General features: G+C 64.3%; 118 protein-coding genes and 2 pseudogenes (1 of these 120 running past the window's edge). 60 read left to right on the top strand and 60 right to left on the bottom strand.

The genetic code is table 11. From position 1 onward, the window contains the following. The first annotated feature begins 83 nt into the window (after positions 1-83). Both AC5STB_RS13565 and AC5STB_RS13560 read left to right on the top strand, forming a co-directional pair. A complete protein-coding gene (locus tag AC5STB_RS13565) occupies positions 84-542 on the top strand; it encodes an NUDIX hydrolase (protein WP_495443343.1) in 459 nt (152 codons plus the stop codon). Positions 543-632: 90 nt separating this feature from the next. After that, a complete protein-coding gene (locus tag AC5STB_RS13560; protein WP_495443342.1) occupies positions 633-2,114 on the top strand; it encodes an inorganic phosphate transporter in 1,482 nt (493 codons plus the stop codon). Positions 2,115-2,188: 74 nt separating this feature from the next. On the opposite strand, the gene AC5STB_RS13555 is transcribed toward AC5STB_RS13560, so the two are convergent. Next, complete coding sequence (locus tag AC5STB_RS13555) at positions 2,189-2,908, bottom strand: SDR family NAD(P)-dependent oxidoreductase (RefSeq protein ID WP_495443341.1); 720 nt, start codon at positions 2,906-2,908, stop codon at positions 2,189-2,191. 93 nt (positions 2,909-3,001) lie between these two features. After that, positions 3,002-3,289, bottom strand: a complete 288-nt coding sequence (locus AC5STB_RS13550; protein WP_495443340.1) for a hypothetical protein — start codon at positions 3,287-3,289, stop codon at positions 3,002-3,004. A 297-nt stretch (positions 3,290-3,586) separates the two neighbouring features. Here AC5STB_RS13550 and AC5STB_RS13545 point away from each other — a divergent pair, with 297 nt between their 5' ends. After that, entirely contained in the window at positions 3,587-4,171 is a 585-nt protein-coding gene (locus tag AC5STB_RS13545; protein ID WP_495443339.1) for an outer membrane protein, read from the top strand. Positions 4,172-4,235: 64 nt separating this feature from the next. Here the strand turns inward: AC5STB_RS13545 and argF are convergent, their stop codons facing one another. From argF to AC5STB_RS13530, 3 genes are all read right to left on the bottom strand, one after another. After that, positions 4,236-5,162 carry an ornithine carbamoyltransferase gene (gene argF, locus AC5STB_RS13540; protein ID WP_495443338.1) on the bottom strand — a complete coding sequence of 309 codons (927 nt, stop codon included), beginning with the start codon at positions 5,160-5,162 and terminating at the stop codon, positions 4,236-4,238. 79 nt (positions 5,163-5,241) lie between these two features. Further along, positions 5,242-6,417, bottom strand: coding sequence for an aspartate aminotransferase family protein (locus AC5STB_RS13535; protein ID WP_495443337.1), 1,176 nt, complete (start codon positions 6,415-6,417; stop codon positions 5,242-5,244). A gap of 376 nt (positions 6,418-6,793) precedes the next feature. Then, positions 6,794-7,051 (bottom strand): zinc ribbon domain-containing protein, encoded by a 258-nt coding sequence (locus AC5STB_RS13530; RefSeq protein ID WP_495443336.1) that lies wholly within the window; start codon positions 7,049-7,051, stop codon positions 6,794-6,796. A gap of 83 nt (positions 7,052-7,134) precedes the next feature. Here AC5STB_RS13530 and AC5STB_RS13525 point away from each other — a divergent pair, with 83 nt between their 5' ends. The 3 genes from AC5STB_RS13525 to AC5STB_RS13515 all read left to right on the top strand — a co-directional run bounded on the left by AC5STB_RS13525 (position 7,135) and on the right by AC5STB_RS13515 (position 9,832). Then, entirely contained in the window at positions 7,135-7,500 is a 366-nt protein-coding gene (locus AC5STB_RS13525) for a MerR family transcriptional regulator (protein ID WP_495443335.1), read from the top strand. Between the two features lie 51 nt (positions 7,501-7,551). Then, complete coding sequence (locus tag AC5STB_RS13520; RefSeq protein ID WP_495443334.1) at positions 7,552-8,463, top strand: DMT family transporter; 912 nt, start codon at positions 7,552-7,554, stop codon at positions 8,461-8,463. Between the two features lie 130 nt (positions 8,464-8,593). Further along, positions 8,594-9,832 (top strand): MFS transporter, encoded by a 1,239-nt coding sequence (locus tag AC5STB_RS13515; RefSeq protein WP_495443333.1) that lies wholly within the window; start codon positions 8,594-8,596, stop codon positions 9,830-9,832. 5 nt (positions 9,833-9,837) lie between these two features. On the opposite strand, the gene AC5STB_RS13510 is transcribed toward AC5STB_RS13515, so the two are convergent. Next, positions 9,838-10,650: an ABC transporter permease gene (locus AC5STB_RS13510; RefSeq protein WP_495443332.1), complete on the bottom strand. Its 813-nt coding sequence runs from the start codon at positions 10,648-10,650 to the stop codon at positions 9,838-9,840. A gap of 160 nt (positions 10,651-10,810) precedes the next feature. On the opposite strand from AC5STB_RS13510, the gene AC5STB_RS13505 reads away from it, so the two are divergent. Further along, a complete protein-coding gene (locus AC5STB_RS13505; RefSeq protein WP_495443331.1) occupies positions 10,811-11,410 on the top strand; it encodes a GcrA family cell cycle regulator in 600 nt (199 codons plus the stop codon). Between the two features lie 70 nt (positions 11,411-11,480). Here the strand turns inward: AC5STB_RS13505 and AC5STB_RS13500 are convergent, their stop codons facing one another. Next, positions 11,481-11,888 carry a DUF2000 family protein gene (locus AC5STB_RS13500; protein WP_495443330.1) on the bottom strand — a complete coding sequence of 136 codons (408 nt, stop codon included), beginning with the start codon at positions 11,886-11,888 and terminating at the stop codon, positions 11,481-11,483. After that, a complete protein-coding gene (locus AC5STB_RS13495; RefSeq protein ID WP_495443329.1) occupies positions 11,881-12,297 on the bottom strand; it encodes a cupin domain-containing protein in 417 nt (138 codons plus the stop codon). Before AC5STB_RS13495 ends, AC5STB_RS13500 begins: the two co-directional genes overlap by 8 nt. Before the next feature lie 101 nt (positions 12,298-12,398). On the opposite strand from AC5STB_RS13495, the gene AC5STB_RS13490 reads away from it, so the two are divergent. After that, positions 12,399-13,262 (top strand): AraC family transcriptional regulator, encoded by an 864-nt coding sequence (locus AC5STB_RS13490; protein WP_495443328.1) that lies wholly within the window; start codon positions 12,399-12,401, stop codon positions 13,260-13,262. Between the two features lie 37 nt (positions 13,263-13,299). Here AC5STB_RS13490 and AC5STB_RS13485 read toward each other — a convergent pair. Then, positions 13,300-13,818: pseudogene (locus AC5STB_RS13485) on the bottom strand (YHS domain-containing (seleno)protein). Positions 13,819-14,090: 272 nt separating this feature from the next. Here AC5STB_RS13485 and yghU point away from each other — a divergent pair. Then, on the top strand, positions 14,091-14,966 hold the full coding sequence (gene yghU, locus AC5STB_RS13480; protein WP_495443327.1) for a glutathione-dependent disulfide-bond oxidoreductase: 876 nt from the start codon (positions 14,091-14,093) through the stop codon (positions 14,964-14,966). Positions 14,967-15,038: 72 nt separating this feature from the next. Here the strand turns inward: yghU and AC5STB_RS13475 are convergent, their stop codons facing one another. From AC5STB_RS13475 to AC5STB_RS13465, 3 genes are all read right to left on the bottom strand, one after another. Beyond that, on the bottom strand, positions 15,039-15,452 hold the full coding sequence (locus AC5STB_RS13475) for an ester cyclase (RefSeq protein WP_495443326.1): 414 nt from the start codon (positions 15,450-15,452) through the stop codon (positions 15,039-15,041). Positions 15,453-15,544: 92 nt separating this feature from the next. Beyond that, positions 15,545-16,348, bottom strand: coding sequence for an SseB family protein (locus AC5STB_RS13470; RefSeq protein WP_495443325.1), 804 nt, complete (start codon positions 16,346-16,348; stop codon positions 15,545-15,547). Then, positions 16,345-16,962, bottom strand: coding sequence for a uracil-DNA glycosylase family protein (locus AC5STB_RS13465; protein ID WP_495443324.1), 618 nt, complete (start codon positions 16,960-16,962; stop codon positions 16,345-16,347). Before AC5STB_RS13465 ends, AC5STB_RS13470 begins: the two co-directional genes overlap by 4 nt. A 237-nt stretch (positions 16,963-17,199) precedes the next feature. On the opposite strand from AC5STB_RS13465, the gene AC5STB_RS13460 reads away from it, so the two are divergent. Genes AC5STB_RS13460 through AC5STB_RS13445 form a run of 4 tightly spaced genes read left to right on the top strand, consistent with a single transcriptional unit; the run spans position 17,200 to position 21,859 of the window. Beyond that, complete coding sequence (locus AC5STB_RS13460) at positions 17,200-17,859, top strand: ABC transporter ATP-binding protein (protein ID WP_495443323.1); 660 nt, start codon at positions 17,200-17,202, stop codon at positions 17,857-17,859. Next, positions 17,837-19,492: a KpsE/RkpR family capsule polysaccharide export protein gene (locus AC5STB_RS13455; RefSeq protein ID WP_495443322.1), complete on the top strand. Its 1,656-nt coding sequence runs from the start codon at positions 17,837-17,839 to the stop codon at positions 19,490-19,492. Before AC5STB_RS13460 ends, AC5STB_RS13455 begins: the two co-directional genes overlap by 23 nt. Positions 19,493-19,507: 15 nt before the next feature. After that, positions 19,508-20,341: a 3-deoxy-8-phosphooctulonate synthase gene (gene kdsA, locus AC5STB_RS13450; protein ID WP_495443321.1), complete on the top strand. Its 834-nt coding sequence runs from the start codon at positions 19,508-19,510 to the stop codon at positions 20,339-20,341. Positions 20,342-20,362: 21 nt separating this feature from the next. Further along, on the top strand, positions 20,363-21,859 hold the full coding sequence (locus tag AC5STB_RS13445; RefSeq protein ID WP_495443320.1) for a phosphomannomutase/phosphoglucomutase: 1,497 nt from the start codon (positions 20,363-20,365) through the stop codon (positions 21,857-21,859). A gap of 212 nt (positions 21,860-22,071) precedes the next feature. On the opposite strand, the gene AC5STB_RS13440 is transcribed toward AC5STB_RS13445, so the two are convergent. Continuing rightward, positions 22,072-24,045: an AsmA family protein gene (locus AC5STB_RS13440; protein ID WP_495443319.1), complete on the bottom strand. Its 1,974-nt coding sequence runs from the start codon at positions 24,043-24,045 to the stop codon at positions 22,072-22,074. A 127-nt stretch (positions 24,046-24,172) separates the two neighbouring features. Beyond that, complete coding sequence (locus AC5STB_RS13435) at positions 24,173-25,582, bottom strand: pentapeptide repeat-containing protein (RefSeq protein WP_495443318.1); 1,410 nt, start codon at positions 25,580-25,582, stop codon at positions 24,173-24,175. A gap of 187 nt (positions 25,583-25,769) precedes the next feature. Here AC5STB_RS13435 and rimO point away from each other — a divergent pair, with 187 nt between their 5' ends. Next, positions 25,770-27,188: a 30S ribosomal protein S12 methylthiotransferase RimO gene (rimO, locus tag AC5STB_RS13430; RefSeq protein ID WP_495443317.1), complete on the top strand. Its 1,419-nt coding sequence runs from the start codon at positions 25,770-25,772 to the stop codon at positions 27,186-27,188. Between the two features lie 19 nt (positions 27,189-27,207). On the opposite strand, the gene AC5STB_RS13425 is transcribed toward rimO, so the two are convergent. Next, positions 27,208-28,560, bottom strand: a complete 1,353-nt coding sequence (locus AC5STB_RS13425; protein ID WP_495443316.1) for a hypothetical protein — start codon at positions 28,558-28,560, stop codon at positions 27,208-27,210. A 200-nt stretch (positions 28,561-28,760) separates the two neighbouring features. On the opposite strand from AC5STB_RS13425, the gene AC5STB_RS13420 reads away from it, so the two are divergent. Beyond that, positions 28,761-29,003 carry a CDGSH iron-sulfur domain-containing protein gene (locus AC5STB_RS13420; protein WP_495443315.1) on the top strand — a complete coding sequence of 81 codons (243 nt, stop codon included), beginning with the start codon at positions 28,761-28,763 and terminating at the stop codon, positions 29,001-29,003. A gap of 73 nt (positions 29,004-29,076) precedes the next feature. Here AC5STB_RS13420 and AC5STB_RS13415 read toward each other — a convergent pair whose 3' ends face one another. From AC5STB_RS13415 to AC5STB_RS13395, 5 genes are all read right to left on the bottom strand, one after another. Continuing rightward, positions 29,077-29,343, bottom strand: a complete 267-nt coding sequence (locus AC5STB_RS13415) for a DUF6455 family protein (protein WP_495443314.1) — start codon at positions 29,341-29,343, stop codon at positions 29,077-29,079. A 5-nt stretch (positions 29,344-29,348) separates the two neighbouring features. Next, positions 29,349-29,609: a DUF6455 family protein gene (locus AC5STB_RS13410; RefSeq protein WP_495443313.1), complete on the bottom strand. Its 261-nt coding sequence runs from the start codon at positions 29,607-29,609 to the stop codon at positions 29,349-29,351. A 30-nt stretch (positions 29,610-29,639) separates the two neighbouring features. Then, complete coding sequence (locus tag AC5STB_RS13405) at positions 29,640-29,903, bottom strand: DUF6455 family protein (RefSeq protein WP_495443312.1); 264 nt, start codon at positions 29,901-29,903, stop codon at positions 29,640-29,642. 89 nt (positions 29,904-29,992) lie between these two features. Further along, positions 29,993-30,385: a YigZ family protein gene (locus AC5STB_RS13400; protein WP_495443311.1), complete on the bottom strand. Its 393-nt coding sequence runs from the start codon at positions 30,383-30,385 to the stop codon at positions 29,993-29,995. 2 nt (positions 30,386-30,387) lie between these two features. Further along, positions 30,388-31,113, bottom strand: coding sequence for a M48 family metalloprotease (locus AC5STB_RS13395; protein WP_495443310.1), 726 nt, complete (start codon positions 31,111-31,113; stop codon positions 30,388-30,390). A 149-nt stretch (positions 31,114-31,262) separates the two neighbouring features. On the opposite strand from AC5STB_RS13395, the gene AC5STB_RS13390 reads away from it, so the two are divergent. Continuing rightward, positions 31,263-31,499 (top strand): DUF8831 family protein, encoded by a 237-nt coding sequence (locus tag AC5STB_RS13390; RefSeq protein ID WP_495443309.1) that lies wholly within the window; start codon positions 31,263-31,265, stop codon positions 31,497-31,499. Between the two features lie 3 nt (positions 31,500-31,502). On the opposite strand, the pseudogene AC5STB_RS13385 reads toward AC5STB_RS13390, so the two are convergent. Beyond that, positions 31,503-31,785: pseudogene (locus AC5STB_RS13385) on the bottom strand (DUF167 domain-containing protein). Between the two features lie 197 nt (positions 31,786-31,982). Between AC5STB_RS13385 and AC5STB_RS13380 the strand changes: the two are divergent. Together AC5STB_RS13380 and AC5STB_RS13375 are read left to right on the top strand one after the other, a co-directional pair. After that, a complete protein-coding gene (locus AC5STB_RS13380; protein ID WP_495443308.1) occupies positions 31,983-32,561 on the top strand; it encodes a nitroreductase family protein in 579 nt (192 codons plus the stop codon). Further along, entirely contained in the window at positions 32,558-33,247 is a 690-nt protein-coding gene (locus AC5STB_RS13375; RefSeq protein WP_495443307.1) for an EI24 domain-containing protein, read from the top strand. The genes AC5STB_RS13380 and AC5STB_RS13375 overlap by 4 nt, the downstream gene beginning before the upstream one ends. A gap of 322 nt (positions 33,248-33,569) precedes the next feature. On the opposite strand, the gene AC5STB_RS13370 is transcribed toward AC5STB_RS13375, so the two are convergent. Both AC5STB_RS13370 and mce read right to left on the bottom strand, forming a co-directional pair. Continuing rightward, positions 33,570-33,845 carry a DUF1467 family protein gene (locus AC5STB_RS13370; RefSeq protein WP_495443306.1) on the bottom strand — a complete coding sequence of 92 codons (276 nt, stop codon included), beginning with the start codon at positions 33,843-33,845 and terminating at the stop codon, positions 33,570-33,572. 56 nt (positions 33,846-33,901) lie between these two features. Beyond that, a complete protein-coding gene (mce, locus tag AC5STB_RS13365; protein ID WP_495443305.1) occupies positions 33,902-34,306 on the bottom strand; it encodes a methylmalonyl-CoA epimerase in 405 nt (134 codons plus the stop codon). Between the two features lie 177 nt (positions 34,307-34,483). Between mce and AC5STB_RS13360 the strand changes: the two genes are divergently transcribed. After that, positions 34,484-35,203, top strand: a complete 720-nt coding sequence (locus tag AC5STB_RS13360; protein WP_495443304.1) for a response regulator — start codon at positions 34,484-34,486, stop codon at positions 35,201-35,203. A 1-nt stretch (position 35,204) separates the two neighbouring features. After that, positions 35,205-35,348, top strand: coding sequence for a hypothetical protein (locus AC5STB_RS13355; RefSeq protein ID WP_495443303.1), 144 nt, complete (start codon positions 35,205-35,207; stop codon positions 35,346-35,348). Positions 35,349-35,583: 235 nt separating this feature from the next. On the opposite strand, the gene AC5STB_RS13350 is transcribed toward AC5STB_RS13355, so the two are convergent. The 5 genes from AC5STB_RS13350 to AC5STB_RS13330 form a co-directional block, all read right to left on the bottom strand. Beyond that, the gene (locus AC5STB_RS13350; protein ID WP_495443302.1) at positions 35,584-36,813 is read right to left on the bottom strand and encodes a DUF1501 domain-containing protein; all 1,230 of its coding nucleotides are present in this window, start codon (positions 36,811-36,813) and stop codon (positions 35,584-35,586) included. A gap of 15 nt (positions 36,814-36,828) precedes the next feature. Next, positions 36,829-38,214 carry a DUF1800 domain-containing protein gene (locus tag AC5STB_RS13345; protein WP_495443301.1) on the bottom strand — a complete coding sequence of 462 codons (1,386 nt, stop codon included), beginning with the start codon at positions 38,212-38,214 and terminating at the stop codon, positions 36,829-36,831. Between the two features lie 184 nt (positions 38,215-38,398). Further along, on the bottom strand, positions 38,399-40,183 hold the full coding sequence (gene aspS, locus AC5STB_RS13340; protein WP_495443300.1) for an aspartate--tRNA ligase: 1,785 nt from the start codon (positions 40,181-40,183) through the stop codon (positions 38,399-38,401). A gap of 349 nt (positions 40,184-40,532) precedes the next feature. Next, the gene (locus AC5STB_RS13335; protein WP_495443299.1) at positions 40,533-41,186 is read right to left on the bottom strand and encodes an aminotransferase class IV family protein; all 654 of its coding nucleotides are present in this window, start codon (positions 41,184-41,186) and stop codon (positions 40,533-40,535) included. Further along, positions 41,129-42,334 carry an aminodeoxychorismate synthase component I gene (locus AC5STB_RS13330; RefSeq protein WP_495443298.1) on the bottom strand — a complete coding sequence of 402 codons (1,206 nt, stop codon included), beginning with the start codon at positions 42,332-42,334 and terminating at the stop codon, positions 41,129-41,131. Before AC5STB_RS13330 ends, AC5STB_RS13335 begins: the two co-directional genes overlap by 58 nt. A gap of 199 nt (positions 42,335-42,533) precedes the next feature. Between AC5STB_RS13330 and carB the strand changes: the two genes are divergently transcribed. Beyond that, the gene (carB, locus tag AC5STB_RS13325; protein ID WP_495443297.1) at positions 42,534-45,905 is read left to right on the top strand and encodes a carbamoyl-phosphate synthase large subunit; all 3,372 of its coding nucleotides are present in this window, start codon (positions 42,534-42,536) and stop codon (positions 45,903-45,905) included. Positions 45,906-46,163: 258 nt separating this feature from the next. Next, on the top strand, positions 46,164-46,739 hold the full coding sequence (locus AC5STB_RS13320) for a cytochrome P460 family protein (RefSeq protein WP_495443296.1): 576 nt from the start codon (positions 46,164-46,166) through the stop codon (positions 46,737-46,739). Between the two features lie 108 nt (positions 46,740-46,847). Here AC5STB_RS13320 and AC5STB_RS13315 read toward each other — a convergent pair whose 3' ends face one another. The 3 genes from AC5STB_RS13315 to AC5STB_RS13305 form a co-directional block, all read right to left on the bottom strand. Beyond that, complete coding sequence (locus AC5STB_RS13315; protein WP_495443295.1) at positions 46,848-47,546, bottom strand: trypsin-like serine peptidase; 699 nt, start codon at positions 47,544-47,546, stop codon at positions 46,848-46,850. A 364-nt stretch (positions 47,547-47,910) separates the two neighbouring features. Beyond that, entirely contained in the window at positions 47,911-48,912 is a 1,002-nt protein-coding gene (arsH, locus tag AC5STB_RS13310; protein ID WP_495443294.1) for an arsenical resistance protein ArsH, read from the bottom strand. Beyond that, positions 48,905-49,369 (bottom strand): hypothetical protein, encoded by a 465-nt coding sequence (locus AC5STB_RS13305; protein ID WP_495443293.1) that lies wholly within the window; start codon positions 49,367-49,369, stop codon positions 48,905-48,907. Before AC5STB_RS13305 ends, arsH begins: the two co-directional genes overlap by 8 nt. A 368-nt stretch (positions 49,370-49,737) precedes the next feature. On the opposite strand from AC5STB_RS13305, the gene AC5STB_RS13300 reads away from it, so the two are divergent. Together AC5STB_RS13300 and AC5STB_RS13295 are read left to right on the top strand one after the other, a co-directional pair. Further along, the gene (locus AC5STB_RS13300) at positions 49,738-50,331 is read left to right on the top strand and encodes a thymidine kinase (RefSeq protein ID WP_495443292.1); all 594 of its coding nucleotides are present in this window, start codon (positions 49,738-49,740) and stop codon (positions 50,329-50,331) included. Between the two features lie 65 nt (positions 50,332-50,396). Then, positions 50,397-50,642 (top strand): hypothetical protein, encoded by a 246-nt coding sequence (locus AC5STB_RS13295; protein WP_495443291.1) that lies wholly within the window; start codon positions 50,397-50,399, stop codon positions 50,640-50,642. A gap of 9 nt (positions 50,643-50,651) precedes the next feature. Here the strand turns inward: AC5STB_RS13295 and AC5STB_RS13290 are convergent, their stop codons facing one another. The 4 genes from AC5STB_RS13290 to AC5STB_RS13275 are packed head-to-tail and all read right to left on the bottom strand — an operon-like array spanning position 50,652 to position 53,294. Further along, a complete protein-coding gene (locus AC5STB_RS13290) occupies positions 50,652-51,605 on the bottom strand; it encodes a 2-hydroxyacid dehydrogenase (protein WP_495443290.1) in 954 nt (317 codons plus the stop codon). Position 51,606: 1 nt separating this feature from the next. Then, a complete protein-coding gene (locus tag AC5STB_RS13285) occupies positions 51,607-51,945 on the bottom strand; it encodes a tRNA-binding protein (protein ID WP_495443289.1) in 339 nt (112 codons plus the stop codon). Next, complete coding sequence (gene proC / locus AC5STB_RS13280) at positions 51,938-52,753, bottom strand: pyrroline-5-carboxylate reductase (protein ID WP_495443288.1); 816 nt, start codon at positions 52,751-52,753, stop codon at positions 51,938-51,940. The genes AC5STB_RS13285 and proC overlap by 8 nt, the downstream gene beginning before the upstream one ends. Positions 52,754-52,793: 40 nt before the next feature. Further along, positions 52,794-53,294, bottom strand: a complete 501-nt coding sequence (locus AC5STB_RS13275; protein ID WP_495443287.1) for a type III secretion system chaperone family protein — start codon at positions 53,292-53,294, stop codon at positions 52,794-52,796. 341 nt (positions 53,295-53,635) lie between these two features. Between AC5STB_RS13275 and AC5STB_RS13270 the strand changes: the two genes are divergently transcribed. Continuing rightward, positions 53,636-53,800: a hypothetical protein gene (locus AC5STB_RS13270; RefSeq protein ID WP_495443286.1), complete on the top strand. Its 165-nt coding sequence runs from the start codon at positions 53,636-53,638 to the stop codon at positions 53,798-53,800. Between the two features lie 73 nt (positions 53,801-53,873). On the opposite strand, the gene AC5STB_RS13265 is transcribed toward AC5STB_RS13270, so the two are convergent. The 3 genes from AC5STB_RS13265 to AC5STB_RS13255 form a co-directional block, all read right to left on the bottom strand. Next, positions 53,874-54,524 carry a hypothetical protein gene (locus AC5STB_RS13265; RefSeq protein WP_495443285.1) on the bottom strand — a complete coding sequence of 217 codons (651 nt, stop codon included), beginning with the start codon at positions 54,522-54,524 and terminating at the stop codon, positions 53,874-53,876. Between the two features lie 203 nt (positions 54,525-54,727). Continuing rightward, complete coding sequence (locus AC5STB_RS13260; protein WP_495443284.1) at positions 54,728-55,279, bottom strand: 2OG-Fe(II) oxygenase; 552 nt, start codon at positions 55,277-55,279, stop codon at positions 54,728-54,730. Between the two features lie 243 nt (positions 55,280-55,522). Further along, positions 55,523-55,768, bottom strand: coding sequence for an accessory factor UbiK family protein (locus AC5STB_RS13255; protein ID WP_495443283.1), 246 nt, complete (start codon positions 55,766-55,768; stop codon positions 55,523-55,525). A 97-nt stretch (positions 55,769-55,865) separates the two neighbouring features. Between AC5STB_RS13255 and lgt the strand changes: the two genes are divergently transcribed. The 5 genes from lgt (at position 55,866) to AC5STB_RS13230 (ending at position 60,054) form a co-directional block, all read left to right on the top strand. Beyond that, positions 55,866-56,765: a prolipoprotein diacylglyceryl transferase gene (gene lgt / locus AC5STB_RS13250; RefSeq protein ID WP_495443282.1), complete on the top strand. Its 900-nt coding sequence runs from the start codon at positions 55,866-55,868 to the stop codon at positions 56,763-56,765. Continuing rightward, complete coding sequence (locus AC5STB_RS13245; protein ID WP_495443281.1) at positions 56,762-57,829, top strand: class I SAM-dependent methyltransferase; 1,068 nt, start codon at positions 56,762-56,764, stop codon at positions 57,827-57,829. The genes lgt and AC5STB_RS13245 overlap by 4 nt, the downstream gene beginning before the upstream one ends. After that, positions 57,826-58,581, top strand: a complete 756-nt coding sequence (gene pgeF / locus AC5STB_RS13240) for a peptidoglycan editing factor PgeF (protein WP_495443280.1) — start codon at positions 57,826-57,828, stop codon at positions 58,579-58,581. Before AC5STB_RS13245 ends, pgeF begins: the two co-directional genes overlap by 4 nt. A 295-nt stretch (positions 58,582-58,876) precedes the next feature. Next, a complete protein-coding gene (locus AC5STB_RS13235; RefSeq protein WP_495443279.1) occupies positions 58,877-59,011 on the top strand; it encodes a hypothetical protein in 135 nt (44 codons plus the stop codon). A 260-nt stretch (positions 59,012-59,271) separates the two neighbouring features. Continuing rightward, positions 59,272-60,054, top strand: a complete 783-nt coding sequence (locus AC5STB_RS13230) for a Hint domain-containing protein (RefSeq protein ID WP_495443278.1) — start codon at positions 59,272-59,274, stop codon at positions 60,052-60,054. Between the two features lie 39 nt (positions 60,055-60,093). Here AC5STB_RS13230 and AC5STB_RS13225 read toward each other — a convergent pair whose 3' ends face one another. Further along, entirely contained in the window at positions 60,094-60,528 is a 435-nt protein-coding gene (locus AC5STB_RS13225; RefSeq protein WP_495443277.1) for a CBS domain-containing protein, read from the bottom strand. Between the two features lie 161 nt (positions 60,529-60,689). Continuing rightward, complete coding sequence (locus AC5STB_RS13220; RefSeq protein ID WP_019296031.1) at positions 60,690-61,190, bottom strand: Lrp/AsnC family transcriptional regulator; 501 nt, start codon at positions 61,188-61,190, stop codon at positions 60,690-60,692. A gap of 253 nt (positions 61,191-61,443) precedes the next feature. Between AC5STB_RS13220 and trxB the strand changes: the two genes are divergently transcribed. From trxB to AC5STB_RS13200, 4 genes are all read left to right on the top strand, one after another. Then, on the top strand, positions 61,444-62,385 hold the full coding sequence (gene trxB, locus AC5STB_RS13215; protein ID WP_495443276.1) for a thioredoxin-disulfide reductase: 942 nt from the start codon (positions 61,444-61,446) through the stop codon (positions 62,383-62,385). A 5-nt stretch (positions 62,386-62,390) separates the two neighbouring features. Beyond that, complete coding sequence (locus tag AC5STB_RS13210) at positions 62,391-62,723, top strand: ribonuclease E inhibitor RraB (RefSeq protein ID WP_495443275.1); 333 nt, start codon at positions 62,391-62,393, stop codon at positions 62,721-62,723. Positions 62,724-62,803: 80 nt separating this feature from the next. Beyond that, positions 62,804-64,480: an adenylate/guanylate cyclase domain-containing protein gene (locus AC5STB_RS13205; RefSeq protein ID WP_495443274.1), complete on the top strand. Its 1,677-nt coding sequence runs from the start codon at positions 62,804-62,806 to the stop codon at positions 64,478-64,480. Between the two features lie 233 nt (positions 64,481-64,713). Next, complete coding sequence (locus AC5STB_RS13200; protein ID WP_495443273.1) at positions 64,714-66,789, top strand: bifunctional sulfate adenylyltransferase/adenylylsulfate kinase; 2,076 nt, start codon at positions 64,714-64,716, stop codon at positions 66,787-66,789. A 181-nt stretch (positions 66,790-66,970) separates the two neighbouring features. Here AC5STB_RS13200 and AC5STB_RS13195 read toward each other — a convergent pair whose 3' ends face one another. Beyond that, a complete protein-coding gene (locus AC5STB_RS13195; RefSeq protein ID WP_495443272.1) occupies positions 66,971-67,651 on the bottom strand; it encodes a helix-turn-helix transcriptional regulator in 681 nt (226 codons plus the stop codon). 278 nt (positions 67,652-67,929) lie between these two features. Between AC5STB_RS13195 and AC5STB_RS13190 the strand changes: the two genes are divergently transcribed. The 3 genes from AC5STB_RS13190 to AC5STB_RS13180 all read left to right on the top strand — a co-directional run bounded on the left by AC5STB_RS13190 (position 67,930) and on the right by AC5STB_RS13180 (position 69,892). Further along, a complete protein-coding gene (locus AC5STB_RS13190) occupies positions 67,930-68,523 on the top strand; it encodes an acyl-homoserine-lactone synthase (RefSeq protein WP_495443271.1) in 594 nt (197 codons plus the stop codon). Positions 68,524-69,088: 565 nt separating this feature from the next. Next, positions 69,089-69,637, top strand: coding sequence for a thioredoxin domain-containing protein (locus AC5STB_RS13185; RefSeq protein ID WP_495443270.1), 549 nt, complete (start codon positions 69,089-69,091; stop codon positions 69,635-69,637). 84 nt (positions 69,638-69,721) lie between these two features. Then, positions 69,722-69,892 carry a hypothetical protein gene (locus AC5STB_RS13180; RefSeq protein ID WP_495443269.1) on the top strand — a complete coding sequence of 57 codons (171 nt, stop codon included), beginning with the start codon at positions 69,722-69,724 and terminating at the stop codon, positions 69,890-69,892. On the opposite strand, the gene AC5STB_RS13175 is transcribed toward AC5STB_RS13180, so the two are convergent. After that, entirely contained in the window at positions 69,889-70,050 is a 162-nt protein-coding gene (locus AC5STB_RS13175; protein WP_495443268.1) for a hypothetical protein, read from the bottom strand. The genes AC5STB_RS13180 and AC5STB_RS13175 overlap by 4 nt on opposite strands. Positions 70,051-70,563: 513 nt before the next feature. Between AC5STB_RS13175 and AC5STB_RS13170 the strand changes: the two genes are divergently transcribed. From AC5STB_RS13170 to AC5STB_RS13160, 3 genes are all read left to right on the top strand, one after another. Then, positions 70,564-71,436, top strand: coding sequence for a DUF1206 domain-containing protein (locus AC5STB_RS13170; RefSeq protein WP_495443267.1), 873 nt, complete (start codon positions 70,564-70,566; stop codon positions 71,434-71,436). 247 nt (positions 71,437-71,683) lie between these two features. Then, the gene (locus AC5STB_RS13165) at positions 71,684-72,157 is read left to right on the top strand and encodes an acyltransferase family protein (protein WP_495443266.1); all 474 of its coding nucleotides are present in this window, start codon (positions 71,684-71,686) and stop codon (positions 72,155-72,157) included. Continuing rightward, positions 72,097-72,303, top strand: coding sequence for an SGNH hydrolase domain-containing protein (locus AC5STB_RS13160; protein ID WP_495443265.1), 207 nt, complete (start codon positions 72,097-72,099; stop codon positions 72,301-72,303). The genes AC5STB_RS13165 and AC5STB_RS13160 overlap by 61 nt, the downstream gene beginning before the upstream one ends. 123 nt (positions 72,304-72,426) lie before the next feature. Here the strand turns inward: AC5STB_RS13160 and AC5STB_RS13155 are convergent, their stop codons facing one another. The 3 genes from AC5STB_RS13155 to AC5STB_RS13145 form a co-directional block, all read right to left on the bottom strand. Next, positions 72,427-73,311 carry a PhzF family phenazine biosynthesis protein gene (locus AC5STB_RS13155; RefSeq protein ID WP_495443264.1) on the bottom strand — a complete coding sequence of 295 codons (885 nt, stop codon included), beginning with the start codon at positions 73,309-73,311 and terminating at the stop codon, positions 72,427-72,429. Between the two features lie 126 nt (positions 73,312-73,437). Next, complete coding sequence (locus tag AC5STB_RS13150; protein WP_495443263.1) at positions 73,438-73,662, bottom strand: DUF1150 family protein; 225 nt, start codon at positions 73,660-73,662, stop codon at positions 73,438-73,440. A 5-nt stretch (positions 73,663-73,667) separates the two neighbouring features. Further along, positions 73,668-74,081, bottom strand: a complete 414-nt coding sequence (locus tag AC5STB_RS13145; RefSeq protein WP_019298576.1) for an Hsp20 family protein — start codon at positions 74,079-74,081, stop codon at positions 73,668-73,670. Between the two features lie 181 nt (positions 74,082-74,262). On the opposite strand from AC5STB_RS13145, the gene AC5STB_RS13140 reads away from it, so the two are divergent. Beyond that, positions 74,263-74,487: a YdcH family protein gene (locus AC5STB_RS13140; protein WP_174148795.1), complete on the top strand. Its 225-nt coding sequence runs from the start codon at positions 74,263-74,265 to the stop codon at positions 74,485-74,487. A gap of 166 nt (positions 74,488-74,653) precedes the next feature. Here AC5STB_RS13140 and AC5STB_RS13135 read toward each other — a convergent pair whose 3' ends face one another. Then, positions 74,654-75,703, bottom strand: a complete 1,050-nt coding sequence (locus AC5STB_RS13135) for a helix-turn-helix domain-containing protein (RefSeq protein ID WP_495443262.1) — start codon at positions 75,701-75,703, stop codon at positions 74,654-74,656. A gap of 128 nt (positions 75,704-75,831) precedes the next feature. Here AC5STB_RS13135 and AC5STB_RS13130 point away from each other — a divergent pair, with 128 nt between their 5' ends. The 3 genes from AC5STB_RS13130 to AC5STB_RS13120 all read left to right on the top strand — a co-directional run bounded on the left by AC5STB_RS13130 (position 75,832) and on the right by AC5STB_RS13120 (position 79,070). After that, positions 75,832-76,857 carry an alpha/beta hydrolase family protein gene (locus AC5STB_RS13130; protein ID WP_495443261.1) on the top strand — a complete coding sequence of 342 codons (1,026 nt, stop codon included), beginning with the start codon at positions 75,832-75,834 and terminating at the stop codon, positions 76,855-76,857. A gap of 225 nt (positions 76,858-77,082) precedes the next feature. Continuing rightward, on the top strand, positions 77,083-78,363 hold the full coding sequence (locus AC5STB_RS13125; RefSeq protein WP_495443260.1) for a uracil-xanthine permease family protein: 1,281 nt from the start codon (positions 77,083-77,085) through the stop codon (positions 78,361-78,363). Positions 78,364-78,578: 215 nt separating this feature from the next. Continuing rightward, positions 78,579-79,070 carry a 2TM domain-containing protein gene (locus AC5STB_RS13120; RefSeq protein WP_495443259.1) on the top strand — a complete coding sequence of 164 codons (492 nt, stop codon included), beginning with the start codon at positions 78,579-78,581 and terminating at the stop codon, positions 79,068-79,070. 7 nt (positions 79,071-79,077) lie between these two features. Here AC5STB_RS13120 and AC5STB_RS13115 read toward each other — a convergent pair whose 3' ends face one another. Beyond that, positions 79,078-79,392, bottom strand: a complete 315-nt coding sequence (locus AC5STB_RS13115) for a DUF1272 domain-containing protein (protein ID WP_495443258.1) — start codon at positions 79,390-79,392, stop codon at positions 79,078-79,080. A gap of 219 nt (positions 79,393-79,611) precedes the next feature. Between AC5STB_RS13115 and purE the strand changes: the two genes are divergently transcribed. After that, positions 79,612-80,100 (top strand): 5-(carboxyamino)imidazole ribonucleotide mutase, encoded by a 489-nt coding sequence (gene purE / locus AC5STB_RS13110; RefSeq protein WP_495443257.1) that lies wholly within the window; start codon positions 79,612-79,614, stop codon positions 80,098-80,100. After that, positions 80,093-81,169 carry a 5-(carboxyamino)imidazole ribonucleotide synthase gene (locus AC5STB_RS13105; RefSeq protein ID WP_495443256.1) on the top strand — a complete coding sequence of 359 codons (1,077 nt, stop codon included), beginning with the start codon at positions 80,093-80,095 and terminating at the stop codon, positions 81,167-81,169. Before purE ends, AC5STB_RS13105 begins: the two co-directional genes overlap by 8 nt. Before the next feature lie 160 nt (positions 81,170-81,329). On the opposite strand, the gene AC5STB_RS13100 is transcribed toward AC5STB_RS13105, so the two are convergent. From AC5STB_RS13100 to AC5STB_RS13075, 6 genes are all read right to left on the bottom strand, one after another. Continuing rightward, positions 81,330-82,478 carry an alpha-D-ribose 1-methylphosphonate 5-triphosphate diphosphatase gene (locus AC5STB_RS13100; RefSeq protein WP_495443255.1) on the bottom strand — a complete coding sequence of 383 codons (1,149 nt, stop codon included), beginning with the start codon at positions 82,476-82,478 and terminating at the stop codon, positions 81,330-81,332. Then, complete coding sequence (locus AC5STB_RS13095; RefSeq protein WP_495443254.1) at positions 82,475-83,251, bottom strand: alpha/beta hydrolase; 777 nt, start codon at positions 83,249-83,251, stop codon at positions 82,475-82,477. The genes AC5STB_RS13100 and AC5STB_RS13095 overlap by 4 nt, the downstream gene beginning before the upstream one ends. Before the next feature lie 45 nt (positions 83,252-83,296). Next, positions 83,297-84,154: a DMT family transporter gene (locus tag AC5STB_RS13090; protein ID WP_495443253.1), complete on the bottom strand. Its 858-nt coding sequence runs from the start codon at positions 84,152-84,154 to the stop codon at positions 83,297-83,299. A 272-nt stretch (positions 84,155-84,426) separates the two neighbouring features. Beyond that, entirely contained in the window at positions 84,427-86,079 is a 1,653-nt protein-coding gene (groL, locus tag AC5STB_RS13085; RefSeq protein ID WP_027258121.1) for a chaperonin GroEL, read from the bottom strand. A gap of 75 nt (positions 86,080-86,154) precedes the next feature. Further along, entirely contained in the window at positions 86,155-86,442 is a 288-nt protein-coding gene (locus AC5STB_RS13080; protein ID WP_495443252.1) for a co-chaperone GroES, read from the bottom strand. 254 nt (positions 86,443-86,696) lie between these two features. Continuing rightward, positions 86,697-87,365 (bottom strand): DUF2161 domain-containing phosphodiesterase, encoded by a 669-nt coding sequence (locus tag AC5STB_RS13075; RefSeq protein WP_495443251.1) that lies wholly within the window; start codon positions 87,363-87,365, stop codon positions 86,697-86,699. Positions 87,366-87,514: 149 nt separating this feature from the next. Here AC5STB_RS13075 and AC5STB_RS13070 point away from each other — a divergent pair, with 149 nt between their 5' ends. From AC5STB_RS13070 to AC5STB_RS13060, 3 genes are all read left to right on the top strand, one after another. Next, on the top strand, positions 87,515-88,498 hold the full coding sequence (locus AC5STB_RS13070; RefSeq protein ID WP_495443250.1) for a TraB/GumN family protein: 984 nt from the start codon (positions 87,515-87,517) through the stop codon (positions 88,496-88,498). A gap of 44 nt (positions 88,499-88,542) precedes the next feature. After that, on the top strand, positions 88,543-89,523 hold the full coding sequence (locus AC5STB_RS13065; protein WP_495443249.1) for a TraB/GumN family protein: 981 nt from the start codon (positions 88,543-88,545) through the stop codon (positions 89,521-89,523). Between the two features lie 141 nt (positions 89,524-89,664). Next, entirely contained in the window at positions 89,665-90,585 is a 921-nt protein-coding gene (locus AC5STB_RS13060; RefSeq protein ID WP_495443248.1) for a manganese-dependent inorganic pyrophosphatase, read from the top strand. Between the two features lie 92 nt (positions 90,586-90,677). Here the strand turns inward: AC5STB_RS13060 and AC5STB_RS13055 are convergent, their stop codons facing one another. Further along, positions 90,678-91,346, bottom strand: coding sequence for a hypothetical protein (locus AC5STB_RS13055; RefSeq protein WP_495443247.1), 669 nt, complete (start codon positions 91,344-91,346; stop codon positions 90,678-90,680). A 146-nt stretch (positions 91,347-91,492) separates the two neighbouring features. Continuing rightward, a complete protein-coding gene (locus AC5STB_RS13050; protein WP_495443246.1) occupies positions 91,493-93,385 on the bottom strand; it encodes a methyl-accepting chemotaxis protein in 1,893 nt (630 codons plus the stop codon). A 217-nt stretch (positions 93,386-93,602) separates the two neighbouring features. On the opposite strand from AC5STB_RS13050, the gene AC5STB_RS13045 reads away from it, so the two are divergent. Beyond that, positions 93,603-94,478 carry a TIGR01459 family HAD-type hydrolase gene (locus AC5STB_RS13045; RefSeq protein WP_495444602.1) on the top strand — a complete coding sequence of 292 codons (876 nt, stop codon included), beginning with the start codon at positions 93,603-93,605 and terminating at the stop codon, positions 94,476-94,478. 214 nt (positions 94,479-94,692) lie between these two features. Next, complete coding sequence (locus AC5STB_RS13040; RefSeq protein WP_495443245.1) at positions 94,693-95,136, top strand: MaoC family dehydratase; 444 nt, start codon at positions 94,693-94,695, stop codon at positions 95,134-95,136. A gap of 450 nt (positions 95,137-95,586) precedes the next feature. On the opposite strand, the gene AC5STB_RS13035 is transcribed toward AC5STB_RS13040, so the two are convergent. Beyond that, positions 95,587-96,207, bottom strand: coding sequence for a hypothetical protein (locus AC5STB_RS13035; RefSeq protein WP_424978603.1), 621 nt, complete (start codon positions 96,205-96,207; stop codon positions 95,587-95,589). 169 nt (positions 96,208-96,376) lie between these two features. Here AC5STB_RS13035 and AC5STB_RS13030 point away from each other — a divergent pair, with 169 nt between their 5' ends. From AC5STB_RS13030 to AC5STB_RS13015, 4 genes are all read left to right on the top strand, one after another. Beyond that, the gene (locus AC5STB_RS13030; protein ID WP_495443244.1) at positions 96,377-97,309 is read left to right on the top strand and encodes a bifunctional riboflavin kinase/FAD synthetase; all 933 of its coding nucleotides are present in this window, start codon (positions 96,377-96,379) and stop codon (positions 97,307-97,309) included. Beyond that, entirely contained in the window at positions 97,306-97,788 is a 483-nt protein-coding gene (locus AC5STB_RS13025; protein ID WP_495443243.1) for a YcgN family cysteine cluster protein, read from the top strand. The genes AC5STB_RS13030 and AC5STB_RS13025 overlap by 4 nt, the downstream gene beginning before the upstream one ends. 123 nt (positions 97,789-97,911) lie before the next feature. Then, complete coding sequence (locus AC5STB_RS13020) at positions 97,912-98,118, top strand: hypothetical protein (RefSeq protein ID WP_495443242.1); 207 nt, start codon at positions 97,912-97,914, stop codon at positions 98,116-98,118. A gap of 87 nt (positions 98,119-98,205) precedes the next feature. Continuing rightward, positions 98,206-99,240 carry a threonine aldolase family protein gene (locus AC5STB_RS13015; RefSeq protein WP_495443241.1) on the top strand — a complete coding sequence of 345 codons (1,035 nt, stop codon included), beginning with the start codon at positions 98,206-98,208 and terminating at the stop codon, positions 99,238-99,240. Positions 99,241-99,250: 10 nt separating this feature from the next. Here AC5STB_RS13015 and AC5STB_RS13010 read toward each other — a convergent pair whose 3' ends face one another. After that, positions 99,251-100,096 (bottom strand): LysR family transcriptional regulator, encoded by an 846-nt coding sequence (locus AC5STB_RS13010; protein WP_495443240.1) that lies wholly within the window; start codon positions 100,094-100,096, stop codon positions 99,251-99,253. A gap of 99 nt (positions 100,097-100,195) precedes the next feature. Here AC5STB_RS13010 and AC5STB_RS13005 point away from each other — a divergent pair, with 99 nt between their 5' ends. Further along, entirely contained in the window at positions 100,196-100,606 is a 411-nt protein-coding gene (locus AC5STB_RS13005; RefSeq protein ID WP_495443239.1) for a hypothetical protein, read from the top strand. Positions 100,607-100,621: 15 nt separating this feature from the next. On the opposite strand, the gene AC5STB_RS13000 is transcribed toward AC5STB_RS13005, so the two are convergent. Next, entirely contained in the window at positions 100,622-101,422 is an 801-nt protein-coding gene (locus AC5STB_RS13000; protein WP_495443238.1) for an alpha/beta fold hydrolase, read from the bottom strand. Positions 101,423-101,589: 167 nt separating this feature from the next. Between AC5STB_RS13000 and AC5STB_RS12995 the strand changes: the two genes are divergently transcribed. Continuing rightward, positions 101,590-102,612, top strand: coding sequence for a ribose-phosphate pyrophosphokinase (locus AC5STB_RS12995; protein ID WP_495443237.1), 1,023 nt, complete (start codon positions 101,590-101,592; stop codon positions 102,610-102,612). Between the two features lie 55 nt (positions 102,613-102,667). On the opposite strand, the gene AC5STB_RS12990 is transcribed toward AC5STB_RS12995, so the two are convergent. Further along, a complete protein-coding gene (locus AC5STB_RS12990) occupies positions 102,668-103,861 on the bottom strand; it encodes an MFS transporter (protein WP_495443236.1) in 1,194 nt (397 codons plus the stop codon). A gap of 68 nt (positions 103,862-103,929) precedes the next feature. Here AC5STB_RS12990 and AC5STB_RS12985 point away from each other — a divergent pair, with 68 nt between their 5' ends. Beyond that, positions 103,930-104,331, top strand: a complete 402-nt coding sequence (locus AC5STB_RS12985) for a helix-turn-helix domain-containing protein (protein ID WP_495443235.1) — start codon at positions 103,930-103,932, stop codon at positions 104,329-104,331. On the opposite strand, the gene AC5STB_RS12980 is transcribed toward AC5STB_RS12985, so the two are convergent. Further along, positions 104,328-104,678 (bottom strand): H-type lectin domain-containing protein, encoded by a 351-nt coding sequence (locus tag AC5STB_RS12980; RefSeq protein WP_495443234.1) that lies wholly within the window; start codon positions 104,676-104,678, stop codon positions 104,328-104,330. The genes AC5STB_RS12985 and AC5STB_RS12980 overlap by 4 nt on opposite strands. 430 nt (positions 104,679-105,108) lie before the next feature. Between AC5STB_RS12980 and nhaC the strand changes: the two genes are divergently transcribed. Together nhaC and AC5STB_RS12970 are read left to right on the top strand one after the other, a co-directional pair. Continuing rightward, a complete protein-coding gene (nhaC, locus tag AC5STB_RS12975; RefSeq protein WP_495443233.1) occupies positions 105,109-106,539 on the top strand; it encodes a Na+/H+ antiporter NhaC in 1,431 nt (476 codons plus the stop codon). 74 nt (positions 106,540-106,613) lie between these two features. Beyond that, a protein-coding gene (locus tag AC5STB_RS12970; RefSeq protein WP_495443232.1) for a GlxA family transcriptional regulator crosses the window boundary here: on the top strand, positions 106,614-107,482 show its 5' portion. The gene runs 154 nt beyond the window's last position; the window shows 869 of its 1,023 coding nt (coding positions 1-869); its start codon is at positions 106,614-106,616; its stop codon lies beyond the right edge, outside the window.

Below are 107,482 nucleotides of genomic sequence, written 5' to 3'. Positions count from 1 at the left end.
GCAACCCCGGGCGATCAGGCGTAGATTCCCGCAATTGCACACAAAACACGGGATCTTCCCCAACAAGAAAAGGCTGAGCACCCATGACAAGCCCGCTGACCCGCGCCTGGAACGAGATTATCAAACCGATGCTGCAGCGCCCTGCCCGCGTGCAGGTCGCCGCCCTGTGCTACCGCATGGGCGCGGACGGCAAGGAGGTGCTGATGATCACCAGCCGCGGCACCGGGCGCTGGATCCTGCCCAAGGGCTGGCCGGTCGAGGGCAAGGACGGCCCGGAATCGGCGCTGCAGGAAGCCTGGGAAGAGGCCGGCGTCAAACCGGCCCGCATCGAGCCGCAGCCGATTGGCGAATACCACTTTACCAAGCGCCACGACAACGGCACCGAAGAGCCGGTCACCACGCTGATCTTCGAGGTCGAGGTGGAGCAGCTGGAGGACGATTACCCGGAGTCCAGCGAGCGCACCCGCCAGTGGATGAAGCCTGCGGAAGCGGCCGGGCTGGTCGATGAACCGGAACTGCGGGACATTCTGCACCGTTTGTAAAAGTTATGTGACATTTTCATGTCATAAGCTTGATCCGTTTCCTGAGCGGAGGTAGGCGCGTGCGCAGACCCCGGAATCAGGAATGCGATGATGAGCCAAGAAGATCAGCGCCCGCAATGGAACACGCTGGATAAGGATCTCAACAGGATCTCCCAGCTGGAGCTGGCCACAACCTATGCCTCCCGCCCGCTGGTGGCGCCGGGCATTGCGCTCGCCTTCATCGTGCTGGCGGGCCTGGGCGCCGGTGTCTTCTTCGGCGGCTCCGCGATGAGCATGGTGGTGATCGCCGCCGCCGCTTTCGGCGCCTATATGGCGATCAACATCGGCGCCAATGACGTCGCCAACAACATGGGGCCTGCGGTGGGCGCCAATGCGCTGACCATGGGCGGCGCCATCGTGATTGCCGCCATCTGTGAAAGCGCCGGTGCACTGCTGGCGGGCGGCGATGTGGTTTCGACCATTTCCAAGGGCATTATCGATCCCGCCGCGGTGTCCAGCAGCAGCATCTTCATCTGGGCGATGATGGCGGCGCTGATTTCCTCGGCGCTGTGGGTGAACCTGGCAACCTGGGTCGGCGCGCCTGTGTCCACCACCCACTCCGTCGTGGGCGGTGTGCTGGGCGCCGGTGTGGCTGCCGCAGGCACCGCCGCGGTGAACTGGCCCACCATGGGCAAGATTGCCGCCAGCTGGGTCATCTCCCCGGTGCTGGGCGGCATTATCGCCGCCCTGTTCCTGGCCTTCATCAAGGCCAAGATCATCTATCAGGACGACAAGATCGCCGCGGCACGGCGCTGGGTGCCGGTGCTGGTCGGCATCATGGCGGGCGCATTCGGTGCATATCTGGCCCTCAAAGGGTTGAAGAAGATCGTCAAGATCGACCTGCAGACCGCGCTGCTGATCGGTGCCGGCATTGGCGCGCTGTCCTATGTCATTACCGCGCCGCTGATCAAACGCCAGTCCGAAGGCATGGAGAACCGCAACAAATCGCTGAAGGCGCTGTTCGGCCTGCCGCTAGTGATTTCCGCAGGCCTCTTGTCCTTTGCTCATGGCGCCAATGACGTCGCCAACGCGGTCGGCCCGCTGGCCGCCATTGTGCACGCGACCGAATTCGGCGATTTCGCCTCTAAGGTGGCAATCCCGACCTGGGTGATGGTGATCGGCGCCTTCGGCATCTCCTTTGGCCTGTTCCTGTTCGGCCCCAAGCTGATCCGCATGGTCGGCAGCCAGATCACCAAGCTCAATCCGATGCGCGCCTATTGTGTGTCGCTGTCAGCGGCGATCACCGTGATCGTGGCCAGCTGGCTGGGCCTGCCGGTCTCCTCCACCCATATCGCGGTGGGTGCGGTGTTCGGCGTCGGCTTCTTCCGCGAGTGGCACATGGAACGCCGCCTGAAGAAATCCGCCGCAGGCCGCCCGCCGGAGAAGCGCATCGCACCCGAGGAACGCCGCCGCCGCAAGCTGGTGCGCCGCAGCCACTTCATGACCATCGTGGCCGCCTGGGTGATCACTGTGCCTGCTGCCGCTCTGCTGTCTGCGGTGATCTACCTGCTGCTCAACACCTTCGTTGGCTAAGCCGCACCGCATCAACAAAAAGAACCCCCGCGCCGTCCGGCTGCGGGGGTTTTTCTTTGCCTTGGTTTCCGCCCCTAGAACCGCTCCGCCCAGGGCCGCAGCACCAGCTCATCGCTCCAGGCGGAGCGGTGCTGGCTGATCAGGTGCATGTACTCCCGGGCTATGGCCTCCGGGTCGAGCATACTGTCCGGGTTATCCGCAGCCTCCGTCCTTTCGGGGCGGGAGGCATTGCGGATGCCGCCGTCGATGTTGACCCAGGCGACATGGATGCCCTTGGGGTGCAGCTCCCGCGCCATCGACTGCGCCAGACCGCGCTGCGCGAACTTGCCCATCGCAAAGGGCGCGGACTGGGCAAACCCCTTCACTCCGGCAGAGGCACCGGTGAACAGGATGGTGCCGCGCTTCCCGTCTGCGGGCTGCTGCGCCAGCATCCGCCCGGCCGCCGCCTGCCCCAGCACAAAGGCGCCAAAGGCGGTGATCTCCACCGCCTTGCGCACCGCTTCCGGGTCCAATTCCGCGACCGGCCCGCGCAGCCGGGCCGAGGGGTTGTAGCAGGCCACCCGCAGGTCGCCCGGCAGACTGCCGGTCAGCGCGGCAGTTCCGGCGGCATCCGTGCCATCAAGCACATGCAGCTTGGCCCCGGTCTCCGCCGCCAGCGCCTCCAGCTTCGCCACGTTACGGGCGGCCAGATGCACCGCATAGCCCGCGGCGGAGAGCTGCCGGGTAAAGGCGGCGGACAGGCCGGTGCCTGCCCCGACGATCAGCGCCTGCGGTTTCGTTGGTGTGTCCGCCATGGTCTTCCCCTCCCTGATTGACGAGGGAATGCTGGCGGCAAACCGCGCCTCACACAAGGTTTATCAGGCAGAGGTTTAGGCCGGTGAAGGCTGTCAGGCTTCAGCCCCGGCAGCCAGCTGCGCAAGCACATCTGCCACACTCACCACTTTGCCGAAACCTGCGTGAAGGGCTGACAGCGTCACCTCCAGCACAGTCTCTGCATCCAGCATGCCGCCCTTGCGCGCGGGCAAGTCAAAGGCGATCAGAGCATCCGCAACCACCTCAATTTCGAACCCGAGGTTCGCAGCAGAGCGGGCGGTGGAATTGACGCAGAAGGCCCCCGCCATATCGGCCATCTCCTGCTGCATGTCGGCAATCAATAGTGCTGTGGAATAATACATAGAGAACCTCCTGCGCATATACTCTGAGCGCGGAATCAGGACCCATTAATCCTGCACCGCCGGCCCGCCGCAAGCGTTCAAAATCGCAAAAACGCGCAAAGTTCTGCACCTGTCCCGGCACACGGATACAGGCCCGATGGAAAGCATCCTGCCGCCGCGAGTTAGTGCGCCCTGGTATGAACATCCTCAGCGTGTTTCATAAAAGCCACAGAAGCCTTAATTACTTAGCCCCTCCATGGCGGCGGCTCAGGCGGCTCACTAAGTGAGTTCGGTAAACACTAACAGGAGTTTCCGCTCATGAAGCGCACCCTTATCGCAACCGCCTTCACCCTGTCCGCCACTGCCGCAGCGGCAGGCAGCTACACCGAACCCAAGGTCGAAGCCCAGCCGGCGCCGGCGGCAGTTGCTGTCGCCCCGCAAACCGACTGGACCGGCTTCTATGCAGGTCTGCAGTATAACGACGGCGATCTGGAAGCGGACGGCTTCTCCGGTTCCGCCGACTTCGACGGCTTCGGCCTTCACGCCGGCTACAACCACGACTTCGGCCAGTATGTTCTGGGCGGCGAACTGGCGTATAACGACCTCGGCTTTGACAACGACGTGGATGGCGACCTGCTGCAACTGCGCGCCCGCGCCGGTGTGGATCTGGGCCGCTTCATGCCCTACGTGACCCTCGGCTACGCCCGCGGCTCGCTGGACGTCGGCGGGGACGACGTATCCGACGACGGCATCACCTACGGCATCGGTGCGGAATACCTGGTGACTGAGCAGTTCAGCGTCGGCCTGGAATATTCGCGCAGCGATTTCAACGACTTCGAAGATGTTGAAGGCGCAGACTTCGACGCCGACATGGTGCAGCTGCGCGCTTCCTTCCACTTCTGATCCGTTCAGAAGCAAGATAAAGAGGGCGGCCTCGGCCGCCCTTTTTTGCATCCGTCAGGCTGCCTCAGCCGTCCAGGCACCAGCGCATGACGGCTTTTTGCGCGTGCAGGCGGTTCTCGGCCTCGTCAAAGATCACCGACTGCGGGCCGTCCATGACGGCAGAGGTCACCTCTTCCTCGCGGTGGGCCGGCAGGCAGTGCATGAACAGCGCGTCCGGCTTGGCGTGCGCCATCAGCGCGTCATTGACCTGGTAGGGGCGCAGCATGTTGTGGCGGCGCTCCTTGGAGGACTGGCTGTCATGCATCGACACCCAGGTATCGGCCACCACCAGATCGGCGCCCTCCACCGCTTTCACCGCATCGCGCTCAACCACAATCTTGGACCCCGCCTTGCGCGCCAGCCCCATGAACTCCTCCTCCGGATCCAGCTGCGAAGGACCGGTGAAGGTGAGGTCGAAACCGAACTGCCCGGCGGCATGGATGAAGGAGGCGCAGACGTTGTTGCCATCGCCTGCCCAAACCACCTTCTTGCCCTTGATCGGGCCGCGGTGCTCCTCATAGGTCAGCACGTCGGCCATGATCTGGCAGGGATGGGTGCGGTCGGTGAGGCCGTTGATCACCGGCACGTCGGAATATTCCGACATCTCGGTCAGCACGGTTTCATCAAAGGTGCGGATCATGATCATGTCGACATAGCGGCTGAGCACCCGGGCGGTGTCGGCAATGGTCTCGCCATGGCCCAGCTGCATGTCCTTGCCCGACAGCACCATGGTCTGACCGCCCATCTGGCGCACGCCGACGTCAAAGGACACCCGGGTGCGGGTCGAGGGTTTCTCAAAGATCAGCGCCACCATCCGGTCCTTCAGCGGCAGCTCATCATCCAGCGCCGCCTTGGGACGGCCAAGGCGGGCCTGCTTGGTGGATTTGGCCTGGTCGATGATCGCGCGCAGGTCGGAAGGGTCGGTTTTGTGGATGTCGAGGAAATGGTTCATGACTGTATCGCTTTTTTCAGGCGAAGGCCGGGGGCTGTCTGCCCCCGGACCCCCGAGGATTTTTTAAGCCAGAAGAAGCTTATGCGGCTTCAACTTGGGCGGCGGTTTTTTCCAGGCGGCTGACGGCCTCGGCGATGTCTTCATCGGTGAGGGTCAGCGGCGGCAGCAGGCGGATTACGTTGTCCGCTGCCGGGACGGTGATCAGCGCGTTGTCATAGCCCGCCTTGACCACATCCGCATTCACCGCCTTGCACTTGAGACCCAGCATAAGGCCCGCACCGCGGACCTCCTCGAAGACCTCAGGATGATCGGCAATCAGCCCTTCCAGCTTTTGCCGCATAAGGCCCGCCTTGCGGTTCACCTCGGCTAGGAACGCCTCATCGGCGATGTGGTCCATCACCGCGCAGCCCACCGCGCAGCCCAGCGGGTTGCCGCCGTAGGTGGAGCCGTGGGTGCCCGCGGTCATGCCGCTGGCGGCGTCTTCTGTGGCCAGCACCGCGCCCAGCGGGAAGCCGCCGCCGATGCCCTTAGCCACCATCATGATGTCCGGGGTGAGGCCCGCCCATTCATGGGCAAACAGCTTGCCGGTCCGCCCGACGCCGCATTGCACCTCGTCCAGGATCAGCAACAGGCCGTGCTCGTCGCAGATCTGGCGCAGCGCCTTCAGCTCCGCATCGGGCACCACACGGATGCCGCCCTCGCCCTGAACCGGCTCAATCATGATCGCGGCAGTGCTGCCTGAAATGCCATTGGTCACGCCATCCAGGTCGCCGAAGGTCAGATGCACGAATCCGGGCAGCAGCGGGCCAAAGCCCTTGACCATCTTCTCGGAGCCCGCTGCGGCGATGCCGGCAGAAGACCGGCCATGGAAGGAGCCATCAAAGGTGATGATCTCCACCCGCTCCGGCTGGCCCTTGTCATAGAAATACTTGCGCGCCATCTTCACCGCCAGCTCGCAGGCCTCAGTGCCTGAATTGGTGAAGAACACGGTATCGGCAAAGGTGTGCTCGACCAGCTTGTCCGCCAGCGCCTGCTGCTGCGGAATGTGGTAGAGGTTGGAGACATGCCACAGGTTCTGCGCCTGCGAGGTCAGCGCCTCCACCAGCGCCGGATGGGCATGGCCCAGCGCGTTGACCGCGATGCCCGACCCCAGATCCAGGAAGCGTCGCCCGTCCGCCGTGGTCAGCCAGGCGCCTTCGCCTTTGACGAACTCAAGCGGTGCACGGTTGTAGGTCGGCAGAACGGACGGGATCATCAGGATCATCCTTTTCAAAGGTAGAAGCCAAAGCTGTGCATCAGCATGGGCCTTGGGTCAACGGTGGATCAATGGATTTCAGATGGGGGATGTGCTGCACGGCAGGCACATGGGATCAAGGGCCAGTCACGCCAGACGGCGTCGGCGTCGCGAGATGGTGGTATATGCGCGTTTGATCATGGTGGGGTTCCATAATGGAGGTTTGCGCGAAAGAAAACCCTTTTTGTGCAGCCTGTCCTGCCAAACCGCCGCAGCGCGCCACCCGCCCCTTCACCTTTGGCGAAATACTCCTGGGTGAATTGGCCCGGAACTGATCCGGGGCAAGAGGGGCAGCGCCCCTCCTCTCTTCAGTTTGCAGGGCTGCGCCCTTGCGGCTTCAGGCGCCGCTCCAGCGCTCCAGCCGGCCCATGCCGCGGGTGAAAGCCCAGGCGAGGATGCGCGGCATCCCCTTGGCCTCCAGCGCATCGACGCAATGGGCCTGAAACTCGGTAAATGTCGCGCCGGGGTGGCGGAAGGCGCCGCCCTCATAGCAGAGCGAGCAGTACTTCACGCTGCGGCTTCCGTCCGCCTCGCTGCCACCGCCCTCCGGATCCTTGCTAAGCGGCATGCCGCAGCTTTGGCACTTGGGGCCCATGTCACACCTCTTGATTTGGCTTCGCAGCCACACTATGCTCAAAACCATGGAGCTCAGTCAACGCTTTTCAGGGAGGCCGCCGGATGCGGATCGGTGAACTGGCGCGGCGCAGCGGTATCAGCCGCGACACGCTGCGGTTTTATGAGCGTCAGGGGCTGATCCAGTCGGCGCCGGGTGCGGAGGCAACCAACAGCTACCGGGATTACCCGGAGGACGCGCTGATCACGCTGGAGCAGATTGCCGACGCACAGGCCGCGGGCATCAGCATTGCCGATCTTGCAATCCTGCTGAGCCAGCTGGAGGCGGAAGAACCGGATAGTTTTGACGGGATTGCCTTCCTGGACGACCGGATTACCGAGGTAGAGGCCCGCATTCGGCGGGCCGGGCGGTTTCTGGACAGTCTCCGCCAGGCCCGGAACGCCCTGGAGGCGGCGCCTTTAAGCCGCTGAGCGAACCGTTTCCCCTTGCATCCCGCGCCGGCTTGCCGCACCGCTTGGGCCATGAGCCTCGCCACCCCGCAGAACCCCGCCCTGGCCGCCGCCCTGATCCTGGCGGCAACCACTTTCATTGCGGGCACCACCCTGCTGGCCAAGGCGCTGGGAACCGACAGCTTGGGCACACCGCTGCATCCGCTGCAGATCAGCCACGGGCGCTTCCTGTTCGCCTTCATCGGCATTTCAACCGCCGTGCTGATCCTGAGGCCGAAGTTCATTCGCCCGCATTGGGGCTATCATATCGGGCGCACGTCATTCGGCTGGGCCGGGGTCACACTAATGTTTGCCTCCGTCGCCTATATCCCGCTGGCCGATGCGACTGCGATCACCTTCCTCAATCCGGTCTTCGGCATGCTGCTGGCGATCCCGCTTTTGGGCGAACGCGTTGGCCCCTGGCGCTGGGGCGCGGCGCTGATTGCCATGATCGGCGCGATGATCCTGCTGCGGCCCACGCCTGCCAGTTTCCAGCCCGCGGCCCTGCTGGCCCTGGGGGCGGCAGCGGTGATGGGGCTGGAGCTGATCTTCATCAAGAAGCTGGCAGGGCGCGAGGGGCCCTTGCAGGTGCTGTGGTTCAACAACCTTTTGGGGATGATGATTGCCAGCTGTGCGGTGCTGCCGCTCTGGCAGATGCCCAGCGCCGGACAATGGGCAGCACTTGCAGCGCTGGGGCTCTTGATGGCCTGCGCGCAGGCCTGTTTCATCAACGGCATGGCGCGGGCCGATGCCTCATTCGTGGCGCCGTTCAGCTATGCCACGCTGGTGTTTGCCGCGCTCTATGACTTCCTGGGCTTTGGCGTGGTACCGGACGCCATCTCCGTCCTCGGCGCGTGCATCATTCTGGCGGGCGCTGCTGTTCTGGCCTGGCGCGAAGGCCGGGTGCGGCCGCCTGCCGGCCGCGCGGCGGCCGCAGGGAAGTAACCGGCGCCCGAACCGCCCTCACAAAAAGTTATTGCATCCAATGGCCCGGCTGCGACGCTGAGGTCGAAAAGTGGCATTTTCCGCCTGCCCGGCACGGCACCCTGCCCTGTAACAGGACAGGAGGCTACCCATGCACGAGCGGCGAATCCCCGAATGGCTGCGCCATGCGCCGGTGCCCTCGATCCGGGATTTCGGCATCCTGGCAGGGCTGGAAGCAGTGGTGCGCGGCACGCTGATCTCAGTTTTTCCGCTGATCATGTACCGGGCACTGGGGGATGCCGGGCTGGTCTCCGCCTCCTATTTCGCGGTGGGTATCCTGTCGCTGCTGGCCGGGCTGATGGTGCCCGCGCTGGTCCGGCTGGTGCCGCGCCGCTGGGCCTACTCCTTGGGCGCGCTGATGTTTGTGCTGTCGGCGGGGTTCGCCATTCACGGCAGCCCGGTGTCGGTCCTGGCCGCGCTGGCGCTCAATACCATGGCGGCTGTCACCACCTTTGTCTGCTTCAACGCTTATGTGCTGGACTACATTGCCCGGGTGGAACTGGGCAGATGCGAAACCTCGCGGATGTTCTATTCGGCGCTTGGCTGGACCGCCGGGCCGATGGCGGGCGTGCTGCTGCTGGAGGTCTGGGCCCCCGCCCCCTTCCTGATCTCTGCCGCCGCCGCGTCGCTGATGCTGGCGGCCTTCTGGTGGATGCGGATGGGCAACGGCAAGCAAATCGCCCGCGCCCGCGGCCCAGCCTCCAATCCGCTGGCATACCTGCCGCGTTTCCTGGAGCAGCCGCGGCTGATCACCGGCTGGCTGTTTGCGGTGATCCGGTCCGCCGGCTGGTGGATTTATGTGGTCTACCTGCCGATCTTTGCCATCGAAAAGGGCCTGGGCCAGGAGCTGGGCGGCATCCTTCTGTCAGTGACCAATGCCTGCCTGTTCGGGGCGCCGCTGCTGCAGCGCTGGGTGCAGCAGCATTCAATCCGGCTGGCCGTGCGCACCGGGTTTCTGATTGTCACCTTCTGTTTCGGAGCGGCAGCGGCACTACAAGATTGGCCTGCCGTGTCTGTCGGCCTGCTGATGGCCGGGTCTGCGGCACTGATCCTGTTGGACATCTGCGGCGGGCTGCCGTTCCTGATGGCGGTGAAACCGTCTGAGCGCACCGAGATGTCGGCGGTCTACTCCAGCTACCGCGACATCTCCGGCATTCTGACGCCGGGGGCCGCCTGGCTGGTGCTGATGGTGTTGCCGCTGGCCGGGATCTTTGCCGCCGGCGCCGCCGCTGCCGCCTATGCGGCCCTCCTGGCGGGCAAGCTGCATCCGCGGCTGGGGCGCCAGAAAACGGCACCTCAGCCCGCGGAAAACCCGCTGCCCGCGGAATAACGGTTTCAGGGCTTCAGCCGGTACCCCGAACGCAGCATGGCCCAGGCCAGCAGGCAGACGGCAAAGGTCGCGCCGCTGCACACCGCCAGCCCCAGCAAGGGCGGGCTGTCGGAGGTGCCGATCACCCCGAATCGCACCCCGTCGATCAGGTAGAACACCGGGTTCAGATGCGAGATCACCTTCAGAACCGGCGGCAGCGCCTCCACCGAATAAAAAGTGCCGGAAAGAAACGCGAGCGGCGTCACGATGAAATTGGTGATTGCCGCCATCTGGTCGAACTTCTCGGCAAAGACCCCGGCGACGATCCCAAGCCCGCCCAGAAACGCCGCGCCCAGCACGATGAACACCAGTGCGGTAACAGGATGCGCAGGCACGATCTGCAAGACCGCCATCAGCCCCAGCCCGATGCCCAGGGCCACCAGTGTGCCGCGCGCCACGGCACCCGCCAGATAGCCCAGCAGGATCTCCAGCCCCGACAGTGGCGGCATCAGCGTGTCGACAATATTGCCCTGCACCTTGGCAATAACGATGGAGGATGAAGTGTTTGCAAAGGCGTTCTGGATTACCGTCATCATCATGATGCCCGGCGCCAGGAAGGTCAGGAACGGCACCCCCATCACGTCGCCGCGCTTGGGGCCGATGGCGATGTTGAAGATCATCAGGAACAGCGCCGCGGTGACCAGCGGTGCCAGCAGGGTCTGGGTCCAGACCGCCAGAAACCGCTGCACCTCGCGCCAGGCCAGCGCCCTGAGGCCCATCCAGTTCACCCGCCCGAAGCGGCGCGCGCCCAGTTCCACCTGATAGCCTTGATCTGCCATGCTGCCCCTCACATTTCCTTGCCCCGACTGCATAACGGCTGGGCCAATAGGCGCAAGATGCCTTGTAACTCCGCCCGCAGTGATTAAAATAGGGGATCACACGGAATATGATGGCGGCCGCAGAACCCCTGGGGCCGCTATTAGCTTGGAAAGGCAACAGATGTCCTGGACAGACGAGCGCGTCGAACTGCTCAAGAAAATGTGGGGCGAGGGCCAGTCGGCCAGCCAGATCGCCAAGGAACTGGGCGGCGTCACCCGCAACGCGGTGATCGGCAAGGTGCACCGGCTCGGCCTGTCCAACCGCAACAGCGGCGGCGCCAAGGCCGCAGAGCCGAAGGAAAAACCCGCGGCAGCGCCGGCAGCAGCAGCCGCGCCCAAACCCGCGGCAGCACCCAAGCCCAAGCCGCAGCCCAAGACTGAGCCGGCACGCCCGGCCGCGGCGCAGCCTGCGGCGGACGCCAAGCCCGCAACGCCTGCGCGCCGCCAGATCATCCCGGCCGGCCAGCCGCTGCCGCCGCAGCCCTCGGCCAATGAAATCAGCCCCGAGGCGCTGGCCAAGGTCAACGAGATCGAGAAGAAGGCCAAGAAGCTGGGCCTGATGGAGCTGACCGAGCGCACCTGCAAATGGCCGGTGGGCGACCCCGCGACCGAGGACTTCTGGTTCTGCGGTCTGCCCGCGCAGCAGGGCAAACCCTATTGCGAGGCGCATGTGGGCGTGGCGTTCCAGCCGATGTCCTCGCGCCGCGACCGCCGCCGCTGAGGCCGGCCGCTTTAGTGAACTTTAGCCCCGGCCCTGATGAAGGTGCCGGGGCTTTTCATTTACAAAGGCCTCAGGGGTGCATCCGCGCGCCCTTGGTGATCTTGTCGGCCAGCTTGCGCTCCGCCCGCATCGCCAGCCCCGCAATATTGAGGTCCGCTGCGGCATATTCGGCCACCACCGCACGGTTGGCCGCGTCGTGGCCGGTGGCAAACATCTCCTCTGTATACAGCGCCAGTTCAATCCCGCGGGTCAAGCCGCGGGCGTGGATCGTCTTCAGCTTGGCCGCATCCGCGGCCAGCACGATCATCGGCTGCACCGCCAGCGGCGCATAGCGGTTGCCGTCCCTATCCAGGTAAGGCTCGCCCAGCAGATCAGGACTGGCGCCGGCCAGGCCGGTGGCGAGAAACGCGGTGACGTTCAGTTTCTGCCACGCGGCCAGATCCTCGCGCACCACGATGACGATCTTGGTATCAAACATCCTGTGCGCCCTCCGGTGCGCAGCCCTGCCCCTGCGGCAGCAGCCGCTTGGGTTCGGCAACCGTCAGACTGCTTTCGGCATCGCCGGTGTTCAGGGTTCCTGCAGGTTCGAACATCAGCACCACCGGCACCTCGCTCAGGGCGCGCGGACGGTGCTCCACCCCGCGCGGCACCAGCAGGAAGTCCCCGGCGCCCAGCTCAACCGCACCGTCGCGGAAATCAATCGCCGCCGCGCCGCGCAGCACCAGAAAGGCCTCATCCTCTGCCGGATGGGCATGCCAGTCGAATTCGGGGCCGAACTTGGCCACCTTGACCTGGCTGCCGTTCACATCCGCCACGATGTGCGGATCAAAGGTGCGGGAGATCTGGCGGTCTGCCGCTGCCAGAATATTGAGTTTTGCCGGGGGCATTCACGGGCTCCTTATTGCGTTTCCGGGGCCAAAGCCCCAATTTGCTGAATGAATTGCGCATCCCGGCCCCCAGGCCGGGCCGCGCATCAACCGGAATTGTTATGGCAAAGCAGCCCCCTCAGCGTCTTGAACGATCGTGCAGAAAAGACTGGCTGCATGAAGCTCCCGGTCAGGGCGGGCTGGCGCGGATCGAGGCGTTTTTCGGCGGCCATGCCTACTCGCCGCACCGGCATGACACCTATGCCATCGGCTATACGCTGCAGGGGGTGCAGAGCTTCCGCTACCGCGGCGCCCGCACCGACAGCACCGCCGGCCGGATCATGGTCATTCACCCGGACGAGCTGCATGACGGGCAGGCGGGCGGCGAGGATGGCTTCCGCTACCGGATGATCTATATCGCCCCGGCCATGATCCGGGCGGCATTGGGGCCGGAGGCCGCCGCCCTGCCCTTTGTCAGGGATGCGGTGTTTTCCGACCCGCGGCTGCTGCCGGCCTTGCATGCGGCCTGCGGCGACCTGAGCCGCCCGCTGGAGCCGCTGGAGCAGGATCAGGCGATTGCGGTGCTGGCCGAGGGCCTGCTGTGCCATGACAGGTCTGCCCGGGGACGACCGCGCAAGCGGCCCGACCTGCGGGCCATGGAACGGGTGCGCGACTTTCTTGAAGCCCACGCCGAGCGCACGGTCCGCTCCGAAGAGCTTGAGGATGTTTGCCAGCATGACCGCTACAGCCTGGCCCGGCAGTTCCGGGCCGCATATGGCACCAGCCCCTACCGCTATCTGACCCTGCGGCGACTGGACCGAGCCCGCGCCGCAATCTCCCGCGGGGTAGCCCTGGCGGAGGCTGCGGCCCTATCCGGTTTCAGTGACCAGGCGCATCTGACCCGCCAGTTCCGCGCCGCTTATGGCATGGCCCCCGGCGCCTGGAACCGACTTGCGCAGGCGCCATCGCCGGAGGCCGGACCCTGAGGGGCGGGAGCAAACCGCCCCGCAACCCCCACCCAAATCAGTTCGCCACCGGACCTTCAGACGTGAACTTCGGGATCACGCTGTCCGACGCCGCCTTGGGCTCGATCCCCGGCCAGTTGCCCTCGGCCAGGGTGATGTTGCCGGGGATATCTTCCTCCCAGAAGCCGACCACCACGTCGGTGATGTTCAGATACAGCTTGTCATCGACGATGCGCCACAGGTTCGGGTTGGCCGGTACTTTGCCGCCCTTTGACACGCCATAGGCGCAGTGGCCGTCATACTGCGGCGCGTAATAGGCCGGGTTTTCCAGGAACGTATCGCGGTTCTTCGCGCTCGCGAACGCCCAGGTTGCCCCGTTGTAATCGGCGGTGAATTCGGTGCTGCCGCGCACCGGCGCGGTCTACGGCGTGCCGGCCGGGTTCATCTCCAGGCTGCGGTAGGCCACCACGTCATAGCCGGACACCGCATAACCGGTGCCATCGACATACTGCTCCCCGGCAAAGGCCGGCAGCGCAAAGGACAAGGCTGCCGCAGCAGCAAATGCAAGACGCTTCATGAAATCATCCCTTTCATCGGTGATCGCTTCAAATCGGGCACCGGCATCTGCACCGGCCTTGGCACTGACATTACTGCCCCGGCGGAAAATGCGAAGGGGGGTTCACGGCTCTGTGTCCAGGGACGAGAGGATGTGAGCGGGTTGTAAAATTTCCGCGTGCAGACCTTCCAGTCATTGGAATTTTTGAAACGCCCCTTATCTCTGGCTGAGCCGATTGCCGCAGCGCGTGCGATTGACCCGCAACAAGAAACAATCAGGACAAGGCCCGACAGATGAGCGACACCCCCTACACCCCGCCGAAAGTCTGGAAATGGGAACAGGCCAATGGCGGCGAGTTTGCCTCCATCAACCGGCCCATCGCCGGCGCGACCCATGACAAGGACCTGCCCGCGGGCGAGCACCCCTTCCAGCTCTACTCGCTGGCGACCCCGAACGGGGTGAAGGTCACCGTAATGTTCGAGGAGCTGCTGGCGGCGGGCCACACAGGCGCCGAGTATGACGCCTGGCTGATCAAGATCGGCGACGGCGATCAGTTCGGCTCCGGCTTTGTCGGGGTGAACCCGAACTCCAAGATCCCGGCGCTCTCGGACCGCAGCGGCGCGGAACCCGTGCGGGTGTTCGAGAGCGGCTCGATCCTGCTGCACCTGGCAGAAAAGTTCGGCGCCTTCCTGCCCAAGGACGGCGCGGCCCGCACCGAGACCCTGAACTGGCTGTTCTGGCAGATGGGCAGCGCGCCCTACCTGGGCGGCGGTTTCGGGCATTTCTATGCCTATGCGCCGGAGAAATGGCAGTATCCGATCGACCGCTTCACCATGGAAACCAAGCGCCAGCTGGATGTGCTGGACCGGCAGCTGGCGGAGCGGGAGTTCATCGCAGGTGATGAATACACCATCGCCGATATCGCCATCTGGCCCTGGTACGGCCAGCTGGTTCTGGGCCGCAACTACGGCGACGCCGCCGAGTTCCTGGATGCCGGCAGCTACACGAACGTGGTCCGCTGGGCCAAGGCCATCGACGCCCGCCCGGCGGTGCAGCGCGGCCGCATGGTGAACCGCACCTCCGGCGATCCGGCTACGCAGCTGCACGAACGCCACGACGCCGGCGATTTCGAGACCCGCACCCAGGACAAGCTGGAAGCGGCGGAGTAACCCTTCCGCCTGCAATCGGCAGGCTTCAGACAGCCAAAGCGCCCGCCTCGCAGCGGGCGTTTTCTTTTTCGGCTACATCCAGCCCAGCTGCGTCAGGGCGTGCACGTCGTTCCAGACCTTGGTCATGTGGCGGATCTTGCCGCCCTCGAAATCCAGCACATAGACATAATCCGAGGCGGCCGTCTTGCCCGTCGGCGCGCCGTTCCCGGCGTCCACCGTATGGGTGGCATGGAACACCGCAAACAGGATCGCGCGGTTGCTGTCCTCATCCGCCATCAGGGATTGGAACTTCGCATGAGCGTCCGGCATCGGTGTCAGCAGCCCCTTGGCCCATTCGGTATAATCCGCAATCGTCCTGATCTCTGCCAGCGCATCCGCCTGGACAGAGAATGTCGCGTCCGGCGTGCACCATTCGCGGCACACCTCCCAGCCCTTGCCCGCATCGCAGGCCTCGCAGAAGTCATGTGCGGTCTGTTTAATGGACATGGTTTTCCCCTCCCTGCTGTGTGGCGGGCACGGACCGCAGCCCTGCCCTTGCAGCAGCAGATAAGGTGAAAACGGCGGGTGGCGAGAAATGCTTACCTGAGCCGCGGCGGCTTGTCCGGGTCGCTGCCCGGCTTCACAGGCTTCAAGTCCTGCGGCGCCTTGGGCTGCGGCAGGTCGAAACGCAGGCCGGCGCGGGCCAGGCTGGCCGCCACCGGGTCTTCAGCTTCAAAGAAGCCGACATCCATCGCCCCCGCCTCGATACCGGAAAAGGTCAGCGCCTCGCTGGCGGCTTTGGCCAATGACGCCTGCGCCGCCTCCTTGGCACCGACAAACCCCAAAAGATGCCCCTGCCCGCCGCCGGCATAGCGCACACCGGCCAGATAGGCCGCCGCCGCCAGCCCGCCCGCGGTCGCAAGCTTGGCGTCCAGCGCCGTCAGCAGCGCCTCCGGCAGGCCCTTCGGGGTGGTGAATTCCGTCACGCCGGCCTCAACCTCCTCCGGCGCGTGGCCAAGGGTTTGATGCAGCCAGCTGATGGCCTCTGCCGGGATCAGAAAGGCCGAGGGCGCAACCTCCAGATTCAGCCCCAGTCCAATTCCCTGGTCAATCCCCTGCCCGGCCAGCATCTGGCAAATCACCCGGCCCGACAGTGCCGCGTATGGCACCGCTTTCCCAGCAAACTGCGCCAGCCGCTCCTCGCGGTCGAAGACCAGAAGATAGGCCCCGTCCGGCGTATCGAACAGCTCCGGCGAGATCTGCTCCCCCGCGGCCTCTTCCGTCAGCATCAGGAACAGTTCGGCATCCGCCAGCCGTTCATAGAACCGCAGCCGGGCGGCGTCATCCAGCGGCGCGGCCTCCATCGCGGCATGGGCCAGATCCAGCGGGGTTTCATCACTCATCGCATCAGCTCCTTCACCCTGGCCTGCAGAACCGGCAGCAGCTCCGCCTCGAACCAGGGGTTCTTCTTCAGCCATCCGGTATTACGCCACGAAGGATGCGGCAAGGGGAAGACCTGCGGCGCATAATCCCGCCAGCCCTGCACCAGCGCTGTCACCGGGCCTTTGACGCCAAGGTGATAGCGCTGCGCATGGGCGCCGACCAGTACCTTCAGCTGCACATCCGGCAGCTGCGCCATCACCTGATGATGCCAGGTGTTGCCGCAGACAGCGGGCGGCGGCAGGTCGGCCTTTTTTGCGTTGTAGCCGGGAAAGCAGAAGCCCATCGGCACCACCGCAACGTGGTCCTTGTCATAAAACTCCGCCTCCGACAGCCCCAGCCAGGCGCGCAGCCGGTCGCCGGAGGGATCGGTGAAAGGCCGTCCGCTTTCATGCACCCGCGCGCCCGGCGCCTGGCCTGCTATCAGGATGCGGGCGGAGGGGCGGAACCACACCACCGGGCGCGGCTCATGCGCGGTGGCGGTGGCGGCAAAACGGTCCGCGCAGATGCGGCAGGCGCGAATCTCCGCCTTCAGCTGGCGGCTGGCCTCGATTGTTTCAGCTTTGGAAACAGCCATTGTTCGCCGCACCCCCTGTCCAGCCCCGGAAAACCTGCGCTATCTGCGTGCCTGCGCCGGAGATTGGTTAACACTTGGTTGATGATTTATGTCACAATTCGACATAATAAGACCAAATTCCCGGCGTAGGCCATTAACACTCTTTTGATAAGAAAGGGACATGGGCGCGTTGCAGGCGCTTGTGGTTCGAGGCAAAAGAGCCCGCGACAGGGCCGCACGGCAGTACCGGAACAGGCAATGCTTGAGTTTGAAAACGTCAGCAAGTCCTTTTGGACAGGGACCCAGCGCAAGGTGATCCTTGACCGCGTGTCGTTCCGCATTGAGCCGGGCAAGTCGCTGGGCGTGCTGGCACCGAACGGCACCGGCAAAACCACCCTGATCAACATGATGGCCGGTCTCGAAAAACCGGATGAGGGCGAGATCCGCCGCAACTGCAAGGTCTCCTTTCCGCTGGGGTTCATGGGCGGCGTCATCAGCCGCCTGTCGGCGATGGAGAATTGCCGCTATATCGCCAAGCTCTACGGGCTGGACCCGGATTATGTGGAGGCCTATTGCCGCTGGCTTTGCGGGCTCAAGGAATACTTCGACCAGCCGGTCGGCACCTATTCCTCGGGCATGCGGGCGCGGTTCAGCTTCTCGCTGATGCTGGCGCTGGATTTCGACATCTACCTGATCGACGAAGGCATGCCCTCCACCACTGATGTGGAGTTCAACCGCAAGGCCGGGGAAATCCTGCAGGAACGGCTGCAGACAACCACCATCGTCATCGTCTCGCATCAGGCCAAGACGCTGGAAAAATTTGCCCGTTCAGCTGCCGTCCTCATTCAGGGGCAGCTGCACATGTTTGACACTCTGGAAGAAGCGAAACAGCTCTATGACTACGAAACCGAGAGCTAAGAAGTTCCGCATCCGCCGCACCCCTGCCGCCGACGGCGCAGAGAGCGAGGCGGCCCGGCCGCAGGCGCAGGCCCGGCCGCAAGCGCAGGCGCAGCCCCGCCCCGCGGCCCAGGCCCCGGCAGAACCGGCTTCGGCGAAGACCTCGCCCGTGCCGCGCAGCGGCATGGTCAGCTCGCCGCGTGAAACCAGCATGGAAACCGGTCTTGACGCCATCCGCGAGGAAGGCCTGACCGGCCGCCAGCTGCGCCTGGCGCGGCGGATGGCCCAAAAGCATAACCTGTCCCCCACCTCTGACTTTGAGGCGGTGCGGATGCTGCGCGAGCGCGGCATCGACCCCTTCAAACGCACCAATATGCTGGAACTGGTGGTGCCGCAGAACAAGGCGCAGCCCGAGGGCGGCCCGTCCGCCCCCGGTGCGGTGCAGCTGCCGCAGACCATTCCCGCAGCCAAGACCACCCTGCCCGCGGCAGAGCTGAGCCCGCTGGAACGCCGCAACCGCGAAATCCAGGACATCCAGCGCGACATCGCCCGCCGCCGCCGCCGCAAGCTGACCATGCTGGCCACCCGCCTGGCCTTCTTTGTGATGCTGCCCACCCTGGCCGCAGGCATCTATTTCTATGCCATCGCCACGCCGATGTATTCCTCCAAGTCCGAATTCCTGGTGCTCAAGGCCGACAGCGCCGCCGGCGGCATGGGCGGGCTGCTGTCCGGCACCCAATTCGCCACCAGCCAGGATTCGATTGCGGTGCAAAGCTACCTGATGTCCAAGGAGGCAATGCTGCGGCTGGACCGCGAGGCCGGCTTTAAGGCGCATTTCACGCAAGAGTGGCTGGACCCGATCCAGCGGCTGGAAAGCGATCCCACCAACGAGGAGGCCTATGCCACCTACAGCCGCAACGTGAAAATCGGCTATGACCCGACCGAAGGCGTGGTGCGGATGGAGGTCTCCGCCGCCGACCCGGAGGTCGCGGCCGGGTTCTCGCGCAAGCTGATTTCCTATGCGCAGCAGAAGGTGAACAACCTGTCGCAGCAGAAACGGGCCGACCAGATGTCCGAGGCCGAGGCGGCGCTGCACGATGCCGAGGCCCAGCGCCGCGCCGCGCAGCAACAGCTGGTTGTCCTGCAGCAGCAGGGCTCGGTGCTCGACCCCGAGGGCGTGGTGGCCGCGCTGCGCCAGCAAATCAGCACGTTTGAGGTCCAGCTGGAGGAAAAACGGCTGGAGCTGGCCGCGCTGATGGACAATACCCGCCCCAACCGCGCCAAAGTGTCCGGTGCTGAGGCGGACATCAGACGGCTGGAGGCGGTGATCGCCAGCCTCAACAACCGGATGGTCGACGCCTCGGCCGGCGAAAACTCGCTGGCCAGCCTGCGAATCCAGATCCAGATGGCCCAGGCCGATCTGGCAACCCGCGACCTGATGCTGCAATCGGCCTTGCAGCAAGTGGAAACCACCCGCCTGGAGGCCAACCGCCAGGTGCGCTACCTGACCACCGCGGTCGAACCGGTCCCCAGTGACGAACCCGCCTATCCGCGTAAGTTCGAGAATACCGTTTTGGCTTTCCTGATCTTTTCCGGTATCTACCTGATGTGTTCGCTCACCGCGTCCATCCTGCGGGAGCAGGTGTCATCGTAAAGCTATCGGAAGCGCATGAAAAACATCGATATCGCCGGCCTCACCATTGGCAATGATTGTCCGCTGACCATCATTGCCGGCCCCTGCCAGCTGGAAACCGCAGACCACGCCCGGATGATCGCCGGGCAGCTCAAGGAAGCCTGCGACAAGGCAGGCGCCCAGTTCGTGTTCAAGGCCTCTTATGACAAAGCCAACCGCACTTCGCTGTCGGGCAAGCGCGGTCTGGGCATCGATGAAGGTCTGAAGGTTCTGGACACCATCCGCAGCGAGTTTGGCGTGCCGGTGCTGACCGATGTCCATACAGAGGCGCAATGCACGGCGGCGGCAGAGGCCGTCGATATCCTGCAGATCCCGGCCTTCCTGTGCCGGCAGACAGACATGCTGCTGGCCGCGGGCAACACCGGCAAGGCGGTGAACATCAAGAAGGGCCAGTTCCTGGCACCCTGGGACATGGCCAATGTGGTCGCCAAGGTGGAAAGCACTGGCAACACCAACATCCTGCTGACTGAGCGCGGCACCTCCTTTGGCTACAACACCCTGGTTGCTGACATGCGCTCGCTGCCGCAGATGGCGCAGGGCGGCTACCCGGTGGTGATGGACGCCACCCATTCGGTGCAGCAGCCCGGCGGCAAGGGCGGCTCCACCGGCGGCCAGCGCGAGTTTGCACCGCTGATGGCGCGCGCGGCGGTGTCGCTGGGCATCGCATCGGTCTTCATCGAGACCCATCAGGACCCCGACAACGCGCCCTCCGACGGGCCGAACATGATCTATCTCGACCAGATGCCCCAGCTGATCGCCGGCCTGATGCGCTTTGACGCGCTGGCCAAGGCTGATCCCATCCGTATTTGACCCCTAAAGAGTATTTCAGACATGACCAAACCGCAGCCTGAGGTGACCCCGAACACCTGGAGCTTTTTGCGCGACGCGATGATCAAGCCCACGGGCTTTCGCGAGTATGATGCGCGCTGGAAATACCCGGAGGAAATCAACCTGCCCGGCATGACCGCCCTGGGCCTTGGCCTTGGCACCCAGATGCGCCAACGCGGCATCGACCCGGTGATCGCGGTCGGCAACGACTACCGCGACTATTCGCTCAGCATCAAGAACGCGCTGATCCTCGGCCTGATGCAGGCCGGTATCCAGGTCAAGGACATCGGCCCGGCCTTGTCGCCGATGGCCTATTTCGCCCAGTTCCATCTGGATGTGCCGGCCGTGGCGATGGTCACCGCCAGCCACAACCCCAACGGCTGGACCGGCGTCAAGATGGGCTTTGACCGCCCGTTGACCCACGGCCCCGATGAGATGGCAGAGCTCCGCGATATCGTGTTGAACGGCGAGGGCCAGCCGGCGCCCGGCGGCTCCTATGAGTTCGTGGACGGCGTCAAGGAAGCCTATATCGACGATCTGGTCGGCGATTTCAAAATGACCCGCCCGCTCAAGGTGGTCTGCGCCACCGGCAACGGCACCGCCTCGGCCTTTGCGCCGGAGATCTTTGAACGCATGGGCGTCGAGGTGGTCGAGAGCCACAACCGGCTCGACTACACCTTCCCGCACTACAACCCGAACCCTGAAGCCATGGAAATGCTGCACGACATGTCGGCCAGCGTGAAAGCCTCGGGCGCCGATCTGGCGCTTGGCTTTGACGGCGACGGCGACCGCTGCGGCGTGGTCGATGACGAGGGCGAGGAGATCTTTGCCGACAAGGTGGGCGTGATCATGGCGCGCGATCTGTCAAAGATCTATCCGAACTCCACTTTTGTCGCCGACGTGAAATCCACCGGCCTGTTTGCCTCGGACCCTGAGCTGCAGAAGAACGGTGTCACCGCCGATTACTGGAAGACCGGCCACAGCCACATGAAGCGGCGGGTGAAGGAAATCGGCGCCCTGGCGGGTTTCGAGAAATCCGGCCACTACTTCCTGGCAGAGCCCGTGGGCCGCGGCTATGACTGCGGCATGCGGGTCGCGGTTGAGGTCTGCAAGATGCTGGACCGCAACCCGGACCAGTCGATGTCCGACCTGCGCAAGGCCCTGCCCAAGACCTGGGCCACCCCGACCATGTCGCCCTATTGCGCCGACACCGAGAAATACGCCGTGCTGGAGCGGCTGGTGCAGAAACTGGTCGCCAAGCACGAGGCGGGCGAGCAATTCGCAGGCCGGGCGATCAAGGAAGTTGTCACTGTGAACGGCGCCCGGGTGATCCTCGACAATGGCTCCTGGGGGCTGGTGCGGGCGTCGTCCAACACCCCGAACCTGGTGGTGGTCTGCGAAAGCTCAGACAGCGAGGCGGAGATGCGGGCGATCTTTGCCGGTATCGACGCGGTGATCCGCACCGAGCCGCTGGTGGGCGACTACGATCAGACCATCTGATCCCTGCAAACAAGAGGGATTTCGCCTGCTTCGCAGGCGATCCGCGCCCGCCTCCGGCGGGCGCTTTTCTTTTGGCTGAGAAGCGATCTAAGGCCAGGTCTGCCCTTAGATGCGCCTGCGCCAGCGTAAGACGCCTGCAGCCGCGTCAAGGACACGCCGGGCCTTGCCCGGAGGCCTGCGGCCTTCCTTGACCCGGCCTCCGGCTGGGGGCGTCAGTCGCCGCCCAGCAACTTCAGCAACTGATCGCGGGCTTCCTGTTCGATCCGCTCTTTCAGCACATCGTTGATGTCCTGATCCGGCGCGATCTCCGTTTCCAGGTTCAGCTCCTCGCTCAGCTTCTGGCGCACCCGGTCCTTGGCCTCCTGCTCAATCTCGTCGATCTTCGGCTGCAGCGCCTGGCCGAAGTCCGGGCGGATGTCCGGATCGTCCCAGCTGCCCTTGATCCGCACCGGGATGCTCAGCACTTGGTCGCGGCCCGCCCGCACCAGCTGCGGCGTGAACAGGTAGTCGATGTCGCGCGCGCCCAGGCCAATCCGGCCCTTGCCCTCAGCCCGGAAACCCTTGAGCAGCACCAGCAGATCCTTGTTGCGCAGGGTGCCGTCCTTGATCTTGTAGCTGGCGGTCAGCTGATCAAACACAGTACTGCCGCCATTGCCGCCCGACCGCATCAGCTCCTCCAAATCGAAACCGGTGAAGAAGCCCTTGCCCGCCTCCAGCCAGCCCTTGCCGCTCAGCGAGCGCATGATCGCCTTGACGGATTTGCCGGAGCCGAGGAATTCCAGCCCGCCCAGCGCCTCGCCGTTCAGCCGGTCATAGCCCGCGGTTTCCGCCAGCGCGCGTTCCAGCCGGATGCCGGTGAAGGACAGGTTGCCGCCCACCGACAGCCCGCTGCGGTTGTTGGCCACCAGCTGCCCCTGCACCTGGCCGCCGAACATCGCCGCAGGCAGGAATTTCAGCACCGCGCGATTGCGCTCCACCGTCAGGTTCAGCTTGCTGGCCCCCAGGTTCACGCCGCCGGTGTCCAGGCTGTCGAAGCTCAGGTCCACCACCGCATCCGCCAGCCCCAGCGCCGAGGCGTCAATGGCATCCTCCGGCCAGCCGCTGCCTCCGGCCTTGCTGCTGCCGCTGCCGCCACCGTTGCTGCCCCCGCCGGAACCGCTCTGGCGGCTGCCAAAGCCGGAGACATCCAGCGCCCCGCCCTTCAGCTGCGCGGTGATGCTGGGGCGGTCCTTGAACTCCACGTCGGCAGCGCCGGTCAGCCGGTTTGCCCCCAGCTCTGCCGCCAGGTCGCGCATCGACAGCCGCCCGTCCGCGGTATAGGTCACATCGGCGGCGAACACCGCCTTCTGCGCCAGCGCGTCCGGCAGGGACACCCCCAGCGCCGCACCGGTCTGCAGGGCGTCCTCCGCCCCGAAGGTCAGCCGCCCCTTAGCCTCGCCGTTGATATCGGCGTGGCCGTCAAACCGCCCTTTGCCCCCCGGCGCCGCGACACTTGCCCCGACCGAGGAAACCTGCCCCGCCAGGAAGGCCGCAAAGGTGCCGATCTCGGCGTCGATCTCCAGCGGCTCTCCCGCCGGGCGCAAGGTGGCCTTGACGGCCGCGGTGCCCGCCGGGTCCGGCCACAGCAGGCTGAGGTCGATGTTCTTCATCTCTACCGGCGTTTCCCCGTGCGCCGCATAGCGCAGCGAAGCCCCGGTCAGCGCCACCGCCTCAATCCGGAGCGGCAACGCGCTGCTGCCGCCATCGGATGCGCCGCCGCTGCCAGTGCTACTGCCTGCGCCGCCGGCATCCTGCACCGCCCCGCCTTGCATGACCCAGTTGCCCACACCCTCGGCATTGGTGGCCAGGTTCAGATGCGGCAGAATGGCCGAGACCTCGGTGACACGCACGTCGCCCTGCAGCAGATCCGCCGCGGAGACCCCGATGGTCAGCCGCTCCGCCTGCAGCATTGGCTCCGGCCCGGCCCAGTCCGCATTGGAGAGCGTCACCGCATCGGCCTTGACCCCCAGAGTGGGCCAGAAGGTGAAGCGCACCTTGCCGCCAAATGCCAGCTTGCGCCCGGTCTGCGTCTCCAGCTGATCCGCAGCCAGCCGCGCGATCTTCTCGCCCGGCAGCAAGAGCACCAGCGCCGCCAGCAGCACCACCGTCAGCACCAGCGCCGTCACAACCCTGAAAATCAGCTTCATCAGCCCGCTCCTCATGTCTTTGCCCCTGTTCCCCGAGAGGTTTTGCGCAGCTTACCGCCTGTGCGCAGGGGTGCAATGCACGAAGCCCCCGCGCGGCATCAAAGCTACGCGTGTTTTCGGCTGGTGGTCAGCGCAGCCGGAACCGCTGCCGCAGACCCAGGCCGAGGAAGAACAAGAGCGGCAGGCTGGCGACGGTCTGGACGCCGGAGAGAACCTTCAGGTGCGGCGGCAGTGCCTGCAGGAACTCAGCCCCGAAATACGCCCGCCCGAACCCGAATAGCGGGAACAGGTTTGAAAAGCTCAGCGCCATCGCCGTCCAGTCATCAGAGTCCAGCAGCGGTCTGGCGGTTTCCGCCACAAAGTGCTCCGCTATGACGAAGGTGCCAAACAGCCAAATCGCAAACAGCCACCAGAACGGGCGTGCGATGGAATAGCCGTACTCCGAGAACCAGCCGAACAGCAAATACGGCAGCCGCTGCCAGATGGGGCCGATCTTGCCGGCAAAATGCATCTCTCGGCGGAAAAAGAAGTGCTCGTCTTCGGGGAGGCCTTGTTTGGCGACGATGTGGCGGATGGTGGCGCAGGAGTTTCGGGCGGTTTCTGGATTTTGCTCTGACTCTTTTGGCCAGAAAACAGCTCCTTTTTGATCGGGAAACAATCTCGATTCAGGCTCCGTTGGGTCAAAGCGAGCTGTAAAGCTCGTGTTTTCGTGCAGTTCGGCTCCCCCAAATTCCGGAAATGCACCAACAAACATGGAGCTTCGAAAAGTCGCAGGTTTTAGAAATCGGCAACCATAGAAGTAAGCGCCAGTCCTCAGCCTGTCTAACTCTCCGAAATGACACCGTTCGAAGCTGGCAACACCTTCGAATGTCGCCCCTTGGAAACTGACCCCCTTGCCAAAAGTTGAAAAACTAAGTTGCGTTTCATATTCAAACTTCGACTTACTAAAATCACAACGCCCCCAATATCGTGTTGAGTAGAAAACCGCCCTCTCTTTAAAGCTGGCATTTCGGAACACAGCAGCTCCTTTGAACTCTGCATGACTAAACCAGCTCTCCCCAAGAAATGTCGTCAATTCGAACTCTGCCCACCTTTCGAGCCTTGCGTGACACAGGTCAATTTCAGACGGAATAACAAAACCACTTAGGTTCAGGCCAAGAGGGAAAACAGTATCTCCACAATGTACTTTATGTTTTGGATCAGGCAGCTCCGGCACAACTTCAACAGACGGGTTTCGCTTCTCGTACTCCTCCCCAAAACGGATACGAATTATAGTTCCGCAGTTTTTCCACTCATCCAGCTCATTTAGATCAATTTTTGAACTACTTGCTGCAACTGAAAGTGTTTCTGCGTTCATCGCTTGTCCAGCCCAAGCGTTCCACGCTTTGCGGTTCAGGTTGTGCAGGTCCGGATCTGTGAAAGGTCCCTCCTGCTCCCCATAAAGCGTCATCAGCACATACCAGGGGTTCTCATTGGCAGGGGTCAGCTTGCGCTGCGGGGCGGCCGGGGCCTCCGGCGTTTCACTCTCGTCACGCATCAATTGCTCTCGTCATGCAAATTCGCTTTGCCGCAGGCTACGGGCTTTGGCGTTCCGGCTTCAACACAGAACCCCGCACATCCGGCGAAAATGCAGCCCCCCGGTGCACAGGGGGTGTACAGGGGGTGCACGCCTAGCCCCCCCCGTTTTCCTTGCCTCCTGCCGCATTCCTGATATATGCGCGCGGATGACCAGTACCCCGTCCAGCAACCCGCCCAGCCTCCGCCCCGACCTTGCCCCGGAACCGCAGTTCCGCGACACGCCCCGTGACGGCCAGCCGACCCTCGGCATGGTGTCGCTCGGCTGCCCCAAGGCGCTGGTGGACAGCGAACGCATCCTGACCCGGCTGCGCGCCGAAGGGTATGGCATCTCGCCCGACTACGCCGGGGCCGACGCGGTGATCGTCAACACCTGCGGCTTCCTCGACAGCGCCAAGGCGGAAAGCCTGGAGGCGATCGGCGAAGCGCTGAAGGAAAACGGCAAGGTGATCGTAACCGGCTGCCTGGGCGCTGAGCCGGACTATATCCGCGAGCATCACCCGCGCATCCACGCGGTTACCGGCCCGCATCAATATGAGCAGGTGCTGGACGCGGTGCATTCCGCGGTGCCGCCCAGCCCGAACCCTTACGTGGACCTGCTGCCCGCGGCGGGCGTCAAGCTCACCCCGCGGCACTTCAGCTATCTAAAGATTTCAGAGGGTTGCAACCACAAGTGCAAGTTTTGCATTATCCCGGATATGCGCGGCAAACTGGCCTCCCGCCCCGTCCACGCGGTACTGCGCGAGGCGGAAAAGCTGGTTGAGGCCGGGGTGCGCGAACTCTTGGTGATTTCGCAGGACACCTCGGCTTATGGGCTGGACCGCAAGTACTCAAGCCACCCTTGGAAGGGTGAGGACGTGCGCAGCCATATCCTCGACCTTTCCCGCGAACTGGGCAAACTGGCCCCGGCAGACGACCTGTGGGTGCGGCTGCACTATGTCTACCCCTACCCCTATGTGCGCGACCTGATCCCGCTGATGGCGGACCCGGACAACGCGCTGCTGCCGTATCTCGACATCCCCTTCCAGCACGCCCACCCGGACGTGCTGCGCCGCATGGCCCGGCCCGCCGCAGCGGCCAAAACCCTGGACGAGATCCGCGCCTGGCGTGCGACCTGCCCCGATATCACCCTGCGCTCCACCTTCATCGTCGGCTTCCCAGGCGAGACCGAGGCGGAATTCCAGCACCTCCTGGACTGGATGGACGAGGCGCAACTGGACCGGGTGGGTTGTTTTAAATACGAAAACGTCGACGGTGCCCGCTCCAACGACCTGCCGGATCACGTGCCGGAAGAGGTCAAGCAGGAGCGCTGGGAGCGGTTCATGGAGAAGGCCCAGGCGATTTCTGAGGCCAAGCTGGAGGCCAAGGTCGGCCAGACCATGCAGGTCATTGTCGATGACATCGACGAAGACGGCATCGCCACCTGCCGCACCAGGGCCGACGCGCCGGAGATCGACGGCAACCTGTTCATTGATGAGGGAACAGACGGGTTGCAGGCGGGGGATATGGTAACGGTCGAAGTGGACGAGGCCGGGGAATATGACTTGTGGGGCGTGAGAACCCCCTGAGGCACGGCGCGGGGCAGCGTTACTGCGCCCGCAGTGCCTCTACCTCAGCTTCGTCTTCAATTGATTGGACGCTGGCGTCCGTTTGAGGCTCCCGGATTCTTGGCGCGGGCTTTCTCCAAGAGGATAAGTCCTGGCCAACCTCGCGATAGAACTTTGGGACAATCGTTTCAAGCTCTGCAATGAAGTTCGTTTGTTGAGTGAATTTCGCTCCCAAGCGTTTTGCTACGTAGATATGAAAACTTACGACTTGAAGCCCGTTCTTGTCCTTTTCACAAAGGTCGGGGTCCGCGGATAGGTCCAACAAGGGGAAATGGGTGTCTTCACTGCGGCCGGGCCAAGTCATACGAACAAACAGATCGTCGCTGGTTTCATGCTTTAATTGGCGCAGAAGCCAATTCAACCGCGCCTTCGATGACTTTTTGTCTTCTGGAGCTCTCAAGGTCATCCCGGCTTCAATTGTCCGGCGGTTAAGGTCCGCTACAACCTCCAAAGGTGCAGCCGCATTGGGAATTTCAAAGCTAACTTGCAATTGGTGGGCTTCTCTTAACTGGCTCAGTTCGTCCTTGTGCCGATCGGCGGGATTCTTTGCATGTTTTCGGTTCAATCGCTCTCTGACGCCTGCCTCTGTCTGCCTGCTCAAGATCAAAGACAGGTCTTTGGTTTCCTGATGCCAAGCTTCCAATACCGCAATCGCTTCTGGAGACTTGGCAAGTATCTTGCCACCCGCTGAGACAAGCTTGTTCAGCTCGCTCCATTCTGGCGGCATACGGTCGAAACCGCGAATACCTGCGCTTTCATGAGTTAAAAAGCGCCTCAATTCATTCAGCAGTACGCGCTGATCGTCGTCGGCAACACTGTCGTTGCTGATCAGTAAGTCAACCGCAGTCAGGACGAACATCCATGACCAGTGGAAAACAGGAACCTTTGAGCGGCTCTTACGGACATCCTCTAGCGGATGGCTGGCGGGCACCGTCGCAAACTGGTTGGAGATTGTAATAACGCAGTCAATCCCGTTGTCCTTTGCGAGGCTGCGGTATTTTTCAATTTGCTCTGCGGCCAAAGGGTTATTGCCAATTTTGGCTTCCACCATGGCGCGCCATTCTCGTGAACCGTTTTTTACGACGATCAGCCCGTCAGGGCGATCCTTGGCACCCCCTTCCTGACCATCAAAGACTACTTCTGTGAATGTCTCTACTGATGTACGTTTTCCGGTGCGCTGTCCCAGGGATGCTATTAACTCTGACGCAAGCTCCTCTATTTTAGAAAGGCACGCTAGAAGAATAGAGGTCGTCCGCCCCTCCTTGGAGTTGTTGGACAAAACCGGAAAAAGACGCGCGGGCTCACCCTGTATTAGATATGCTGGTCTCTCCATGATGCCCTCCAAGCCCCTCTTGTAATTACTGTAACGCTCTTAAGAAATACAATCCTTACGTGATTTTGCACAACCTCTGGAGAATTGCAAAGGTTGAGATGGAGTGAGTCACCGCTTGCAAGGGTTGCGCCCTCTACCAATTCATTCTCTGACTGCTACCCTCTTCCCCAACCGCAACCAGCCAGGGAGAGCGCCCAGCCATGACAGACACTCCGGAAATCACCCAGAAAGCCCCCTTCCCCGTCGAGGTGAAGGAGGGAAAGACCTATTTCTGGTGCGCCTGCGGCAAATCCGGCCGGCAGCCGTTCTGTGATGGCTCGCACAAGGACACAGGCTTTGAGCCGGTGAAATACACGGCAGAGAAAGACGGCAAGGTGTTCTTCTGCGGCTGCAAGCATTCAGGCAAAAAGCCCCTGTGTGACGGGACGCATTCCAAGCTGTAAGGGGCGAAGCTAAGCGCCTGATTTGCAGCAAGCCGCCCGGCGAGCCGGGCCTGCGGGCGGATCATGTATTGGACTAGGGCATCAGCCGCTTGAACAGATCCGCGCTGGGGCAGAACTCTGGCACCGCGGGCGCATCACCACGGCGGGAGGAGAGCCACAGGGCGCAGGATTTGCTGCAGCCGGCGCCGCGGCAGCTTGTGACCATGCGGGCATAGTCCAGCCCGCTGAGCCGCCCCGCCTGCATCGCCTGATTGAGATCGACGCCCGCGGCCTCGGCCACTGCCCGCAACAGCCACAGGTGGCGGAAGATATTTCCGAGACCTTCCGCCTCCGCTGCCATGTCCCTCAACGGGCCAGTTCCTTGAGGCGCTTCAGCTCTTCGGCATTGCGGCAGCCCGGCATCGGGGCGCTGGCTTGCTCATGCTCTGCCAGGAAGGCTGTGCATTGGTCCGGTGCGGTGCAGCCGCGGCAGCGGGTGACCATGTCTGCCCATTCCTGGTGCCCGACACGGCCCGCGGCAAAGGCGCCGGACAGGTCGGCACCGATAGCGTCGCCCATTTTTGACAGCAGCCGCAAATGACGCAGCGGCTCACCCAGTGGTTTCATGAAGGGCACTCCTTGGCTGGGACGGTGCGCTCAGGCCTGCTGCTCATTCAGATAGCCGAGCAGATCGCGGTTGCGGCAGAAATCGGGGGCCTCGGCTCCGGGGCGCAGGCCCTCGGCCAGCCATTTGCGGCAGGCGCCGACACCGCCGCACCGGCTGCAGCGCAGCACTGCCTCGGCAATCTCGTCGAAACGCAGGGTGCCTGCCACGGCCTCTTCCTCCAGGTCCAGGCCCACGGCGCAGGCCATCCGGTCGAACAGTTCGGCGTGGGTCTTCAGGTCGGCTTCGGCGGTCATCGCGCAGTCCCCCGTAATCATGCATTGCCGGGGCAGCTTAGCGGTGGCCGGGGCGTATGAATTTGACTCAGGTCAACCAGAAGGAATTTTCACGCAGGTTTCCCGCCGTGGTGGTCCAGATAGGCGCGCACCGCATCCTGCACCCGGCGGAAACGGTCGCCGCCCAGCTTCTTGCCGCCGTACCAGCGGGTCACGATGATGACGTGGTCCGTTACCCCCTCACGCTCCATCATCCGCAGGATTACCATCCCCGCGCCGCTCTCGCCGTCATCGGCCTTGAGGCCCCCTGCGGGCAGCACCGCGGCCCAGGTATTGTGGGTCGCCTTGGCATAGGCGCGGTCGGATTTGAGGTCCGCCAGCACCGCATCCACCTCCGCCCGCGAGGAAGCCCGCGCGCCGCTGACCGCGTATTTCGAGCCGCGGTCAGTCAAAACAACGCCAAGCTTCTCCAGCGCCGGGGCAGAGGTGTCCTTGGCTGCCATGGTCAGTTCAGGTTGTTGCGCGCGATGGTTGCCTGCACCACCCGCACCCGGTCCGGGTTGGCCGGATGGGAGCCCAGGAAACGGTCGCCCGGATCCGGCAGCCGGTTGAAGAAGCGCACGCCGACGCTGGGCCGGTAGCCGGATTTGTGGGTGATAATGGTGCCCAGCTCATCCGCCTCCAGCTCAAAATCCTTGGAATAGGTGCGGGCGCCGACAAAGCCGCCGACATCCTGCGCAGTGGACACGGTGGAGGCGCTGCCGCCCGCCAGCGCGGTGATCAGCCCGGCGCCGGCGCTGACCAGGGCAGAGTTCTGCGACTGCCGCGCCAGGTGGCCGCGGATGTGGTGGGCCGCCTCATGCGACATCACAAAGGCCAGCTCATCGTGGTTGGCAATCTGCCCCAGCATCCGCTGGGTGAAGGTGATCACCGGGCGGCCGTTGCGGTCGAGGCTCTGATAGGCGTTCGGCGCGGCCTTGGCGTTCGGGTCGATGCGGATCAGGAAGTCGCAGTTCAGGCCCTGGGTGCGCTTGCGGCACTCGCGCTCCGCCACCGGTTCCACCCGGCGGGTAACGGCAGCAAAGGCGCTGCGCGCCTCACCCGGCGCCATGCCCTTCACCGGCTGGCGCTGCGCCGCGGGAACGGGCTGGGGCGCAGACTGGGACGCAGGCTCAACAACCATGTTGCAGGCGCTGGCGGCAAGGGCAATCAGACACAGAAAACGGCGCATGGCACATCCTTTTGCAATTCGTCCGCACATTATCCCGCAAGCTCTGGGGATGGCAATTGCCTGGCGGCGGAACCTTGCCGGTAGATTGGACTGATCGGCTGCAATTGCAAGGCCTTGCCAGCAGGCGGCCCGCAGTGCAGGCTGGGGGCATGTTTACCATCGAACATGAATTTGACTCAACGGTCATCACCCTTGTTGACGAGAACGGAACCCCGCTCAATGAGGATGTGACCATCAATTCCTTTGCTGAATGCGTAACGGTCGAACAATATGACCCCCGCACCGACAGCGTGCAGAAAATCACCCTCTCGCACCTGATGGTGCGGGATCTCGCAGCAGCGCTTGACCTGCCCGAAGGCGTCTACCGGCTGGTCGGAGATGAGTAAGCTTCAGCCCGGGCCGGTATAAAGAAACACCTTGTCGCGGGCGGCCGCGCCGCGGCGCAGCTCAAGGTTTGACGCTGCGGTGCCCATCGCCATGGCCAGCAGGCTGCGGATGACCTCAGTCGCCTTGCCGTTTTCCGGCGCTGCGGTGACAGAGATCTTCAGCCCCCCCTTCCGCCTGCACAATGGCATTGCGCGCCGCCTTGGGCGTCGCGCGCACCGCGATCTCTGCGCCCGGCACGCACAGATGGCCCAAATCCGGCAGGTCTTTCTTACGTGGCTTTCCCATACAGCCACTGATGCCCCGTGCGGGCGGCAAAGGCCATAGACTTTGACACTGTCCCGCGGCTATCACCCTGCCAGCGAAACCCGAGCCCCGCCGCCTGCTGCATTTCCGGCACAGACGGCACGCAAGGCCGCCCGGCTCTTGAAAAAACAACAACGGCTGCCGAGATAGGCAGCAACAGATGTAAAAAGGTTTCACATATGCCTGCACGCAACGACGCAGCCCTCGAATTTCTGCTGTCGCGCCGCTCGCGCCCGGCCAAGACGCTGGTGGCGCCAGCGCCCACGCGCGACGAACTGCTGCCGATCCTGATCGCCGCCGCCCGCTCCCCCGATCATGGCAAGCTGGAGCCCTGGCGCTTCATCGTGGTGGAGCGGCCCGCGATGGCCCGCCTTGCTGCGCTGACCGATGAGGCCGGCACCCGCCTTGGCAAAAGCCCGGAGGACATTGCCAAGGGCCGCAGCCAGTTTGACCAGGGCCAGCTTGCCGTTGTGGTGGTCGAGGTGCAGAAAGACAGCCCCAAGGTCCCGGCCGTTGAACAGACATACTCCGCCGGTGCCGTTTGTCTGGCGCTCCTGAATGCAGCGCTGGCCTCTGGTTGGGGCGCCAACTGGCTGACCGGCTGGGCCAGCCATGATGCGGGTTTCTGCAGCGCGGCCTTCGGCCTCGCGGAAAACGAGCGCATCGCCGGCATCATCCACATCGCCACCGAAAGCACCGTCCCGCCCGAGCGCCCGCGCCCGGACCTGGATGCCATGACAACCTGGATGAGCGCATGATCTTCACCGCCTTTTTCAAAACCCTCGGCCAGACCGGCGATCCGCGCTTCCGCAAGGTGCTGTTTCTGGGACTCGGCCTGTCTGTTGCGCTGCTGTTTGCCGCCTATGCGGTGTTCCTGATGCTGATCCAGTGGCTGGCCGGACCGGAAGTCACCCTGCCGGTGCTGGGCGAGGTCACCTGGGTCGATGACCTGCTGTCGATCGGCTCGCTGCTGCTGATGCTGCTCCTGTCGGTGTTCCTGATGGTGCCGGTGGCCTCCGCCATCACCTCACTGTTCCTGGACGAGGTCGCCCAGGCGGTGGAGGACAAGCATTACCCTGCCCTGCCCCCGGCGGCCAAAGTGCCGTTCTGGGACGCGGTCAGGGACACGGTGAACTTCCTCGGCCTGCTGATCGCGGCCAACATCCTGGCGCTGTTCCTCTATGTGCTGTTCCCGCCTGCGGCGCTGTTCATCTTCTGGGGCCTCAATGGCTTCCTGCTGGGGCGCGAATATTTCACCCTCGCCGCCGCCCGCCGGGTCGGCACGGCTGAGGCCAAGAAGCTGCGCCGCCGTCATTCCACCACGATCTGGGCCGCCGGCACGCTGATGGCGGTGCCGCTGTCGGTGCCGCTGCTGAACCTGGTGATCCCGATCCTGGGCGCGGCCACCTTCACCCATATCTACCACGCGCTGGCCCGCCGCTAGGCCAGCGCGGCCCGCAACACCGGCCGCAGCCGGGTCAAGGCCGGCGCAAGCCGCCGCGCGGCACGCGCGGTTCAGCCTTGATGCGGCGAAGACCGGAGTACACTCGAATTGGCGCCTTTAAGGGCAGACCTGCCCTTAAAGCGCGTCTCAGCAAATCTCTTCCAATGATCTATTGTCCCACGGCCTGCTCCAGCCCGCAGGGCTGGCCGCCGCCGCGCCGCGCGCCAGCGCGGCGCCATACCCAACCGGCACGAAGGCATGACAATGCCTCCCGGACCGGGCGGGAGGCTCTGAAGAATAGATTATGAAAGGCTGAGACGGATCACTGCCGTTCCGGCAGCATTCCCATCCAGTCGAAATCATGCACCGAGATCACGCCAGAGATGATGATCGCGCAGATAGCCGCCCACAGCACCGCCGACACGCCGGTGGTGATCCAGGCCTTCTGCTTCAGGAAATGCTTCTCCGGCGCGCCGGCATGGGTGCCGGGCACCACGTCGCCCTTGTCGCCCTGGGTCTCCAGCCGGATCGGGATGATCACCAGGAAGGTCATGAACCAGATCACTGCATAAAGCACGATCGCTGATGTAATGCCCATGGCGCCGGCCTTTCGTTGTTGCCCTGCCCCGCAGCCGGGACAGGGTGCTCATAGCGTCAAACTTCCTCGAGTTCCACCAGGCAGCCGTTGAAATCCTTGGGATGCAGGAACAGCACCGGCTTGCCATGGGCGCCGATCTTCGGCTCGCCCGAGCCCAGCACCCGTGCGCCTTCGGCCTGCAGGTGGTCGCGGGCTGCCAGGATGTCCTCCACCTCATAACAGACATGGTGGATGCCGCCCGCCGGGTTCTTTTCCAGGAAGCCGTTGATGGGCGAGTTCTCTCCCAGCGGATAGAGCAGCTCAATCTTGGTGTTGGGCAATTCGATGAACACCACGGTGACGCCGTGATCCGGCTCATCCTGCGGCGCCCCCACCTTGGCGCCCAGTGCGTTGCGGTACTGGGCCGAAGCCGCCTCCAGATCCGGGACAGCAATGGCAACATGGTTCAGTCGGCCGATCATCTTTTTCGTGCTCCTCTCACAAACGGTCCTTGGCCCCGGTTATGCGGCGGATGCTGCGCCGCGGCAAGTGCGCCAATCCGCGCGCAGCCTGCCGGCCGGAACCAGCGCGCGCCCTGTTAACCAGTAATTAGCCTCGATTCCCTAGCCTGGAGGCCTATCCCGCAAGGAGGATACGTTATGGACGATTCGGAACTGTTTGCGGCAGCCCAACGCCTGCCGACCACGCGGCGCCCGCTGTTGGGGCTGACCATCCTGGTGGTCGAGGACAGCCGCTTTGCCTGCGAGGCGCTGCGCCTTCTTTGCCTGCGCAGCGGCGCCCGGATCCGGCGCGCCGACTGCCTGAAGTCCGCCCGCCGCCACCTGCAGGTCTACCGCCCCTCGGTGCTGATCGCCGATGTCGGGCTGCCTGACGGCTCCGGCCTCGACCTGATCCGCGAACTGGCGGACGCCAGCCCGCGCCCCAGCGTGATCCTCGCCACCTCCGGCGACTCCAATCTGGCGGATGCGGCGATCGACGCCGGCGCCGCCGGGTTCCTGGAAAAACCGATCACCTCGCTCGCCGCCTTCCAGCAGGCGGTGCTGTCCAGCATGCCCGCCGACCGCCAGCCCTCCGGCCCGCGCGCGCTGGCCGATGAAACGGTGGAACCGGACCTGATTGCGTATCGCGACGACATGGCCCATGCCGCCGATGTGCTGAACACGGGGCAGGAGGAAAAGACCCTGGCCTATCTGGCGCAGTTCCTGGGCGGTGTTGCCCGCAGCGCCGGCGACAACCCCCTGGCCGAGGCTGCCGACCGCCTGACCCGCTCGCGGCAGAAAGGCCGGCCGCTGACGCAGGACGCGGCCACCCTGGCCGGGCTGGTGCAGGAGCGGCTGCAACGCCGCGCAGCGATCTGACATGATCCAAGCCTGCATCATAGCCCTCGCCACCCTGATCATCGTACTCTACGGCCAGGTCCGGCTGGAAGCCCGGACCATCCGGCGGAACCGCGGCTGCGGCACAGACGGCCGCCCCTTGATCCTGCATGCGGGCAAGCGCTGAGGCGCAGCAGCGCAGGGGCTTCAGCCGTCTCATGCACCGCGGTCCCAGGCGGCGCAACGGCCTGCAGAACCCGCAGCACCTGCGCCCGTGAATTCCGCGCAGGCAACCGCCGCGCCGCAGCCTCTGCAATCACCTCTCCCAGAAAAATCCCCGCCCCGCCCGCACGGCTTGCTCGGCACAGCTTGACGGCCTTGGGCCCGGCCGGCGGGGGCCCCCGCCGCGGATTTACGCACCGCTACAGCAGCAGGCCGGGATCATTGCCCATGTCCAGGCCGGGAAAGACCTCTGTTTCCAAACGACTCTCACCAGCGCCGGTCAGCCCGTGCAGGAGCCAGGCAAGCTGGCTGCGCACATCGGCGGTCGGCATCAGGTCGCGGCGGTCATAGAGATCAGCCTCTGCCAGCCCCGGCCAGCGCCCCAGCACCCGGCCGCCGCGGACCGCGCCGCCCGCCAGCAGCATGGCCCCGCCGGTGCCGTGATCGGTGCCGCCAGTGCCGTTTTCCCGCGCGGTGCGGCCGAACTCGGTCACCGCCGCCACAGCTGTTTTCCCCCAGATCTCCGGCCCCAGGCCGCTCTGCAACGCCAGAATGGCCTCCGCCAGCCGTCCCAGCGCCCCTTTCAGCGCGCCGGCCTGGCGGTAATGGGTGTCCCAGCCGTTGATGGAGAACGCCGCAATCCTGCTGTCGCCGCGCAGCTGCTGCGCCGCATAGGCGGCAACTTCGCTGTGCGCCTTGCCTTTCGGCGCTGTCATCATCGACGCCATCATGTCCTCGCCATCGTTTGCGGCGGCATCTTCGCTGTCCTCACCGCCCAAGGACAGATCTTGCCGGGTCAGCTCCAGCGCCTCGTTCAGCGCGGCGTGGAACAGCGGGTCCTCCTCCATCAAGAGCCCCGCCAGCCGTTCCGCCTGCGGACTCATCACCAGCCCGGCCCCGGGCGCCCACTGCGACACCGGCGCGCGGCCCTCCAGCAGCAGCATCCGCTCTTGGCCGATGGCAAAGGCGGTGCGTGCCTCCACCCCCGGCATCTGCTGCAGCAAGCGGTTCAGCCAGCCGCCCTCCGCCTGCCCCAGACCCGCGGTTCCGGCCTCCAGCAGATCCTGGCCGTCGAAATGGCTGCGCCGGTCGCGGTAAGGGGTGGACACCGCCTGCACAAAGCCCAGCCCGCCCGCCTGCCACAGCGGCAGCAGCGGCGCCAGGCCGGGATGCAGCGCATAAAACCCGTCCAGGTCCGCAGCCCCCGCGGCCGGGCCGCCGGACAGGCCCTGACGCAGCCCGGCAAAATGCGGATCGCCATAGGGCTGCACAACATCCAGCGCGTCCATGCCGCCGCGCAGGATGATCACCACCAGCCGGGTGTCCCAGGGCGCGGCGGCAAAGGTGACCGGGGTCAGCAGCGGGCTGGCCGCCAGCGAGCAGCCCAAGAGCGCGGAACGGGTAAGTAGGGAACGGCGGGTCAGCTGCATCTGCAAGGCCTCCTGTCAGCGGCGCTGGAACGCGGGAGAGGACAGGATCAGGCCGATCCCCTCGATTTCGGTTTCCGCCGCGCGGGCGGCAAATTGCACCCGTTCATTGGCGTATCCGCCCAGGGCAGCCTCCGCAAAGTTCCGCGGGTCCGGCAGCCCCTGCGCCAGCCGCCGCGGCGCCGCCATTGCCCAGCGCAGCCGTGCGGCCAGCGCCTGCGGCGTGATCCAGGCCGCGTCTTCCTCGGCCCAGCCGTCCGGGCCGCTGGAAAACTCCCAGCGCTGCCCCATCGGCGTGAGCGGCGCCAGCAGCAGCCGGTTCACCCGCCCGGGCTTCAGCGCATCGATCCGTGCAGCCGGCACAGCCAGCGCCCGGCAGGCAGAGGCCACAAAATCAAACGGCGGCTTCACATTGCGCAGCTCCGGCTGCCAGGCCGCCGGGTGTTCAAGAAGCGCCTCATAGACCGCCATCAGATCCCCGCCGCTGTCCTGATAGCGGTCCGACAGATGGTCCACCAGCGCCGCATCGGGAGCGTCCGAGACAAAATGCACCGCCAGCTTCCGGGCGATATGGCGCGCGGTGGCCGGGTGGCGGGCAAGGTCGCGCAGGGCGTTCAGCACCTGTTCCAGCTCCGGCTTGCCGCCGCCGTAGGTTTTGCCCAGCACCGTCTCCGCCCCGGGTTCTGCCATCCCGGGCCGGAACACAAACGTTCTATCCCGCGAAATGCTCAGCCCGGTGAACAGTTTCGCCAGCTGCCGCACATCCGTCTGGCTGTAGGGCCCGCCGGCGCCCAGCGTGTGCAGCTCCAGCACTTCGCGGGCCAGATTCTCGTTCAGCCCCTCCAGCCGCTTCGCCCGCTTGACGGCACGGCTGCCTTCCCCGGCGGACCGGAACTGATCCAGATAGTGCAGCATCAGCGGGCTGGTGACGGCGGCGGTCAGCAGATCCTCGAACCGGCCGGCGACATGCGGCCGGATCACGCTTTCGGCATAGGGCGCTGCCAGTACCCGCAAAGCCGGCGTCTTGCCCTGGGCGGTGAAATGGTCGGCCCAGAACAGCACCAGCCGCTCGCGGAACCCGTCGCGGGTGTGGATGCGGCGCAGCAGCCGCTGGCCATGCCACCGGAGGCGGGCCTGATTCCGCTCCCTCCGGATCTCCTTGAACGCCTTGTCCGCGGCCTCATAGCCGGTCTTCCCCGCCAACCGGTTGCGCTGCCGCCTGAGTTTCAGAAAAGTGCGGGCGCCGGCCGCAGCCGTGTCAAAACCGCTGACCGCAAAGCGCTCAGCAGCCTCATCCGGGCCTTGCAGACGGTGGAGCATCTCTGCGGCAGACGCCGGGGGCGGCTGCAGCGGGGACAGCCCCGCGCCAAAGCGGATCTCAGCCAAATCACCGTCAAACCGCATTGTTCCGCTCGCTCCCTGACCTGCTGTTGCACCTGCAGGTTAGAGCATTGCCGCCCCTGCCCACAGGTGAATTTCAGGTGATACGCAGATCTCCGCGTGTTCCGTCGCAGGCACGGTACTTTCCGGGTGCGAACAGAAAAGGCCCGGACAATTGCCCGGGCCTCTGTTTCAAAGTTTGCAACGGTTACTGATCCTGCGGGATCACCCGCAGCCCCAGCTCCATCAGCTGCTCGCTCAGCGGCTCGGAGGGTGCGGACATCATCAGGTCCTCGGCACGCTGGTTCATTGGGAACATGATGACCTCGCGGATGTTGGCCTCATCCGCCAGCAGCATCACCATGCGGTCGATGCCTGCCGCGCAGCCGCCGTGCGGCGGGGCGCCGTACTGGAACGCGTTGACCATGCCGCCAAAGCGCTTCTTCACCTCGTCCTCGCCATAGCCGGCGATCTCAAAGGCCTTGAACATGATTTCCGGCTTGTGGTTCCGGATCGCGCCGGAGACCAGCTCATAGCCGTTGCAGGCGAGGTCGTACTGGAAGCCCTTGACGGCCAGCGGATCGGACAGCAGCGCGTCCATGCCGCCCTGCGGCATCGAGAACGGGTTGTGCTCGAAATCGATCTTGCCGGTTTCCTCGTCCTTCTCGTAGATCGGGAAGTCGACGATCCAGGCAAAGGCAAAGCGGTCCTTGTCGATCAGGCCCAGCTCCTCGCCGATGACGGTGCGGGCCTTGCCTGCGACGCCTTCAAACGCCTTCGGCTTGCCACCGAGGAAGAAGGCCGCATCGCCGACGCCCAGGCCCAGCTGCTGGCGGATCGCTTCGGTGCGCTCGGGGCCGATGTTTTTGGCCAGCGGGCCTGCAGCCTCGATGCCCTCACCCTGATCGCGCCAGAAGATATAACCCATGCCCGGCAGGCCTTCGCCCTGGGCAAACTTGTTCATCCGGTCGCAGAACTTGCGGGAGCCGCCGGTCGGCGCCGGAATAGCACGGATTTCGGTGCCTTCGTTTTCCAAGAGGTTTGCAAAGATCGCGAAGCCAGAGCCGCGGAAATGCTCAGAGCAGTCCTGCATCTTGATCGGGTTGCGCAGGTCCGGCTTGTCGGTGCCGTACCATTTGGCGGCATCCTTGTAGGAGATCTGCGGCCAGTCGGCTGCAGCGTCCACCTTGCGGCCCTGCCCGAATTCCTCGAACACGCCCGCCATCACCGGCGCGATGGTGTCGAACACATCCTGCTGGGTGACAAAGGACATCTCCATGTCCAACTGGTAGAAGTCCGCCGGCGAACGGTCGGCGCGCGGGTCCTCGTCGCGGAAGCAAGGCGCGATCTGGAAGTATTTATCAAAGCCCGACACCATCATCAGCTGCTTGAACTGCTGCGGCGCCTGCGGCAGGGCGTAAAACTTGCCTGGGTGCAGGCGCGACGGCACCAGAAAGTCGCGCGCGCCTTCGGGGGAGGACGCGGTGATGATCGGGGTCTGGTATTCGTTGAAGCCGATGTCCCACATGCGCTTGCGGATCGACTGGATCATGTTGGCGCGCAGCACCATGTTCTTCTGCATCTTCTCGCGGCGCAGATCCAGGTAGCGGTAGCGCAGGCGGGTTTCCTCCGGGTATTCCTGCTCGCCGAACACCATCAGCGGCAGTTCTTCGGATTTGCCCAGCACCTCGATATCGCGGATGAAAACCTCAACCTCGCCGGTCGGGATCTTGGAGTTCACCAGGCTTTCGTCGCGCGCCAGAACGTTGCCGTCAATGCGGATGCACCATTCGCTGCGAACCTTCTCGATCTCGGCAAAGACCGGGCTGTCAGGGTCGGCCATTACCTGGGTCACGCCGTAGTGGTCGCGCAGGTCGATGAACAAGAGACCGCCATGGTCGCGGACGCGGTGGACCCAGCCCGACAGGCGGACGGTTTCACCGACATTGGATTTGTTCAGTTCGGCGCAGGTGTGGCTGCGGTAAGCGTGCATGGGTTGACCTTTCGTTTGACCGGGCATGAAGTCCGGGCGGGCCGTCATTCGGGATATGCGCAAAAGGGCGCTTAAATTCGTCCGGGGTGGTACACAAGGTTGAAGCCCGCTTGTCAAGCAAACAGGGCCATTTCCGCGCGGTCTGGCGCCTGAATTCCCCGGTTCCCTGCGTCTGCGGGGATCTCCCGCCCCTTCCAGCCCCATCGCTAGCGCGATGGGACCTTGAGCGTTGGGCCGGGCGCCGCGCCTGCGGCGCGGCGCGCAGCGCACCTTGGGGTGCGCTGCCGGGCCCAAGGGCAAAGGCCCGCTGGTGCCAGCCAGGGGGTCTTATGTCCGCGGGAGCGCTCCGCTACACCAGCCGTGCAGGGATCAGTCCGCGCAGGGAGTTGCCCATCTGGATGGCTTGCGCCGCTTTCAGGTCGTCAAGACGCAGCACTGCTTCCGCGCACTTGCCGCTTTCCAGCATCACCTGCCGCAGGATGCCCGGCAGCAGGCCGCAGCTGAGCGGCGGCGTGACCATCTGCCCGTCTGCACGGGTGACGAATAGATTGGTGATGGTGCCCTCGCAGACCTCGCCGCGCTGATTGAGGAACAGCAGTTCGTCCACCCCCTCCGGCAGCGCGGCCCGTGCGGTATCATAGAGCGCGCGGCGGGTGGTCTTGTGCTGCAGCCAGAGGTCATCCGCCTCCAGCCGGGTGTCCGCGATGCCGAGCCGCCATCCTGAGGGGGTGCTCCCCAGGGGGGCAGAGGTCAGCGCCAGCTGCCCGGCAGTATCCAGTGTCAGGCGGCAGCGCTGCGGCGCGCCGCCGGCGGCTTCTGCCAAAACCGCCTGGGCCTGCTCAGGGTCAAAGGCAATGCCAAACGCCGCCGCACTGCGCGCCATCCGGGCCAGATGGGCTGCCAGATGCCGGAACCCTTCGCCCGGATGCCAGCCCAGCGTTTCGATCAGGCGGAAAGCGGGATCGTTCTGGAGGGCGTCACGCGGGCGAACCGGGCTTTCCATAGGGCTTCCTCATATTCAGACTCCGCGGTGCTGTCCCAGACCACGCCGCCGCCCACATTGAGCGTCGCCCGGCCGTCTTCCAGCATCAGCGTTCGGATCGCCACGTTGAACTCGGAGGAGCCGTCGGGCGCCGCCCAGCCGATGGTGCCGCAATAGATGTCGCGCGCCCAGGGCTCCAGCTCTGCCAGGATCTCCATCGACCGGATCTTGGGCGCGCCCGTGATCGAGCCGCAGGGGAACAGCGCTGCAAAAATCTCTGCCAGCCCGGCATCGGGCCGCAGTTTCGCGCGCACCAGCGACACCATCTGGTGCACGGTGGCATAGCTTTCCACCGCAAACAGTTCCGGCACATGCACCGACCCGGTCTGCGCCACGCGGCTGATGTCGTTGCGCAGAAGGTCGACAATCATCAGATTCTCGGCGCGGTTCTTCTCGTCCTGGCGCAGGAAGTCGCGGCGGCGGGCGTCCTCGACGGGATCGTCGCTGCGTGGCTGGGTGCCCTTCATCGGGCGGGTCTCGATGGTGCCGTCAGCACCAGTACGGAAGAACAGCTCCGGCGAGCGCGACAACAGGTCCGGCAGCCCGTCCTGTTCGACCAGAACGCCATGGCCGACCGCCTGCTTGGCCTGCAAGGCGGCATAAAGCTCCTCAGCGGTGCCATAGGCCTCTGCGTCAATCGGGAAGGTCAGGTTGGCCTGATAGATGTCGCCCTTGCCGATATTGCGGTTCACTTGCGTGAAGGCCTCGGTGTAGCGGTCATAGGTCCAGCGCGGGGTAACTCCCTCAAGACCCGCATCGCCCGGCGGTACGCCGGGCAGTGCCCGTCCGCCCCCCCGGGCGGGCGCTTCGCTTTCCGCCCGCGGCCGGGCGCAGCCCTCAGTGTTTTCAGCGATGGGTTCTTCATAGGCCCCAAAGCACATCAGCGGCAGCCGCCGCTCCTTTGGCATCCTGCCCGCCAGCTTTGGCTCCAACGCATAGCCCAGCTCATAAGACGCATAGCCCGCCAGCCAATGCCCCGCGTCCCGCGCCGCATCCAGCGCGGCCAGCGCAGCAGGCACCTGTTCCGGCCCCTCCGCGCGGATCACGCGCAGCGGCTGGCCGAAACATGTGCCGCCCCCCTTGGGGCCGTGATCAAAGCGAATCCGCACTGGAATTGACTCCGTGAACTGTTGGTCCCCACATATACGTGTTCGCTATGCGAACAAAAGGGGCGGATGCGGCATTTTCATTTCCGTTTCCGATCCCCCTTGAACCTTTCGGCGCGGTCCCTATAACGCAGGACAATTTGGGCGCACGCCAGCGCCCCTGATTCAAAGCTGCCCGCGCGTCAATCAAAGGAATATGGCCATGCCTAAAAGAACCGACATCCAGTCGATCATGATCATCGGAGCCGGTCCGATCGTCATCGGGCAGGCCTGCGAGTTTGACTACTCCGGCGCCCAGGCCTGCAAGGCGCTGCGCGAAGAGGGCTACCGGGTCGTTCTGGTGAACTCCAACCCGGCCACCATCATGACCGATCCGGGCCTGGCCGACGCCACCTATATCGAGCCGATCACCCCGGAAGTGGTTGCCAAGATCATCGAGAAAGAGCGCCCCGATGCGCTGCTGCCGACCATGGGCGGGCAGACCGGCCTCAACACCTCGCTGGCGCTGGAAGAAATGGGCGTGCTGGAGAAATTCGGCGTTGAGATGATCGGCGCCAAGCGCGACGCCATTGAAATGGCCGAGGACCGCAAGCTGTTCCGCGAAGCGATGGACCGCCTCGGCATCGAAAACCCCAAGGCCACCATCGTCACCGCCCCCAAGCGTGAAAACGGCACCGCCGACCTGGACGAAGGCGTCCGTATCGCACTGGAAGCGCTGGATGAAATCGGCCTGCCCGCGATCATCCGCCCCGCCTTCACCCTCGGCGGCACCGGCGGCGGCGTCGCTTATAACCGCGACGATTACATTCACTTCTGCCGCTCCGGCATGGATGCTTCGCCGGTGAACCAGATCCTGGTCGACGAGAGCCTGCTGGGCTGGAAGGAATACGAGATGGAAGTGGTCCGCGACAAGGCGGACAACGCGATCATCGTCTGCTCCATCGAAAACGTCGACCCGATGGGCGTGCACACCGGCGACTCGATCACCGTGGCGCCGGCGCTGACGCTGACCGACAAAGAATACCAGATCATGCGCACCCACTCGATCAACGTGCTGCGCGAGATCGGTGTGGAAACCGGCGGCTCCAACGTGCAGTGGGCGGTGAACCCCGCCGACGGCCGCATGGTGGTGATCGAGATGAACCCGCGGGTGTCGCGCTCCTCCGCTCTGGCCTCCAAGGCAACCGGCTTCCCGATTGCCAAGATCGCGGCCAAGCTGGCGGTGGGCTACACCCTGGACGAGCTGGACAACGACATCACCAAGGTGACCCCGGCCTCGTTTGAGCCGACCATCGACTATGTCGTCACCAAGATCCCGAAATTCGCGTTTGAGAAATTCCCGGGCTCCGAGCCCTACCTCACCACCGCGATGAAATCGGTGGGTGAGGCGATGGCCATCGGCCGCACCATCCATGAAAGCTTGCAAAAGGCGCTGGCTTCGATGGAATCGGGCCTCACCGGCTTTGACGAAGTTGCCATCGACGGCGTCAACGCCGGCCCGTGGGAGCCCGCAGGCGACACCGCCGCGGTGATCAAGGCGATCGGCCAGCAGACCCCCGACCGGATGCGCACCATCGCGCAGGCGATGCGCCACGGGTTGTCTGATGACGAAATCCACGCCGTTACCAAATTCGACCCCTGGTTCCTGGCCCGCATCCGCGAGATCGTCGAAGCCGAGGCTGAAATCCGCGACGGCGGCCTGCCGTCGGACGAAAAAGGCCTGCGCGCGCTCAAGATGCTGGGCTTTACCGACGCCCGCCTGGCCAAGCTGACCGGCCAAAAAGAGGCAGACGTCCGCAAGGCCCGCCGCGCGGCCGGCGTCAACGCCGTGTTTAAGCGGATCGACACCTGCGCCGCCGAGTTCGAGGCACAGACCCCCTATATGTACTCGACCTACGAGGCCCCGGCATTCGGCGACGTCGAATGCGAAGCACGCCCCTCGGACAAGAAGAAAGTCGTCATCCTCGGCGGCGGCCCCAACCGGATCGGCCAGGGCATCGAGTTCGACTACTGCTGCTGCCACGCCTGCTTTGCGCTGACCGGCGCGGGCTTTGAAACCATCATGATCAACTGCAACCCGGAAACAGTGTCGACCGACTATGACACCTCGGACCGGCTGTATTTCGAACCGCTGACCTTCGAGCACGTGATGGAGATCCTGCGGGTGGAGCAGGACAACGGCACCCTGCACGGCGTCATCGTGCAGTTCGGCGGCCAGACCCCGCTGAAACTGGCGAACGCGCTGGAGGAAGAGGGCATCCCGATCCTGGGCACCTCCCCCGACGCCATCGATCTGGCCGAAGACCGCGAGCGGTTCCAGGCGCTGGTCAACCAGCTGGGCCTGAAGCAGCCGAAGAACGGCATCGCCTCCACCGATGAACAGGCGCTGGCCATTGCTGAGGACATTGGATTCCCGCTGGTGATCCGCCCGTCTTATGTTCTGGGCGGCCGGGCGATGGAAATCGTCCGCGACATGGACCAGCTGAAGCGCTACATCGCCGAGGCGGTGGTGGTCTCCGGCGACAGCCCGGTGCTGCTGGACAGCTACCTGGCCGGTGCGGTGGAACTGGACGTGGACGCGCTGTGTGACGGTAAGGACGTGCACGTCACCGGCATCATGCAGCACATTGAAGAGGCCGGCGTGCACTCCGGCGACAGTGCCTGCTCGCTGCCGCCCTACTCGCTTGAAAAGGGCATGATCGAACAGATCAAGGAACAGACCAACGCCCTGGCGCTGGCGCTGAACGTGGTCGGCCTGATGAACGTGCAGTTCGCGATCAAGGCCAATGAAGCCGGGGAAGAGGAGATCTTCCTGATCGAGGTGAACCCGCGTGCGTCGCGCACTGTGCCGTTTGTGGCCAAGGCCACCGACAGCGCCATCGCCTCCATCGCTGCCCGCGTGATGGCCGGGGAGCCGCTGACCAATTTCCCGATGCGTGCGCCTTACGAACCGGACGCAGGCTATGACGTGAACACCCCGATGGCCGATCCGATGACCCTGGCCGACCCGGACATGCCCTGGTTCTCGGTCAAGGAAGCGGTGCTGCCGTTTGCCCGTTTCCCGGGCGTCGACACCATCCTCGGCCCGGAAATGCGCTCCACCGGCGAAGTCATGGGCTGGGACCGCTCCTTTGCCCGCGCCTTCCTCAAGGCGCAGATGGGTGCCGGCATGGTGCTGCCGTCCAAGGGCCGCGCCTTCATCTCGATCAAGGATGCGGACAAGGGCAAACTGATGCTTGAGGCCGCGCAGATCCTGGTGGAACAGGGCTTTACCCTGGTCGCCACCCGCGGCACCCAAAGCTGGCTGGACAGCCAGGGCGTCGCCTGCGAGCTGGTGAACAAGGTCTATGAAGGCCGCCCGCACGTGGTGGACATGCTGAAGGACGGCGATGTCCAGCTCTTGATGAACACCACCGAGGGCGCGCAAGCCGTTGAGGACAGCAAGGAAATGCGCTCCGTCGCGCTCTATGACAAGATCCCCTATTTCACCACCGCGGCCGGTTCCAACGCCGCTGCGCGTGCGATTAAGGCCCAGGCCGAAGGGGATGTCGAAGTGAAGTCCTTGCAGGGCTGAGCAATTTCCCGGAAACGCTCCTGGGGAGCGTTCCGCTTGCCACCGGGCGGAGCCCCGGACGGTCCTGCACGGGCGCCCCTCGGCGCAAACAGCATTGAAAGCCCCGGGAATTCCCCGGGGCTTTTCCTTTGCGCACCCGGTCGTGTCCCGCCCAGCCGTCACGAAGCCGTGTTGAGGAGTGACCGCGCGCGCTCCCGGATCTGTGCGACCCTGAACGGCACCACATGTTTTGCAGCAGCACGTTTAGGGAGAAGGGCCATGACATCACAACTGACACTCACCGCAGGACTTCTGGCCATTGCCCCCTTGGCCGCTTTTGCCCAGGATTGCCCGGTGGAGGGCGATCCTCTGGACCTCGGGGATGAGGCCGTCGCCGCCCTCTATGATTGCATCGAAGCCCGGATGGCCGAGGGCTACGCCGCAGAAGGCAACCCGGTTGCAGGTGAATTCCGCTCCTGGCAGGTGACCTCTACCCGCCCGGCCCTGGCCGGGCCGCATGGCGAGCGGTTCCTGCAGACCTTTGCCAACGGCATTGCCGCCGAGCAGTACCTGAAGTTCGCCGAAGAAGGGGTCGAGATGCCCGCAGGCTCAGTTCTGGCCAAGGAGAGCTTTGCAGTGAAGGATGGCAAGGCGGTGCCCGGCCCGTTGTTCATCATGACCAAGCTGGCCGAGGGCGAGGCCCCGGAGGCCGGCGGCTGGCTCTATGCCGCGCTGATGCCCAACGGCAAGGAAATGAAGATCCAGCAAAGCTTCTGCGCCGGCTGCCATTTGAACTGGGAGGCCCAGGACAGCCTCGCCTACCCGATGGAGGAGGTGCGTCTCAGCAGCGAATAACCGCGGCCCTGACGCCGGAAATGGAAGCAGCCCCGAGGGAACAGAGCGGGGCTGCTTCGCGGTCTGCTGCCCTGAGACGGCGGCAGCAGGTATGATTGCGGGCCTGACTCAGCCCGCCTGGCGGATCAGCGCTTGCAGCTCATGCCCCAGCGGCGCTGCCAGCGACACACCCTTGCCGCCCATCCGCGCCTTGGAGGAAATCACCGACACCAGCCGCGGCATCCGCCCCGGGCGGGTCTGCAGCACCGGCGATCCGGAGGCTCCGAAATCGACCCGGCAGCTGGTCACGACAGAGGATTGCCGGGCTGCGATCACATGGCAGGCGCTCTGCAGCCGGGGCGAGGTGGCATTGCTGTGCGAATAGGACATCACGTCCACACGTGCCCCTTTTTCCGGCGCCGCAGCCAGAGACAGCGGCCGCACCAGATCACCGCTGATCGCCCGGTCCAGGCGCAGCACGGCAATGTCGGTGCCGGTCCGGAACTGGCCGGTCTGGCCGTGCCGGTAGCCGGGGTGAATGGCCGCCTTGGCAACCCGGCGCGCGGCCTTGGACTGACGGCCGTTGAGACCGGCCTCAAAGGTGATGCTGCGCGGGCTCACCGCCCGGCCGTTGCGGATGTCATACATGCAGTGCGCGGCAGTCACCACCAGGTCCGGGGCGATCAAAGTGGCCGTGCACATGGCCCGGCCGCCAATGTTCAGCCGGCCCACGGCTTCCCAGCCGGGCACCCCCTGCCCGCCAGCACCAGCACCTCCTGCGCTGCATCCAAAAACAATCGCGGCGGCAATTCCAAATAAGCGTCTCATAACTCACACTCCATGTTCCCACCCTTTCATCTTGGGTGAGTCCTGAGGCCGGAATGCGGCCTGCTGCGGTGCCGCGCAGGCAGAAAGATGCGCAGAATAAGACAGGCTTAACAAAAAGTTAACGGGCGCCTGTTTTGCAGACCCAGCCGCGCGGAAACCCCTTGTTTACTTAACGGCTGCAGTCAATTTTCTGAAAATTCCTGAAGAAACAGCAGAAAATCCCGACTGTTTCGTTAGGAGAAAATCCTGCGGTTTTCGCTGGTTTTACGGATTTTCCGTCCCCGGCCGGTAACGCCGCGGCCAAATACGGCGCAAATGAGCCTTAACAATTGGCTAAAGATCCGGATTGGCGCCGCCCAATAGCTTAACAGCCTTCCACACCTTCAGCGCGAACCGGCAATAAACGGCTCACCCTGCCGCTTGCGAAGCCCGCCGCTGGCCCCGGGAAACGGCGCCCGGCAACAATGATCCGCAATGATGCAAATGGAGCCTCGAAATGCGCCACGCCCTGATCCTGACCGCCCTGCTGGCTCTTGCCGCTTGCGATGTGCCGCTGATCCCGCTGATCTAAAGCATCAAAGGCCCCGGCATCAGCCGCGGCCCCGTCCAGCTCTCCTTGGGCGGTTTGCCCCCCGGTTATTTCCGGGACACCCGCTTTGTGCACCTCTTCCGCGCTTTCCACCCGTTCGGAATAGCGGTCAGTCAGGTAATCCTTGCGGCCGCGCACCAGCCAGGTGAACTTCGCCAGCTCTTCCATCACATCCACCAGGCGGCGGTAGAACGGGCCGTCAGGCAGGCGCTCGCCCTCCTCGAACTCCAGCCAGGCCTTGGGGATGGAGCTTTGGTTCGGGATCGTCACCATCCGCATCCAGCGGCCCAGGATACGCATCTGATTGACAGCGTTGAAGCTTTGCGAACCGCCAGAGACCTGCATCACCGCCAGCGTCTTGCCCTGGGTGGTGCGGATGCCGCCCTGCAGGGACAACGGCAGCCAGTCGATCTGCAGCTTCATGATGCCGGTCATCGCGCCGTGACGCTCCGGGCTGGACCAGACCATGCCCTCGGACCACACTGCCAGCGCGCGCAGCTCTTCCACTTTGGGATGCTCCGCCGCGCCCGCATCATCCGGCAGCGGCAGGCCGGATGGATCGAAGATCCGCGTCTCGCAGCCCAGGGCGCGCAGCACCCGCGCCGCTTCCTCCGCCGCCTTGCGGGAATAGCTTACCTCGCGCAGGGAGCCGTAAAGCAGCAGGATCCGCGGCGGGTGGCGCGGATCGTCCGGCGCCGCCAGCAGGTCCGCATCAACCGGATGCAGCTGCTCTGCCGCAATTCCCGGCAGATCGTTCAGATCAGATGTGTCAGGCACTTCCTTCTTCCAGGTGCAGCTTCATGTCCAGCAGCACCTGCTGCAACAGCACCGTCTCACGCAGCAGCCGCTTGGCCTCATTGACGGTGATGATGCCATCTTCCATCGCGGCCTGGTATTCGCACATCAGCTGGGCAAACCGCTGGCTGAGGGCAATCACATCTGAGTTCACACCGCCGCTGCGGCCGGTTTCCTCGGCACTGCCGTTGCCATTGTAGGACAGCGTTATGTTCTTCAGGTCCGCCAGCGCAGAGGTCACATGCGGATAAGACGCGGCGCTTTCCAGCTTGGCCACCGCATCCACCGGCATGAACCGGTCAGCATGCTCTGCATTGTCCGAATAATACCGCCCCAGCGTCGCCTTGGATTTGCCGGTGATCTGACATGCAGCTTCGATGCCCACATCCTTGACCAGCGCCTCGGTGTGCTTTTTCAAATACGTGCCGATTTCCGCCATAAATTTCCTGCCAGGCTTGACCGCCGCCCCCCCAAGGGGAACGAACCAGTTAATTTCCCATATCCGAGTATTAGAGGAATTGCGATACCTTATCCATCCCTCAGGTTTTCAGGGATTTAGCAAGTGACATGGTGCAATTGGCATCTGTTGTCCAGTGCAAAGCAGGACGGGTGAGTGACGTCCTGCCTGCAGGGTAATTGGTCTGCCCGGAACTTGTGCCCGCCGGGGCAAATGGCGTTGGCCGCCACAGGGGTTTTGTTCCACCCCGGCCGCGTCTGCCCCGGCAGGCCTTCCTCAGCCGCAGGTTCCAGTGTTTCAGGCCAAGAATCTGGTTTTCCCGGTGCCCGCCAGCAGGTAAACCCGCCGCCATGGCCAAGCTCTATTTCAATTACTCCACCATGAACGCGGGCAAGTCGACGGTGCTGCTGCAGGCCTCGCACAACTACCGCGAAAACCGCATGGACACCTACCTGCTGACAGCGCGGCTGGACGACCGCGCCGGCAGCGGCAGGATCGCGTCGCGCATCGGCATCGGTGAGGACGCAGACATGTTTACCGCGGGCGACGACCTGTTTGCGCGCATCGAACAGCGCCTGGCCCAAGGCCCGCTGGCGGCGATTTTCGTGGATGAGGCGCAGTTCCTTGCGCCGCAGCAGGTCTGGCAGCTGGCCCGCGTGGTCGATGACCTGCGGGTGCCGGTGCTGGCCTACGGCCTGCGGGTGGATTTCCAGGGCAACCTGTTCCCCGGATCCGCCACCCTGCTGGCGCTGGCTGATGAAATGCGCGAAGTGCGCACCATCTGCCATTGCGGCAAGAAGGCCACGATGGTGGTGCGCCAGGACGATCAGGGCCGGGTGATGACCGAGGGCGACCAGGTGCAGATCGGCGGCAACGAAACCTATGTCTCGCTCTGCCGCCGCCACTGGCGCGAGGCAGTGGGCGGGCCGGCGCAAATGGGCTGATCCGGGAACCCGGCCTCTTCCGTCTGCGTTACCCTACCGTAACCGACCTTTCAAAGGAGGCCGCCATGCCCGTTCGGGACCCGCTGGCCGGCAAGCTGCGCTTTCACATGGCCAGCCTGGCAGGCGCCTGCATCGCAGGCGCCCTGATCATCGCTTCATTCACCCTCGGCTTCTATTCCTGGCAGTCGATCGCCGTCTGCATCGTCATCGCCGCCCTTGCCGCCTGGCCGGCAGGCGTGTTTCTGACCCGCAAGATCAAGCGGGACGATCCGGCTTGGGACGACAAGCAGGACAAGCCCAAGGACGTCTGACCCGGACCGTCAGACCCGGTTCGGCAGCGCCTCGCCCGCGAGGCAGGCGGCAACATTGTCCAGCGCCATATGGCCCATGTTGTTGCGCACCTCCTCTGTGGCGGTGCCCAGATGCGGCAGCAGGGTGGCGTTGTCCATATCAATCAGCGCCTGCGGCACCTTGGGTTCGAACTCATAGACATCCAGCCCCGCGCCGCCGATGCGGTTGTTTTGCAGCGCGTCGATCAGCGCCGCCTCCTCCACCACTTCGCCGCGGGCGATGTTGATCAAATGCGCGTGCGGCTGCATCGCGTTCAGCACCCCGGCGTTGATCAGATGCGTCGTCTCAGGCCCGCCCGGCACGGCCACCACCAGGAAATCCACCTCGCCCGCCATGGCAATCAGGCTCTCGGCCCGGTCGGCTGGAAAGTCCAGCTCCTTGGGGGAGCGCGCCACATAGGACACCTCCATGCCAAAGCCGAAATGGCAGCGCCGCGCAATCGCCTGGCCGATACGGCCCATGCCGGCGATGCCCACACGCTTGCCGGTGGCGTGCAGTCCCAGCATCTGGGTCGGGTGCCAGCCCTGCCAATCCCCCTTGCGCAGCATCCGCTCGCCCTCGGACGCGCGGCGCGCCGACATCAGGATCAGCGTCATTGCAATATCTGCGGTGGCATCGGTCACCGCACCCGGCGTGTTGGTCACCTCGACGCCCGCCGCGCGCGCAGCCTCCACGTCGATGTGGTTGTAGCCGACGCCAAAGTTGGCCAGCAGCTTGCAGCGGGGCGTGCCCGCCTTGGCAAAGATCTCTGCCGTGAACCTGTCACCCAGCGTCGGCACGACAATGTCGAACTCTGCCAGCGCGCGCAGCATCTCCGCCTCATTCATCACCGCGTTAGTTTCACGGATTTCCAGATCAGCAAAGGCCTCCCGCGCCCGTGCCGTGACCGCTGCCGTCATCGGCCGCGCAATCCAGATTTTCATTTCAGTGCATCCTCCCGCCCAGCGGGACCTTTCCATCGGGACCCGCCAGGAATATCTCTCCGTTTTCATCCGGCAGGCCCAGAACCAGGATCTCTGACATGAACGTGCCGATCTGCCGCGGCGGGAAGTTTACGACGGCCAGAACCTGCTTGCCCACCAGCGTTTCCGGCATGTAATGCGCCGTAATCTGCGCTGAGCTCTTTTTTACGCCGATTTCAGCCCCGAAATCGACCCAGAGCTTGATTGCCGGCTTGCGCGCCTCGGGAAACGGCTCTGCGCGCACGACTTCGCCCACGCGGATGTCGACCTTCATAAAGTCATCGAATTTGATCTCAGCCACGCGACAGCTCCTTGGAGCGGTTGGTGGCCGCCGCAACCGCACGGTTCAACAAGGCCGGGAAACCATCCGTCTCATCCATCAGCACCTCAAGCGCTGCCTGGGTGGTGCCATTGGGGCTGGTCACATTGACGCGCAGCTGGCTGGGGCTTTCCTCTGCCGCTTCTGCCAGCGCACCGGCGCCTGCTACGGTTGCCTTGGCCAGTTTCATCGCCAGTTCCGCCGGCAGCCCCTGCGCCTCGCCCGCGGCGGCCAGCGTCTCGATCAGGTGGAACACATAGGCAGGGCCGGAGCCGCTGACACCGGTGACGGCATCCATCTGGCCCTCGTTCTGCAGCCGCACGGTCTGCCCCACGGCTTGCAGCAGCCCCTCGGCGCGGTCGACATCTGCATCACTGGTATGAGCATTGCCGATAATCGCGGTAATGCCGCGCCCGACGGCGGCCGGCGTGTTCGGCATCGCCCGCACGATCGGCGACTGCGCGCCCAGAACATCTTCGAATGTCGCGATTGAGGTGCCCGCTGCAACGGAAATGAACAGGGTGGAGCCGTTACCGTAGCTTTGCAGGGTGGGCAGTGCCTCGCCCATCATCTGCGGCTTCACGGCGATCAGCACGATCCCCGGCGCCGCAGGCAGCTCTGCGTTGATGTGAACGCCGGTGCCCTTCAGCCAGTCCGACGGGTTCGGATCAATCACCCAGACCGAGGATGCGGGCAAACCGCCCTCCAGCCATCCGGCCAGCATCGCCGATCCCATCTTGCCGCAGCCCAGCAGCACCAGGCCGCGTGCAGCAATATCCTGCATATCCATATGTCGCCCCTCCCCTTGGTGTCAGGTTCAGGGCACAGGTTTACGCCCGGCCGTAGGCCTCTGCAATGGCGACCTGCATCGCCTCCTGCGGGCTGCGCTTGCCCCAGACCGCCAGCTGGATCGCCGGATAGTAGCGTTCCGCATTGGCCACGGCTGCGTTCAGCATCGCGTCGATCTGCTGCGGGCTGGCCATCTGGCCGCCGGACAGCATCAGCCCGTAACGGAACAGCATCAGCTTGTGGTCAGCCCAATAGGTGAAGGAGCCTTCCCAGCACTGGTCGTTCATGCAGTTGATCAGCTCATACAGCCGCGGCAGCTCTGCCTCCGGCGGCTCCATCTCAAAGCTGCAAACCAGCCGCAGGCATTCCTCATAGCCCGACCAGGCCAGCGTTAGCGAATAGGTGCGCCACTGCCCTTCCACCGACATGGCGATCTGATCGTCCCCGACCCTGTCGAAATCCCAATCATGGTGCGACGCCAGCGTCTCGACGATGTCGATCGGATGGACGTCTTCTTCCAGGTGAAGCTCGGATAGTGCCATGATGCCACCTCTCTGATTGCCTAGCTAACCGGGCACAGCAGTACCCTGTAGCTGGTTTTTTCTGCTATGGGACGGGGAGGCATCCCCGCTCCCATACTAGATATGGTGGGCCTGAATTGATGTTCTGGCAACCTTTATTTTGGGGATATCTGCAATAACTTGTGGATGAACTATCCACAGCCCCCTAAATGCCGGCTGCGTGACTATGGAGCGGGGAACACCTTCGGTAAAGCGGAAACTGCCTGCCCGGCCCGTATTCCGCAGCCACCGCACCGCCCGCAGCCAGCACCGTTGAATCCGCCGCCGCCCGCCCCCATACCTAAGGTACGGAGGCAGCCCGAATGACCATCGAAGATATCTGGCCCCAATACCGCAGCCGCCTGCGCGGCTTCCTGCGCTCCCGCTTATGTATCCCCGAATACGTCAAGGGTATTCCCCGGCATCTCGATCTGGATCCACACCAGCCTGTCGGAACTAGGGGACAGCGGCAAGCTGCCCCGCTGTAGTTTTGCGCCCCGGAAAAACCGCGAGGTGAACAGTGGCAAGTTCCAACAGACGGAATATGAGCCGGACTTGTTGTCACGCTCCTTCACACCCGCCCTCTACAGGTTCCCGTCTCACAATGCTAACCGACCAATCCGAGGTGGGGTTACCGGGCTTAGAATAAAACCGGACCAAAACACCTGGTGTTTTTCCACAGGTATTCACTGAATGGAGCGGGGCATTTCCTACACCGCTTAAGCTTTTATAAAATTCCGTTTCATCAATGAAAGTCTTACTTCTTAAGGCCGCCTTGACCCAGCCCCTTACAATCTTCTCAGCCCGCCTTCTCGACACGAACTCCAACGGCAGACGGGACGCGATCTTTTCGTTTTGCTTCGCGTAGGAATCAATTTTCCATTGCTGCAGAGGTGCAATCAGACATTGCCTGTCTATGACTGCGCCGTTTCTTGAGGTCTTGATCGTATCTGCACTCACTTCAACTGCTATCGACGGATGAACATAGCCGACGTCGAGACGAAATTTTTTCTCTGCACCACGAGAGGTCGCGCTTTCTTTTTCTCCAATCATCCATTGCTCACTTGGAGGATTACTTGCATTTCCTCCAACCCACTCAACACAATTACCAATCATGGAGGCCAGACCACCAGAACTGTCCGCGTTCGCGGCGGACGCTGACATCAATAGTGTCACTAGACCCGAAACACTCAAAATGTGGCGTCTCATCATTCTTTCACCTCACCTTAGGGAAACGTCTTTTCACTTCAACTGGCTAAAATCTCGGAATACACATAGCCTCACCGTCTATGTTTCTTCACTTCAAAATTGTAAACACTGTCTGTGGCTAGACATGGCGCTCAGGGCATTCGTCCTGATTGAAACCTGCCCAAAGCTGCTAAGCGGCAAGCTGGCAACCGGCCTGCCGCGCCGCTTCAGCGGAAGGCCGGCCCGTGCGCCCAGACTGTCAGTGACTTGCGCTCACCGCGGGTGACCGGCGTCACCTGGTGCAGCAGGAAGCTGGGGAACACCGTGGCGCTGCCCTGCCCCCTGCTGGCGGCCACCACATGGGCGCCCGGCATGATCTCCAGTTCGCCGCCGTCATAAGACCCCGGCTTGCTCAGCTGCACAATCAGGCTCAGCTTGCGCTTGCCCGCCACCGGCCCGTCGCCGATGTCGGAATGCCAGGTGAAATGACCGCCGTCCTTGGCCCTGTAGCGGGCCACCTGCGGGCTTTCGGCAAACTCGCGCAGGTCAAAGCCGAAGCGCTCCTTGTTGGCGCGGCGCACAAGGGAAATCAACCGGTCCATCACCCAGGTGGTGCCCGGCACATCGTCCAGCCACACCACGCTGGCGCGGCGCAGGTTGTGATCGCGGGCTTGGCCCACCAGCAGCGCCTCGCTGTCCGGCGCCTCCTCCGCCTTGCGGATAATCTCCGCGCATTCCCGCGCGCTGAACGCCCCCGGCACCGTATAGACAGACACCATGCTGTGATCCTCTGATGAAGCTGAGGCAGCATGTAACGCGCCGCCCGCAGCCCGCTGCACAATTTTCGACCCCGCGGACGGAAAGCGACCTGTTTTTATCCACAGCCCCGCAGGGCAGCCATGCGCGGAGTGCAAACCCGCCGCCCCGACCTGCCTGCCAAGTCACAAAAAAGCCCGCCGCAGGTCTCCCTGCCGCAGGCTCTCATTCACCGCAGGGCGGGCCATCCGCCCGCCTGCGCGGCTTTACTTCTGCGACGCCTCCAGCGCGTCCAGCCGCGCCTTCAGGGCTTCGTTCTCTTCGCGTGCTTTCTGCGCCATTGCGCGCACCGCGTCGAATTCCTCGCGGGTGACGAAATCGCGGTCGGCCAGCCAGCGGTCGATCATGCTCTTCAGCGCGGTGTCCGCCTCATCCTTGGCGCCCTGGGCCACGCCCATCGCATTTGTCATCAGCTGCGAAATATCATCCAGGATCTTGTTTCGGGTCTGCATGTTCTTCTCCGTCTCGGGGTTGTCTCTTATATGGGCAAGCAGGCGCGCGGCTGCAAGCCGTTGACTTCCCCCGAAGAGCAGGGGCATTCAGACGCACATGCAGGCCATGATCCAATTCCCCGACCTCTCGCCCGAGATTTTCTCGATCTCCATTGGCAGTTTCGAATTTGCCCTGCGCTGGTATGCGCTGGCCTATATCGCCGGCATCCTTATCGCCTGGCGCCTTGCCGTGGCCGCCCTGCGCCGCCCCGCGCTGTGGCCCGCCGGCCAGCCGCCGATGAAACCGCAGCAGGTGGAGGATCTGCTAACCTGGATCATCCTCGGCGTGATCCTCGGCGGGCGGCTCGGGTTCGTGCTGTTCTACCAGCCCGCCTACTACCTGGCGCACCCGGGCGAGATCCTGAAGATCTGGCAGGGCGGCATGGCTTTTCACGGCGGGCTGATCGGCGTGGTCCTGGCCACCCTGATCTACGCCGCCCGCCACAACATCCCCAAGCTGCAGATCTCAGACCTGGTTGCCCACTCCGTGCCGCCGGGGCTGCTGCTGGGGCGGCTGGCAAATTTCGTCAACGCAGAGCTTTGGGGCCGCCCGACAGACCTGCCCTGGGGCGTTGCCTTCCCCGGACAGGCGGCGCAGGACTGCGGCCAGGCGCTGGGTGAGCTTTGCGCCCGCCATCCCTCGCAGCTTTACGAGGCCTTGATGGAGGGGCTGATCCTGGGGGCGCTGCTGCTGTACCTCGCCTGGCGCCGGGGGGCCTTCCATACCCCGGGCCGCCTTTTGGGTGTGTTCCTGGCGGGCTACGGGCTGGCCCGGTTCATTGTTGAGTTCTTCCGCCAGCCGGATGCGCAGTTCGTCACCCCCGGCAACCCGCTGGGGCTGGCCTGGCACATCGACGGCATCGGCCTCACCCAGGGCCAGGCGCTGTCGCTGCCGATGACCGCCGTCGGTCTCTGGTTCCTGATCCGCGCCCGCCACGCGGCCCGGAGCACCGCATGACCCTTTTGGACCACCTCACTGCCCGCATCCGTGCCGATGGTCCGATGTCGGTGGCCGGCTATATGGCGGACTGCCTGCTGCACCCGCAGTTCGGCTATTACTCCACCCGCGACCCGCTGGGGGCCAAGGGCGATTTCATCACCGCGCCGGAAATCAGCCAGATGTTCGGTGAGCTGATCGGCCTCGCCCTGGCGCAGGCCTGGCTCGACCAAGGGTCGCCTGCGCCTTTCACCTTGGCGGAACTCGGCCCCGGCCGCGGCACCCTGATGGCGGACCTTTTGCGCGCCACCCGCGGCGTGCCCGGTTTCCACGCCGCCATGCAGATCTATCTGGTCGAAGCCTCGCCCGCCCTGCGTGCAGCCCAGTCCAGGACGCTGAAAAGCTACGCCCCCCAATGGCTGGACACAGTGGACGCCCTGCCCGATCAGCCGCTGCTCCTGGTGGCAAATGAATTCTTCGACGCCCTGCCCATCCGCCAATTCCTCCGCGCGCGAGATGGCTGGAGCGAAAAGCGCATCGGCCTCCAGGACGGCGTGCTTGCCTTCGGCCTCGGCCCCGCCGCACCGCAGCCCGCGCTGGACCACCGGCTGCAGGACACGCAGGACGGCGATCTGGTCGAGATCTGCGAAGCCGCGGCGCCCGTCACCCAATCCATCGCCGCCCGAATCGCTGCCCATGGCGGCGCCGCGCTGATCGTGGACTACGGCGACTGGCGCGCACTCGGCGACACCCTGCAGGCCTTGCGCGCGCATGAACCCGCCGGTCCGCTGCAGACCCCGGGCGAGGCTGACCTGACGGCGCATGTGGACTTCGAGGTACTGGCCATGGCGGCAAAAACCGCCGGTTGCGCCTTTACCCGCCTCACCCCGCAGGGCGTGTTCCTCGAACGGCTCGGCATCACCGACCGCGCCCGCGCCTTGGCCGCCCCGCTCCAGGGAGAGGCGCTGGACTCCCTGATCGCCGCACATCGGCGGTTGACGCACCCGGAGGAAATGGGAAACCTGTTCAAAGTGCTCGGCCTCTATCCTTCGGCGGCCGCCCCTTTGCCAGGATTGAACCCATGACGCTTGAAATTCTCACGTCCGATCTGCTTGGCCCGGTGCGGCACGGTTTTTTCACCCGCAGGGGCGGCGCATCCTCCGGCATCTACCGCGGCCTGAACTGCGGTCTCGGCTCCACCGATCAGCGCGAGGCGGTGCAGATCAACCGCAACCGCGTGGCCGCCGCAATGGAGGTGCCGCCGGAAAACCTGAGCGCTGTGCATCAGGTCCACAGCGCCGATGTGCACGTGGTGACGGAACCGTCCCAGGACCGGCCCCAGGCGGATGCAATGGTCACCAACGTTCCCGGCCTGGCGTTGTCGATCCTGACCGCCGACTGCCAGCCGGTACTGTTCGCGGACCCGGAGGCGGGCGTCGTCGGTGCCGCCCACGCGGGCTGGCGCGGCACCCTGGACGGGGTGCTGGAAGCCACGCTGGAGGCGATGGAAGGCCTCGGCGCGCGGCGCGAAGACACCGCCGCGGTGATCGGCCCGGCCATTTCCCAGCGTGCCTATGAGGTCGGCCCGGAGTTCTTTGACGACTTCATGATGCAGGACGACGGCTATGCCCGCTTCTTTGCCAGTGGCGAGGGCGGCCGCTACCTGTTCGACCTGCCCGGCCTCGGCCTGCACAAGCTGCGCCAGGCCGGTATCGGCGCTGCGGAATGGAGCCGCCACTGCACCTATTCCGACCCTGAGAAATTCTTCTCTTACCGCCGCGCCACCCACGCCAAGGAGGCCGACTACGGCCGCCTGATCTCCTGCATCCGGCTGTAGGGACTGCCCCTGCTCTGTTAATCCAGGCAATTATGGCGGATTTGATAAAATTCCGCCGCATTCCCGTGTGACGCGGCGTCAACCCCTCAGGACTCCTCCATTTTTCCCTGTGAAATCAGAACTCTGCCGAAACAGCTTACGCGCTGTCCGCGTAACAGACCCATGTGCCGCGAGTCCTGAAATGCCCCCGCCACGCCTTAATCAGGGCGCAAAGATTACCCATAAAAAGGTCAGACCAATAAAACAGCAGCCGCCCGGATCCGGGTGCCGCTGCCGGGCGAAGGACAGACTGACCATGAAAACGAACAAGCGTTTCATTGCCGCGATCATCCGCTCCGCCAAGAGCGAATCCACCCCTCTGCCCTGGGCCGTTGCCCGGCGCGGTGCGGGCCGGTTGCGCAGCGGCGCAGCAATGCGGAAACTGGGTTAACGCCGGGGACGGATGCCCCGGAAGCGGCCCCCCTGGCGCAGCCGCGCCAGCCCGGCCAGCCGCCTAAGGGGCATCCAACCGGAAGGATCCGGGACCGGCAAATGCTGTATCGCCCCGCCCCGCATTAACCAGTTTGCCGCAGATTCTTTGACAATTTGAACTAATTTCTGCCAATTGGGCACATACATATCGTTCAAGCACGTCTGTGTTGCCGGTGGGGGCCGATGCATACGGGCAGTTTGAAAGGAAAGGTCGCTGTCATGACCATCCCACAGTCGCTGCAGCGCGCTGCAGCCAATGCCGTCGAAGCCACCGCGGTCCTGCAGGACCCCGCTGCGTTGCGCAGTGCCAGCAAACCGCAGCTGCGCCGTTATGAGGTCAGCTGCCTGCTGCCCGGCGGCGCCATCGCCGAAACCCGCCACATCGCCCCGGTCCTGCCGCTGTTCGAGGATGCGTTCTGCGCATTCACCCGCGGCTCGCTGGTGGATACCGCAAGCGGCCCCATCGCGGTCGAAGACCTGCTGCCCGGCGACGAGATCCTGACCCGCGACGGCGGCAGCCAGCCGCTGGTCTGGATCGGCCGCACCAGCGTGCTGCCCGGGCGCACCAGCAGCCGCAGCCGCAGCTCCGTCCTGACCAGTTTCATGGCCGATAGCCTGGGCCTGCAGCGGCCCGCCGCCAGCCTCGTGGCCGGCCCTGCCGCGCGCTTGCTGCGCACGCCGCCGCATCTGCAGGCCAGCGGCAGCAGCAAGCTTCTGACCCTGGCATCGGAATTCCAGGACGGCATGAGCATTTTTGAGACCGCCCCGCCGGCGCCGGTCGACCTCTACCACCTCTGCCTGCCGCGCCATGCGGTGATCACCGTGGGCGGCCTGCCGTTTGAATCCTACCACCCGGGGCCGGATGCGCTGAAACTGGCGAGCTATGCGATCAAGACGCTGTTTTTGAACCTGTTTGCACATACCGACAGCATCCAGGGCTTCGGCCCGCTGGCCCATCCGCGCGCCGATTATGCCACCCGGCCCGGCCCGGCCATCCTGTAATGCAGCTCTGGCGGCCTTCCCCGAGGGGGCCGCTGCTGCTCAGTTCATGCCGCGGACGTAGCGCACCAGCTGGTCGGCGTTGAAGTGCTCCTCTTCGATGATCGCCTTCATCAGGTCGCCGATCGAGACGATCCCGGCCAGCTGCCCGTCCTTCAGGACTGGCAGATGCCGCACCCGCTTATTGCTCATCAGGGCCATGCAGGCCTCGGCGCTCTGGCCGGGGTCGACACAGGTGAAATCGGTGGCCATGACATCCGCCAGCGGTGTCGCGGGCGAGGTCTTGCCCGCCAGGAAGACATTGCGGGTATAGTGCCGTTCGGTGAAGATGCCGGCCAGCTTCCCGCCGGACACCACCAGCACCGAGCCAACGTCATGCCCTGCCATCAGCTCCAGGGCATCGACCACCATCGCCTCGGGCGGAAGCGTGTGGAGCGTCTTGCCCTTGCCATCAAGAATTTGCTGAACAATTGCCATCGCCGCACCTCCAGTCGGCGGAACAACGACCGGCTCAAACCGATTGCACCGGCAAGCCCCGCCTTTCCAGCATCCCGGGTTTCCCCTTCCTGTCAATGACTTGGATCAAGATGCGGGGTATCAGCCCCCGGAACAGACAGCCTGCCGGCGGCGGCTTCGGCTCAGGCCTCGCGCGCCAGCCGCTCTTCCAGCACCTCGAACGGCACGCCCGGCTCATCCTTGGCGCCGCGGATCACCAGCGAGGTCTTGACGCTGGCCACATTCGGGGTGGTCAGCAGATCGCCGGTCAGGAAGCTCTGGAAAGTGCTCAGATCCGGCGACACGCATTTCAGGATGAAATCCACCTCGCCGTTCAGCATGTGGCACTCGCGCACCAGCGGCCAGCTGCGGCATTTCTCCTCAAAGGCGCTCAGCTCTGCCTCGGCCTGGCTCTCCAGCCCCACCATGGCAAAGACCTGCACCTCAAAACCCAGCTCGCGGGAATTCACATCTGCGTGGTAGCCGTGGATCAGCCCGGCCTCCTCCAGCGCCCGCACCCGGCGCAGACAGGGCGGTGCGGAAATGCCGACCCGCTTGGCCAGCTCCACGTTGGTCATCCGCCCATCGGCCTGAAGCTCCGACAGAATCTTGCGATCGATCGGATCAAGACGGGTTGTGACCATGCCGGAGACTCCTGTGAATTTTGCGTTTCTTATAGCACCGCCGCCGGGCCGCGCAATATTGTTTCATCGCCGCGCAATATTCTTTGCAGCCCGGGCGCGCAAGCCGCAACTCCGCCCCGCCGCCGCAAAACCGCATCCCGCGGCATACCGCGCCAAGGGCAGCAGCCGGGGGGTTTAAGCCCGCGGGTCCTGCCGCTATATGCATTGCCTGACGGCGGCAAGCCCGCCAGGCTGCATTACGTGGGGAACACACATGAGCGAGACGCGCCACACCAAGGTTCTGATCATCGGCTCCGGGCCTGCCGGCTATACCGCGGGGGTCTATGCCGCCCGTGCCATGCTGGAACCGATCCTGGTCCAGGGGATTGAGCCCGGCGGCCAGCTGACCACCACCACCGAGGTTGAAAACTACCCCGGCTTCACCGAGGTGCAGGGCCCCGACCTGATGATCAAGATGCAGGAGCACGCCCAGGCGATGGGCTGCGAAGTGATCGGCGACTACATCACCTCGCTCGACACCTCCGTGCGCCCCTTCGTGGCCAAGGCCGACAGCGGCATCACCTACACCGCTGACGCGGTGATCCTGGCGACCGGCGCCCGCGCCAAATGGCTCGGCCTGGAATCGGAAGAGAAGTTCAAGGGCTTCGGCGTTTCCGCCTGCGCCACCTGCGACGGCTTCTTCTACCGCGGCCAGGAGATCGTGGTGATCGGCGGCGGCAACACCGCTGTCGAGGAGGCGCTGTTTCTTACCAACTTCGCCTCCAAGGTGACCCTGATCCACCGCCGCGATGAACTGCGCGCCGAAAAGATCCTGCAGGACCGCCTGTTCAAGAACGAAAAGATCGAAACCCTGTGGTTCCACACTCTGGAAGAGGTCGTCGGCACCGACAACCCGCTGGGGGTTGAGGGCGTCGTGGTCAAGAACGTGCAGACCGGCGAAGTCAAGGAAATCCCCTGCAAGGGCGTCTTTGTCGCCATCGGCCACGCGCCGGCCAACGAACTGGTGAAGGACGTGCTGGAGCTGCACAACGGCGGCTATGTCAAGGTCAAGCCCGGCTCCACCGAGACCTCGATCCCCGGCATCTATGCCGCGGGCGACCTGACCGACCACAAGTACCGCCAGGCGGTCACCTCGGCCGGCATGGGCTGCATGGCCGCGCTCGACGCCGAGCGCTTCCTGGCTGAGCAGGAGTAACCGGGATGCCGCACGATTTCGACGCGCAGCGGGCTGAAACCGTTGCGGCATTCAACGATCTGCAGGCCGAACATGGCCTGCCGGAGGTGGCGGACGTGGATTATTTCTTCGTCCCCGCCCGCACCGGTGCCGACTGGCGCCCGCTGGCAGAGGAGCTGAGCCGTGAGGGCTTTGCCTGCGAGTTCTTTGAGGCCGAAGGCGAAGACCCCGCCTACCTGGCCGCCACCCTGCCAGACCAGATCATCTCTGCCACCGGCATCTGGATCGGCGAGGAACTGGCCACTCGCACAGCTCTCTCGCACGGCTTTGCGCCGGACGGCTGGGGGCTGGAGGGCTGAGCCGACCCTAAACCTGCCATTGACCCCGGTCCCGCGGCCCCGCAGTCTGCATCCCGGAAACCGCGAACAGGAGGACCGGGGTGGCAAGCGCGCTCTGGCAGGGCAACTGGATCACCCGCACCCGGATCACCACCGGGCTGGTGCTGCTGACCTATGCCTTCTTTCACTTCATCAACATCGGCCTGGGGCTGCTGTCGCCGGAATGGATGGATGCGTTCCAGGACGCGCGTCAGGTCATCACCCGCAGCCTGCCGGGCAGCCTGATCCTTTATGCGGCGCTGATCCTGCATCCGGGCCTGGCGCTCTGGAACCTGGCCAGGCGGCGGACGCTGAAAATGCGCTGGGGCGAGGCGCTGCAAACCGTGCTCGGCCTGCTGATCCCGCTGCAGCTGCTGGCCCATGTGGTCTTTACCCGCTATTCGCACCAAGTCTACGGCGTCAATGACGAGTACCCCTATCAGATCATACTGATGTGGGCCTCGCCCGAGGCCTGGCAGCAAACCCTGTTGCTGCTGGCGGTCTGGATCCACGGCTGCATGGGGCTGCACTACTGGCTGCGCCTCACCCGCTGGTGGCGCCCGCTGATCCCCTGGATGGCCGGTCTTGCGGTGTTCATCCCCGGCTTCGCCCTTGCCGGCTTCCTGACCGAGGGCCGCCGCATCTACGGCCTGTTCGTCGAGGGCAGCCAGCGCGCTGCGCTGATGGAGCACTTCAACTGGCCCAGCCAGCAGGCCTTTGCCGAATTATTCGAAGCTGAGCGCTTGTGGCTCGCCATCTTTTTGCTGCTGCTCGGCCTCACGGCGGCGGCCTATCTCCTGCGCAAGCTTGTCCGCCGCCAGGCGGTCACCATCCGCTACGCCTTCGGCCCGGAGATCCGCGCCGAGCGCGGCATGACGCTGCTGGAGATGTCGCGCGCGGGCGGCGTCCAGCACACCTCCCTTTGCGGCGGCAAGGGACGCTGCACCACCTGCCGCGTGGTGGTGGATGAAGGCGGCGAGACCCTGCCGCCGCCCGCTCCGCCAGAGGCCCGCAGCCTGGCCCGGGTCCAGGCGCCTGCCAACATGCGGCTGGCTTGCCAGATCCGCCCGCAGGCGCCGCTGACCGTTACCCGCATGTTCCGCCCCGACGGCAGCAAGGGCCGCGCCCATGCCAGCCAGGGCGCAGAGCGGCAGCTGGCCATTCTGTTCCTCGACATCCGCGGCTTCACCGCCCGCGCCGCCGGCCAGTTGCCCTATGACGTGGTGTTCCTGCTGAACCGCTTTTTCGACGCCATCGTGCCCGCCGTCACCACCTGCGGCGGCACCGTCGACAAATACCTGGGCGACGGGCTGCTGGCGCTGTTCGAGGCCCCCAATCCGGCCCGCTCCGCCGCAGCCGCGCTGGAGGCCGCCACAGCCATCGGCGCTGCACTGCAGGAGTTCAACGCGCAACTGGCCGAAGACGGCGAGCCGGAAATCCGCATCGGCATCGGTGTGCATCTGGGCCAGCTGGTGCTGGGCGAGATCGGCAGCGCAGGCCACGCCCCGCGCACCATCATCGGCGGCAGTGTCAACGCCGCCAGCCGGCTGGAGGCCAAAACCAAGGAACTGGGCGTCGAACTGCTGATTTCCGCCCGGGTGCTGGACGCGGCGGGCTACGACTCAGCCCATTTGCCGCTGCAAACCTTCCAGCTGCGCGGCGTTTCGAGGCCGCTGGCGGCGCTGCCAGTGGCCCATGCGGCAGCGCTGCCGCGGACCCTGGCCGGAGAACAAAGTTAGGCGCGCGGCCCGCCGCGCAAAACGGTTGTTTCCCGCAATGCCCCCGCGCCGCGCCAGCCATCCGGCGCAGCGCGCGAATGGCGGACAACCACCCCCGCCGCCGCATCCGTGGCAGCCCTGCAACGCAGCAAAAAATCGCCAATTCTCTGCAATTCACCCTTTGCATCCAGGCCGAACCATGCAATGCGTTCACGCGTGAACACACTTTAACCTGCTGACAGCTGCCTGACACCGTGCCTGAAACCGCAACCCTTTCCACCCCGGACGAGGAAGACCTGCTCTTCCGCCTCCTGCGCCAGCTCGACGCGGCGCCGGATGCCTCGCAGCGGGTGACGGCTGCGGCGCTGGGGATTTCGCTGGGGCGGCTGAACACCCAGCTGCGGCTGGCGGCAGAGGCTGGCCTGATCACCGTCAGCGCCCGCCCCGGCCCGGACAAGCGGCAGCGGTTCGCCTATACGCTGACCACCCGGGGTGCTGCGGAAAAAGTGCGGCTCACCGATCAATTCCTTGCCCGCAAGCTCGCAGAATACAACGCGCTGCATGCGGAACTCACCGGCTCCGCTAGCGGCCTCCCCCCTCTCAAACACAGGACCAACCCGATGCAAAGCAATCTGGCTCCCATCCCTGAGCTTTATGTCTCTTACGAAAGCGCCCAGAAACTGAAAGTCGAAGCGGCCGACCTGGTCAGCTGGGACCTGACCCCGCGCCAGATCTGCGACCTGGAACTCTTGATGAACGGCGGCTTCAACCCGCTCAAAGGCTTCCTGTCCGAGGCCGACTATAACGGCGTCGTCGACAACATGCGCCTGACCGACGGCTCCCTGTGGCCGATGCCGATCACCCTGGACGTCTCCGAGGATTTCGCGGCCAAGCTGGAAGCGGGCCAGGACATTGCCCTGCGCGACCAGGAAGGCGTGATCCTTGCCACCATGACCGTCACCGACAATTGGGTGCCGAACAAAGCAAAAGAGGCTGAGAAGGTCTTTGGCGCCGACGACGACGCCCACCCGGCGGTAAACTACCTGCACAACACCGCAGGCAAGGTCTACCTGGGCGGCCCCGTCACCGGCATCCAGCAGCCCGTCCACTATGACTTCCGCGCCCGCCGCGACACCCCGAACGAGCTGCGCGCCTACTTCCGCAAGGTCGGCTGGAACAAGGTTGTCGCCTTCCAGACCCGCAACCCGCTGCACCGCGCCCACCAGGAGCTGACCTTCCGCGCCGCGCGCGAAGCCCAGGCCAACCTGCTGATCCACCCGGTTGTCGGCATGACCAAACCGGGCGACGTCGACCACTTCACCCGCGTGCGCTGCTACGAGGCGGTGCTGGACAAGTATCCGGCGGCCACCACCTCCATGTCGCTGTTGAACCTGGCAATGCGCATGGCCGGCCCGCGCGAGGCGGTCTGGCACGGCCTGATCCGCAAGAACCACGGCTGCACCCATTTCATCGTCGGCCGCGACCACGCAGGCCCCGGCAAGAACTCTGCCGGCGACGATTTCTACGGCCCCTATGACGCGCAGGACCTGTTCCGCGAGTTCCAGGGCGAAATGGGCATCGAAATGGTCGACTTCAAACACATGGTCTATGTGCAGGAGCGCGCCCAGTACGAACCGAACGACGAGATCGCCGACCGCGACAACGTCACCATTCTGAACATCTCCGGCACCGAACTGCGCCGCCGCCTGGCCGAGGGTCTGGAAATCCCCGAGTGGTTCTCCTTCCCCGAGGTGGTTGCCGAGCTGCGCAAAACCAAGCCGCCGCGCGCCGAACAGGGTTTCACCGTGTTCTTCACCGGCTTCTCCGGCTCCGGCAAATCCACCATTGCGAATGCTCTGATGGTCAAGCTGATGGAAATGGGCGGCCGCCCGGTGACCCTGCTCGATGGCGACATTGTGCGTAAGAACCTCAGCTCCGAGCTGGGCTTCTCGAAAGAGCACCGCGACCTCAACATCCGCCGCATCGGCTATGTGGCGTCCGAGATCACCAAGAACGGCGGCATCGCCATTTGCGCCCCGATCGCACCCTACGCCACCACCCGCCGCGCCGTGCGCGAGGACGTGGAACAGTTCGGTGCCTTCGTGGAAATCCACGTCGCCACCTCGATCGAGGAATGCGAGCGCCGTGACCGCAAGGGCCTGTATAAGCTGGCCCGCGAAGGCAAGATCAAGGAGTTCACCGGCATCTCCGACCCTTACGACGTGCCGCAGAACCCGGAGCTGTCGGTCGAGACTGAAAACGTCGACGTCGACAACTGCGCCCACCAGGTGCTGCTGAAACTGGAAAGCATGGGCCTGATCAAGGCCTGAGCCTGACGGCACAGCAAGGAACAAGAGCGGCCCGCCATCCGGCGGGCCGTTTTTTTGAACACTCAGCCCTTCAGCAAGAAGTTTTACGGCCTGCCGCAGTGGCCGCCTTGCCCACCGGTGTGCTGCACGGCGCGTTGTCAAAACCGCACCTGCCCCCTTGCGGAGAGGCCCGCCAAAAGGCTCAGCGCGGCTCCACCCCAAACAGGTTGCGCTCCTTGGCCAGGTAAGCGAGGCGCGCGGTGGACTTGCAGCCGAACTTTTGCCGCATCCGCAGAAAGCTGGTTTTCACTGCTGACAGGGACAGCGAAAACCGCTCGGCAATCTCATCATAGGATTGCTCCTGCTGGATATGCAGGCGCAGCATCTCCAGCTCTTTTTCGGACAGAGACGGCGGCGGCAGCAGCGAGTCGAAAAATTCCGTGATTGCCATGCCCAGCCTGCGCATCTCGGCATCCGTCAGCTCCCTGTCCGGCCGGGAAACATATACCATAGACCGCTTTGTGCCGGTCAAAGCCGCAAATGCAGCACCATAGACCAACCCGTACTGCTGTGATTTTTCGAGGATCTTCATAGGGTCGGGCAGGTCAACAGCCGACCAGCGTATGCCCCCCTCATTCGTCAGCGCCCAGTTGAAGACGGGGTCATGAATGAAATAGTTTTCCCGGTCATACTGTTCCTTCCATTTGTCATGGAACGAGCATTCGAAGTGCTCGTAGCCCATGATGGAAAAGTTCACCATGAGGGTGAAACCCGAAGTGCTCACTTCGTTGATCGCGGATCGGCAGGCCGAAAACGCCTCGGCAATCTTGGTGCTCTTTGCGCCGTCCGAGGGCAGATTCGTTGTTATGACCGAATTCGGCATCTCTCCTCACTCCCCTCAAAGCTTTGCAACTTAGGTCTCACCACCGGCAACCACGGTCACCTTACCCGCGACCTAGGTCTCATCTCATGTGACCAAAGTTGCTAATACCATGCCGCAACCGGGTAAGTCTGGACAAGCGGAAATCTACCTTTAGATGTATTTTCCGCGCGACAGAGGTCGGCACGTGTACTGGAGATGTTTGTTTGCAAAGCGATTACGCCAAGAAAGAGCCTGCAGTCCGGACGAGCATTGAAACCATGGTCGTCCAGTTCGCGCCCGTGCGGCTGCCAAAAGCGCTGCGAAGTTCCGATCAGGATGTGCTGGATGCCTTTATGTCCTTGCGCCAGAGCGTGTTTGCAGAAGGCATGAACTGGCGCGTGTGGCTGTCCTGCCAAAGCGATCTGGACCAATATGATCACTTGGACGCCTATTACATTGTCGCATATGATCCTGCCACGGGTGAAGCCTTGGCCGGGGCGAGGCTGCTGCGCACGGACCGCGGCGGCCGTCATCCCAGCAGATCCGAAATGACCTACATGGTGCGTGATGCGGTCCGCGGCATGCTGCCCGGGCTGCCCACGGATCTGTGCGATGCCGAGCCGCCGTGCGATCCCGCGGTTTGGGAACTCACCAGATTTGCCTCAAATGGCGCTGCGGGAGCAGGGCAGATGGTTCTGCAGCGGCTGCGCGCGTTCCTGCTGGAACAAGGCGGGGAACGGTTCGTCTTTCTGTCTCCGCCGGTTGTTGCGCGGCTTGCAAAGTCTTCAGGCTTTGCAAATGTTGTGCCGCTTGGCCCGCTCAGAGGTGATCAAAACGGCAAATACCGCGTGTATTCTGCCGATGTTTCCCAGCCAAGGGGCCAAGACGCGTGAAACGGTTCATTTCATTCCGCAGACAGCCCGGCCGGGACGGCACCTGTGGCACCAGGCAACAATCCGAGTAATCCCGAATGATAAGGACCAGCACTCAGCAAAGCGTTTCCGACTGGCGCATTTTGTCCGAACTGCGGGGCATTTGCAGGGCCTCCCAGTTCGTTGCGATGGGCGGCGAAGTCAAACTGGCATGCGGGGAACAATCAGACGCCTTCGAAAACCGGTGGTCTGTCCACCTGCATGGGTTTTCGGCGCACGGCGCCACATTGCGCGATGCGCTGGACAGCTGGATTATGATAGCTGGACGAAGCCCCTTCGGCTTTTCATGAGCGCCGGCCCTGCAGTCAATGCGCAGTGGCTTGCGCCGGGCTGGCTGCGGATTGCCAAAGCAGTCCGGAAACCCTGCTGCGCCGCATTCCTGGCCGCTGTTGCAGGGCTTGCGCTTCAGCTTTCCTCAGCACGTGCAGAACCCGCAGCCCCCGCCCCGGAGTTCGATCAGAGGGTACGCGAGGTTCTCATCCGCAACCCCGAAGCCATCCCGGACATGCTGGCCCTCCTTAAGACTATGGACAGCGCGGCCAATGGCCATACACATCAGTATTTGATCGCTGCGCTGGCCAAGGAACTGTTTGCCGGGCTTGATCCAAAGGCGCCAATCCTGGTTGAATTCTTGGATTTCAACTGCAGCTTGTGCAGGAAGACACAGGTATCCGTGGCTGCCGCAAAGGCGCAAACACCGGACTTGCAGCATGTGATAATAGTCATGCCCGTTTCCGGCCCCGGTTCCGAGTTTGCGGCCAAGGCCGCATTGGCACTGAAATCCCTGGAAGGGACAGAGGCTTTTTATAAATTCTCCAGCGCCATGATGAAGGTAAAGGGGCGGGCTACTGCAGTTACAGCCATCCGGGTCTTAAGTAGCCTGGGCTATGACGCGGACGCTGTCGCTCACGCAGTCAGGGAAGGCATCGGAGCAGAGGAGCTGCAGTTGGCAGAAAGCTTGGCGGCTACCCTCAATGCAGCGGACACTCCGTTTTTTATTGGCCCCGGAGGCATCATCCGCGGCGCCGCATCCGCCAATAGGCTAAAGGCAATCTCTCAACCTGCAAGCAGATGACCGCCGAAAGCAGCCGCGTCAAACAGCCCGTGGTGCACGCCCTGGACAATCGGCACGATCGTCACATCGCGCCCTTCGCGGGCAATGGCCGCCGCGGCCGCCGCGGCCGCCGGGCAGACCGGTTGCCTTGCCGAATATCTCCGCGGCCATCTTCTTCAGGTCCACGTCCTTGGCGATCGCCTGGTGGTGCGGGCGGTGTGCGGCCGTGACCACATCTTCCGCTTTCAGATGCCCCCCACGGCGACCGGCTCCTAGCCGTCCGACAAGGGCATTTCCCCACGGACCGGACCGTCCGCCATGTTGAAGGCAGGCGATTTTCCCTTCATGCAGACCTTTTCAATGGCGTTCTCGAAACGACGGCTTGCCACCCTCTTTTCATACATCCACGCCAAGGCGTCTTTTGCTGGCTGCATACCTCTGCTCCTCCTTGTCAGGGAACGGGCTGCCGCGCTGCCGGCGCCGTTGACAGCGTTTTAGGGCACCCGTGGCCTGCGGTCGAAAAACTGTCTCATTCAACTGGCCAGTGAGACGCCGACTTGAAAAACGAAGCACTCAGAACACCGGGGAGCCGCAGCTGAGAACGGCAGTGTCCGGGAGCCTGGCATTCCTCAGGGCTGCACCAAGCTGGAATCATCGAATGTGCTGCGGGCAGGAACTGATGCGTTTTGCGGGGATTGACCTTTGCTGTCGTCGCTTGGGACATTGCGCCGGCTGTGGCACAAGTCCGCTGTGTCCTATGCGGCTGCCGTTCCCCTTCCCCCTGGCGCAGGCTTACAGGACCCAGCCTTCATCCGGCAAATGCACCGCGCCCCATTGCTCCGCACACCGTCGATGGCATCGCCCGGCCCGGCCTTGGCCGGGAACTTTCCGCCGGCTCAGGCGTTTCCCCTCTGCCCGAACTGCCCGCGAAACATGAAAGGCCCGGTATGCCCGACCCCAACTCCCCGTCTGATACCCGCAGCCAGCGCCAGGACGGCGTCTCTCCCGGAGATTTTGCCTGGGCCGTGCCCATCATGCGCACCGGCTACGCCGGGCGCGGGCTGGTCTACCTGCTGGTTGCCGGGATATCGCTGTGGTCAATCTGGCACGGCGGCGATGCCGAAGGCACGCAGGAGGCCATGGACGGCCTGCGGGGCGGCTGGGGCACCGTCCTGCTTCTGCTGATCGCTCTTGGCATGTTCGCCTATGCGGCCTGGCGCGCCGTCGACTGCATCTGGGATCTCGAAGACTATGGCAACGGCCTCAAGGGCCTTGTGGCCCGGGCCGGAATGATCACCACCGGGCTGGTGCACCTGGGCCTCGGGCTGCTGGCGGTCGCCGCCCTGCTCGGCGGCGGCGGAGAAGGCGGCCAGCCGGATATGCTAAGCCGCGTGCTGGCCGCACCCGCGGGCCAAATTGCCGTCGGCGCCGCCGGGGCGCTCACCATGGCGGCCGGCGGCTACTATCTCTACAAGGCCTGGAAGGAAAGCTACCGCGATCACCTCAAGGGCAACCCGGCCACGCTGCATCTGAACATGGCGCTCAGGGCCGGTGTTGCCGCCCATGGCGTGTCGATCGGCATTATCGGCCTGCTTATCCTGCGTGCCGCCGCCTATGCTTCCAGCCACCAGGCCGGCGGGCTCGGCACTGCCTTCGACTGGCTCCGGGACAGGGCCTATGGCCAGGCCCTGGTGGTTCTGCTCTGCCTCGGCCTGCTGGGGTTCGCGCTGTTCTGCTTCGTGAATGCCGCCTACCGGATCGTGCCGAAAGCCGATGACCGCGGCACCAAAAGCCTGCGCGACGCCCTCAGCCGCAGCTGACCGGCTGCAGCGGCCGCCAGCTGCGGCGAGCGGGCTCGATAACGGCAAAAAGCTGCGCAGCTGCAGCCGCCGGACCGGCAGTTTCCCAGGCCGGGCATGGAAAAGGGTTCTTTCGCTGTTTCCCATTTTCGCATAATTGATCCGGCAACAACGCGGCTCTGCCGGGCGGTCATGATGCGGCCTGCCATTGCAGCTTTCCGCTGACAGCTTCGCCCGGCTTACGCCCGCACGTTCTGGAGGCCTTCCCTTGCACGGCATTTCCTACCGCCCCGACATTGACGGGCTTCGAACCATGGCGGTTCTGCCAGTTGTCCTGAACCATGCCGGCGTGCCGGGGTTTCCGGGCGGTTTTGTCGGCGTTGACGTGTTCTTTGTGATTTCCGGCTTTTTGATAACCAGAATTCTGGCCCGCGAAATCACCGAAGAGCGGTTCTCCATCGTCGCATTCTATGAGCGCCGTGCGCGCCGGATCCTGCCCGCCCTCTTCGCGGTCATCGCGGTGTGCCTGATTGCAGGCTGGTTCCTGCTCTTTCCCTTCCAGTACGAAGCGCTTGCCAGGTCTGCACAGGCAACATTGCTTTTCTCCTCGAACATCTGGTTCTGGCTCGGCGCACAGGACTATTTCGGAGACGGCGTAAAACTCGATCCGCTTCTGCACACATGGTCGCTTTCGGTCGAGGAACAATTCTATGTCTTCTTCCCCCTTCTGCTGTTTGCATGAGCCTTTCCAGCATCATGTGCCCGTCCGATTGCCTGATCGAAAAAGCGGGAGCTCCGCTTTACCGGGACGATGACCACCTCAGCGCCAGGGGTGCGCAATGGCTCATGCCGCAGGTTCTGGACATGCACCTGAGGCCGGCTAGGTAGCAGCTGGAGCACGGAGCACCAGCCGCGAGTGGCGCGCCGCTCCCCGCTCATCGCCCCGTAGCGGGGCGTTCAGCGCAGCTTGCGGCGGCTTCCGGCGGTACCGCGCACAGGCGCATCCGGCGCTCAGATATCCTCTGGCAGATCCACCGTGCCGCGCATCAGAACAAAGCCCGCACCAGCCACCCGCACGCCCTCAATCGCGTCCGCCGGACCAACCCGCGCCACCCGCGCCTGGCCGGGACGGCCCAGCCCATGGCCCTGCTCAGCGGTGAATTCCGCCTTCTCCATCAGCCCGTGCTTCCACAGGTAAGACGCCATTGCCCCGGTGGCCGACCCGGTAAAGGGATCCTCCGGCGGGCTCGGCGGCGCCATCAGCAGGCGCGAGAACGTGTCGCCCGCCTCCGTAGCCCCCTCCAGCGCGACCAGAAACGGCTCCATCATGTCGATGCCATCAGCGCCCAGCGATTTGCCCAGCGCCGCCAGCGCCTCCAGGTTCAGCTCCGCCGCCTCCAGCGCCGCGCGGTCGCGCAGCACAGTGACGCAAAACGGCAGCCCGGTGGAGACCTTCTGCGGCTGCCCCACGATAGCCTCAACCGGCAGCGACACCGCCGCCGCGACCAGCGCGGGATCGGCAAAGGGGCCGAACTCCGGCGCAACTTGCGTCATCTCGATCAGATCCCCGTCCAGCCGAACCGGCACAATCCCGGCCCCGGTTTCCAGCGTAATGCTGCCGCCCTCAATCAGCCCCCGGTCCCGCATCGCCGCCACGGTTGCAATGGTCGGATGGCCGGCAAAGGGGATCTCGCGGCTGGCCAGGAAATAGCGCACCTTCACATCCGCCACCTCCGACGGGCCTGTAAAGGTGCATTCCACCAGCGAGGTTTCCCGCACATAAGCGGTGCAGACCGCCTCCGGCAGATGCGCGCCCCCGTGCACCACCGCACAGCCGTTGCCGCCAAAGGCGCGGTCTGAGAACGCGTCCACCCAGTCGAAATCGTAGCGTGCCATTTGCATCTCCCGGCTTTGAAGGCATCAAAAAAGGCGGGCCCGCGCCCGCCTTATCCATCTTGTGGGACATATGCCCGAAGTCAATCCGCTGGCCTTGCAACCGTCTGCGGACTGGACTTATGCCGCCTAGTGCACCGGCACCGGCGTCATGTCGTTCTGCCGCGCCAGCACAAAGGCCAGCTGCCGGTCGGCCACCAGCGCCAGCTGGCCGCCTGCCGCATCGTGCACCGCATAAAGCTGCGCGCGGTCGCCGGCGCTCTCCTGCACCTCCTTGGGAAGATCCGCCACCGCAACCGCCTTCACATAGACGGTCCGGTCGCCGGTCTCCTTGAAGTCAAACGGTGTATGCATTGCTCTTACCCCTTTCTGATACTGATCGTCTGGACCACGGTTTCGGGGCGCGCACGGGTCAGATCCACATGCAACAGCCCGTTTTCCATCACCGCCTCGCCCACTTCGACACCGTCGGCCAGCACGAACATGCGCTGGAACTGGCGCGCCGCGATGCCGCGGTGCAGGAACACCCGCCCCTCGCTGTCGTCGCGCTGGCGGCCGCGGATCACCAGCTGGCGGTCCTCGACGGTGATCGCCAGATCCTCTTCGGCGAAACCGGCCACGGCCAGGGTGATGCGGTAGGAATGATCGGATGTCTGTTCGATATTATAGGGGGGATAGCCCTCGTTGCCCGACTTGGCCGAGCGTTCCAGAAGGCGTTCCAGCTGCTCGAACCCCAGCATATGCGGGTAAGAGCCCAAGGTTAGTTTCGACACGTTGTTCGTCCTTTATGCCAAAGCGACGGAGATCCGCGGCCCCGCTTCCGGCAGCCGCTGCCTCAAGAATATGGGAAGTTCCTGCTGGATTCACAAGAGCATGTGCCCACAGGTCTAGCGGAAAAGCCCTTAACGAAGTATCTTCACTCTTACTTCATTCAAAAGCCCGATTGAGTCTCCCATGAATGCACCCACAGATGTGTCGATGAAGACCGATGAGGTCCTGAAGGTTGAGCTGGAAGTTTTCCGCAGGCAGCACCGTGATCTGGACGAAGCCATTTCCGCGCTGGAAGAGCGCGGCACCGCCGATCAGCTGACGATCCGGCGGCTGAAAAAGCAAAAGCTGATCCTGAAGGACAAAATCGCCCTGATCGAAGACCGGCTGACCCCGGACATCATCGCCTGATCCCGCGCCGGGCTGCCGGCGCGCCGCCCCGTGCCGAATCCGCGCGGGTTGCAGCTGCAGAATGCAGCGGTTTCACAGAATCTGCAGGCCCTCCCGCCCCCTCCTTCCGCGCAGCAAGCTGCGCCGGGAGGCATTGGGCGTGGCAGCACGCCTGACGGCGCTTGCGTCAGGGCGCGGCGGAACCGGGCATCTGCGCCTTGCGGTAGGCCGCCGGGGTCTGCCCGTAAACCCGCTGGAACTCGCGGTAGAAATTGGACCGCGACAGGAACCCTGACCTGGCGGCGATCTCGGTTACGCTGCTGCCGCTGCCCGCCAGCAGCTCTGCCGCGTGCGCCAGGCGGAACCCGTTCACATAATGCGAGACATTCACGCCCTGCGTCCGATTGACCGCCGCGGACAGCTCCCGCGCCGGGATGTGCAGCCGCCGGGCCAGCCGCTGCACAGACAGGTCCGGATCCAGGAACAGCTGTTCCTTGGTAAGCAGCTGCCGCAGCCGCGCTTCCGTGCCCGACGCAGCCGCGCTCCCGGGCGCGGCTGCCGCCGGCCTCTGGTGCGGCGCTGCAAACATCGCCGGCAGCACGCACAGCGTGGCCAGCAGCATAATCAGCAGCGGCACCGTCCCCGCCGAAATCAGCGTTGGAACATGGCTGCCGCCGAACAGGGCGAAGTCGGCGGCAATCGCGGTATCCAGCAGCAGCACAAAGACCAGCAGCCCGGCGGCCCGCAGCATCCACCGGTGCAACAGGCCTGCCCGGTCGAGCCGCGCCCGCGCCAGCGCGTCAGGCCCCTTGCGCCACAGCCGGATCAGGGCCGCCGCATAGGCCAGGTAGCTGGCACTGATCAGCCAGTCCAAATGCCGCAGATCCGCAACCAGAACCCAGAACAGGGCCAGCGCTGCAACCGGCCCTGCCAGATGCAGGACAGCCCGCCGGGGCAAGGCCCATCCGCCCGGCGCCAGCGCCGCAAACCCCAGATAGAGCAGCGGCCCGAAATACATCGGCAGGATGCGCTGCAGCGGGATCATGGCGCTGATGCCATAGCCGAACCGCAAGCCGACCAGCAGCGCGGACAGGCCGCACAGCCCGAAGCAGGCCGCAAACAGCAGATTCGCTTGCCGGCAGCCCAGCTCCGCCCGCCAGATCAAAACAGCCAGGGCGCAACACAGGGCCGCGGTCATCACTGGCAGCGGAAAGGTGAGCATTGTGCTGCTGTCCATCTGTCCTCTTTCCCTGCCGTCCTGTCCTGCATCAGGTTACAGGACAGCTATAAGCCACTGGAGCTATTGCTGCAATTGCGCCGGCCGCTCAGATTTCAGTGCATCTGAAACAAACCCCGGAGCACATCATGAAACCTCTTCTGTTCATTCTCGCCCTACTCTGCACGGCTGCCGCCGCCACGGCGCAATCCTACCTGCCCGGCCTGCAGGATCTGAAAATCCCCGCCGCCGAAGGCGCCCGTCCGCTGGAAGGCCACCTGTGGTATCCGGCCGCGGACCCTGCCCCGCTCGCACCGGTTTACGACAGCAAGGTCTGGGAAACGCCGCAGGCCGCACGGGACGCAGCCCCCGCCCCCGGGCCGTTTCCGCTGGTTGTGCTGTCGCACGGCATGTACGGTAACTTCCTGAACCAGGGCTGGCTCGCCGCCGCCCTGGCGCGCCAGGGCTATACCGTGGCCGCCATCAGCCACCCCGGCACGTCAACTTGGTCGCGCGAACCGGACCTCAGCCGCCAGCTCTGGGAACGCCCGCGCGATATCTCCCGCGTCATTGACCACCTGCTGTCCGCGCCAGAGCTCAGCGGCCTAGCCGACCCGGACCGCATCTATATGGCCGGGCATTCGCTGGGCGGCTTCACCGCCGCGCTTCTGGCCGGCGCGCGTTACGATGCGGACAAGCTTGCCCGGTTCTGCAGCCAGATGCCGGATGAACTGGTCTGCGGCGTCCTCAAGGGCTGGAAGATCGCCGAAACGGCTGAGGACCGCACCCGCATGGAGGCTGACCTGTCCGATCCGCGGATCAAGGCCTTTGCCCTGTTCGACCTCGGCGGCACCCAAAGCTTCTCGGCGGACAGCCTGGCCCGGGTGACGCGCCCGATGCTGGTCTACGGCGCGCCCATCATGAACTCCGGCCTAACACTGGACATCGAATCCCGGGCGCTGGCTCAGTCCTTGCCCGGCAGCAGCCTGCGCTACATCGAACCGCAGACGCTCTCGCATTTCGACTTTCTGGGCGTCTGCAAACCGGGCGGCCTGGCCATCCTGGCCGCCGAAGAGCCCGGCGACGAGATCATCTGCCGCGGCGGCACCGCAGAACGGGCTGCCAAACACCAGAGCATTGTTGCAGAGGTCGCTGGCTTCTTTGCCGGCAACTGATCCCCTTGCCCGGGCCGGAAACTGCATCCGGCCCCCGCAGTCCGCAGGGGCGGGGATGCTGCACCCCCGCCCCCTGTTGCGACACCCTGTCCGCAGGCTCCGAAACGGCCCCTGACCGGATGGTCAAAGCGGAGATTTCCGTTTAGGAGCAGTGCAATTTTGTCCGCGCGCCCGGCAATTGCCCGGCCCGGGCGGGACTGCAGACCTAACAAACGAGCGAGAACAATGACCGCCACCAGCGACCACACTGCCGCGCCTGACGGCCAGAGCACCGAGTACAAATTCACCCCGAAACAGGCGCTGGTCGGCGCCCAAATGCTGTTTGTCGCCTTCGGCGCGCTGGTGCTGGTGCCGCTGCTGACCGGGCTTGACCCCAGCGTCGCTCTGTTCACCGCAGGGCTGGGCACGCTGATCTTCCAGATCGTGACCCGCGGCCAGGTGCCGGTGTTCCTAGCGTCGTCATTCGCTTTCATCGCACCGATCATCTACGGCGTGCAGACCTGGGGCATGGCGGCGACCACCGGCGGGCTGGCGGCGGCGGGCCTCCTTTATGTAGCGCTCTCCTTTGCCATCCGCGCCTTTGGCGCCGGTTTCCTTCACCGGCTGCTGCCGCCCGTCGTGGTTGGCCCCGTCATCATGGTGATCGGCCTGTCGCTGGCGCCGGTTGCGGTCAATATGGCCACCGGCCTTGCAGGCGATACCCAGGTGATGCCGCGCAACACCGCGCTGCTGCTTGCCGCCATCTCGCTGGGCGCCACCATGCTGACGGCGATCCTGGGCCGCGGCATCATGCGGGTGGTCCCGATCCTCGCTGGCGTCGCCGCAGGCTACATCGCCGCGCTGGTGCTGGGCTCCGTCACCGGCGAGGCGCTGGTCAACACCGCCCCGCTGACGGGCGCGCCCTGGTTCAAGGTGCCGGGCTTTGTCGCGCCCGAGTTCAACCTCGCCGCCATCCTGTTCATCCTGCCGGTCGCCATCGCCCCCGCGATTGAGCACTTCGGCGACATCATGGCGATCTCCAGCGTGACCAAGCGCGACTATATGGAGAAACCCGGCATCCAGAACACCATGCTGGGCGACGGCCTGGCCACCGCCGCCGCGGGCCTTTTGGGCGGGCCGCCCAACACCACCTATTCCGAGGTGACCGGCGCCGTCACCCTGACCCGCGCCTTCAACCCGGCGATCATGACCTGGGCGGCGATCTTCGCCATCGCGCTGTCCTTTGCGGGCAAGCTGTCCGGCGCGCTCGCCACCATCCCGATGCCGGTGATGGGCGGCATCATGATCCTGCTCTTTGGCATGGTCACCGTGGTCGGCCTGTCGGTGCTGGCAAAACTGGGCGAGGCGCTCTCTGAGGCGCGCAACATGGTGATCATCTCCACCGTTCTGATCATCGGTCTCGGCGGCCTGACCCTGCAATTCGGCGAAGGCTTCACGCTGGCAGGCATCGGCCTCTCCGGTGTCGCCGGCCTCCTGCTCAACCTGATCCTGCCGAAACAGCGGTAATCCCGCCCTTCGCCTGCCCGCCGCGGCAGGCGAAGCCGCCCCACAGGGCAAGGCCCGGCCGCTTCCGCCCGCCTGCTTGCGGCTGGACCGGCCGGGCGGCAAGTTGTAAAATCCAGCAAATGTTGCCCTGTTGTCGGGTCCGTGTCGCCGTGCTGTCGTGGCCTTTGCCGCGGACCTGCGCCAATCTCAGCATGTGAACAGCAGGAAGAACCACAGTGATTGTCAGAAAGCTACGCCTCGAAAAAGGCCTGTCTCAGGAACAGCTTGCCCAAATGGCAGGCATCAGCACCCGCACGTTGCAACGTATCGAACGCGGCGCCAAGGCCAGCCCTGAAACCCTGAAATGCATTGCCGCTGTTCTGGAAACGGACTTCTCCAGCCTGAGAAAGGAACAGGACATGCAGACCACACCAGCAGCAGCAGCGCCGGAACTGAGCGGGGAGGAACAGGACGTCATGCAATACGTGCGTGATATCCGGGCCTTCTACACCCATGCCATCCAATACGGCGTGGTGATGGCCGGGCTGCTGATCTTGAACCTCCTGACAAGCCCCGATTATTTCTGGGTTGTCTGGCCGGCCCTTGGCTGGGGCATCGGTCTCGCCATGCATGGCCTCAGCGTCTATGAGGTGATCGACCTTTTTGGCCAGAACTGGGAAAAACGGCAGATTGAAAAACGCCTGAAGTCCCGCCGCGGCGGAGGGTAAGGGACGCTCACCTTTCCTCCGGTTTCAAATGCCGGATGCGCTCAACATGCGCCGTAATATCCGCGCGGGTGAACTTGGAATGCACCCGTTTCTCTGACGCTGGATGGTTGTCCAGCCCCAGCGTCAGGCCCTCCCGCCAGGCCCGTTTCGGCCGGATGGGACGCGGCGCAAAGCCGCCGCCGCATGTCGGGCAGACATTGTGCAGCACCTGCTCCACGCACGCCGCGCAATAGGTGCACTCATAACTGCAGATCCGCGCATTCGCCGCATCGGGCGGCAAGTCCTTGTCGCACAGCTCGCAATTGGGCCGCAGCTCCAGCATCTTGCTCTCCTCCCTGATCCAGCCGCCACCCTGCCCCGCTTGCCAGTGTCCCGCAAGCCCCGCTGCAGCCTCGCACAGGCAGGAGCCCTCCCCTGCGGCATAGCGCCAGCCCCCGGAAAACACGGCAAACCCCGCCGTTTTCCCATCCAAGCCACATTGCGAAAATCGCAACTTTCCCTATAGTGCGCGCTCCACAAGCCGCGACAGGAGCCACCATCCATGGCCGACATCAAAGTGGGCATCATCATGGGCAGCCAATCCGACTGGCCCACCATGAAGGAAGCCGCAAACATCCTCGATGAACTGGGCGTTGCCTATGAGGCGAAAATCGTCTCTGCCCACCGCACCCCGGACCGGCTGTGGAGCTACGGAAAATCCGCAGCCGACCGCGGCCTGCAGGTGATCATCGCAGGCGCCGGCGGTGCCGCCCACCTGCCCGGCATGGTCGCCTCCAAGACCCGCGTGCCGGTGGTCGGCGTGCCGGTGCAGACCCGCGCCCTGTCCGGCGTCGACTCGCTTTATTCCATCGTGCAGATGCCCAAGGGCTTCCCGGTCGCCACCATGGCGATCGGATCCGCCGGTGCCGCCAACGCAGGCCTGATGGCCGCAGGCATTCTGGCGCTGCAGGACGCAGACCTGGCCCAGCGCCTGGACAACTGGCGCGAAGCTTTGTCGGCCTCGATCCCCGAGGAGCCCTCCGATGACTGATGTTCTGGCCCCCGGCGCTACCATCGGCATCCTTGGCGGCGGCCAGCTCGGCCGCATGCTCTCGGTCGCAGCCTCCCGCCTCGGCTTCAAGACCCATATCTTTGAACCGGGCGCCAACCCGCCCGCAGGCCATGTCGCCGACCGCGTGACCACCGCAGGCTACGAGGACGCAGAGGCGCTCGCCGCCTTTGCCGCCTCTGTTGACGTCATCACCTATGAGTTCGAGAACATCCCGACCTCCGCCCTCGACCTGCTGGAATCACAAAAACCGATCCGCCCGGGCCGCGAGGCGCTGCGCATCAGCCAGGACCGTCTGACCGAAAAGACTTTCCTGCAGGACCTCGGCCTGCAAACCGCGCCTTTTGCCGACATCAGTGATCAGGCCAGCCTCGATGCAGCGCTGGCAGAGATCGGCGCGCCCTCGATCCTGAAAACCCGCCGCTTCGGCTATGACGGCAAGGGCCAGGCCCGCATCAAATCCCCTGAAGACGCCGGTGAAGCGCTCGCGTCCATGGCAGGCGCGCCCTCGATCCTCGAAGGGTTTGTCAACTTCAGCCATGAGGTCTCGGTGATCGCCGCCCGCGGCGTGACCGGCGAGATCGCCTGTTTCGACCCCGGCGAGAACGTCCACCGCGACGGCATCCTGCACACCACCAGCGTGCCCGCCAAGCTGAGCACGTCCCAGCGCATGGATGCGGTGCTGATGGCCGGCAAGATCCTGAACGCGCTGGAATATGTCGGCGTCCTCGGCGTCGAACTCTTCGTCACGCCCCAGGGCCTGATCGTCAACGAGATCGCCCCGCGGGTGCACAACTCCGGCCACTGGACCCAGAACGGCTGCACCACCGACCAGTTCGAACAGCACATCCGCGCCGTGGCCGGCTGGCCCCTCGGCGACGGCCAGCGCCATTCCGATGTGGTGATGGAAAACCTGATCTGCGATGACGTGGACCGTATCCCGGAGCTGGCCAAGGAAGCCGATTGCGCCCTCCACCTCTACGGCAAGGCCGAGGCCAAACCTGGCCGCAAGATGGGCCACGTGAACCGGGTGGTCCGGGCGGAAGGCTAACGGTTTGGGGCTTTGCCCCAAACCCTTTCCCAACTTGGGGCTCTGCCCCCAGACCCCGGGATATTTCCGGCCAGAAGAAGAAGGCGGATCCGTGAAAGCGGCCCCGCCGGTTTCACGCGCCGCAAAGAGGGCCATCCGGCCTGATGCGCGGCGCTCTCCCCTAGGCCAGGAACCGGCCCGCCACATCCCCGGCCATATAGCTGACCCGCCCGCCGGAAATCGCCGCCGCGACGCGCTGGGTTGCCTTGTCCAGCACCAGAATATCGGCGCGCCTGCCCGGCTCCAGCGTTCCGCGGTCGGTGAGGCCCAGCAGCTGCGCAGGCCCGGCTGAGACCAGCCGCCACGCGTTCTCCAGATCCAGCAGGCCCGAACGCTCCAGCATCAGCGCCGCACGGCGCGGGCTGGGATAGTGGTAATCGGAGGCGAGCGCATCGCACAGCCCCATGGCAATCAGCTCGACGGCAGAGGCATTGCCCTTGTGCGAGCCGCCGCGCACCACGTTGGGCGAGCCGAGGATCACCGGGTCGCCCGCCGTGCGCGCGGCCTCTGCCGCCTCCAGCGTTTCAGGGAACTCAGCAATCCGCGCGCCGCGTTCGCGCCAGACAGCGCGGTCCTCTGCGGTCTGGTCGTCATGGCTGCCCAGCCGCACATCCAACGCAACCAGTTCACGGCAGAGCGCATCCAGACTGCCCGGCACCTCATCCCGGCGCGCGTGCATGTCTTTCAGCATCTGCCAGTGGACCTCCGGATTGCGCCCCGCCTTCAGCGCCTGTCCGGTCAGCCGCGGCGGCTTCTTGCCCTGCGCCAGCCGCTCATGCGGCAAGTGATCGTTGAACACCACATAAGGCACCTGCCAGTCGGCCACTTGCGCAGCCAGCCCGGCGTAATCCTCCAGCATGTGGATCTCAAACCGCAGCTGCGGCCGCAGATCGGTCACGACAGAGCCGCGCACCGCCTTGATCGCCTCGAACACCTGGGCCGCGAACTCCGGCCCGCGCAGGCCGCCCTCCCAGGAGTAGAACTGCGCCAGAACCGCGGTGGTGATCCCGTTGGCGGCCAGTTCCGCCTCCGCGGCCACAACCCCCTCCGCCATCTGCTTCATCGCACCCCGGCGCGGGGCCAGGTGGCGTTCGAACCCGTCGCCATGCACGTCCACGATGCCCGGCAGCACCAGATAACCGCTGAGGTCCACAGCCCGCCCCGCATGCGCATCTGCCACCAGACCACCCGCGATGGCAATCTCACCGCCGCGTTCCAGCCCGCCGGGGCGCAGCACGTCGCCGCCCTGCAGCGTCAGTTCCAAGGTCATTCTTCCGCCTCTTCACAGCCGCCATTCAGCTGGCAGGCCTCGCTGATGATCTCATCCACCGCCGCCAGCCAGCCGAGCGACGGCTCAAACCGCCCTTCCTCCAGGAAATGCAGCGCCTGCGCCATCACCCGCGGGTTGTTCATCATGTAGGTGTGGGTGACCGGCAGCGTCAGATGCGCGGCCATCCCTGCAACCCTGGTGCTCTCGACCGAAACCTTGCCGTCGTCCGCGCCCGGGATCAGCGCGGAGAACACCGGGTTCAGCGTCTCATCGCCCGCAATCACCCCCAGCTCGAAATCCACCGGCGGCAGGCGGTTCGGCAGGCTGTCCGTCCCGGTGCCCAACTGCAGGCCGGCGGGACCGTTCAACAGGCCAAACACCTCCCAGTCGCCCAGCTCATCCACCAGTTCGCTGCCCTGGTTGGGCGGTCCCATCATCACCACCCGGCCCAGGTTTGCGGGGCGGTTATCCTGCAGCCAGTACCGCAGCAGGATGCCGCCCATCGAATGGGTGACCACATGGGTTGTCTCCTCGCCGCAGGCAGCAAAGGCCGCGGGCAAAGTGTCCTCTGCAAGCACCTGGATGGTCTCCTCGGTCGAGGCATAGCCGGGCCGCACGACGGTAAGCCCGCGCGACTGGAGAACTTCCTCCATCACCGCAAAGGACGTCTCGGAGCGCGCCAGCCCATGCAGCAGGATCACGCAATCGGCCGCCGCAGGCAGTGGCAGCAGCGCCGCAGCGGCGGCAAAGAGGGGTTTTATAAACTCACGCATGCGGACCAGATAAGCGCAAGCGGCGGCGCAGGGAAGCCCCTGCGGTTACTTGGCCGGCTGCGCCTTGCGCGCGGGCGCCCGCCGCACCACCAGCGCGATGCCGCCCAGCACCGCGGCGCTGCCAAAGACCAGCCGCAACCCGATGCTCTCGCCCAGCACTGCCGCACCGGCAAGGATCGCAATCACCGGCACGCTCAGCTGCACGGTGGCAGCCACTGCAGGCAGGATCTGCGGCAGCAGCCGGTACCACAGCGCATACCCCATGCCAGAGGTCACGGCGCCTGACAGCACAGCCAGCACCGCCCCATAGGCGCTGACCGTGCTGCCGCCCAGCCACAGGGCAACCGGCAGGAACATCGCCGTGGACCACAGGAAATTCACCGCCGTCGCCGCCAGCGGCTGCGCAGCCCCCCGGCCCAGAATACTGTAGATGCCCCAGCCCAGCCCCGCCGCCGCCATCAGCAGAGACGCGCCCAAGGGCGCGGTGCCTGAGCCGTCCGGCCAGACCACATAGGCCAGCCCCAGAAAGGCCAGCACCGCCCCCGCCAGTTGGCCCGCGCTGACCGCATTGCCCCGCACCGCGCCCCACAGGAACATTGCGACTTGCACCACGCCGAACAGAACCAGCGCGCCAAGCCCGGCATCAAGCTGCTGATAGGCCAGCGAAAACCCAGCGATATACAGCGTCAGCGCCGCCCCGCCCTGCAGGCTCGCGACCAGATCCTGACGCACCGCCAGCCCCTGCATCCGGCACAGAACCACCAGCATGGCAGCCCCCGAGGCCAGCCGCAGCAGGCCAAAGCTGCCCGCATCCATATGCCCGGCCCCGATGGCCAGCCGGCTGAGAATGGAATTCGCGGCAAAGGCCGTCATGGTGAGGGAGACGAGAAGAAACAGGCGCATGGGCTTTGGCTAGCCTGCCCGGCGTCGCAGGGCCAGTGAAATCGCTGCGGCTCCTGCAGGGAGGCGCCTCACCCTTTCACCTTCGTACAAATACTCGCGCCGCAGGCAGGCCCGCAACGCGGGCCTTCTGCACCTGCCAAAACAAAAAGGGGCCGCCCGGAGGCAGCCCCAAATCTTGCAGTCATCAGCAGCGGGCGTCCGGCAGATTGGCCCGGGTACTTAACCTGTGGCCAATCGCCTGTCGCCCATCACAAATCCCAAGGGATTTGTGATTACATCATGCCGCCCATGCCGCCCATGCCGCCCATGTCGGGCATGCCGCCGCCGGCAGCTGCGCCTTCTTTGGCGGGCTTGTCGGCAACCATAGCTTCGGTGGTGATCAGCAGACCGGCAACCGATGCTGCGTCTTCCAGAGCGGTACGCGCCACTTTGGCCGGGTCGATCACACCGAAGGCGAACATGTCGCCGTATTCTTCGGTCTGAGCGTTGAAGCCAAAGTTCTTGTCGGAGCTTTCGCGGACCTTGCCGGCAACCACGGCACCGTCAACACCGGCGTTTTCGGCGATCTGGCGCAGCGGCGCTTCGATGGCTTTGCGCACGATCACGATACCGGCGTTCTGGTCGGCGTTGGCGCCTTCCAGGCCTTCCAGCGCCTTGCCGGCCTGAACCAGAGCAACACCGCCGCCGACGATCACGCCTTCCTGCACAGCTGCGCGGGTCGCGTTCAGCGCGTCATCCACACGGTCCTTGCGCTCTTTCACTTCCACTTCGGTCATGCCGCCGACGCGGATCACGGCAACACCGCCTGCCAGTTTGGCAACGCGTTCCTGCAGCTTCTCACGGTCGTAGTCGGAAGTGGTTTCTTCGATCTGAGCGCGGATCTGGCCAACACGGGCTTCGATCTCCGCTTTTTCGCCTGCACCGTCGACGATGGTGGTTTCGTCTTTGGTGATTTCGATCTTCTTGGCGGTGCCCAGCATGTCCATGGTCACGGACTCGAGCTTCATGCCCAGATCTTCGGAGATCACCTGGCCGCCGGTCAGGATCGCGATGTCCTGCAGCATGGCCTTGCGGCGGTCGCCGAAGCCCGGCGCCTTGACAGCAGCGATTTTCAGGCCGCCGCGCAGTTTGTTGACAACCAGGGTCGCCAGCGCTTCGCCTTCAACGTCTTCCGCAATGATCAGCAGCGGCTTCTGCGACTGGATCACCTGCTCCAGCAGCGGCACCATGGCCTGCAGCGAGGACAGTTTCTTCTCGTGCAGCAGGATCATGCAGTCTTCGAGTTCTGCAATCATCTTGTCGGCGTTGGTGACGAAATAGGGCGACAGGTAGCCGCGGTCGAACTGCATGCCTTCGACAACAGTGGTCTCGGTTTCCAGACCCTTGTTTTCCTCGACGGTGATCACGCCTTCGTTGCCGACTTTCTGCATCGCGTCAGCAATCTGCTGGCCGATTTCAGCTTCGCCGTTGGCGGAGATGGTGCCGACCTGTGCGACTTCTGCGGAGTCTTTGACTTCGCGGGCCATCTCTTTGATGCCTTCAACAACCTTGGAGGTCGCCAGATCGATGCCGCGCTTCAGGTCCATCGGGTTCAGACCGGCAGCAACCTGCTTCAGGCCTTCTTTGACGATGGCTTGGGCCAGAACGGTGGCGGTGGTGGTGCCGTCGCCGGCTTCGTCGTTGGTGCGGGAAGCAACTTCCTTCACCATCTGGGCGCCCATGTTCTCGAACTTGTCTTCCAGTTCGATCTCTTTGGCAACCGACACACCGTCTTTGGTGATGCGCGGCGCGCCAAAGGATTTGTCCAGAACCACGTTGCGGCCTTTCGGGCCCAGGGTCACTTTCACGGCGTCGGCCAGAATGTTGACGCCTTTCAGCATGCGGTTGCGGGCATCGGTGTCGAATTTGACGTCCTTAGCAGCCATTTTTCACTCTCCTAGAGAAATTCTGTGTGTATCAGCGATCAGGGATCAGAGCAGACTTGGGAAAATCCCGGGGTCTTACTCGATGACGCCCATGATGTCGCTTTCCTTCATCATCAGCAGCTCTTCACCGTCGACGGTGATCTCGGTGCCGGACCATTTGCCGAACATGATGCGGTCGCCAGCGGACACGGCCATCTCGATCAGCTCGCCGCTGTCCTTGCGGGCGCCTGCGCCGCATGCAACCACAACGCCTTCGCTCGGCTTTTCCTTGGCGGAATCGGGGATGATCAGGCCGCCCGCGGTTTTTTCTTCGCTTTCGGTGCGGCGCACCAGCACACGGTCATGAAGCGGTTTCAATGCCATCTTTGCAGCTCCTTAAAAAGGCTCAAAGGTTGTTATAAGGTGGACCTCCGCCTCCCCGGCGGGGCCGTTATCACTCAACAGGGCTGAGTGCTAACGAGGGGAAGCTAGGCATCGACCCGGGCGGTGTCAACAGCTGCAAGCAAGAAAAATTGCAGGAAATCTTGCGGCCCCGGCCGCAGCAGGGGAAAGATCCGTAACGTGCTGTTTTTAATAATTAAATGCCAAAAACAGCGCTCCCGCCAGCCGCGCGGCGGCTAGGTTTCCCAGCTCTCGGCCCAATGCACCAGCCCTGCACGGCCCGCATCAGTCAGCTGGTAGATGCCGGTCTCCACCCGCTCGAACCAGCCATAGTAGTTGCTGGCCATCAGCCGCGTGGCCCGCGCCACGCCGGTTGCGCGGGCGACCTCTGCCCCCTTGCAGGCACCCGCCCCGGCCAGATGCGCGGCGCAGGCCAGCGCGTCCTGGCGGTAGGCGGTGACGATGCCATGCCGCGTGGCACCGCCTGCATTGGGATCACCGCGCAAAGTTTGGAATTCGCGCAGCAGCCGCGCCTGTTTCTTCTTCGACTTGCGCGGGGCATAGGGGCCGGGATCGCAATGGACCTCTGCCCGGCCGTCCGCAAGCACCGTGATCAGCCCCAGCCCCAGCCGCCGGCACATCGCCAGATTGTCCTTCATCATCCGCCGCGCCTGCCGCCCCTTGGGCCGCGGCACCGCGATGTAGACATGATCGGTGATGGCCAGCCGCGCGATGGCCTGATGAAACAGCGACAGCGAAAATTTCAGCTTCAGCTCGACTATCACCGGCGGCTCCGCACCGCGGACAGCCACCACATCGGCGGCCCCCACCTCGCCCTTGACGGCATAGCCCTGGGCCTCCAGCAGCGCCTTCACCGGCGCATAAAGCTGATCCTCGCGTTCCATGCGCCATGACTGGCAGGAAGCGCCGCCAATGGCAATCCGCCGCCGGGTTTTCCGGGCCGGTCCAGGGTTTTGCATTGCCGCCCCCCCTGCCCCGCCCTAGGGTCATAGGCCCAGGCCATCGTTCCGGAACCCCGGGGAAAGGGCACCTGATGAAATCCATTGCACTGGCCCTGGCGCTGATGCTGCAGGCCTCCGCCGGTTTTGCCGCCTGCCGCGGCATCGACTACCGCGCCTATCTGCCGCCGGCCACTCAGGAGCGGCTCGCCCGCGAGATGGCCGCCACCCCGTTTTCCGAGGGCAACCACTGGGTCGCCACCAAGGGCCGCCGCAGCATTCATGTGATCGGCACCATGCATGGCGGCGACGCCCGCATGGCCAAGGTGATGCGCACCCTGCGCCCGGCGCTGGCTGCGGCGCAGGCGATCTATCTGGAGACCTCTGATCAGGACATGCAGCGGCTGGACCAGATGCCGCCCTCACTGGCGCGCAGCTTCCTGTTGCCGCAGGGGCGCGAGCTGCGGCAGCTGCTGCCGCCCGAGGCCTGGGAGCAGTTCGAGCTGACCGCCCGGATCTCCGGCGCCAATCTTGACACCGTGAACCGGATGCAGCCCTGGGCGATCTCGATGTTCCTGGTGCAAAGCGGCTGCCGCCCCTACGGCTTTGGCCTGCGCCGCGGGCTGGACGACAGGATCGCCGATTTTGCCCGCCGCAAGCGGATCCCGCTGGGGGGGCTGGAGACGCCGGAGCAGGCGCTGGCGGCGGTGTCCAGCCTGCCGCTGCGGGATCAGGCCCGGATGCTGCAGCTGGAACTGCAGCTGATCCAGTCCGGCAAACCCGAGGACGCCACCCCGGTAGAAGCCTACTTCGACCAGAACGTCTGGACCTCCTTTGTGCTGGCGCCCTGGATCAGCGCCCAGTACAGCAGCTTCTCCGCGGCTGAGACCGAGCGGCTGTGGGCCCAGTACAACCGCCGCCTGCTGGACCAGCGCAACCTGCGCTGGATGAAAGTGATCCAGGCAGCACAGCAGGAGCGGATCGTGGTGGCCGTGGGTGCCGCGCATTTGCCGGGCAGAAATGGCCTGCTGAATCTGCTGCAGGCCAAGGGCTTCAGCCTGGCCCGCGCGCCGTGGTAGGCTGCGGCAGGTTTCCCGTTCCACCCCTTCAGGACTGATATTTCATGCGCCTTTTTCTGACCGTGTTTTTCCTGCTGCTGCCTGCGTCGCTATGGGCCGCCTGCACCGGCACCGACCTGCGCACCACCCTGACCGGGGCGGAGCGCGCCGGATTTGAGGCGCGCATTGCGGCGGTGCCGTTTTCCGGCGGCAACCACTGGATTGCCCGGCGCGGCAGCCGCACCGTGCATGTGATCGGCACCTTGCATGTGAACGACCCGCGGATGGCGCAGATCACCGCAGGTCTGGCCCCGCTGGTGCAGCAGGCGGACCTTTTGCTGATGGAGGCCAGCCCCGCCGACAAGGCGGACTTCGAGGCAGAACTCGGCCGCACGCCCTCGCTGATGCTGATCACCGAAGGCCCGACCCTGATCGACCGGCTGCCCGCCGCGGAGTGGGAGGCCCTGGCCGCCAAGGTGCGCAGCAACGGCATGCCGCCCTGGGTGGCAGCCAAGATGCGGCCCTGGTTCCTGGCCCTGTCGATGGCCATTCCGCCCTGCCTGCGCCAGGACAAGGACGTCAAGCGGGGCCTGGACCATCGGCTGGGGGAAATCGCCGAAGCCGCGGATGTGCCGATGCAGTCGCTGGAGGACCCGATGACCGTGATCCGGATGATGGACGCCGACCCGCTGGAAGAGCAGGTCCGCCAGCTGCGCGCCTTCACCGCCCTGATGGGCGGCGGCACCGACGGGTTCATCACCACGGTTGAGGCTTACTTCGACCAGCAGGCGCTCTATTCCCTGTTGCTGAGCGAGCGGGATTTCCTGCACAGCGGCGCCCTGACCGAGGCAGAGAGGAAGGCGCTGTGGGCAGAGTCGATGGAAATGCTGATAGACCAGCGCAACCGCGACTGGATCCCGGTGATCGAGGCGGCTGAGGGCGACCGTATCGTGGTCGCCGCCGGCGCGCTGCATCTGCCCGGTGAGACCGGCGTGCTGAACCTGTTGCAGCAAGCGGGCTACACGCTGGAACGCGTCCCATTCTGAGGCCCGCTCTGAACCCTGGTCTGAACCCCGCTCTGAGCACAACGCCGCATTGCAGCATGAGCGGGGTGACAAGCCTGCGCGCCAGCCCTATAAGGCGCGCAAATCCAGCATTCTGACCTTATGCATGAACAGGACAGCCCCATGACCATCCAAGTTTTCGGCCACAAATCCCCCGACACCGACTCCACCGGCTCCCCGATTGTCTGGGCCTGGTACCTGAACGAGGTGAAAGGCGTGGCCGCCGCGCCCAAACTGCTGGGCGAGCCGAACACCGAAGCCGCCTTCATGCTGCAGCGCTGGGGCCTGGAAAAGCCGGAGATCATCGCCGACGTGGCCGATGACGCGGCTGTTGTCATCGTCGACACCAACAACCCGGCAGAACTGCCCGCCAACATCAACGGCGCCGACGTGCAGGCGATCATCGACCACCACAAGCTGGTCGGCGGCCTGGAAACTAAAGGCCCGATCGACATCACCATCCGCCCGCTGGCCTGCACCGCCACCATCATGCACGACCTGATGGGCGACGATGCCGCCAAGATGCCGGAAGCCGTCAAGGGCGCAGCACTGACCTGCATCCTGTCCGACACGCTGGAATTCCGCTCCCCCACCACCACCGCGCACGACAAGGCCGTGGCCGAGAAGCTGGCGGGTGAGCTGGGCATCAATATCTCCGAATATGCCGCCGAGATGTTTGCCGCCAAATCCGACGTCTCCTCCTTCTCCGATGCGGAGCTGATCCGCATGGATTCGAAGGAATACGAAGTCGACGGCACCAAGTTCCGCGTCTCCGTTCTGGAAACCACCGCGCCGGGCGTGGTGCTGGACCGCAAGGCCTCGCTGATGGAGAGCATGACCTCCGTCGCGGCTGAGGACGGCGTCGATCAGGTGCTGCTGTTCGTGGTCGACATCCTGAACGAAGAAGCCACCCTGCTGGTGCCGAACGACCTGGTGAAAACCGTGGCCGCCAAGTCCTTTGGCGCCGACGCCGCGGGCGACACCGTGGTGCTGCCGGGCATCATGTCCCGCAAAAAGCAGATCATTCCGAACCTCAAGGTCTGATCGCAGCCGCCTGGCAAAACGGGCCAGTTTAACAGATCAAAGGCGCCCCTCGCGGGGCGCCTTCTTCGTTGCGGTTGCTCTTTGGCGCGCGCCTAGTCCAACCCGAACACCGTCATCCATTCTCTGCCCGCCGGGCGGAAACCGGCGTAATCGGCCAGCATCCGCGCCACCGCCGGCATATGCGCAGCACCATAGATAATGGCGATGGACTGCGCTTCATTCCGGTCCAGCACGCCTGCTAGCGTTTCGCACAGACGCGTGTCGCGCTGATGCAGCAGCACGCCGCGCAGCAGGGCTGCTTCGGTATCCCAGGACAGGCTGCTTTCACGGGTCGTGAGGTCATCCACATTGCGGCCGCGCGACAGGCCTTCCCGGGTGGCGAAACAGCGCCGGCGCAGCCCGATCCATGGCGCGCAGGCAAAATAGAACGCACGGTGCGCAAGCGGCAGCGTTTTCCAGGCGGCCTCGAACTCCGCTTGTGTGACATCAGCGTGGATACGTTCTGCCCGGCCCATTCCGGTCGGCGCCTTGGGCTGTGTCACCAGCCCCAGGCGGTTGCCGTGCAGCCAGCGGTAAGAGCTGGTCAGATACTGCACGACCGGCGACTTCACGCCCTCGAACAAGAGGACGTCGTGGTCCAGCGCGTCGCGGTAGACCGCATCATAGAACCCGGATTCGCCGATATGCAGCATCGGGAACAGGGTCACTTGTGCCGGGTGCGCCGGGCTTTTGAAAACATGGCGGGCGGACCTCAGCCCCATGAAAGACCGTTCTATGAATTGCATCAAGCGCCTGAAAAAATTGAAACTCAGGGCCCAGGCTACACCAGAGGCTGTAAATGCGGAAGGCCCGGCGCCCTTATAGACGCCGGGTCCTTTCAGATGCCGGGTCATTCCAGCGGCTGGGCTCAGGCGGAGCGGGCGGCCGGGCCTTCTTCGTCTGCGGTCCAGCTTTCGCCTGCATCGTTGAAGTCTTCCCAGCGGTCCTCTTCCAGAGATGCGGTCATGGCTGCTGCGTACTCCGCCTCAGCATCCGGCTGCGCCTCCGGTGCCTGCGTCAGCTGTTCTGCCGGAACGGACGGCTGGCCGCTGTCCAGCAGCACGAACTGGCCGACCAGGCTGTTCAGCTGCACCGTCTCGGCGCTCATCGCGCGGATCGAAGAACCGGTTTCCTCCACCATCGAGGCGTTCTGCTGGGTGACCGCATCCAGCTGTGACACGCCGATGTTGATTTCGTTCAGCCCCTGCGCCTGCTCTGCCGACTGGCGGGTGATGCCGGCCACCAGTTCGGTGATCGCCGCCACCTGGCTGACCACTTCCGCCAGCGCCTTGCCCGCGCCGTCGACCTTATCCACCCCGTCCTGCACATGCGCCGAGCTGGCGCTGATCAGCCCCTTGATCTCCATCGCCGCATCCGAGGAGCGCTGCGCCAGCGCCCGCACCTCGGAGGCCACCACCGCAAAACCGCGGCCCACTTCGCCTGCGCGCGCGGCCTCGACCCCGGCGTTGAGCGCCAGCAGGTTGGTCTGGAAAGCAATGTCGTCGATCACCCCGATGATCTGGCTGATCTGGTTTGAGGAGCTTTCGATCTCGTTCATTGCGGCAACCGCGCCCTGGACCACCTGGCCGCTGCGCTCCACATCGGCGCGGGCGGCCTCTACGGTGCCCTGCACCTCCTGGGCATTCCGGGCCGAGGAATTGACGCTGGCGGTCATCTGCTCCAGCGCGGCGGCGGTTTGCTCCAGCGTTGCGGCCTGGCTTTCGGTGCGCTGCGACAGATCCTCTGCCGCGCTGCGGATGCCGTCAGCCTGTTTGTTCAGCCGTCCGCCGGCCTGCACCACCAGAGACAAAAGCTCATTCAGCTTGTCGACGGTTTCATTGTAGTTGACGCGCAGCGGATCGTAGTCAGCAGAAAACTGCTCGGATATCTGATCGCTGAAATCCCCTGCCGCCAGCCGCTGCAGCGCCTTGCGCAGCCGCTCGATCACAGCCTCGCCCTCCTGGCGCAGCGTGTTCTGTTCCTCCAGCGCCTTCACCACCCGGCCCGAGACCGCATCAATATCCTTGGCGATTTCGCCAAAATCATCGGCCCGCATCCGGTCGGCAACCTTGAGGCTGAAATCGCCCTCCGCAACCTCGCGCAGGGCGGCCCGCATCCGCTCGATCGGCCGGATGATGGTCAGCGTCGTCTTGCGGGAGTTGCGGGCCATGATGATCGACGCCACCACCGAAATGCCCAGCACCAGATAGAGCAGGTTCATATCCTTCTGGCGCGCCGTTGCCGCGGTTTCCTCTGCTGACGCCTTGATCGCCTTGCCAAGTTTGTACAGCTGGCCGGAAATGTTTGCGGAATAGGACTGGAAGGCCGGCAGCGCATCGGCACCGTCCCGGGTATCCGTGAAGGCCAGCGCCGCAACCTCCGCGCCTGTGCTGTTGAAGCCGTCGACCAGGGGCAGCAGCGAAGATACCATGCCGCGGATATGATCCGGCAGCTCCAGCGCGTACAGCGCATCCATCTCAGCGCGGAACTTCTGCCCCTCCTCTTCGACCACGGCCAGAATCTCCGCCTTGCGGTCCTCAGCCCCGTCCTGGCCCAGCACCACCGCCGAAACCACGGCCGCGCTGATGTGGCTGTGGGCGATGTCGGCGGTCAGCTCATGCCGGACGGCCTGGGTCACCTTGATCTGGCGTTCCAGGTTCAGCTCGCTTTGCCACAAGCTGAACAGCGAGACCATGGCCAGGATAACCACCGATGACATTGCGATGATACCGGACAGCTGCAGCCGGCGTTTCAAGGACATTGTGCGGAACAGTTTAGACTTTCGGAACATAGCGAATACACCACTGGGTTGTTTTGCTACAGCCAAGATCACCCAGGTTAATTATTTTGAAATCCGCATCCCCCGTGCGCACGTTTTTACGGTGGCTGAACGAAGCGCCGCCCGCCCCGGCCGCTGGCCTTATGCCGCCGTCTCTGCCATAGCTAAGCGGAACCGCATGAGACCCGAAGGCCTGCCCATGACCCAGATCGTCACATCCCTCTCCGGAATTTCCAGCCGTTACAAGGCGCTGTTCGTCGACCTGTGGGGCTGCGTGCACAATGGCATCACCGCCTTTCCCGAAGCCGTCGCGGCGCTGCAGGCCTACCGGGCGCAGGGCGGGATCGTGGTGCTGGTGACCAATTCGCCGAAACCGCGCGCCGGGGTGGCGGCGCAGCTGGGGCAGTTCAATGTCCCGGCGGATGCCTATGACACCATCGCCACCTCCGGCGATTCGGCCCGGGCGGCGATGTTCACCGGCGCAGTCGGCAACAAGGTCTATTTCATGGGCGAGTGGGAGCGCGACGCGGGGTTCTTTGAGCCCTTGCACGTGATCCATGACCCGGTGGAGATCACCCGGGTGCCGCTGAAGGAGGCCGAGGGCATCGTCTGCTGCGGCCCGTTCGACACCATGGCGGACCCGGAGGTGAACCGGCCCGATTTTCTTTATGCCAAGCAGATGGGCCTGAAGCTGCTGTGCGCCAACCCCGACATCGTGGTGGACCGCGGCGAGACGCGGGAATGGTGCGCGGGCGCGCTTGCGCGGCTTTACACGGAGATGGGCGGCGAGAGCCTGTATTTCGGCAAGCCGCATCCGCCGATCTATGATCTGGCCCGCCGCCGCCTGATCGAGCTGGGCCATGATTTCGCCGATGCGGATATCCTGGCGATCGGCGACGGCCCGCACACGGACATTGCCGGTGCCATGGGCGAGGGCATCGATTCCCTGTTCATCACCGGCGGGCTTGCGGCCAGAGAGACAAAAACATCGGTCCAGCCGGATCCGGAAGCGCTGCAGGCCTATCTGGCGCAGGAACAGTCCGCCCCCAACTATGCCATTGGTTTCCTGCGGTAAATCCGGCAGCCCTCAGCCCCGCCTGACGACCTGGCCTTGGACCCCTGCCCGTACCGGGCGGGGGTTTCTTATGTCAGAAATGTCTTGATTTTCTGCAGTTGCAAAGTAATAAAGTTGCGCAAGCGGCCATTCCGGCGCGCAAAAGTTACAACGCCAAACGGTCAAACCGCAGGATCAAGGCCAGATGACCGGCACCGGGCGAACGGAGGATAAGATGTTGGACAACATGCCGCGCGGGACCATCTGCATCGAGGACATCGAGATGGGCATGGTGCGTTACCTGCGCAAAACCATCACCGATGAGGATATCGAGAAGTTTGCCCAGGTGTCGACCGACCGCAACCCGGTGCATCTGGATGACGATTACGCCCAGGACACCATTTTCGAGGGCCGGATCGCCCATGGGATGCTGACCGCCGGGCTGATCTCAGCCGTGATCGGTGAGCAGCTGCCGGGCCATGGCACCATCTACATGAGCCAGTCACTGAAGTTCCTGGCGCCGGTGCGCCCGGGTGATCTGGTGCTGGCAGAGGTCGAGGTGACCGACATCGTGATCGACAAGCGCCGGGTCAAGCTGGACTGCCGCTGCATTGTCAACGGCAAGAAGGTTCTGGTGGGCGAAGCCATGGTGATGGCGCCGTCGCGCAAGTTCGACTGAATTTTCTGCACGCAGCCGTTTCAGCCGCCGGGGGCCTTTGCCCTTGGCGGTTTTCTCTTGCCGTGTCTGTTGTTTTGGTCTTTCCGTTCGGTTCTGCGCTGAAGCCCAATTAAGGGGGCGGCGCCGCCGGGGTGGAGGTGGACAGACCCCGCCGGGGGCCTGCTCGGACAGGATATCCTGGACGACCCCCTTTTTATCAGGGCCGGTCTCCGGGTGTTGCCCATTCAGCCGCACAGATGCCTGGGCCTCGTATCATGGCCCCGCGCGCGGGAACCATGGCTGGGGGATCGCGATCATTTGGGAGTATGGCAAAGAGCCATGAGGATCGCGTGAAGGCACCGTACGGTGGGTGCGCAACACCTGCCGGCTCAGATCGCTTTCACACCGATTACACAGCCAATCCGTCCTATCCAAGGCGCTATCTCAAAGGAGCAAAACAGTTCCGCCCGCTCATTCCGCCGTCAAACAGAAAGAGTTTTCTTGGCAGATATCTGTGTCTAATCCGAAGACGCTGATCATCGTGTTGTTGATGGCATGAGGGCCGCCCTTGCCACTTGCAGCCATCGTGAAGATAACCCACTCGCGACGGCCGTTTGAATCTTCGACAAATGAATAGGAATGAGCCTGGCTGACAGGTGGCAGCAAGCTTAAGTCAATTACGCTGCCAAGTGACAGACCATCATCAATTGGCTTTCCGATGCCGGACCATACTTTGGACGCCTGCTGGAAAACCTTGTCGCCAAACGGCACGGTTTCCTGAACGCATTCTTTGACAAGCTGATTTGGTTCCTGTTCGGCAGCAAGGAGAAGCAATTTCGGTGCGGGACCTCTGGCAAGATCAGTTGGAACAAACTTATGCGGCCCGTCCATGATACGAAATTCCGGGCGAATCCGGATAGCTTCTTTGAGGAAGCCCTTGAGACGTTCCGCGTTCAACTGCGGGTACTGCGAGCACACAACAATGTTTCCGACCCTGAAACCGCTCAAATCAAACCGTGCAGTCAGCTCTGCGCGGGGCGATGTGGCCATCGCCGCCCACATCGCCAAGGCAGTCAGAACTTTCAATCGCACAATGTCGCTCCTTGGAATTGGTATCCGCATTGAAAATCTCTCTTCTTCTAGACCATTCCACCGAACTCGCACCAGCCTGAGCAGACACTGGTCCGGAACATGACGCTCTCCCACCCTCCCCCGCCACTGGCCGCTTGAACCGCCGCGCGGGTGCGGGTACGGATGCGCCATGCGTATCGTCAGAGATTATGAATTCGTCGAACACCAGGACCGGGGCGCCACCGTTGCCATCGGCAATTTTGACGGCGTGCATCTGGGCCATCAGTCGGTGATCGAATTGGCCCGCGATGCGGCACCGGACGCGCCGCTGGGGGTGATGACATTCGAGCCGCACCCGCGCGAGTATTTTGCGCCCGATGCGCCGCCGTTCCGGCTGATGCGGGCCGAGACCCGCGCCCACCGGCTGGAGAAGCTGGGGGTGGAGCGGCTTTATGAGCTGAACTTCAACACCGCGCTGTCGAGCCTGACGCCGGAGGAGTTTGCCCGCGACGTGATCGCCGAGGGGCTGGGGCTGGCGCATGTGGTGGTAGGCGCCGATTTCTGTTTCGGCAAGGGCCGCGCGGGCAATGCCGAAGACCTGCAGCGCTTTGGCGAACAGTACGGGTTTGGTGTCACCATTGCGCCCCTGATGGAGTATTCCGAACACGCGGTGTCCTCCACCGCGATCCGCAATGCGCTGAGCGAGGGCCGGCCTGCGGATGCCAAGGAGATGCTGGGCCATTGGCACCGGATCGAGGGCACCGTGATCGGCGGCGAACAGCGCGGGCGGGAGCTGGGTTTCCCGACGGCCAACATGTCGATCGACGGGCTGCACCAGCCGCGGTTCGGCGTCTATGCGGTGCTGGTCGATGTCCTGGACGGGCCGCATGCGGGCAGCTACCGCGGTGCGGCCTCCATCGGGGTGCGGCCGATGTTCGGCGGCGTGGTCCCGAATATCGAAACCTTCGTGTTCGATTTCTCCGGCGATCTCTATGGCGCGACGCTGTCGGTGGGGCTGGTGGCCTTCCTGCGGCCTGAGCTGAAATTCGACGGGCTGGAGGCGCTGATTGCGCAGATGGATGCGGACTGCGCCGAGGCGCGAGACAGACTGGCGGCGTTATGAAACCGGGTAAAGACGTGATTGACCGCTCCGGCCTGGGCACACGCTTCTGGGAGAAGAAGCCGCTGGACAAGATGAGCCAGAAGGAATGGGAAGCGCTGTGCGACGGCTGCGGCAAATGCTGCCTGAACAAGCTGGAGGATGAGGACAGCGGCGAGGTCGCGCTGACGCGGGTGGCCTGCCGCCTGCTGGACGATGCGACCTGCCGCTGCGCCCAGTACCCGATCCGCCATCAGTTCATCCCGGAATGCATCGTGCTGAAGCCGGAGAATCTGGATACCCACGCCTATTGGATGCCGCAAACCTGCGCCTACCGGCTGCTGTGGCAAGGCAAGCCGCTGCCGGACTGGCACCCGCTGCTGACCGGCACGCCGGAGAGCGTGCATGAGGCCGGGGTTTCGGTGCGCGGCTGGACGGTGTCGGAGTTCGAGATCGCCGAGGATGAGTGGGAAGACCACATCATCGAAGAGCCAACCGGCTGAGGCCGGCCGCGCTGCCGGTCTTACAGGACTGTTAAACAGAAATACAATTTCAGGTTGCGTTGCGCTGCGCCCCGCCCCCATGATGAAGGAATCCCAGCGGGTTCCCCATGAGGAGGGCGGCAGATGCCATTCGAGCACGGCACCTATTTCAGCGAGAAAGAAGCCTATAAGGCCAAGGAGTTCCTTTCGACCCAGGGCCTCAGCAGCAAGCAGGCGGCGGAAATCCAGGCCTGGCATCAGTATCATCTGGGGCGGCAGCTGACGGTCTGGGCCAGCCTCGGCACCTGCACCGGCATCGGGCTGGGCTATCTGTTCGCGCAGGTCTTCTGACCCGGCTGCAGCCCGGAACGCCTTGGCATCGGCAGCGGAGTTCCCTACTGCTTAACAATACCTCTGGCAGACCAAGGAATTTCTCTGATGCATTTCGCCTCCGACAACTCCGGCCCGGTGCCGCAGCAGATCCTCGACGCGCTGGCGCGGGCCAACCGGGGCTATGCCATGGGCTATGGCGCCGACGCGGAAATGGTGGAAGTGACAGAGCGGATCCGGGAGATTTTCGAAGCACCCGAGGCGGCAGTTTACCTGGTGGCCACCGGCACCGCAGCCAATGTGCTGGCGCTGTCCACCCTGGCGCAGCCCTGGCAGACGGTGTTCTGCACCAAGCCTGCCCATATCAATATGGATGAGTGCAACGCGCCTGAGTTTTACACCGGCGGTGCCAAGCTGACGCTGGTGACGGAGGCGGACAAGATGACCTCTGAGGGGTTGCGCGCCGCCATCGAGGGCGAGGAGACCCGCGGCGTGCACGGGCCGCAGCGGGGGCCGGTGTCGCTGACACAGGTGACGGAATTCGGCACCGTCTACAGCCTGGCGGAGCTGCAGGCCATCTGCAGCGCGGCCAAGGAATACGGGCTGCCGGTGCATATGGACGGCGCGCGGTTCACCAATGGGCTGGTGTCACTGGGCTGCACGCCCGCTGAGATGACCTGGAAGGCCGGTGTCGATGCGGTGTCGTTCGGCGGCACCAAGAACGGCTGCCTGGGGGTGGAGGCGGTGATCCTGTTCGACCCCAAACACGCGCAGGAGTTCGAGTACCGGCGCAAGCGCGGCGCGCATCTGTTTTCCAAGCACCGCTACCTGTCGGCGCAGATGCTGGCCTATCTGACGGATGATCTGTGGCTGGAAAATGCCCGCGCCGCCAATGCTAAAACCTCGCTGCTGGCTGAGGGGCTGAAGACGGCGGGCGCGCATTTCACCCATCCGGCCGAGGCCAACATGATCTTTGCCGCCCTGCCCCGCGGCAAGCACCAGGAGCTGTTCGCCGCAGGCGCCATCTATCACCTGTGGGACGGGCTGCTGCAGGGGCCGGAGCATGAGATGGTCACCGCCCGGTTCGTCTGCGACTGGTCCCTGCCCGAAGATCAGATCAGCGCTTTTCTCAGCCTGCTTTAGCGGCCTGCCCCTATCGGCCGGCCTGGCAGGCGCTGCAAACCGCCCTGGCGATCCCGGCGGCGAACTGGGTTTTGCGGTGCGCCACGCCCACCTGGCGCTGAACCGGATTGTCCCCGCACAGCGGCAGCACCGTAACACCGTCCTGCGCGCCGGCATGGCCGAGCGGCACCAGCGCAACCCCCAGCCCGGCGGCCACCAGATCCAGAAGCTGGGCATCATGCACCGCTTCGGCCACGATGCCGGCCACGATGCCGGACGGGGCCTCTCCCTGCCCCTGCATCAGCAGCTGGTCCGCACCGGGGCAGTAGGGCCGTGCGATCAAGGGTTCGCCTTCAAGATCCGCCAAACCGATTTCTGCACGCGCGGCCAGAGGATGGCTGCGCGGCAGCGCGGCACCGTAGGTTTCCTGCCACAGCGGCTGAAAGGCGTATCCCCGCGGCACGCAGCCGTCGGAGCAGAACAGAATGTCCGCGCCGTCCCGGCTGCCCGTGAACTGGAACTTCAGCGCGGCATTCTCCCGGCGCAAACCGGTTAAGGCGGCATGAAAGGAAGCCACCAGAACATCCGGCTGGCAATGCACCCGGACCACCTGCGGCGCGCGCCCTGACAGCCGCTGCTCCAGCAGGCTGAGCTGGGCCAGCACCGCGCCGGACTGGCGGTAAAGTTCGTGCCCCAGCGCAGTGGGGGTCAGCCCGTCCCGGCTGCGCCGGAACAAGGCGCCGCCAAAATGCTCCTCTAGCTTTGAAACGGCCGCTGAGACCGAAGGCTGGCTGACGCCGTTCACCCGCGCCGAGGCGCTGAAGGTACCGGTGTCATAAGCGGATTGAAAATATCGGAGCGGGGCGAGATCAATCATAGGGTAATCCTATGCCAAGCATAGCCGTCAAAGCAATTAACTTTACTAAGGCCGCATGGCTACCTGTCTGCGATTGCAGCAGCGCAAAAGGGTGACCCCATGAAAGACACAGCAGCAGCAGCGGCCAAAGCGCCCGTCATCGAGCAGGTTTTGAAACTTTTTGAAGCGGGCGATCCGGCCATTATGGACCTGATTGCGCCCGGCATCGATTTCCGTATCGATCATTACAAGGACGACACGGATATCTCCTGGCAGTCGGCCACCGGGATCGAAGACTTTGCCAAAGTGCTGGCCCGGCTTGGCCAGGAGATTTTTCCGCAAGGCACACTGATCCTGGAAAACGCTTCGCAGGATCTGGGAGACGGCTGGTTTCTGACCCGGTTCCGCCAGCGGTTCCATTATGCCCTGGCCGGAGCGATGGTCGAAAGCGGCACCCTGATCACCACCCATCAGGAGGACGGCAAAATCGATTTCTTCCGCGAGGTGGTCACATCGGTGACGGAGATCTGACACACCGGAGTGCACTCAGGCGGCAGCCGGGTCCGGGCCGCCCTGCCCCCAAAAGCGGCGCAGCAGGGCGGCGGTCTCTGCCGGGTGGGTGATTGGCAGCATATGGGCGGCGCCGGGCACCGCAGTGTGCGCGGCAGCCGCCAGGCGGCGGCAGAGGCTGCGGGCGATGGCGGGAATGACGGCCGGGCTGGCGGCACCTGTCAGGATCTGCACCGGCATCGTGACCGGATCCAGCGCGCCGGGGGAGAGGGTGCCGTTTTCATCGTCATACAGCGTGCGATGGCTGGCAATCACCACCGGCATCGCGCGCATCATCGCGGCGCGGGCGGGTTCCGGCAGGTCGGGCCATTTGACCTCTCCCGTGCCCCACGTGCGGTTGAACAGACGGGTTGCCAGTTCGCGGTCGCCAGATACCCAGGCGGCCTCAGCCGGCTGGCTGGCTTCCTCCAACGCGGCAAAGGCGGCCGGGTCTTCCTCCCGCGCGGCGGCAAACAATACCGGTTCGATCAGGGTCAGGCTGCGCACCAGATCCGGGCGTTCCATCGCCATCCGCAGCGCCACCGTGGCGCCGAAGGAATGGCCCACAAGGTCCAATGGTTCTGTCAGCAGATCCAGCCCCGCCTGCACATTCAAGAGCTGGTAGTTGCCCTGCCCGTCCCAGTCCGGGCTGCGGCCGTGGCTGAGCATGTCGAAAGCGGTGAGGGTTATCTCCTCCGCCATCGCCTCAGCCACGCCGCGCCAGGCGCCCGAATGGGCCAGCGAGCAATGCACCGCCAGTACGGGGCGCGGGCCGTTGCCGAAGCTGCGGTGGCACACTTGGGGTGCGCGGCACGAAGATTGACGAAGGGTTGAGGGGCCTTGCCCTGATGCCACCAAAAGCTGTTTCTCCCGCTTAGAACTATGCGCGAGGGTAAGTGCATGATAAGCGGGGTTCAATATCACGAATCTGACACATTGCCATTGCTGCCTGGGGATAACAGCCAATGCCGACCTTGAACGAACCCAAGCTGATTGCTGGGAACGCCAATCTTCCTCTTGCCCAAGCCATTACCCGCCGTATGAGCATGCACCGCGGTGTCGACCAGGGGCTGGTGGACGCCCGCGTCGAGCGGTTCAATGACGGCGAGATTTTTGTCGAAGTCTATGAGAACGTCCGCGGCGAGGACATGTTCATCATCCAGCCGACCTCGAACCCGGCCAATGACAACCTGATGGAGCTCTTGATCATCGCCGACGCGCTGCGCCGCTCCTCGGCCCAGCGCATCACCGCGGTGATCCCCTATTTCGGCTATGCCCGCCAGGACCGCCGCACCAAGGCGCGCACGCCGATTTCGGCCAAGCTGGTGGCGAACATGCTGACCGGTGCGGGCATCGAGCGGGTGCTGACCATGGACCTGCACGCAGCGCAGATCCAGGGGTTCTTCGACATCCCCGTGGACAACCTTTATGCCTCGCCGATCTTTGCGCTGGATGTGAAGGACCAGTTCAAGGACCGGATGAGCGAGCTGATGGTGGTGTCCCCCGACGTTGGCGGCGTGGCCCGTGCCCGCGAGCTGGCCAAGCGTATCAACGCGCCGTTGTCGATCGTCGACAAGCGCCGCGAGAAGCCGGGTGAAGTGGCCGAGATGACGGTGATCGGCGACGTGAAGGACAAGATCTGCCTGATCGTCGACGACATGTGCGACACCGCCGGCACCCTGTGCAAGGCGGCGCAGGTGCTTTTGGACAACGGCGCCAAGGAAGTGCACGCCTATATCACCCACGGCGTGATGAGCGGCCCGGCGGTGGAGCGGGTTTCCAATTCGGTGATGAAATCGCTGGTGCTGACCGACTCGATCCAGCCGACCGAAGAGGTGAAGAACGCGCCGAACATCCGCATCGTGCCGACCGCGCCGCTGTTCACGCAAGCGATCCTGAACATCTGGCACGGCACTTCTGTGTCGTCGCTGTTTGAGGACAAGACGCTGGTTCCGATCTACGAGAGCCTGTATTCCAACGGCGGCTGAGGCGGCTGCTGTCCGGAAGTTTGAAAGCCCCGCCAACTGGCGGGGCTTTTGCTGTTCAGGCGCTGGCGCGGCGGCGGGGCGGGAAAACCGCTGCGGCAAAGGCGGCAGCGGCCATCAGCGCGACGCCTGCCGCAGCAATACCGAATGTGCCGCCGTAGCCCCACCGCGCAATGGCAGGCGTGGTGAAAAACGGCGACAGGAACTGGCCGCAGAACACCGACGCGGTGAGGATCGCACCGGCGGTGCCGCGCCGTGCGGAAGGCGCCAGGGCCAGGGCCAGGGCGACAAAGCCGGGAGAGACTGTGGCGTAGCCGATGCCGACAGCCATGGCACCCGCCAGCGACAGGGCCGCGCTGCCCTGCTGCGCGAGCACCGCAAAGCCGAGAGCCAGGGCGCTGTAGCCCAGGGCAAAGATGGCAGCGTGCGGCAGTTTTGACTTGAGCCGCCCGTAGAACAGCGCGGTGATGCCGCCGCAAAGCGTCAGCAGGCCCAGCCCTGCCCCGGTCATCAGCGCGCTGTTGAAGCCCTGGGACGCAAAAAAGAACGGCAGCTGGGTCGGCATCATGAAAAACAGCCCGTTGGTCAGCATCTGCAGCGCCGAGACGGCAATCACCAGCGGCAGCCAGGCGGGGTGGCCCGGCGCGCCGGCCTGCCCGGCCCCGCTGCCGCCGCGCCGGGGTTCGGGGGCGTGGCGCCAGACGGCGTAAAGGCACAGGACCGCCAGACCGTAGATCAGGAAGGGCAGCCGCGGCGACAGGGTGGCGGCCAGGCCGGCGGTGCCGATGAACAGCAACCCGCCGAAGTTGCGAGCGGAGATCTGCAGACCGGTCAGCGCCTGGCGGCTGGCACCGGTGAAATAGTCGCCGATCAGCGCGGTCTGTGCGGTCATGATCAACCCGACAGCAATGCCGAGGCCGAACCGGCTGGCGAGCATCATGTGCAGGTCCGGCAGGTAGAAGCCGGCGGTGCCGCACAGCAGGAACAGACAGATGCCTGCCAGCAGAACGCCGCGCCGCCCGGCCCTGTCGGTGAACCAGCCGGCCAGCGGCGCGGTCAGCATCACCCCGAGCGAAGGCGCGGTGACCAGCAGCCGCACCAGAAAGCCCGCATCGGGCACATCTGAAAACTCCTGTTCCAGGCCCGCCAGCGCCGGGCTGATGGTGGCATTGGCCATCACCGTAAGGCTGGCCGCCATCAAAAGCGCAACCGCAGCGGGCTGCCGCCAAAGGGGTAATTCTGTATTGGTCATGCTGGAAATCCTTGTCCAATGCGTGCAAGGCTGGCAACCTGCCAATTGAAGCCGGCTTGAGGTCAAGGATGAAACTTCTGGATATTGGCGAAGTTGCGGAACGCTCTGGCGTGGCGGCCTCGGCCTTGCGCTATTATGAGGATCTGGGGCTGATCACCTCCGCGGGCCGCAAGGGGCTGAGACGGCAGTTCGGGCCGGAGACCCTGCTGCAGCTGTCGCTGATCACGCTGTGCAAAGCGGCGGGATTTTCGCTGCAGGAGATTTCGGCCATGTTCGTCAAGGACGGCCAGCCTGATCTGCCGCGGGATCAGCTGCATGCCCGCGCCGATGCGCTGGAGGCGCAGATCCGCGAGCTGACCGTTTTGAAAGACGCGCTGCGCCATGTGGCGGACTGTCCGGCACCAAGCCATCTGGAATGCCCGAAGTTCCGCAAGCTGTTGCGGGCCGGCAGCCTGAGCGCCCGGGTTTAATCGACATCCCAGTCATCGGCGTGGGGCAGTTCGCCGATCGCCAGCCAGGACACGCGCAGCCGGGCAGCGCGGCTGTCGGCCCAGGTGCGGAAGACAATTTCAAACCCCTCGCAGGTGGTGTTTTCTGCCGCCAGCACCGCCCGGATTGCGGCTGAAGTCTCCATATCCCAGAGCGACACCGACACATGCACTGCCGGCGGGCTGGCAAACGCCGTGGCAAAGGAAACCGCGCGGCGGCGTTCGCGGGGGCCTTTTCCGGTCCACATCTCGCCGCCGGTCTCGAAATCCGAGAACACTTCGGTATCGCCTTGATCGACCCCCGTGCGGGGATTGCGCAGTCTTTTCATTCCTGGCCTCAAACAGTCCGCTTGGCCAAAGGTGGCGCAAGCCGGACACGGATACCAGTGCGGAACCGCACGGCACGCATCAGCCGCTGCAAAAGTATGGGGCATCTGCACCACTGGCGCCGGACCGGCAAACCGGTGAACCACGCCGCCGCCGCCGTGGCGGGTGCCAACCAACACCCACCAGACGTTCGGCGGCGCGGTTGCAATCGGACACGGCAGCCGTGCGATCCCCGATAGGGAATTTTTCCCCAATCAGGCCCACTGCTCCCCCATGTCGCAAAAACTGTGGATTCCGGCGCGCTGGCATCGAGTCCTGAACGCGGTTCTCTGGTCAGAAACTGCATCCGCCTCGCACAGGCGTTCTGACCCAAGGGAGGAGAAACCCGTGTCATCATCTGTTCCAAGAAACATCAGACAACCCGGCCTGGGGATGGCGCTGCTGCCCATCCTGCTGACCCTGCTGGTGCTGGGCATCCAGCTGTTCTATTTCGGGGACTTCACCCCGCATATTCCGCTGGCCATCGGCATTGCCATCACCGCGCTGGTGGGCCTGAAGCTGGGCCATAAGTGGGACAATATCGAAGAAGGCGTGTTCCACGTCATCAACATCTCGCTGCCGTCGGTGTCGATCCTGATCACCGTGGGCATGATTGTCGGCATCTGGATTGCCAGCGGCACCGTGCCGACGCTGATCTATTATGGCCTCAAGATCCTGTCGCCAGAGCTGTTCCTGGCTGCGGGCATGGTGCTGTGCTCCATCGTTTCGGTGTCGCTGGGCACCTCCTGGGGCACCGTGGGCACCGTCGGCCTGGCGCTGATGGGGATCGGTGCGGGTTTTGGCATTCCGATGTACTGGACCGCGGGCGCGGTGGTGTCGGGTGCGTTCTTCGGCGACAAGATCTCGCCGCTGTCTGACACCACCAACCTGGCACCGGCCGTGACCGGCACCAACCTGTTCGACCACATCCGCAACATGCTGCCGACCACGGTGCCGTCGATGCTGATCGCGCTGGTGATCTATCTGGTGGTGGGCTTCACCCTGATCGACACCTCGCAAGTGTCGTTCGAGCGCATCGACGCCATCACCGCGGCGCTGGACAACGCCTTTTGGATCTCGCCGCTGATGCTGCTGCCTGCGCTGCTGGTCATCGGGCTGGCGGTGAAGAAGCAGCCGCCCATTCCGTCGCTGTTTGCCGGTGCTGTCGTCGGCGGCATCATGGCGATGGCGTGCCAGGGCGCGGGCCTGCATGAGACGTTCACCTTTGCCAACAGCGGCTATTCCATCGACACCGGCGTGGCGGAAATCGACCCGCTGCTGAACCGCGGCGGCATCCAGTCGATGATGTGGACCATCTCGCTGGTGCTGCTAGCGCTGGGGTTCGGCGGCGCGCTGGAGCGCACCGGCTGCCTGCAGGCAATCATCGGAGTGATCATTGCGCGGGTGAAGAGCTTTGCCGGCATCCAGACCTCGGCGATCCTGACGTCTGTGGCGACCAATACCGTGGCGGGCGATCCGTACCTGTCGATCGCCCTGCCGGGCCGGATGTATGCGCCGGTTTACCGCGGCATGAAGTATTCGCCGCTGAACCTGTCGCGCGCCATCGAGGAAGGCGGCACGCTGGTGTCGCCGCTGATCCCCTGGAACGCGGGCGGCGCCTTCGTGATCTCGGCGCTGGCGCTGGGGATTGCGGATGGCAATTTCGAGAACCTGCTCTACATCCCGCTGGCCTTTGCCTGCTGGCTGTCGCCGCTGATCGGCATCTTCTATGCGATGACCGGGCTGTTCTCGCCTAAGGCCAGTAGTGACGAGATCGCAGCCTGGGAGGACAGCGGCGAGCCGGTGCAGGAACTGACCGCCTGATCCCTCCTCGCGCGCCGGAGCCTCCCCTCCGGCGCGCGTTTTGATGTGAAACCCCAATCTGTTAGGGTAGCTATATGAACCTCCGCAGCTTTGTCCCGAAGGGTGCGGCCAGTTTCCGGGTCGATTACGACGGGCCGCCCAAAGACATCTACTTCCTGCTTCTGCCGAAGCTGACAATGCTGGCGTTCAGCGCCGCAGTGGAACCCTTGCGGGTGGCCAACCAGGTGACCGGCAAGGAATTGTACCGCTGGTTCCTGCTGAGCGAGGACGGCGCAGCCGTACCCTGCTCCAACGGTATCGGCATCAACACCGACATGGCGCTGGAGGACCTGCCGCGCGGGAGCTTTGCGTTTGTCTGCTCCGGCATCGAGCCGTCGGACAGCGCCAGCCCCAAGGCGCTGGCCTGGATACGGCGCCAGAATGCCCATGGCAACCGTTTCGGCGGCATCTGCACCGGTGCCTTTGCGCTGGCCCAGGCGGGCCTTTTGCAGGGCCAGCGGTTTACCTTGCATTGGGAGAACCAGCCGTCGTTTTCCGAATATTTCCCGGGGCTGGAGCCATCCGCAAATCTCTATGAGATCGACCGCGGGCTGATGACCTGCGGCGGCGGCAATGCGGCCACTGACATGATGCTGGAGATGATCCAGACCGACCATGGCAAGGACCTGGCGGTGATTGTCTCTGACATGTGCATCCACTTCCGCTCCAACAACCGTGAAGCGTTGCAGAAGTCGGCCTATTCCGTTGCCCTTAGCAGCCGCAACCAGCATCTGATCAACGCGATGCAGTTCATGCATGAGACCATCGAGGAGCCGGTGGAGGTCGGCGTGGTGGCGGATCACGCGCAGATTTCGCGGCGCCAGCTGGAGCGGCTGTTCCAGCGCTATGTCGGCACCTCGCCGGTGCAGTTTTACATCGACCTGCGGGTGGGCCGGGCGCTGGC

Source organism: Leisingera sp. CC-HEC093 (assembly GCF_059429195.1).
Note: the sequence above shows the minus strand (reverse complement) of the source record. Positions and strands in the feature narration are given on the sequence as shown.

Bases quoted from the DNA above. Each gene is read 5' to 3' on its own strand.
- AC5STB_RS13010 (WP_495443240.1), bottom strand. From the start codon at position 100,096: ATGATTGATCTCGCCCCGCTCCGATATTTTCAATCCGCTTATGACACC.
- AC5STB_RS13300 (WP_495443292.1), top strand. From the start codon at position 49,738: ATGGCCAAGCTCTATTTCAATTACTCCACCATGAACGCGGGCAAGTCG.
- AC5STB_RS13400 (WP_495443311.1), bottom strand. From the start codon at position 30,385: ATGGCAGCCAAGGACACCTCTGCCCCGGCGCTGGAGAAGCTTGGCGTT.
- AC5STB_RS13350 (WP_495443302.1), bottom strand. From the start codon at position 36,813: ATGCAGCTGACCCGCCGTTCCCTACTTACCCGTTCCGCGCTCTTGGGC.
- AC5STB_RS13185 (WP_495443270.1), top strand. From the start codon at position 69,089: ATGGACAGCGCGGCCAATGGCCATACACATCAGTATTTGATCGCTGCG.
- AC5STB_RS13520 (WP_495443334.1), top strand. From the start codon at position 7,552: ATGAGCCTCGCCACCCCGCAGAACCCCGCCCTGGCCGCCGCCCTGATC.
- AC5STB_RS13015 (WP_495443241.1), top strand. From the start codon at position 98,206: ATGCATTTCGCCTCCGACAACTCCGGCCCGGTGCCGCAGCAGATCCTC.
- AC5STB_RS13020 (WP_495443242.1), top strand. From the start codon at position 97,912: ATGCCATTCGAGCACGGCACCTATTTCAGCGAGAAAGAAGCCTATAAG.
- AC5STB_RS13180 (WP_495443269.1), top strand. From the start codon at position 69,722: ATGGCCGCCGCGGCCGCCGCGGCCGCCGGGCAGACCGGTTGCCTTGCC.
- AC5STB_RS12990 (WP_495443236.1), bottom strand. From the start codon at position 103,861: ATGACCAATACAGAATTACCCCTTTGGCGGCAGCCCGCTGCGGTTGCG.
- AC5STB_RS13275 (WP_495443287.1), bottom strand. From the start codon at position 53,294: ATGGCACTATCCGAGCTTCACCTGGAAGAAGACGTCCATCCGATCGAC.
- AC5STB_RS13025 (WP_495443243.1), top strand. From the start codon at position 97,306: ATGAAACCGGGTAAAGACGTGATTGACCGCTCCGGCCTGGGCACACGC.
- AC5STB_RS13375 (WP_495443307.1), top strand. From the start codon at position 32,558: ATGATCTTCACCGCCTTTTTCAAAACCCTCGGCCAGACCGGCGATCCG.
- aspS (WP_495443300.1), bottom strand. From the start codon at position 40,183: ATGCACGCTTACCGCAGCCACACCTGCGCCGAACTGAACAAATCCAAT.
- AC5STB_RS13415 (WP_495443314.1), bottom strand. From the start codon at position 29,343: ATGGCAGCGGAGGCGGAAGGTCTCGGAAATATCTTCCGCCACCTGTGG.
- AC5STB_RS13155 (WP_495443264.1), bottom strand. From the start codon at position 73,311: ATGGCACGCTACGATTTCGACTGGGTGGACGCGTTCTCAGACCGCGCC.
- AC5STB_RS13105 (WP_495443256.1), top strand. From the start codon at position 80,093: ATGACTGATGTTCTGGCCCCCGGCGCTACCATCGGCATCCTTGGCGGC.
- AC5STB_RS13555 (WP_495443341.1), bottom strand. From the start codon at position 2,908: ATGGCGGACACACCAACGAAACCGCAGGCGCTGATCGTCGGGGCAGGC.
- AC5STB_RS13080 (WP_495443252.1), bottom strand. From the start codon at position 86,442: ATGGCATTGAAACCGCTTCATGACCGTGTGCTGGTGCGCCGCACCGAA.
- AC5STB_RS13455 (WP_495443322.1), top strand. From the start codon at position 17,837: ATGACTACGAAACCGAGAGCTAAGAAGTTCCGCATCCGCCGCACCCCT.
- AC5STB_RS13470 (WP_495443325.1), bottom strand. From the start codon at position 16,348: ATGAGTGATGAAACCCCGCTGGATCTGGCCCATGCCGCGATGGAGGCC.
- AC5STB_RS13235 (WP_495443279.1), top strand. From the start codon at position 58,877: ATGAAAACGAACAAGCGTTTCATTGCCGCGATCATCCGCTCCGCCAAG.
- AC5STB_RS13260 (WP_495443284.1), bottom strand. From the start codon at position 55,279: ATGGTGTCTGTCTATACGGTGCCGGGGGCGTTCAGCGCGCGGGAATGC.
- AC5STB_RS13225 (WP_495443277.1), bottom strand. From the start codon at position 60,528: ATGGCAATTGTTCAGCAAATTCTTGATGGCAAGGGCAAGACGCTCCAC.
- AC5STB_RS13140 (WP_174148795.1), top strand. From the start codon at position 74,263: ATGAATGCACCCACAGATGTGTCGATGAAGACCGATGAGGTCCTGAAG.
- AC5STB_RS13505 (WP_495443331.1), top strand. From the start codon at position 10,811: ATGTCCTGGACAGACGAGCGCGTCGAACTGCTCAAGAAAATGTGGGGC.
- AC5STB_RS12980 (WP_495443234.1), bottom strand. From the start codon at position 104,678: ATGAAAAGACTGCGCAATCCCCGCACGGGGGTCGATCAAGGCGATACC.
- AC5STB_RS13305 (WP_495443293.1), bottom strand. From the start codon at position 49,369: ATGGCGGAAATCGGCACGTATTTGAAAAAGCACACCGAGGCGCTGGTC.
- AC5STB_RS13435 (WP_495443318.1), bottom strand. From the start codon at position 25,582: ATGCGTGACGAGAGTGAAACGCCGGAGGCCCCGGCCGCCCCGCAGCGC.
- AC5STB_RS13425 (WP_495443316.1), bottom strand. From the start codon at position 28,560: ATGGAGAGACCAGCATATCTAATACAGGGTGAGCCCGCGCGTCTTTTT.
- AC5STB_RS13390 (WP_495443309.1), top strand. From the start codon at position 31,263: ATGTTTACCATCGAACATGAATTTGACTCAACGGTCATCACCCTTGTT.
- AC5STB_RS13545 (WP_495443339.1), top strand. From the start codon at position 3,587: ATGAAGCGCACCCTTATCGCAACCGCCTTCACCCTGTCCGCCACTGCC.
- AC5STB_RS12985 (WP_495443235.1), top strand. From the start codon at position 103,930: ATGAAACTTCTGGATATTGGCGAAGTTGCGGAACGCTCTGGCGTGGCG.
- AC5STB_RS13195 (WP_495443272.1), bottom strand. From the start codon at position 67,651: ATGCCGAATTCGGTCATAACAACGAATCTGCCCTCGGACGGCGCAAAG.
- yghU (WP_495443327.1), top strand. From the start codon at position 14,091: ATGAGCGACACCCCCTACACCCCGCCGAAAGTCTGGAAATGGGAACAG.
- AC5STB_RS12995 (WP_495443237.1), top strand. From the start codon at position 101,590: ATGCCGACCTTGAACGAACCCAAGCTGATTGCTGGGAACGCCAATCTT.
- AC5STB_RS13490 (WP_495443328.1), top strand. From the start codon at position 12,399: ATGGCAAAGCAGCCCCCTCAGCGTCTTGAACGATCGTGCAGAAAAGAC.
- AC5STB_RS13265 (WP_495443285.1), bottom strand. From the start codon at position 54,524: ATGATGAGACGCCACATTTTGAGTGTTTCGGGTCTAGTGACACTATTG.
- AC5STB_RS13160 (WP_495443265.1), top strand. From the start codon at position 72,097: ATGGTCGCTTTCGGTCGAGGAACAATTCTATGTCTTCTTCCCCCTTCT.
- AC5STB_RS13115 (WP_495443258.1), bottom strand. From the start codon at position 79,392: ATGCTGGAGCTGCGGCCCAATTGCGAGCTGTGCGACAAGGACTTGCCG.
- AC5STB_RS13530 (WP_495443336.1), bottom strand. From the start codon at position 7,051: ATGGGCCCCAAGTGCCAAAGCTGCGGCATGCCGCTTAGCAAGGATCCG.
- AC5STB_RS13315 (WP_495443295.1), bottom strand. From the start codon at position 47,546: ATGAGACGCTTATTTGGAATTGCCGCCGCGATTGTTTTTGGATGCAGC.
- AC5STB_RS13475 (WP_495443326.1), bottom strand. From the start codon at position 15,452: ATGTCCATTAAACAGACCGCACATGACTTCTGCGAGGCCTGCGATGCG.
- pgeF (WP_495443280.1), top strand. From the start codon at position 57,826: ATGACGCTTGAAATTCTCACGTCCGATCTGCTTGGCCCGGTGCGGCAC.
- AC5STB_RS13030 (WP_495443244.1), top strand. From the start codon at position 96,377: ATGCGTATCGTCAGAGATTATGAATTCGTCGAACACCAGGACCGGGGC.
- AC5STB_RS13040 (WP_495443245.1), top strand. From the start codon at position 94,693: ATGTTGGACAACATGCCGCGCGGGACCATCTGCATCGAGGACATCGAG.
- AC5STB_RS13050 (WP_495443246.1), bottom strand. From the start codon at position 93,385: ATGTCCTTGAAACGCCGGCTGCAGCTGTCCGGTATCATCGCAATGTCA.
- AC5STB_RS13550 (WP_495443340.1), bottom strand. From the start codon at position 3,289: ATGTATTATTCCACAGCACTATTGATTGCCGACATGCAGCAGGAGATG.
- proC (WP_495443288.1), bottom strand. From the start codon at position 52,753: ATGGATATGCAGGATATTGCTGCACGCGGCCTGGTGCTGCTGGGCTGC.
- AC5STB_RS13360 (WP_495443304.1), top strand. From the start codon at position 34,484: ATGGACGATTCGGAACTGTTTGCGGCAGCCCAACGCCTGCCGACCACG.
- purE (WP_495443257.1), top strand. From the start codon at position 79,612: ATGGCCGACATCAAAGTGGGCATCATCATGGGCAGCCAATCCGACTGG.
- AC5STB_RS13560 (WP_495443342.1), top strand. From the start codon at position 633: ATGAGCCAAGAAGATCAGCGCCCGCAATGGAACACGCTGGATAAGGAT.
- argF (WP_495443338.1), bottom strand. From the start codon at position 5,162: ATGAACCATTTCCTCGACATCCACAAAACCGACCCTTCCGACCTGCGC.
- AC5STB_RS13135 (WP_495443262.1), bottom strand. From the start codon at position 75,703: ATGGACAGCAGCACAATGCTCACCTTTCCGCTGCCAGTGATGACCGCG.
- AC5STB_RS13290 (WP_495443290.1), bottom strand. From the start codon at position 51,605: ATGAAAATCTGGATTGCGCGGCCGATGACGGCAGCGGTCACGGCACGG.
- AC5STB_RS13535 (WP_495443337.1), bottom strand. From the start codon at position 6,417: ATGATCCCGTCCGTTCTGCCGACCTACAACCGTGCACCGCTTGAGTTC.
- AC5STB_RS13005 (WP_495443239.1), top strand. From the start codon at position 100,196: ATGAAAGACACAGCAGCAGCAGCGGCCAAAGCGCCCGTCATCGAGCAG.
- AC5STB_RS13345 (WP_495443301.1), bottom strand. From the start codon at position 38,214: ATGCGGTTTGACGGTGATTTGGCTGAGATCCGCTTTGGCGCGGGGCTG.
- carB (WP_495443297.1), top strand. From the start codon at position 42,534: ATGCCTAAAAGAACCGACATCCAGTCGATCATGATCATCGGAGCCGGT.
- AC5STB_RS13420 (WP_495443315.1), top strand. From the start codon at position 28,761: ATGACAGACACTCCGGAAATCACCCAGAAAGCCCCCTTCCCCGTCGAG.
- AC5STB_RS13465 (WP_495443324.1), bottom strand. From the start codon at position 16,962: ATGGCTGTTTCCAAAGCTGAAACAATCGAGGCCAGCCGCCAGCTGAAG.
- nhaC (WP_495443233.1), top strand. From the start codon at position 105,109: ATGGCGCTGCTGCCCATCCTGCTGACCCTGCTGGTGCTGGGCATCCAG.
- AC5STB_RS13090 (WP_495443253.1), bottom strand. From the start codon at position 84,154: ATGCGCCTGTTTCTTCTCGTCTCCCTCACCATGACGGCCTTTGCCGCG.
- mce (WP_495443305.1), bottom strand. From the start codon at position 34,306: ATGATCGGCCGACTGAACCATGTTGCCATTGCTGTCCCGGATCTGGAG.
- lgt (WP_495443282.1), top strand. From the start codon at position 55,866: ATGCAGGCCATGATCCAATTCCCCGACCTCTCGCCCGAGATTTTCTCG.
- AC5STB_RS13175 (WP_495443268.1), bottom strand. From the start codon at position 70,050: ATGCAGCCAGCAAAAGACGCCTTGGCGTGGATGTATGAAAAGAGGGTG.
- AC5STB_RS13395 (WP_495443310.1), bottom strand. From the start codon at position 31,113: ATGCGCCGTTTTCTGTGTCTGATTGCCCTTGCCGCCAGCGCCTGCAAC.
- AC5STB_RS13370 (WP_495443306.1), bottom strand. From the start codon at position 33,845: ATGGGCATTACATCAGCGATCGTGCTTTATGCAGTGATCTGGTTCATG.
- AC5STB_RS13380 (WP_495443308.1), top strand. From the start codon at position 31,983: ATGCCTGCACGCAACGACGCAGCCCTCGAATTTCTGCTGTCGCGCCGC.
- AC5STB_RS13065 (WP_495443249.1), top strand. From the start codon at position 88,543: ATGCGCCTTTTTCTGACCGTGTTTTTCCTGCTGCTGCCTGCGTCGCTA.
- AC5STB_RS13070 (WP_495443250.1), top strand. From the start codon at position 87,515: ATGAAATCCATTGCACTGGCCCTGGCGCTGATGCTGCAGGCCTCCGCC.
- trxB (WP_495443276.1), top strand. From the start codon at position 61,444: ATGAGCGAGACGCGCCACACCAAGGTTCTGATCATCGGCTCCGGGCCT.
- AC5STB_RS13270 (WP_495443286.1), top strand. From the start codon at position 53,636: ATGACCATCGAAGATATCTGGCCCCAATACCGCAGCCGCCTGCGCGGC.
- kdsA (WP_495443321.1), top strand. From the start codon at position 19,508: ATGAAAAACATCGATATCGCCGGCCTCACCATTGGCAATGATTGTCCG.
- AC5STB_RS13130 (WP_495443261.1), top strand. From the start codon at position 75,832: ATGAAACCTCTTCTGTTCATTCTCGCCCTACTCTGCACGGCTGCCGCC.
- AC5STB_RS13500 (WP_495443330.1), bottom strand. From the start codon at position 11,888: ATGTTTGATACCAAGATCGTCATCGTGGTGCGCGAGGATCTGGCCGCG.
- AC5STB_RS13230 (WP_495443278.1), top strand. From the start codon at position 59,272: ATGACCATCCCACAGTCGCTGCAGCGCGCTGCAGCCAATGCCGTCGAA.
- groL (WP_027258121.1), bottom strand. From the start codon at position 86,079: ATGGCTGCTAAGGACGTCAAATTCGACACCGATGCCCGCAACCGCATG.
- AC5STB_RS13405 (WP_495443312.1), bottom strand. From the start codon at position 29,903: ATGACCGCCGAAGCCGACCTGAAGACCCACGCCGAACTGTTCGACCGG.
- AC5STB_RS13125 (WP_495443260.1), top strand. From the start codon at position 77,083: ATGACCGCCACCAGCGACCACACTGCCGCGCCTGACGGCCAGAGCACC.
- AC5STB_RS13460 (WP_495443323.1), top strand. From the start codon at position 17,200: ATGCTTGAGTTTGAAAACGTCAGCAAGTCCTTTTGGACAGGGACCCAG.
- AC5STB_RS13150 (WP_495443263.1), bottom strand. From the start codon at position 73,662: ATGCATACACCGTTTGACTTCAAGGAGACCGGCGACCGGACCGTCTAT.
- AC5STB_RS13335 (WP_495443299.1), bottom strand. From the start codon at position 41,186: ATGGAAAGCCCGGTTCGCCCGCGTGACGCCCTCCAGAACGATCCCGCT.
- AC5STB_RS13515 (WP_495443333.1), top strand. From the start codon at position 8,594: ATGCACGAGCGGCGAATCCCCGAATGGCTGCGCCATGCGCCGGTGCCC.
- AC5STB_RS13095 (WP_495443254.1), bottom strand. From the start codon at position 83,251: ATGCGTGAGTTTATAAAACCCCTCTTTGCCGCCGCTGCGGCGCTGCTG.
- AC5STB_RS13255 (WP_495443283.1), bottom strand. From the start codon at position 55,768: ATGCAGACCCGAAACAAGATCCTGGATGATATTTCGCAGCTGATGACA.
- AC5STB_RS13410 (WP_495443313.1), bottom strand. From the start codon at position 29,609: ATGAAACCACTGGGTGAGCCGCTGCGTCATTTGCGGCTGCTGTCAAAA.
- AC5STB_RS13355 (WP_495443303.1), top strand. From the start codon at position 35,205: ATGATCCAAGCCTGCATCATAGCCCTCGCCACCCTGATCATCGTACTC.
- AC5STB_RS13320 (WP_495443296.1), top strand. From the start codon at position 46,164: ATGACATCACAACTGACACTCACCGCAGGACTTCTGGCCATTGCCCCC.
- AC5STB_RS13220 (WP_019296031.1), bottom strand. From the start codon at position 61,190: ATGGTCACAACCCGTCTTGATCCGATCGATCGCAAGATTCTGTCGGAG.
- AC5STB_RS13510 (WP_495443332.1), bottom strand. From the start codon at position 10,650: ATGGCAGATCAAGGCTATCAGGTGGAACTGGGCGCGCGCCGCTTCGGG.
- AC5STB_RS13055 (WP_495443247.1), bottom strand. From the start codon at position 91,346: ATGGGGCTGAGGTCCGCCCGCCATGTTTTCAAAAGCCCGGCGCACCCG.
- AC5STB_RS13100 (WP_495443255.1), bottom strand. From the start codon at position 82,478: ATGACCTTGGAACTGACGCTGCAGGGCGGCGACGTGCTGCGCCCCGGC.
- AC5STB_RS13445 (WP_495443320.1), top strand. From the start codon at position 20,363: ATGACCAAACCGCAGCCTGAGGTGACCCCGAACACCTGGAGCTTTTTG.
- AC5STB_RS13565 (WP_495443343.1), top strand. From the start codon at position 84: ATGACAAGCCCGCTGACCCGCGCCTGGAACGAGATTATCAAACCGATG.
- AC5STB_RS13295 (WP_495443291.1), top strand. From the start codon at position 50,397: ATGCCCGTTCGGGACCCGCTGGCCGGCAAGCTGCGCTTTCACATGGCC.
- AC5STB_RS13045 (WP_495444602.1), top strand. From the start codon at position 93,603: ATGACCCAGATCGTCACATCCCTCTCCGGAATTTCCAGCCGTTACAAG.
- AC5STB_RS13210 (WP_495443275.1), top strand. From the start codon at position 62,391: ATGCCGCACGATTTCGACGCGCAGCGGGCTGAAACCGTTGCGGCATTC.
- AC5STB_RS13525 (WP_495443335.1), top strand. From the start codon at position 7,135: ATGCGGATCGGTGAACTGGCGCGGCGCAGCGGTATCAGCCGCGACACG.
- AC5STB_RS13495 (WP_495443329.1), bottom strand. From the start codon at position 12,297: ATGCCCCCGGCAAAACTCAATATTCTGGCAGCGGCAGACCGCCAGATC.
- AC5STB_RS13245 (WP_495443281.1), top strand. From the start codon at position 56,762: ATGACCCTTTTGGACCACCTCACTGCCCGCATCCGTGCCGATGGTCCG.
- AC5STB_RS13440 (WP_495443319.1), bottom strand. From the start codon at position 24,045: ATGAAGCTGATTTTCAGGGTTGTGACGGCGCTGGTGCTGACGGTGGTG.
- rimO (WP_495443317.1), top strand. From the start codon at position 25,770: ATGACCAGTACCCCGTCCAGCAACCCGCCCAGCCTCCGCCCCGACCTT.
- AC5STB_RS13075 (WP_495443251.1), bottom strand. From the start codon at position 87,365: ATGGAACGCGAGGATCAGCTTTATGCGCCGGTGAAGGCGCTGCTGGAG.
- AC5STB_RS13060 (WP_495443248.1), top strand. From the start codon at position 89,665: ATGACCATCCAAGTTTTCGGCCACAAATCCCCCGACACCGACTCCACC.
- AC5STB_RS13170 (WP_495443267.1), top strand. From the start codon at position 70,564: ATGCCCGACCCCAACTCCCCGTCTGATACCCGCAGCCAGCGCCAGGAC.